General features: G+C 44.2%; 62 protein-coding genes and 1 pseudogene. 27 read left to right on the forward strand and 36 right to left on the reverse strand.

The genetic code is table 11. The features are described 5' to 3' along the window. Nucleotides 1-478: ATP-binding protein (locus AAFP11_RS02465; RefSeq protein WP_341735593.1), on the forward strand; the 478-nt coding region annotated here is incomplete at its 5' end. A 4-nt stretch (nt 479-482) separates the two neighbouring features. On the opposite strand, the gene AAFP11_RS02470 is transcribed toward AAFP11_RS02465, so the two are convergent. Continuing rightward, nucleotides 483-1,049 carry a hypothetical protein gene (locus AAFP11_RS02470; protein WP_341735594.1) on the reverse strand — a complete coding sequence of 189 codons (567 nt, stop codon included), beginning with the start codon at nt 1,047-1,049 and terminating at the stop codon, nt 483-485. A 122-nt stretch (nt 1,050-1,171) separates the two neighbouring features. On the opposite strand from AAFP11_RS02470, the gene AAFP11_RS02475 reads away from it, so the two are divergent. From AAFP11_RS02475 to AAFP11_RS02490, 4 genes are all read left to right on the forward strand, one after another. After that, nucleotides 1,172-2,185, forward strand: coding sequence for a hypothetical protein (locus tag AAFP11_RS02475; protein ID WP_341735595.1), 1,014 nt, complete (start codon nt 1,172-1,174; stop codon nt 2,183-2,185). Between the two features lie 21 nt (nt 2,186-2,206). Further along, nucleotides 2,207-2,545: a CheB methylesterase domain-containing protein gene (locus AAFP11_RS02480; protein WP_341735596.1), complete on the forward strand. Its 339-nt coding sequence runs from the start codon at nt 2,207-2,209 to the stop codon at nt 2,543-2,545. An 86-nt stretch (nt 2,546-2,631) separates the two neighbouring features. Further along, nucleotides 2,632-3,732, forward strand: coding sequence for a glycosyl transferase (locus AAFP11_RS02485; protein ID WP_341735597.1), 1,101 nt, complete (start codon nt 2,632-2,634; stop codon nt 3,730-3,732). 110 nt (nt 3,733-3,842) lie between these two features. Next, nucleotides 3,843-4,259 (forward strand): secondary thiamine-phosphate synthase enzyme YjbQ, encoded by a 417-nt coding sequence (locus AAFP11_RS02490; protein ID WP_341735598.1) that lies wholly within the window; start codon nt 3,843-3,845, stop codon nt 4,257-4,259. A gap of 118 nt (nt 4,260-4,377) precedes the next feature. Here AAFP11_RS02490 and AAFP11_RS02495 read toward each other — a convergent pair whose 3' ends face one another. Beyond that, complete coding sequence (locus AAFP11_RS02495; RefSeq protein ID WP_341735599.1) at nt 4,378-4,902, reverse strand: heme-binding protein; 525 nt, start codon at nt 4,900-4,902, stop codon at nt 4,378-4,380. A 301-nt stretch (nt 4,903-5,203) separates the two neighbouring features. Between AAFP11_RS02495 and AAFP11_RS02500 the strand changes: the two genes are divergently transcribed. Then, nucleotides 5,204-6,415 (forward strand): EAL domain-containing response regulator, encoded by a 1,212-nt coding sequence (locus AAFP11_RS02500; RefSeq protein WP_341735600.1) that lies wholly within the window; start codon nt 5,204-5,206, stop codon nt 6,413-6,415. A gap of 312 nt (nt 6,416-6,727) precedes the next feature. Further along, nucleotides 6,728-8,212 carry a glutamate synthase small subunit gene (gene gltD, locus AAFP11_RS02505; protein ID WP_341735601.1) on the forward strand — a complete coding sequence of 495 codons (1,485 nt, stop codon included), beginning with the start codon at nt 6,728-6,730 and terminating at the stop codon, nt 8,210-8,212. A 148-nt stretch (nt 8,213-8,360) separates the two neighbouring features. Here the strand turns inward: gltD and AAFP11_RS02510 are convergent, their stop codons facing one another. The 4 genes from AAFP11_RS02510 to AAFP11_RS02525 form a co-directional block, all read right to left on the reverse strand. Then, entirely contained in the window at nt 8,361-8,915 is a 555-nt protein-coding gene (locus AAFP11_RS02510; protein ID WP_341735602.1) for a cyclic nucleotide-binding domain-containing protein, read from the reverse strand. A gap of 110 nt (nt 8,916-9,025) precedes the next feature. Continuing rightward, nucleotides 9,026-10,009: a DUF1517 domain-containing protein gene (locus AAFP11_RS02515; RefSeq protein WP_341735603.1), complete on the reverse strand. Its 984-nt coding sequence runs from the start codon at nt 10,007-10,009 to the stop codon at nt 9,026-9,028. Between the two features lie 174 nt (nt 10,010-10,183). Next, a complete protein-coding gene (locus AAFP11_RS02520) occupies nt 10,184-10,786 on the reverse strand; it encodes a DUF3172 domain-containing protein (protein WP_341732035.1) in 603 nt (200 codons plus the stop codon). A gap of 49 nt (nt 10,787-10,835) precedes the next feature. Further along, a complete protein-coding gene (locus tag AAFP11_RS02525) occupies nt 10,836-11,036 on the reverse strand; it encodes a hypothetical protein (RefSeq protein WP_341735604.1) in 201 nt (66 codons plus the stop codon). 48 nt (nt 11,037-11,084) lie between these two features. On the opposite strand from AAFP11_RS02525, the gene clpS reads away from it, so the two are divergent. Next, the gene (clpS, locus tag AAFP11_RS02530) at nt 11,085-11,366 is read left to right on the forward strand and encodes an ATP-dependent Clp protease adapter ClpS (RefSeq protein ID WP_340518689.1); all 282 of its coding nucleotides are present in this window, start codon (nt 11,085-11,087) and stop codon (nt 11,364-11,366) included. Nucleotides 11,367-11,547: 181 nt separating this feature from the next. On the opposite strand, the gene AAFP11_RS02535 is transcribed toward clpS, so the two are convergent. Together AAFP11_RS02535 and AAFP11_RS02540 are read right to left on the reverse strand one after the other, a co-directional pair. Continuing rightward, nucleotides 11,548-11,880, reverse strand: a complete 333-nt coding sequence (locus AAFP11_RS02535) for an RNA-binding protein (protein WP_341732033.1) — start codon at nt 11,878-11,880, stop codon at nt 11,548-11,550. Nucleotides 11,881-12,075: 195 nt separating this feature from the next. Beyond that, nucleotides 12,076-13,371: a hypothetical protein gene (locus tag AAFP11_RS02540; protein WP_341735605.1), complete on the reverse strand. Its 1,296-nt coding sequence runs from the start codon at nt 13,369-13,371 to the stop codon at nt 12,076-12,078. 408 nt (nt 13,372-13,779) lie between these two features. Between AAFP11_RS02540 and murF the strand changes: the two genes are divergently transcribed. The 3 genes from murF (at nt 13,780) to AAFP11_RS02555 (ending at nt 16,953) form a co-directional block, all read left to right on the forward strand. After that, on the forward strand, nt 13,780-15,165 hold the full coding sequence (gene murF / locus AAFP11_RS02545) for a UDP-N-acetylmuramoyl-tripeptide--D-alanyl-D-alanine ligase (RefSeq protein WP_341735722.1): 1,386 nt from the start codon (nt 13,780-13,782) through the stop codon (nt 15,163-15,165). Between the two features lie 75 nt (nt 15,166-15,240). Continuing rightward, nucleotides 15,241-15,831 carry an L-threonylcarbamoyladenylate synthase gene (locus tag AAFP11_RS02550; protein WP_341735606.1) on the forward strand — a complete coding sequence of 197 codons (591 nt, stop codon included), beginning with the start codon at nt 15,241-15,243 and terminating at the stop codon, nt 15,829-15,831. 198 nt (nt 15,832-16,029) lie between these two features. Next, nucleotides 16,030-16,953: a HAMP domain-containing sensor histidine kinase gene (locus AAFP11_RS02555; protein ID WP_341735723.1), complete on the forward strand. Its 924-nt coding sequence runs from the start codon at nt 16,030-16,032 to the stop codon at nt 16,951-16,953. A 509-nt stretch (nt 16,954-17,462) separates the two neighbouring features. Here the strand turns inward: AAFP11_RS02555 and AAFP11_RS02560 are convergent. The 5 genes and pseudogenes from AAFP11_RS02560 to AAFP11_RS02580 form a co-directional block, all read right to left on the reverse strand. Continuing rightward, nucleotides 17,463-18,590: a transposase gene (locus tag AAFP11_RS02560; RefSeq protein WP_341735724.1), complete on the reverse strand. Its 1,128-nt coding sequence runs from the start codon at nt 18,588-18,590 to the stop codon at nt 17,463-17,465. A 1-nt stretch (nt 18,591) separates the two neighbouring features. Beyond that, nucleotides 18,592-19,218, reverse strand: a pseudogene (locus tag AAFP11_RS02565) (IS607 family transposase). A gap of 120 nt (nt 19,219-19,338) precedes the next feature. Then, nucleotides 19,339-19,833, reverse strand: a complete 495-nt coding sequence (locus AAFP11_RS02570) for a GNAT family N-acetyltransferase (protein WP_341735607.1) — start codon at nt 19,831-19,833, stop codon at nt 19,339-19,341. A 253-nt stretch (nt 19,834-20,086) separates the two neighbouring features. Then, on the reverse strand, nt 20,087-21,070 hold the full coding sequence (gene hemB / locus AAFP11_RS02575; RefSeq protein WP_341732028.1) for a porphobilinogen synthase: 984 nt from the start codon (nt 21,068-21,070) through the stop codon (nt 20,087-20,089). 627 nt (nt 21,071-21,697) lie between these two features. Continuing rightward, nucleotides 21,698-22,483 carry an AMIN domain-containing protein gene (locus AAFP11_RS02580; RefSeq protein ID WP_341735608.1) on the reverse strand — a complete coding sequence of 262 codons (786 nt, stop codon included), beginning with the start codon at nt 22,481-22,483 and terminating at the stop codon, nt 21,698-21,700. Nucleotides 22,484-22,739: 256 nt separating this feature from the next. Here AAFP11_RS02580 and AAFP11_RS02585 point away from each other — a divergent pair, with 256 nt between their 5' ends. Further along, nucleotides 22,740-27,461: a hypothetical protein gene (locus tag AAFP11_RS02585; protein ID WP_341735609.1), complete on the forward strand. Its 4,722-nt coding sequence runs from the start codon at nt 22,740-22,742 to the stop codon at nt 27,459-27,461. A 151-nt stretch (nt 27,462-27,612) separates the two neighbouring features. Here AAFP11_RS02585 and AAFP11_RS02590 read toward each other — a convergent pair whose 3' ends face one another. Together AAFP11_RS02590 and ppsA are read right to left on the reverse strand one after the other, a co-directional pair. After that, nucleotides 27,613-34,449, reverse strand: a complete 6,837-nt coding sequence (locus tag AAFP11_RS02590) for a DUF4347 domain-containing protein (RefSeq protein ID WP_341735610.1) — start codon at nt 34,447-34,449, stop codon at nt 27,613-27,615. A gap of 2,008 nt (nt 34,450-36,457) precedes the next feature. Then, complete coding sequence (gene ppsA, locus AAFP11_RS02595) at nt 36,458-38,935, reverse strand: phosphoenolpyruvate synthase (RefSeq protein ID WP_341735611.1); 2,478 nt, start codon at nt 38,933-38,935, stop codon at nt 36,458-36,460. 664 nt (nt 38,936-39,599) lie between these two features. Between ppsA and AAFP11_RS02600 the strand changes: the two genes are divergently transcribed. The 4 genes from AAFP11_RS02600 (at nt 39,600) to AAFP11_RS02615 (ending at nt 50,998) form a co-directional block, all read left to right on the forward strand. Next, nucleotides 39,600-46,070 carry a PAS domain S-box protein gene (locus AAFP11_RS02600; protein ID WP_341735612.1) on the forward strand — a complete coding sequence of 2,157 codons (6,471 nt, stop codon included), beginning with the start codon at nt 39,600-39,602 and terminating at the stop codon, nt 46,068-46,070. A gap of 148 nt (nt 46,071-46,218) precedes the next feature. Beyond that, nucleotides 46,219-47,418, forward strand: a complete 1,200-nt coding sequence (locus tag AAFP11_RS02605; RefSeq protein WP_341735613.1) for a response regulator — start codon at nt 46,219-46,221, stop codon at nt 47,416-47,418. A 134-nt stretch (nt 47,419-47,552) separates the two neighbouring features. Next, a complete protein-coding gene (locus AAFP11_RS02610; protein ID WP_341735614.1) occupies nt 47,553-48,413 on the forward strand; it encodes a PAS domain-containing protein in 861 nt (286 codons plus the stop codon). A gap of 110 nt (nt 48,414-48,523) precedes the next feature. Continuing rightward, nucleotides 48,524-50,998: a PAS domain S-box protein gene (locus tag AAFP11_RS02615; RefSeq protein WP_341735615.1), complete on the forward strand. Its 2,475-nt coding sequence runs from the start codon at nt 48,524-48,526 to the stop codon at nt 50,996-50,998. A gap of 34 nt (nt 50,999-51,032) precedes the next feature. Here AAFP11_RS02615 and AAFP11_RS02620 read toward each other — a convergent pair whose 3' ends face one another. From AAFP11_RS02620 to AAFP11_RS02655, 8 genes are all read right to left on the reverse strand, one after another. After that, entirely contained in the window at nt 51,033-52,727 is a 1,695-nt protein-coding gene (locus AAFP11_RS02620; protein WP_341735616.1) for a diguanylate cyclase, read from the reverse strand. 186 nt (nt 52,728-52,913) lie between these two features. After that, nucleotides 52,914-53,369 (reverse strand): response regulator, encoded by a 456-nt coding sequence (locus AAFP11_RS02625; protein ID WP_341735617.1) that lies wholly within the window; start codon nt 53,367-53,369, stop codon nt 52,914-52,916. A 555-nt stretch (nt 53,370-53,924) separates the two neighbouring features. Beyond that, nucleotides 53,925-55,430, reverse strand: coding sequence for an ATP-binding protein (locus AAFP11_RS02630; RefSeq protein ID WP_341735618.1), 1,506 nt, complete (start codon nt 55,428-55,430; stop codon nt 53,925-53,927). Then, nucleotides 55,431-57,371, reverse strand: a complete 1,941-nt coding sequence (locus tag AAFP11_RS02635; RefSeq protein ID WP_341735619.1) for a response regulator — start codon at nt 57,369-57,371, stop codon at nt 55,431-55,433. A 95-nt stretch (nt 57,372-57,466) separates the two neighbouring features. Further along, nucleotides 57,467-60,652 (reverse strand): PAS domain S-box protein, encoded by a 3,186-nt coding sequence (locus tag AAFP11_RS02640; protein WP_341735620.1) that lies wholly within the window; start codon nt 60,650-60,652, stop codon nt 57,467-57,469. Further along, a complete protein-coding gene (locus tag AAFP11_RS02645; protein WP_341735621.1) occupies nt 60,649-61,050 on the reverse strand; it encodes a response regulator in 402 nt (133 codons plus the stop codon). The genes AAFP11_RS02640 and AAFP11_RS02645 overlap by 4 nt, the downstream gene beginning before the upstream one ends. Nucleotides 61,051-61,109: 59 nt before the next feature. Continuing rightward, nucleotides 61,110-63,134, reverse strand: coding sequence for an ATP-binding protein (locus tag AAFP11_RS02650; protein WP_341735622.1), 2,025 nt, complete (start codon nt 63,132-63,134; stop codon nt 61,110-61,112). 288 nt (nt 63,135-63,422) lie between these two features. Next, nucleotides 63,423-63,581 carry a hypothetical protein gene (locus AAFP11_RS02655; protein ID WP_341732012.1) on the reverse strand — a complete coding sequence of 53 codons (159 nt, stop codon included), beginning with the start codon at nt 63,579-63,581 and terminating at the stop codon, nt 63,423-63,425. A 652-nt stretch (nt 63,582-64,233) separates the two neighbouring features. Between AAFP11_RS02655 and sds the strand changes: the two genes are divergently transcribed. Further along, a complete protein-coding gene (gene sds / locus AAFP11_RS02660) occupies nt 64,234-65,205 on the forward strand; it encodes a solanesyl diphosphate synthase (RefSeq protein ID WP_341735623.1) in 972 nt (323 codons plus the stop codon). Between the two features lie 141 nt (nt 65,206-65,346). Here sds and AAFP11_RS02665 read toward each other — a convergent pair whose 3' ends face one another. Next, nucleotides 65,347-65,832, reverse strand: coding sequence for a hypothetical protein (locus AAFP11_RS02665; RefSeq protein WP_341735624.1), 486 nt, complete (start codon nt 65,830-65,832; stop codon nt 65,347-65,349). 171 nt (nt 65,833-66,003) lie between these two features. Here AAFP11_RS02665 and hetZ point away from each other — a divergent pair, with 171 nt between their 5' ends. From hetZ to AAFP11_RS02680, 3 genes are all read left to right on the forward strand, one after another. After that, nucleotides 66,004-67,185: a heterocyst differentiation protein HetZ gene (gene hetZ, locus AAFP11_RS02670; protein WP_341735625.1), complete on the forward strand. Its 1,182-nt coding sequence runs from the start codon at nt 66,004-66,006 to the stop codon at nt 67,183-67,185. Further along, on the forward strand, nt 67,178-68,239 hold the full coding sequence (locus AAFP11_RS02675; protein WP_341735626.1) for a hypothetical protein: 1,062 nt from the start codon (nt 67,178-67,180) through the stop codon (nt 68,237-68,239). Before hetZ ends, AAFP11_RS02675 begins: the two co-directional genes overlap by 8 nt. 141 nt (nt 68,240-68,380) lie before the next feature. Further along, a complete protein-coding gene (locus AAFP11_RS02680; RefSeq protein ID WP_341735627.1) occupies nt 68,381-70,750 on the forward strand; it encodes a DUF3488 and DUF4129 domain-containing transglutaminase family protein in 2,370 nt (789 codons plus the stop codon). A gap of 315 nt (nt 70,751-71,065) precedes the next feature. Here the strand turns inward: AAFP11_RS02680 and AAFP11_RS02685 are convergent, their stop codons facing one another. From AAFP11_RS02685 to AAFP11_RS02695, 3 genes are all read right to left on the reverse strand, one after another. Continuing rightward, on the reverse strand, nt 71,066-71,419 hold the full coding sequence (locus AAFP11_RS02685) for a DUF1257 domain-containing protein (protein WP_341733643.1): 354 nt from the start codon (nt 71,417-71,419) through the stop codon (nt 71,066-71,068). Between the two features lie 130 nt (nt 71,420-71,549). Beyond that, nucleotides 71,550-73,070: an AAA family ATPase gene (locus AAFP11_RS02690; RefSeq protein ID WP_341735628.1), complete on the reverse strand. Its 1,521-nt coding sequence runs from the start codon at nt 73,068-73,070 to the stop codon at nt 71,550-71,552. Nucleotides 73,071-73,177: 107 nt separating this feature from the next. Then, nucleotides 73,178-73,528: a hypothetical protein gene (locus tag AAFP11_RS02695; RefSeq protein WP_341733642.1), complete on the reverse strand. Its 351-nt coding sequence runs from the start codon at nt 73,526-73,528 to the stop codon at nt 73,178-73,180. Nucleotides 73,529-73,922: 394 nt separating this feature from the next. Here AAFP11_RS02695 and AAFP11_RS02700 point away from each other — a divergent pair, with 394 nt between their 5' ends. After that, nucleotides 73,923-74,462, forward strand: coding sequence for a Dps family protein (locus AAFP11_RS02700; protein ID WP_341735629.1), 540 nt, complete (start codon nt 73,923-73,925; stop codon nt 74,460-74,462). 126 nt (nt 74,463-74,588) lie between these two features. On the opposite strand, the gene AAFP11_RS02705 is transcribed toward AAFP11_RS02700, so the two are convergent. Beyond that, nucleotides 74,589-75,692: a glycosyltransferase family 2 protein gene (locus tag AAFP11_RS02705; RefSeq protein WP_341735630.1), complete on the reverse strand. Its 1,104-nt coding sequence runs from the start codon at nt 75,690-75,692 to the stop codon at nt 74,589-74,591. A 604-nt stretch (nt 75,693-76,296) separates the two neighbouring features. On the opposite strand from AAFP11_RS02705, the gene AAFP11_RS02710 reads away from it, so the two are divergent. The 3 genes from AAFP11_RS02710 to AAFP11_RS02720 all read left to right on the forward strand — a co-directional run bounded on the left by AAFP11_RS02710 (nt 76,297) and on the right by AAFP11_RS02720 (nt 79,757). Continuing rightward, nucleotides 76,297-77,346 carry a glycosyltransferase family 2 protein gene (locus tag AAFP11_RS02710; RefSeq protein WP_341735631.1) on the forward strand — a complete coding sequence of 350 codons (1,050 nt, stop codon included), beginning with the start codon at nt 76,297-76,299 and terminating at the stop codon, nt 77,344-77,346. A 187-nt stretch (nt 77,347-77,533) separates the two neighbouring features. Then, entirely contained in the window at nt 77,534-78,223 is a 690-nt protein-coding gene (locus tag AAFP11_RS02715) for a hypothetical protein (protein ID WP_341735632.1), read from the forward strand. Between the two features lie 82 nt (nt 78,224-78,305). Then, nucleotides 78,306-79,757, forward strand: coding sequence for an NAD(P)/FAD-dependent oxidoreductase (locus tag AAFP11_RS02720; RefSeq protein WP_341735633.1), 1,452 nt, complete (start codon nt 78,306-78,308; stop codon nt 79,755-79,757). On the opposite strand, the gene AAFP11_RS02725 is transcribed toward AAFP11_RS02720, so the two are convergent. Further along, complete coding sequence (locus AAFP11_RS02725) at nt 79,749-79,874, reverse strand: hypothetical protein (protein ID WP_341735634.1); 126 nt, start codon at nt 79,872-79,874, stop codon at nt 79,749-79,751. The two genes, AAFP11_RS02720 and AAFP11_RS02725, sit on opposite strands and share 9 nt — an antisense overlap. 155 nt (nt 79,875-80,029) lie before the next feature. Then, nucleotides 80,030-80,524: a GAF domain-containing protein gene (locus tag AAFP11_RS02730; RefSeq protein ID WP_341735635.1), complete on the reverse strand. Its 495-nt coding sequence runs from the start codon at nt 80,522-80,524 to the stop codon at nt 80,030-80,032. Nucleotides 80,525-81,259: 735 nt separating this feature from the next. On the opposite strand from AAFP11_RS02730, the gene AAFP11_RS02735 reads away from it, so the two are divergent. Then, the gene (locus tag AAFP11_RS02735; RefSeq protein ID WP_341735636.1) at nt 81,260-86,743 is read left to right on the forward strand and encodes a response regulator; all 5,484 of its coding nucleotides are present in this window, start codon (nt 81,260-81,262) and stop codon (nt 86,741-86,743) included. Between the two features lie 344 nt (nt 86,744-87,087). Here the strand turns inward: AAFP11_RS02735 and AAFP11_RS02740 are convergent, their stop codons facing one another. Then, a complete protein-coding gene (locus AAFP11_RS02740; protein ID WP_341735637.1) occupies nt 87,088-87,795 on the reverse strand; it encodes an ABC transporter ATP-binding protein in 708 nt (235 codons plus the stop codon). 313 nt (nt 87,796-88,108) lie between these two features. On the opposite strand from AAFP11_RS02740, the gene AAFP11_RS02745 reads away from it, so the two are divergent. Further along, nucleotides 88,109-88,972, forward strand: coding sequence for a PEP-CTERM sorting domain-containing protein (locus tag AAFP11_RS02745; RefSeq protein ID WP_341735638.1), 864 nt, complete (start codon nt 88,109-88,111; stop codon nt 88,970-88,972). A gap of 124 nt (nt 88,973-89,096) precedes the next feature. Here AAFP11_RS02745 and AAFP11_RS02750 read toward each other — a convergent pair whose 3' ends face one another. The 3 genes from AAFP11_RS02750 to AAFP11_RS02760 all read right to left on the reverse strand — a co-directional run bounded on the left by AAFP11_RS02750 (nt 89,097) and on the right by AAFP11_RS02760 (nt 92,434). Then, the gene (locus AAFP11_RS02750) at nt 89,097-89,876 is read right to left on the reverse strand and encodes an ABC transporter ATP-binding protein (RefSeq protein ID WP_341733629.1); all 780 of its coding nucleotides are present in this window, start codon (nt 89,874-89,876) and stop codon (nt 89,097-89,099) included. Between the two features lie 102 nt (nt 89,877-89,978). Beyond that, nucleotides 89,979-90,800, reverse strand: a complete 822-nt coding sequence (locus AAFP11_RS02755; protein WP_341735639.1) for a class I SAM-dependent methyltransferase — start codon at nt 90,798-90,800, stop codon at nt 89,979-89,981. 68 nt (nt 90,801-90,868) lie between these two features. After that, the gene (locus AAFP11_RS02760; RefSeq protein ID WP_341735640.1) at nt 90,869-92,434 is read right to left on the reverse strand and encodes a branched-chain amino acid ABC transporter permease; all 1,566 of its coding nucleotides are present in this window, start codon (nt 92,432-92,434) and stop codon (nt 90,869-90,871) included. Nucleotides 92,435-92,701: 267 nt separating this feature from the next. On the opposite strand from AAFP11_RS02760, the gene AAFP11_RS02765 reads away from it, so the two are divergent. After that, nucleotides 92,702-93,274 carry a Uma2 family endonuclease gene (locus AAFP11_RS02765; RefSeq protein ID WP_341735725.1) on the forward strand — a complete coding sequence of 191 codons (573 nt, stop codon included), beginning with the start codon at nt 92,702-92,704 and terminating at the stop codon, nt 93,272-93,274. Between the two features lie 19 nt (nt 93,275-93,293). Here the strand turns inward: AAFP11_RS02765 and AAFP11_RS02770 are convergent, their stop codons facing one another. Both AAFP11_RS02770 and AAFP11_RS02775 read right to left on the reverse strand, forming a co-directional pair. Beyond that, on the reverse strand, nt 93,294-93,629 hold the full coding sequence (locus AAFP11_RS02770; RefSeq protein ID WP_341735641.1) for a XisI protein: 336 nt from the start codon (nt 93,627-93,629) through the stop codon (nt 93,294-93,296). 420 nt (nt 93,630-94,049) lie between these two features. Beyond that, complete coding sequence (locus tag AAFP11_RS02775; RefSeq protein ID WP_341735642.1) at nt 94,050-95,126, reverse strand: branched-chain amino acid ABC transporter permease; 1,077 nt, start codon at nt 95,124-95,126, stop codon at nt 94,050-94,052. Between the last annotated feature and the right edge of the window lie 285 nt (nt 95,127-95,411).

Genomic DNA, 95,411 nt, shown 5'->3' on the forward strand with positions numbered 1-95,411 from the left:
ATCAGAAATAAAATGGGTGAATCTCCATGAAGGCATCGACAGTACCTTGATGATTTTGCAGAAAAGATTAAGTGGAATAACAGTGATTAAGCAGTACGCACACTTGCCTTTGGTGAACTGCTATGCGGGAGAAATTAATCAGGTATTTATGAATTTACTGATGAATGCTATTGATGCTTTGTATCGAGGAATTGGGAGCAAAGTTGACCAGACACAGCCTCCGACAATTTGGATTGTTACTGAAGTTTTAGAAAAAAATAAAGTGGCGATTCGGATTACTGATAATGGTATGGGGATGACTTCGGAGGTGAAGGCCAGAATTTTCGATCCATTTTTTACTACAAAACCAGTAGGTAAGGGTACTGGTTTGGGACTGTCAATCAGTTATAAAATTGTGCTAGAGCAGCACGGAGGAAAGTTGATTTGTGACTCTGCACCGGGAGAGGGAGCAGAGTTTAAAATGGTGCTTCCCTATTGATGAATTAGAACCACACTGAAAGCAATTGTTCAATTATTTTCATAAATCCGATCGCAATTTGAATTAAGGGCCAACCCACGAAACAAATTAACACCGCCCAGCGAGTTTGAATATCCAACCCTTGGCGAACTCCCACAATTACCGCTAGCAAACTCCAGACAGCTAATATACGCTCTATTCCTTCTCCCAACAAGGGAATTAGCGTTAAAAAATTCAGCACTTGGGGTGCGTAGGCAAATCCGATGGGAATTAGTAATTCCCCATAATTTACGTGACCTGGTTTTAGCCAATCCCCGATTTTAGAGATAGTAAAAGTCCAAAAATAATAACCTCCCACCACTGCCAAGCCATCTATCAAAAGAGCTAAAAATAGAACCTGGGCTTCGGTTCGATTGATTAACAAAATGATTGCATTGCCCAGCACCTTAGACACGGCTGCTAAAATTACAATTGTTAACGCTATCCGCTTAGTTTTGGGAGTGTATGAAGTGTTTTCGTAAAAATTGCTGTTTAAAGAAAGGGCGTTCCACAGCGTTACCCCTAAACCCGCAATTGAATCTTGTCCCCTCACTTTTGATTACTGCTCCTGAAAATAGTTGACAATTTCTACATAATCGGGTCTAATACAGAAAAATACATCAAGTATTGTTCCCAAATTAGAAAACTTATTGGTATTTTACCAAATTTTATTAAATGTTGAAGTTGATTTTACAGATACTTGTCTGGCTGCGTGGGGGAAGTTTAAATTTGTTGCTCGTCGCAGGTACAATACTCCTAGTCTGGGGTATTGTTTCGCCAGTGGGTACTATTATCTGGTGGCTTGGTCAAAATGCCGAGAGTTTGGGTTTAAAGAAAGCTCCGCCGGAACTATTGCCTTCTAACAATATTAATATCGACCCAAGTAAGTCTTCGCCTCTCAATTGTTATATTGTTTTTTTGCCAGGAGTAGGCGATTTTTCGGGGGACGAATTAACCCGTGGGGAAGCATTTTTTCTCAAGAGTTTAGTGAAAAGTCATCCGCAGTGTGTAGCCGTGGGTGATATTTTTCCTTATTCAGCTTCTAACAAAAGTTTAGGAGGAGAAAGGCTGTTAGCACCTTTTTGGCGGTTTGCAGAACACGCAAAAAGTGGGCCGATTGCGGGGGATATATTCATCAAAATTCGCAATCTTTGGCGGTTTGCAATTTCTTTAGATTATCGCTACGGTCAGGCTTATAATCAGGGAATTGCCAATGTAATTATTGAGCGGATGAATGCTAAATATCCGATTTCACAGGCTCCTGAAAAACCTTTGAAAATTATTTTAATTGGAACTAGCGGTGGGGCACAAGTTGCTCTGGGTGCTACTCACTATCTTAAACAATGGCTGAAGGGAGAAATTACTGTTGTTTCGGTTGGCGGTGTGTTTTCGGGAGAAAATGGTTTTGCAGATGCCGATCGCATTTTTCATTTTCGCGGTTCTCGCGACTCAATTGAGGATATTGGTGGTATAGTTTTTCCCAGTCGCTGGTACTGGTTTGTGGGTTCACCATTCAATCAAGCTCGTTTAGAAAATCGCTATGCAGAAGGTTTGAGTGGTCCTCATAAGCATGATGGTGATGATGGATATTTTGGAGAAAATCGGGTGGCTGGTGAGGAAAAATATGTAGATATAACGCTGGAAAAGATTAATCAGTTGCCTATCTGGCCATCCGATCTTAAATTTTAGATTTTAAATTTAAAAATTAAGATGTTGTTAGAAAGACATGGTTTTGAAGTGCAAATTCGGACTAATCAAGCTCCTGCAGAAAATTCTTGTCGCACTGCGGTGGATGTGTTGTTTCGATCGACTGCTAAAATTTATGGTGCGGGGGTTTTAGCTGTAGTGCTGACGGGGATGGGACAAGATGGACTTCACGGCTGCGAGGGTATTCGGGAGGTTGGGGGTCAAATTTTAGTTCAGGATCGGGCTAGTAGCGTAGTTTGGGGTATGCCGGGAAGTGTGGCTAATTCTGGTTTAGCCGATCGAGTGTTATCCTTGGAAGCAATGGCTTGCGAAATTATCGATCGAGTAAAAAATCACCAATAACCAATAACCAATTACCAATAACCAATCACCAATCACCAATCACCAATAACCAATTACCAATTACCAATTACCAATTACCAATCAGAATGTCTCGACCAACATTATACATCGCCATCACTAATCATGGATTCGGCCATGCCGTCCGAGTCTCATCAGTAGCAGCAAAAATTCAAGAATCATATCCAGAAATTTTATTAATTATCGCCACAACAGCACCCCGTTGGTTGCTAGAATCATACATCACAGGTGATTTCATTCTCCGTCCCCGCGCTTTTGATGTTGGTGTCGTGCAGTCTGACAGTTTGAATATGGATTTAGATGCGACACTGGAAAAGTTGCAGGAAATTCGGAAAAAGCAAAATTCACTAATTGCTAGCGAAGTAAATTTTATTAAACAAAATAGGGTGGGTTTGATTCTGGCAGATATTCCACCTGTGATGACAAAGATTGCTAAGGCTGCTGGTGTTCCTTGCTGGATGATGAGCAATTTTGGTTGGGATTTTATTTATCGTGATTGGGGCGGGGAGTTTGACGACATAGTGGATTGGATTGGTGAGTGCTTCGGAATGTGCGATCGCCTTTTTCGTCTCCCTTTGCACGAAAAAATGTCGTTTTTCCCTCATATAGAAGATGTTGGTTTAACAGGTGGCAATCCTCGGTATAGTAACGATAAAATTCGGGAGTTATTCAGAATCGAAACACCCCTAGAAAATACTGTATTGTTGACTTTTGGTGGACTCGGTTTGGAAGATATCCCTTATCACAATTTACACAAGTTTAGCGATCGCCAATTTATCACTTTTGATGCTGCTGCTCCTGATTTGCCAAATTTGATTAGAGTCAAGAGTCAGGAGTTTGCCAAATCTTTCCCCATTTTACCGCGTCCAGTTGATGTAATGCCTGTCTGCGGACGGCTGATTTCCAAACCGGGGTATAGCACTTTTTCGGAAGCTTTGCGTTTGTCCATACCTGTGGTTTCTATCATGAGAGAAGGTTTTGCCGAAGCGGAGATTTTACTCGAAGGGATGCAAAACTATGGTTCCCATCAAATTATCACTGCTGCGGAGTTTTTTGAGGGTGATTGGGAGTTTTTACGAAAACCGATGCAGCCCCCGCGTTTGTCAGAAAAATTGGCCAAAAATGGTACGGAGGCGATCGCCCACGCTGTTGTAGATTATTTTAAATAGCAAACAAGTCAATCAAATAAAGCCCATAGAATTGGCTGCTTGTCAAACTTTCGTCTGCCTTCGTCCGCTGAAGATTATTGCAAAATCTCAAATTCCAAATCTAAAATCCTATGACTCATTACCAACAGATATTCAAAATTAAAACTATCGGTAAGTCTTTGTGTAAAATTACCGAACAGGTAGAAAATGTGGTAGCGAATTCTGGTATTAACACAGGACTTTGTACCTTGTTTTTGCGCCATACTTCTGCTAGTTTACTGATACAGGAAAATGCAGACCCAGATGTACTCAAGGACTTAGCCAACTTTTTAGCTAAACTGGTACCGGAGGGTGCAACCTATATTCACGATGCAGAAGGCCCCGACGATATGCCGGCTCACATTCGCACTGCATTGACTCATACTTCTGAACAAATCCCGATCGCTCGCGGTAGGCTGCTGTTAGGAACTTGGCAGGGAATTTACCTATGGGAACATCGTCAGCGGGGGCAGACTCGCGAACTCGTGGTTCATATCAGCGGTAACTGAAAGAGAGGGAATTAGGCATGGCGTATCGGGCATTGGTAATTGGTAATTAGTAATTGCTTATAAATAACTACTTATGAGTGACTACTGGCTACTGACTACTGACTACTGGCTACTGAATTCAATTCTTTGAAAGAGCGATCGGAATTTGCACCTCGCTGATTTTCATTGCTTCCGGTGTCATCGGGGAGTTGTAAAAAAAGCGTCGCGGAGGTCCGACTATTGAGTATTCTGGATGTTGTTGAAGCCAATTTTTGAGTTTTTGGAGGTTATTTTCGTAGCTTTCCCAACTGTAAGCCCCGCCGACACCAATGCTAACAACCGTCATCGGTGGCGTATCGGTGACTGTGACAGCCGAGCTAAGGCTGCTGGGAGCGATATTTGGTGATGGGTAGAGGAAAGAAACTTGTACTTCGGGAACATCCATTTGCCCTGCAATTCCTGTGTAGCGGGCTTCTACGGGCGTTGTCATCGCAATTTGGTTATTGCTGATATGTTGGAATAAGGGATTGAAGGCAACCCCAGTAGCTTGTCGCACATCACCAGCGTGGGAGTAGGTGACAGCGCGGTACTGAGGATATTGCTTAACTTCTATAGTGCCAATCTCTGCGGGTTCAGGGAATCCACTGGGTAAATAAGCTGACATTGTTTGCGAGTTTAGCCTTAACAAGTGGGAAAACTATTTTAGCATTTATCCCGCTCGATTTTGAGGATTGCACTTATAATTAATTTAGAGATTTGTTAATCAACCTCATATTAATACGACCGGGGATAAAAACTTAAATAATTATTAATATAATTGTCAGTGAAAATTAACATTTTTCATGGGCTTGTCATTTTTTTCGCTACTATTTGGTTATTCTGTCAGGGGGGTGTAGGTTGTCAATTGTTTAGATTAGATGATGTTGAGGTAAATGATTAATTATACCGCTGTCCTGGAATAGTATATGAAAAAAATTTTAGTGATCGAGGACGATCGTGTGATTCGGGAGAATATTATCAAGATCCTCAAGTTTGAACGTTTTGATGCGATGGGGGCTGAAAATGGAATGCAGGGCTTATCTTTGGCGATGTCCAATCTGCCCGATGTGATTCTTTGCGACGTGATCATGCCGGAACTTAATGGTTATGGGGTGCTGATGGCCTTGCGAGCGAATCCTGCTACTGCCACAGTACCTTTTGTATTTCTGACTGGTAAAACCGATCGCGCTGAAATGCGGCAGGGCATGGAATTGGGAGCCGATGATTACCTGACTAAACCTTTTACTAAAGCTGAACTGGTAGGGGCGATCGCCAGTCGGTTGAAGAAACAAGAAGCTTTTGTCGAGCAATACAATAATTTACAAATACAAACCAACGAGCATATCATAGAACAAGATGCCTCGGAAAAATTAATCATACTGAAAAAAAGCTTATACACTGCTTTAAGACGAGAAGAATTCCAGGTTTACTATCAGCCCCAGGTTAGTCTAACTACCGGTAAGATTGTGGGTGCAGAAGCTTTGGTGCGCTGGAAACACCCGGAAAAAGGATTGATTCCACCTACAGAATTTATTCCGGTTGCTGAAGAAACTGGCTTTATTATACCCTTGGGCGAGTGGATATTGCAGACAGCTTGCCAGCATTTAAAATCTTGGCAAAATGATGGTTTTTCTGGGTTGCGGGTGGCGGTTAATTTATCACCTCGTCAATTTCACCAACCGGAACTCAGCACTAGAGTGGCAGAAATTTTAGAAAAAATTGGTTTGGAACCAAACAGTTTAGAATTAGAGTTAACGGAAAGTTTGATGATAGAGGATACCGAAAGCGCGATCGCTACTTTGACACAATTAAAAAAATTGGGAGTTTCTATTTCTATTGACGATTTCGGAACAGGTTATTCTTCCTTAAGCTATCTGACACAATACCCCTTCGATACTTTAAAAATAGACCGCTCATTTATTCGTAATATCACAGATGGTTCTCGAAATGCAGCGATTGTAAAAGCTATTATTGAAATGGCTCACAGTCTCTGTCTGGAAGTAATTGCCGAAGGTGTTGAAACGGAATCAGAACAAGATTTTATCAGGCGCTATAAATGCGATTATATGCAAGGATATTTGTTCAGTCGTCCTTTGCCGGCAACGGATTTTGAGCAGTTGCTGAAGCAAGGTCAGTAAAGGAAGAAGGAAGATAGTCCTGGAGGCAAAAAACCCGGTTTATTCCCAAAATTGTCGTTTTTTTCGACAAATATTCACGCAGAAACCGGGTTTTTGACTCAGAGTGCGCCCAGGACTGTCAAAAATACCCAGTTTCTCGCGATCGTCCTCAACCTAAAATGAAGCAATTACTTTCAGAAACCTAGTTTGGGCGTCCACGACTGGTAATCAGAGTCGCGATCGCCCATAATTTAGATCTAAATAGTAAATTCAGAAGCCCCCCAGCTTCAGCATTGACAACTACCACAAATAACTTCTAACCAAGACACCACTATGGGAAAACCAACAGGCTTTATCGAATTTTTGCGCGAACTACCCTCCGAACTCTCACCAGTCGAGAGAGTCCACAACTGGGATGAATTTCACCTACCCATGGACGACGACAAACTCCGCACCCAAGGAGCCCGCTGCATGGATTGCGGCATCCCATTTTGCCACACCGGAAACCTGATTAGTGGCATGGCCAGCGGCTGCCCCATCAACAACCTGATCCCCGAATGGAACGACCTAGTATATCGCGGACTGTGGAAAGAAGCCCTAGACAGACTCCACAAAACTAACAACTTCCCCGAATTCACCGGCAGAGTTTGTCCCGCACCCTGCGAAGGCGCTTGCGTACTCGGCATCAACAACCCGCCAGTCACAATCAAAAACATCGAAGCCTCAATCATCGACAAAGGCTGGGATGAAGGCTGGATCACCGCCGAACCACCGGCCAAACGCACCGGCCGCGTCATCGCCATCATCGGTTCCGGGCCCGCCGGTTTGTCCGCCGCCGCCCAACTCAACAAAGCCGGTCATTGGGTAACAGTATACGAAAGAGCCGATCGACCCGGTGGCCTGCTAATGTATGGCATCCCCAACATGAAGCTAGACAAAGAACAAGTTGTGATGCGCCGCCTCAAAGTTCTCGAAGACGAAGGAGTAAAATTCGTCTGCAACACCGAAGTCGGCAAAGACTTACCAGTAGAACAATTACTCAAAGAATTCGACTCCGTTGTCCTCTGTACCGGTGCCACCAAACCCCGCGACTTAGGCATCGAAGGACGCGAATTAAAAGGCATCCACTTCGCCATGGACTTCCTCACCGCCAATACCAAAGCAGTTCTCGACAAGAGCACCAACGATAACTTCATCTCCGCCGCCGGCAAAGATGTCGTCATCATCGGCGGTGGCGACACAGGCACCGACTGCGTGGGCACCTCCATCCGCCACGGCTGCAACAGCCTCGTACAGCTAGAAATCCTCCCCAAACCGCCCTCGGAACGCGCCGCCAACAATCCCTGGCCCGAATGGCCAAAAGTCTACCGTCTCGACTACGGCCAAGAAGAAGCCGCGGCCAAATTCGGCGACGATCCCCGCGGCTATCTCACCACCGCCACCAAGTTCGAGGGCGACGAAAACGGCAACGTCAAAGCCGTGCACACCGTTGAAGTCGAGTGGACAAAAAATGAAAAAGGACAGTTCATTCCCAAACACATCCCCGGCACCGAAAAAGTCCTACCAGCTCAGCTTGTCTTGCTAGCGATGGGCTTCCTAGGTCCCGAACAGCCCTTGCTGGATGCGATGGGATTGGAACGCGACGCCCGCAGCAATATCAAAGCCGAACACGAAAAATATACAACCAGTATTCCGGGAGTATTCGCCGCTGGTGACTGTCGCCGGGGTCAAAGTTTGGTAGTTTGGGCAATTAACGAGGGGCGGGGTGTCGCCCGCGAGTGCGACCTTTATTTAATGGGGAGCACGGATTTGCCTTAATTGGTAGGTTCAAAACTTTAAGTTAATTTAAAAACAAAGCTACCCATATTTTACAGTTTGGGTAGCCTTGTCCCTAAATTAATTCAATCACATGAATTTCTCAAAGGGGGACAAATTTTACCAAAAAAATGGGTCTTTTTTAAGCCCCTCAACCCCTCACATTTTCCATCAACCAATTAAACTTAGCCTGGGCTAGACCCAAATTCTCCATCACACTCGGATTAATGTCCTCACCTTCTAATTCAGAGTTTTCTAATTCAAGATTACGACCATACTCTATATGTCTAATCGTACCGCGCATTCTGTCAGCCAGACACAGAGAAATTCCACAATAAAATCGGGAAGCAAAGCCCATATCCTGTTGCAGTTTGATAATTAATTGTCGCCGTGGAATTGCTAACAACTCTGTTTTTTCGATCGCCTTCACCGTTGCCAAAGGAGGTCTAGCATCAATAAAAGAAACTTCTCCCACCAGTTCTCCGCTACCTATTTTTGCCAGTTCTTTAGTAGACTTCGCCTCTAGCAAAACACTCAAAGTTCCCTTCAATACAATGTAGAGGGCATCGATTTGTCTCCCTTCGTGGATCAGTATCCTGTCGGGGTCAAGAATTTCCTTCTTAGCTTTTTGGACTATCCAGTTGATGTCATCGTTATTTAACTGGCTCAAAATGAAAAGTGCTTTTTTTCTACTGCTGTCGGTCATGAATTTAGCTCCCGATCGCTTTTTTTATAATAGCATTGGTTAAACAATTTTTTTAAATAGATCCCCTGTCATGGGCGCGGGGTACAATTCACCGTGCCCATAGTCTCTGACTAAATCGATCGCAAATCGGGATAACCAGCCAACATATCATCAGCAGTCAAAGTATCGCCATTAGCTTGAGGAGTCCACAGCACCTCAATCGCCAACAACTGCTCGCTAGACACTCCCCCAATTTGACGCAAAGCCATGCGCAAATCTTCAGTATTTTTGACTACTGGTAATTGCAGTTTGCCTAGGGTACCGACAATCAACGTCACCACAATATATTCACCGGGAGCTTGACTCAAATCCCCAGCCACCAGTACGCCATTTTCCTTCACACTTGGCAGTACATTGTTGCTTCCAGATTCCCGAAGCTGGTTGTTAAAATTTGAGAGAGTTTCTTCTGTAAATTTACTGCGTTCTGCCAGAGAAAATTGATTAAATTTAGCTTCTGCTGCTTCCAAGCGAGTTTGCTGAGATTCAGCACCGGCATAAACCCAGTATTCTGGATGGCGCAGCAACGCCAAAGTAGATTCTTGTAGCACCTGAGCGCGACCCGTTGCTGTATCGGTATCCGCTGTTTTTGCTAAGGAGTCTAGTTCCGATTGCAAACCGCGAGCATCTGCTAGCAAACCAACTTGCAAACGAGCCACAGAGACGTTTGTCGGTGTGCTGTAGCCTAGTTCTTCCTCCCCTGTGCCCCCGGCGCGGCGGAAGCTTTGGACGAGGAAATTCGCGATCGAAATAAAAATCAAAATCGAGAACAAACCACCAAAACCGCCCCCAAACCCAAAAAATGGCAGCAAGAACGGGAAACCAAAGCCACCACCAAAGCCACCACCAGGGTAGTACCCCCCTCCAGACGGTGCGTAGGTGCGGCTAGGAGACGAATAACTGCGCGCAGGAGCCCGAAAAGAGCCACCACCGATGCGTCCTCCGCTGCGGGCCGCCTGGGCTCCATCAGCGTTACCCAGGGCTAGTGTCAGTACCAGCCCGATCGCAAATAGTGATTTCAAAAGCGGTTTGATTCTTGAAATTAGTTGCTTGTACATAAGACCATTACTATGCGATACATATATAATTTACAGTCTATTCTCGCCTGTGGGCAGCCCGGTTGCAGGCGTGAAATCGGTGAGATATCCGTACTCAAGGACTCAAGTCCTGACGAAAAACTATAGAGGTCGCTCTCCCGCTAACCCTTGGGGATAACGGGAGATAACCTCACCTTAGAAATTCTGATTATCTGTGGTTGGAGCCACGGAACCGGGCTGGTTGATAAACAGGTTTTTGGCACTATCGTTTTGATAGATACAATTGATATCCGGTTGACTTTCCAAAGTACCGGTGAAGCCAAATGTATTCATCCGATTTTTGCACTCGCGTACTTGGTCTTGGCTGACGAGCTTTCTTTGTTCTAGAATTGCCCAGTTATTGGTCCTGAGCACGCAGCCAGGGCGCATAGTCGGCTGTGAAATGTAGACGTTGAAAGGGTTGAGGGTGACATAGGCGCGCATATCTGTCACCATCGCGCTGGCTCCAAACTGTACGCAAAGTTCGGGATTGGGGGCACTGCGATCGATAAATTCGCGGGATGCTACGTTTTCTGGGCTAATGGTAGCGGTAGAGCTAAAGGCAATACCAATCCCAATGCCGAGAATGAACACCGCTGCTAAAATCCCCAAGGATGTGTAATTGACAAAGGAAGGTTTCCCAGAGGGAGACTGGCGTCGGGATTGTCCGCCAAAGGGACTGGAATAGTCGGAGTCTTCATCTCCTCGCGGTGCGTCGGCTGTGAATCTGTCGTTGTAGGGTTTAGGTTTGCGTTTCATATAAGCTTCAGTGGGTTTTGGAGAGTTACCAGGGAGTAGTTTTTTATTTTTATCTTTTGTGTTCTAATTGTACGGCGATCGCCCGCTCACGGTAACAGGCTTGGGAGACAGGAGTTTTTCCACACTGCATCTGCGTCTGGCGATCGACTTTTTTGCTGCTTTGTCGGAATTTGATGACCTCACAGGATGTCAATTCAATTAAAATAACTAAAAGTCGGATACCATTGCACAGCGGAAGAATCCGGCTCAAGATTATTCACAAATTTTAACATTTTACCCACCAGGAGGATACAAAGTAGTGTCTGTCGAAATTATTGTCAAGCCTTCAACAGTCCGTAAGCTTGCACCCCGCTACCGCGTTCTGCTGCACAATGATGATTTCAACCCCATGGAGTACGTGGTACAGACTCTGATGCAGACGGTTCCGAGTCTAACTCAGCCACAGGCTGTGAATATTATGATGGAAGCTCACACCAACGGGCTGGGACTGGTGATTGTGTGTGCCCTAGAACACGCTGAGTTTTACAGCGAAACGCTCAACAATCACGGATTGAGTAGTACGATCGAACCTGACGAATAGAGTTTGAGTGTACAGCAAGACTCTGCCATCTCAACAAAAAAAACAGATAGCTAAAAGCCAAGGGCTTGACCCTTGGCTTTAGCGTTTATTTAGCGTAAAGCAGGAGATTTGAACAGAAGGCGGTTCGGAGCTAGGTGCCCTTCATCGGAAATCTCCAATATCAAATCTGCCTCCGAGGAAATTAATAACGTCCTCCCCCTCCTCCTCCACCGCGAGCAAATTTTCCTGGACCACCCCCGCCCCGGTTGCCGCCGGAGCGATTACCTTCATCTTCGCGGGGTTTGGCTTTATTAACTTTCAGGTCGCGACCCATCCACTCTGCTCCATCGAGAGCAGCAATGGCTGCATCTTCTTCTGCATCGTTTGACATTTCTACAAAACCGAAGCCGCGAGGGCGACCTGTTTCTCTGTCGGTAGGTAGATGTACTCGCTTAACGGTTCCGTATTCGGCGAAGACGGAGGTGATGTCTTCTGAGGTAACTTGGTAGGATAAGTTACCGACGTATATCGACATGGGAAATAACTCCAAAATTTAGACAGTGCAAAGATTTCAGTTTCGGAGAGTTCCCTGCCGATACAGAAGGGCAAGTTTTTAGACAATTCTGTAGCAATGAACAAAGCCTACAACCGAATCTAATTCACACTTGGTATTTTAACACAGAATAGTCTCTGATGAGTAGGTTTCAAGAGTTAGTGGCGCCGAGCCTATTTACGGCAGGAAAGATAGGTCTACCTTGCCAAAGTTGGTACTCAAAGCTAAATTCAGGTTTTCTAGGGCTTTCACTAACCACATCACACCTGTTCTGGCAGAAAACTCGTAGTGACCGAACAAAATTGCCAAACGCTTTTCTAGGTAGGGTTTGACTTTGCCGCAAATTAGTACAATTTTCAGCAGCAAACCTGTAGTCTCCGTGGGGCCGAGATTGGAGATGAGGTCAATGAAGACAAAGTGGTTGGGTCGTTTCTGACTCTCTACTACTAAAAAATTCAATAACTGGCTGCAAGTTCTCATCATTAAACATTCGTTTAACTTCTGAGAGTCGCTGTGGGTAAAGGTACTTTGTAATTGCTTATACAATTTTTCCTTAAATTGACCTTGACCGTAGCGGTGGTTGGTGACACCAGAAATCAAGTATTCGTATAAATCATCTTTAAAAGAACCGTAGGACTGACTTTGGCTAGTGTGGGCAAGAAAACTGTTCGCTAGGTGTCTGTAAGTATTGCCTCCTTCTACTTTGCCGACAAATTGCTTGACAGCGAACAACAGTTCAGTGTCGCTCAAAAGCGTGGGGTTGTTTATATTTTGTATAAGCCTGCCAAAGGAAACCGAGGTTCCCCGGCGAGCTATTTGCATTTTTCTCACTTGGTGAGCGACGTATTGGGAGAGGTTGATTTCAAATTGCTGCTGCTTTCGGGCTTGGATTTTTTTAATGATTCTTTGTTGTTCGTAGTTGCTGTCGTCGCTGAGGAGGCAGTGGGTGTAAAGGTATGGGTAGCGAGGAATTAAGCTTCCCAGGGCTAGGTTAGTGGGGGTTTTGCTGTTGTTACCCTCTTCTGAGCCGTGAAGGATGACTTTGGATAAGCGTTTGAGGGCGAGGTACTGTTCGCTGGTGGTAAATTGATTGACTAATTTGGCGATTTGACCGATCGCCCGCGATCGATTGTATCCAAATATGACCTTGGGAACCCCTTCAAATACAGCGATCAATTCCGGGATGGCCACTTGCTTGTTGGGGTAGGTTTGCCAGCGGTTGATGGCGATGTGACAGCAGCGGTTGAGGATGTACTTGAATTCTGGTTCTGCATCTTTTGAGGTGGCGATTTTTTCCAAAGCCTCGACGATCGCCCGATCGGGATATTTCTCACAATTGATAAATAAAGTGCGAAAACGATGGATAATTTCCGCTGGTTGTTCTACTTGTACCAGATTCAGCCAGTGCTGATAAAGTAGCTGTTCAGCTTCGTAGCTAGATCGGCTGTAACTGTCTTTCCAGGTATTATTCACTCTTTTTACCCTCCGAAATTGGGCAAGATGTTGCAGCGCCATTGGCTCGATAAATTAGCTGAAGAAGCACCTGAATTGAATTAATGGATTTGCTCGATTCCCAAAGCTTTGGGGCAGCAGCGGTCAGCATCGTGGGCCGATCGCTCTTTTTTGTCTAATTAAACTATTTACTAACAATAGCATGACACAAATTCTTAGCGCCTCGCAAGGCCTCAATCACCATTATTTTAGGTAAAAAATTACTCGCAAATGTAAACCCCCAGTTAGAGATTTGTGAGTCTGAGGGCGATTTAGTATTACGATTGTTAAAGCAAATCCCGATCGACAGCCCCCAAATAGTTAATTTTGAGGTCTGGCGATCGGCGGCGAGTGCTGAAATTGAGTATTTAAAGTGTGAGTGCTAGTAATATGGTTTGTCGCGTCACTATTTCCCAACTTGCTGAAATTTTAACCGTAGCTTTGCCTGTTGCCTCTGAGGCGGTGTTGACAACATTAGGCACTGGTATTACCACAGACACGCGGACTATTCAGGGGGGAGAGGTATTTTTGGCACTGCGGGGAGAAAATTTTGACGGGCATCAATTTGTGGAAAAAGCCAGGGATTTGGGGGCAATCGTGGCGGTTGTCGATCGCGATTGGCAAGGAAAAGTTCCTAACTTTCCCCTATTGCGAGTTGACAATACTTTAACAGCTTATCAGGCGATCGCCCGTTGGTGGCGCGACCAATTCAGTATACCGGTAATTGCGGTAACTGGTTCCGTAGGTAAAACCACTACTAAAGAATTGATTGCAGCAGTTTTGTCAACCCAAGGGAATGTACTCAAAACTCAATTGAACTATAACAATGAAATTGGAGTACCAAAGACCCTGTTAGAGCTGTCGCCCGAACACAATTATGCCGTCATTGAGATGGGAATGCGGGGACTGGGTGAAATTGCGCTGTTAGCGCAAATTGCCCGCCCCACGATAGCAGTAATTACGAATGTGGGAACGGCGCATATTGGGCGATTGGGGTCATCGGAGGCGATCGCGACCGCTAAGTGCGAATTATTAGCAGAAATGCCAGCCGCCAGTATTGCTATTCTCAATCATGATAGTGAGAAATTAATCACAGCAGCAGCCAAAATTTGGTCAGGAAAAACTTTAAATTACGGCTTAGAAGGTGGAGATTTACATGGCACATTCATCGACAATAATTCAATGCGGATTGAAGATATAGAATTGCCACTACCTCTACCAGGAAGACACAATGCTGTGAATTATCTAGCAGCTTTGGCAGTAGCCAAGGTGTTAGATATTGATTGGCAAGTTTTCCAGCAAGGTTTGTCTGTACAATTACCCGATGGGAGAGCGCGTAAGTACGAATTACCAAAGGATATTGTGATTTTGGATGAGACTTATAATGCTGGTTTGGAGTCAATGTTGGCGGCCTTGAGACTGTTGGCGGATACTCCAGGAAAACGGCGGATTGCCGTGTTGGGAACGATGAAAGAATTGGGCGATAAATCCCTGGAATTTCACAGACAAGTGGGAACAGCAGCCCGAAATTTAAATGTCGATGCTTTGTTTGTGTTTGCTGATTTTGAAGAAGCTGCGGCGATGGCGAGTGGTGCTGCTGGTTTGCCTTTGGTGGAAATAGAAGATATTTCGGCGGAAAATGCTCACGATGTGCTAGCAAGGCATTTAATGGAGTTTGTAGAAACAGGCGATCGCCTTTTATTTAAGGCCTCTCACGCGATGGAGTTAAATAGAGTAGTCGATCGGCTGAGGACTGATATGATTGTTGACAACTGACAACTGACAACTGACAACTGACAACTGACAACTGACAACTGACAACTGACAACTGACTAAAAAATCTCAAATCCGATGACTCAAGTTTCGATGAATACCCTCGTTGAAAGAGCAATTTCTGGCACTGCTATAGTCAGTTTTCCCACTGATACTGTACCCGCTTTGGCCACCTTGCCCGATCGCTCCGAGTTGATTTTTGCCGCTAAACGGCGCAGCCAAGACAAACCGCTGATTTTGATGGCAGCCTCAGCAGAAGATTTGTGGGGCTACGTGGACGGAAGTCCAGCAGATTTCCAAGTGTGGGAACAAGTGGCGCAATCTGTTTGGCCGGGGGCCTTAACTTTGGTGCTCCCAGCTTCAGCAAAAGTACCCGTGGCTATGAATCCGATCGACCCGACTACGATTGGATTGCGAGTCCCTAATTGTACCCTGGCACGCAAAATTCTACAGCAGACAGGCCCTTTGGCTACCACCAGTGCCAATTTGTCCGGCCAACCCCCTCTGGAGTCCATGGCAGAAATTGAAGCCCAGTTTCCCGAAGTCCTGACTTTACAGCCTTTGGAATTACCAACCATAGCCACAGCTTCGAGTCTTCCTTCCACGGTTGCTAAATGGACTGGCAGTGGTTGGAAAATCTTGCGACAGGGCGCGGTACAGTTAGAATAGTGACCGAAAAACAGGCACTTAAATTAAATCTTGGTAAAAAATCAAATACCCTCCTACCTGTTCCTGCTATGCAGAAAGACGCTAGGATCGTGTGAAAGTTTTTACCAGCCTTTATCCCACCGGCAAATCCTCGATCGGATTTCGCGCGAGGGCGAGGCGCGAAATAGCTAAACTCGAAGGCAAAGTGATATGGCGCTGATGGGCTGGAGCGAATTGATATATATAGGAATGGGGCTGGGACTTGGTTTGGGAAGCAATTTGATCTGGCGTCCGAGGCCCAAGAGCTCGGAACCGCTAGAACCTGCACCCCACCAGCAGTCAAATCCTCAAGAGATTTATTTAGAGAAGTTTGATGCCATGTCTGAGCAACTGAAGCAAACTCAATTGGCTTATCAGATGGCATCGGAAATGAGTCAATTTAAGGCTGGTTTTTTGGCTAGGACTTCTCACGAATTGCGATCGCCACTGAGTAGTATGATTGGCACACTGCAATTAATTATGTCGGATTTGTGCGACGATCCTGCTGAAGAACGGGAGTTTGTCGAACAAGCTCACATAGCGGCACTCAAGTTAGTGAAATTGATCGATCAAATTATCTTTGTTGCTAAAACTGAACATGGCACTGAGACGATGGATATTGAGTCGATTCAGTTAGCGAAAATATTTGATGAAGTGGATGATTTAACTTACTTACAAGCAGCTAACCGTAGCATTCGCCTCGAAATATCCCCGCCCGATCCGGAAATTTATGTATTGGTTGATTTTCCCAGATTTAGGCAAGTGTTAGTCAATTTGATAGATACTGCTATTGCGGAAATGGAAGAGGGGAGTATTTTTGTTTCGGCACACCCTTCACCGGAATCTGGCTACGTTAACATTTGGGTAGACGATCAGCGTTCAATCAGTGCTTGGAGTGAATCTTGGGATTTATTAAAGCACGATTTGGAGACAGATAATAAGAGTACCGATCCAGTTAAAGTGTCTTCGGGAATGAGGTTATTGATGGATCAGACGCTGCTAAGTTTAATGAACGGGCGTTTAGAGGTTCTGGCAGTTCCTTCGGAGACTGAAGAGTCCAATTTCACTCGGACTCAATGTTCTATTCCTTTGGCTCAGCAGTGATTATTCAGTATTATAGCCTTTATCAAAAAGGTGAGGTACGATTTTTGACCTATAAAGCTTGATAATACAGGGTTTCAGCGTACCTCATTTATCTGAGAACCGCTATATAAAACTTTATTAAGTTTGTAGGATAGGTCGTGGGCGTAGTTCAGCCCGTGGTCAATCCGCTCGAAGTAAAAGCGAAGGGGGAGGCACTCAACGCCTCCCATGTCATGTCATAAATGCCTATACTTTTACCAGCTATTATACGATCGCTCTCAGCAATATGAGAGGCAATGATATCGTTTCCGGCTGCATCGGAATGATTTAACCGCAGAGAACACAGAGGACACAGAGTCCGAGAATAGAGATCTGAATCATTCAGATGCTACCGGATTTGATATGACTAGAAGTTAGTGGAGCCGCTCGCGGTCAAACAAAATATGTGTTTTGCCATGCGCAAAGGCGATCGTACAGTCGCTGCCGGTGTCGTCTCCCGAATTTTAAAGTAGGAGAGGGGGCTGACGGTGTTACGCTGTACAACCCTGGACAAACAGGGCATACGCGATAGCAATACTCTCACTATTGATAGAGAGAGCAAAGGAGCCGTCCCTCAAAGCTCGAATCATAATGTTTCGAGCGCCGCCCCAATCTCGGTCGTGTTCGTGACCGCAGTTAGGGCATTTAAATGTTTTTGAACCACCAAGCTTTGAATGTTTGTGTCCGCATTTGGTGCAAGTTTTGCTAGTGTAGGATTCGTTAACGTCAATAACAACAACACCCCGTTTTTTAGCTGATTGCTTGAGGTGGCATTCAAAACGATAATGCCCCCAAGTGAGCATCTGCCTAGCAGTCTTGGTGCGTAACTTGCGCTTTGATTTAACAACCATTTGTGATGTTTCAAATGTAGGCAGCAATATGACTTTGTATTGACTTGTCAGGTAATTAACTACCTGCTTGTGGCACTCGTCAACCAAGTCGCGAATCCTGATTCTCAGCTTGCTTGCCGCTTCTAACATCCGGCGTTTCTGCCTTCTACCAGCTTTTGACGCACGCCCCATTAGTTTGTCAAGGTGAGAACACAATCTTTGAATGCGTCCAATGTCTGCCTTACCAAATTCTTGAAATGAGTCACCGTCGTAGCCAGTTAAAAAAGTTCTAACGCCAGGGTCAAGTGCAATTACCTTATCCAGTTCCTTCGTCCTTGCCTCTTCTGTTACTGGGATACAAGCGAACCATCGCTTTTTGTCTCTAATAAGTTGGGTCGCAAACTCAGTCTTTTGAATTGGCTCTGTACTTCTAAAGCTAAGCCCTTTAACTAAGGATGGGAACCAAGTCTCGCCGTTGAAATTAACCTTGTGGAATTTGATTGACTGTGATGGTTGACGACAGCTTCTAAAACTTGCCTCTCCTTTGACAGACTTGGCTTGTTTCCAAGCATCGATCGCGTCAAAAATAGCATTTTCTTTTGGGTGAGACGGTGCTGACTTAACCCAATCAGGTAAGTCCAGTCCTAACACGTAGTCCCTCAAAGAATAAGCACTGGTTATTTTTTCGCCTGCTTTCAAGGCTGCAATAGCCTTGTTGTAGCAGTAACGCGATGCTGATAGCCAAGACTTCCATTTTTGGTGCAGTCCCAGCTCAGGATAAACCCGAATCTTAAGTGTTTTGTTGGGCGACTTCTTCTCCTTCTTGTGCCTCGGATTCGACTTGTAACTCCTGCTTGATTTGGTTTTCCAGCCTTCTGATGGAGTAAAGTCTGCTTGAAAAACTGTGGAGGATTGCGACGATATCTTGAACGAGTTCGGCGTGTGGAGAGAGACTGATTTGGTTGAGAACCACGATTTGGCAGTCAAATTGCTCACAGAGCCACTCGATAATATCAAATCCGAACCTTGCAAGTCGGTCTTTGTGGGCAACCACAATAACTGCGATATCGCGGAGCAAAACTCGTCCCAAAAGGGTGATGAGTCCTTTCCTCCTAAAATTGAGTCCTCCTCCCACTTCCTTAACGACTTCAGCGCCCCTTTAGAGCGTTGATAGTCGTTCAACTTGTCGATCGAGGTCTGCCTTTTGAGGTCGGGTAGAGACGCGAGCATAGATAACAGTGGCGCGTCCTCCCTCTGGTTCTGATTCTTTTTTGATGAACTTTTCGATGTCGTACCGTCTTTGACCTGACGGTGTTTTGATTGTGTTGATTTTACCTTCTGCTTCCCATCGTCTGAGGGTTCGGAGGCAAACTCCCAAAGTGTTAGCTGCTTCATTTGGTTTCACATATTTAGCCATATTAGTATTATGGCTCACCATGTACGCATTGTTCAGTCTTGTCCAATAAATTAATGATTAGAGGCATACCGATCGGCTAAAATCAGTAGGGTGGGCTTTTGCCCGCCTTACAAGCTCCCGTCATACCCGGAACGGGTTGACGGTGAGTTCTTGATTGATAATTTCTAATTCGACATTCTCTTCTAAGGGCAGATTTTCGAGTACCATTGTCGTGCTGGCGTTATGCTGAAAACCGATGCGCTCGTAGAAGCTTTGTTTGTAAGTTGTCATCAGGTAAACTCGCTCTACTCGGCTCATTATAGGATGACTTAAAACTGTTTGGACTAATTTGCGTCCCAGTCCTGCACCTTGGTAATCTGGGTGAATGGCAACATCCCAAATGGTAGCTCGATAGATGCCGTCTGATGTGGCTCTGGCAAAACCGATCGCCCTTTCGCCATCCCAGACGGTGACAACTGGTTCGCTATTGGCGATCGCAATTTTCCAATCTTCCATCTTGCGTTCCCTAGCCCAAAATGCAGCTACTTTAAATAGATGTTGAAGTTGTTCGAGGTCTACTCGATCGTGACCTATGCAAAATTGAATGTGACTGGAATCTCTAGTCGTTGATTTCATTCTAAATCTGCCCGTAAATTGTATTTAATTCTAAACATACAAACATAAATTAATTCACCCATATTATCTGACTAATTTCCGTAATCATTAATACTTTTTACTAACAAAATGCGATCGCTATCAGAGCGGTAACTTTTTGTGTAAAGTCGCCGCTCTGGATGTATAGAAGTCGCCTAAATAGCCACCGCCAAGGCTATTTAGGCGATTTTCAAGCGTTGTGAGTGAGGGGGGTTGGCAAAGAGCGGAGATTTCCTCAGCCTTTTAACCAGCGGGCGGCATCTTTGGCGTGATAAGTTAAAATCAAATCAGTACCAGCACGTTTGAATCCTGTCAAAGTTTCCATCACTACTCTTTCTTCATCTATCCAACCATTGAGAGCAGCGGCTTTAACCATCGCATATTCTCCCGAAACGTTGTAAGCTGCAACTGGCAGATTAGTTGCTTCCTTAACGCGCCAGATGATATCCATATAGGCTAAAGCAGGTTTAACCATGAGCATATCGGCACCTTCGGCAATATCGAGAGCAATTTCTTTGAGAGCTTCACGACCATTTCCGGGGTCCATTTGATAGGTACGTCGATCGCCAAATTGGGGTGCAGAATCCGCCGCATCTCGGAACGGGCCATAATAAGCTGAAGCATATTTTGCCGCGTAGGACATGATAGGAATATCTTCAAATCCAGCATCGTCCAATCCTTCCCGAATTGCTCCGACAAAACCGTCCATCATCCCAGAAGGGGCGATAATATCTGCACCGGCTTTAGCTTGAGAAACCGCAGTTTTCTTAAGCAATTCAAGGGTTGGGTCATTCAAAACACGACCGGTTAAATCGCCGACTTGCAAATAGCCACAGTGACCGTGACTGGTATATTCGCACAGACAAGTATCGACCATGACGATTAAATCTGGTACTGCTTCTTTGACTGCTGTTGTCGCTTTTTGGACGATACCGCAATCGTGCCAAGCACCGGTGGCGTCTGTGTCTTTATCCGCGGGAATTCCGAATAAAATAATTGCCGGAATGCCGAGGTCGTAAACTTCTTTTGCTTCTTCGACAATTTTGTCGATCGAGAGCTGGTAAACTCCTGGCATTGATGTGACTTCTTTAGCAAAACCTTCCCCCGGTACGGCAAATAGGGGGTAAATTAAATCATTGGTTGTCAAGATGTTTTCGCGCACCATCCGGCGGAGTTGGGGATGGTTGCGGAGGCGGCGGGGACGGTGTGTGGGAAACATGATGTTTTTTAATGTTAGGTCAAGTCCGGTTATGGAGACTTGTGGATGGTTGTGAACGAACCTGACGGTCAACTGAGTACAGTTAGACCGCAGGCTTCTTTTTCCTTTTTTTCAAAGGCTTTTTTGAGTGACGGAGTTCCCCCGCCACTTTTGTAACTCAGACCAATTTTTCTTATGAGTTTGGCTGATTTAGCTTCTTTTTTCGACCTACCTTAACATACCATTTCTTTTGCTTTAATATCTAGGAAGTACATCAAAGTTAAAGGTCTTTGCAATGTCTAATTGTCGGTTTCCGTACCTACACCCGACGAGCCTTTCATCCCAAGGAGTAATTTATTTGGGGTACTTAGCGCAGCGCTCTGATTAATCCCCTCTAAATATACCCTTAGACTTCCCGGCTGGTAGTTAAAAGTCTAGAGCTTATTGTTGGGCAGGCTAGGACGCATCCTATCGTTTCCGGTGGCATCGGAATGATAAAACAGTCAACAGTCAACAATCACCTGAGAGTGCAGGAATTGATATCATATCAAATCCCGTGGCACTGTCAGATGATTTAACTGGGAACAGGGTAATAGCGCGAAGCAAGAACAGCATCTTTTTGTTTCTATTCCTTAGCGCCTTCCCGGTTCAATTAATCCGATCGATATTGGGTAGCGGTTCGCCAAAGTTGATTATCCCCTGGTTGGGTGCAGCAGGACGTGGTATGGGAGCTAAACGTATCCCCCGCCGTTCCTCCACTGCCACCCTTACTAAAGGCACTGTTATGGGTCGGATTTGGTCGTTTTGGGTTGTTTGTTGGGCAGGAGGGCGATCGTAAGTTTGAGTGGCGATCGCACTTGGTGAAACAGGTTCTGGAGTGGGCTCCGAGTTGGGAGTTTTTGTGGGCTGGGGCTGTGCTATGGCTGTGGCTGAGGGGGTTGTGGTTTCCCTGGTGTTGGCGATCGCACTTGGGGCGATGGCGGGAACTAACACCCAGCGATTGGCGGCACCGATTTTTTGGAATTGAGTGCGATCGGGCCTGACAGCAAATCCTGGTGCTAACTCCATCACAATTCTCACCTTTCCCGGTTGAATTTGACTCATTCCCACAGAACTTATTAATCCTTTTGGATATAACTGAGTTGCATCTACTGAAATTTCAGTATTAGGCAAATCCACAGCAATTTGATTTGGGTTTAATACAGAATATTTGGGAGTTATGCCTTCTGGGAGGCTAATGATTAACTCATTGGTGGCTGGATCGAATTGCCAAAGGGGAACAGTGGAAGCGGTGGCTTGTTGTTGTCCGATTGGCATCAAAACTGCGGTGGCGACGGCTAGATTCAGACTCAGTGACAAGCTGGCTAACAATCTGGGTGCTAGAGAATTAAGAGTCAATCTTTGTAATTCTTGCCAATTTTTTTTGTATTGCATGGCTGCTGGGTGAAAGTTTTGATGTAAACTAGATTTGAGAATAATTGGGTATCGGCCAAAGAGGGCATCGGGCATCGAAAAAAGCGTGTTGTTGACTTGATGGTCGAATCAAGGTATTATAGCTATTTAATACCAATTTTTTATGAGGCTGCATAGAATCTGATCCCCCCTAACCCCCCTTAATAAGGGGGGGACAAGATTCTGATCAAAGTCAACCCCTACTCCCTTCTTAAGGGGGATTTAGGGGGAACGAGATATGTGCCACGACGGATTAAATTGGTATAATCGGAATCGCGATCGCCTAAAAAATCCTGCCGTCAGAACACCTATGGCTTACAGTAACAGCAAACTTGAGGGAAAATCTTTCTATCAATCGGAACCTTTAATCGCCAGATTGAGGGGAATTATTCGCGATTATCCCGAAGGTGTGGGGATTCTCAAGGAATTAATTCAAAATGCTGACGATGCGAAAGCCACGCGAGTAGAAATAACCCTCGATTGGCGAAACCATGAAGTCAAAGAATTGCCTGACGATCGCATGGTACGGTTAATGGGGCCGGCGATGTTAGTCTACAACGATCGCGTATTTACAGACAAAGATTTTGACAGCATTCGCAGTTTGGGACAAAGCGAAAAAGCAGGAGACTTGCAGAAAACGGGTAGGTTTGGTGTCGGTTTTAATGCAATTTATCACGTTACAGATTTTCCCAGTTTTGTGTCGCGCGATCGCCTGATTTTTTTTGACCCTCACGGGGCGGCGATTCCCGGTACTTCTAGGCAAGAACCTGGGCGTGAGTGGAATTTGGCAGAGGCGAAATGGTACGAAAAATATCCCGATTTTATGCAAGTCTACGCAGCGGGAGGATTGCCCTTTGGAGATCGAAACTTTCAAGGTACTCTATTTCGCCTACCGTTAAGAACAACAGAAAGCGCTAAAAATAGCGAGATTCGTAAACAAGCTTTTACCGAATCCAACGTCAAGGAATTACTTGATGAATTGAGACAGTCTGGTGAAGAACTTTTGCTATTCTTGAAATCAGTTCAGGAAATTCGAGTTTATGAAATTCCGGCAAACAGTCAAGAAACCAGACAAGAAATTCTGGCGATTGTGACCAAAAATCCGCTAGAAGTCCGAGAAGCGCGACAAAAACTCCTGGATGCAATTCCCGATACTCCCGACAAGTTACTGGAATTGTGCAGCAGCAATCCTGATGGTTTAGTCTCAGTTTCTTACCGCCATGAGATAGAAACGATTAGTTGCGATCGCACTATCAAGTCTACTTGGAGAATAGTCAGTTTAATTCGCACAGACGAAGGCGGCGATTTGGCAAAAGTGATAGCAGCAATGCACCAAAGTCAAGAGAAAGTCGTGCCTTGGGCCGGTGCTGCTGCTAGAATTAGTGCTGCTAGTACCGAGGGAAATCTGCCGCCTGTTTCTGGCAAAGTTTACTGTTTTTTGCCGCTTCCCCTCGAAACTGGTTTGCCGGTTCACATCAACGGTTTTTTCAACTTAAATAGTTCGCGGGATAACCTCAGTAGCGACAGCGGACAAACGGGAAAAGATCGGCCGAGAGCTATTTGGAATGGGCTACTGGCGCGCCATGTTTTGTCTCACGCTTATGCTAACTTAATTGTCGATTTAGTGCAAGATGTCGGACGGTTTCAAGCAGAGGAATTTTACAAATTTTGGCCGATTAGCAAAATCACTACTAGCAAAGCTCTGGAAGAGTTGGACAATTCTGTGATGCAGCTATTGTACCACAAACCAGTTGTGCGATCGGCTGTAAAACATATTGTAACTGAGGGTGAAATTAACGGGACAAGATGGGTGACTCCTCCGACAGTCAAAAATCTACCCTCGAAAAAGTGGTGGGATGAGTTATTAGCACCGCTGTGTGCCGATAATATCGATATTCCCAATCCAACCTTACCAGATTCGATTTTAGCTGCGTTTAAAGATGCTGGTTTACCATTGGCAACTTTCACTGCGGCCAACTTGCGAAAGCATTTAATCGAAAATCAATCCCTAGGGGTTTCGCTGTCGGATGCACCGAAACCAAGCCTCCGAAATCGGCAGTGGATTGGGAATATGTTGCGCTATTGTCTCAGCGACAATTGCCAAGATTTACGCGGTTTGCCGTTAGCTATTCTGGCTGACAATACTTTGCAGGTATTTGGGTATAATGCGATCGGTACTATCTACATTGCAGACGACGCGCAGAGGGAAATTTTTGCCCATTATCCAAAATGGTTTCTCCATCAAGATTTAACTAAATTATTGCCGGGATACAATCTAAATGGCATCTCAAGTATGAGTGCTGCGGAAGTAGCGAAGAAGTTGGTTAATGTCATTGGTTCAACTCAGTCAGAAATTGATTGGAATCCCGATGCAGCGCATCCTCCTAATGCAGAATGGTTGACTTTAGTTTATCAATATTTTTACAATATCGGCCCCAGATATCTATCGCAAGAAACCGTCGAAAACTTGAAAAAAGTAGCGCTGGTTCCGGGAAATCATGCTAAGCTTTATAAAGGAGGATTTTGTGATACTCCTTTGTTGCGCGACGATAAAATTGAGGCGGAAACAATTGCAGCGGTGCAGTATTTTGGGGCGACTATCGTCAAAGCACCTGCAAAACTTGAGGGCGCGATCGCACTATTTGCCGATCGCCACAAAAATCAGTTAGTCTATGCTATCACAGGCCCAGATATTCTAGACATAGTATATTGGCGGCGCGATCGAGGTTTGCCACCTTATGACGAAAAACATTATACAAATCTGCTCAATTTTCTGGCAAGTCGAGAGCAAAGAAATTATGATGAAACTAGGCTAAATAAGCTGCGCCAACTGCCAATTTACCCCACAGCTTCCGGGGAAATAGTTTCTCTGAATAGTGAAAATGTCTACCTTCCGGGTGACGGATATGAACCACCAGACATTGCAGGTAGTTTGCGACTTTTACGCATCGGAAAATCTAGGGAATGGATGTCGCTATTCCAACTTTTGCAAGTACCAATACTCAACCGCGCGAGACTGATTCGCGACTGTTTGTTGCCAGAATATGCGTCGTTTTCTTCGGAAGAACAGTTAATTGCACTAACTTGGATTCGGGATAACTTGACTAAAGCCAGTCAAGAATTAGAACAGGGAGGAGAAAATGCTTTTGGATTCCAGGAAGAGTTGAAAAAGGCTCGTTTGGTACGTTGTAGTGACAGGAGATTGCGATCGGTCCAATTGATTTACAATCCTTTAAGTGAGGTAGTTAGAAACATTCTCGGCAATGTAGCAGCGATTCCAGACATGGAATTTTACTCCCAAGATTCTGAAAGTTGGCTGAATTTTTTCTCGGATTTGGGAATGAGGCAAAATCCCAATCCTGACGACATTTTAGCCTGCATTGACAATCTAATTCAAACCGCCAATCGAACGGGTGCAGATGCTGTTAGTAATACCTGCATTGCTGTTTTTAACTACATTGTTGACAACTGGGAGGTGCTAAAAAATACCAGAATTGCCAACAGCAACAAGACGCTACCAGAAGCACTTGCAGATAAACCTTGGCTTCCTGTCGAGGGAAATCCTGAGAAGTTAAGCCAATATTTCGGTGCTGCAAAACCTGAAGCGAGACTTTACCGTGCTAAAGATTTATGTTTCATTCAAGATGCTTATTTAGTAGCCAGCCAAAAACTCATATTTGCGCGTCCTCAGCGGGATTTGGTGAAGGTAGAAATCAGGAATGCCCTGGGTTTTGATCCTGTCGAACCAAATACAGTCATCGAACATTTTGATGTTATCATAAAACTTTGGGAAAATGACAAAATTCAATTATCCAACACTCAAAACGCACTATTAGAATCAGTAAAGACAATTTACAAGTATTTTTATGATACTTTGGTAAAAGGCGGTATTTCAGGCGATCGCCAGAGACAAATTCAACAGCGTTTTGCTCACCGCCAATGTCTGTGGGATGAGTCTACAGGCAAGTTTTGGCAACCAAAACACGCATTTTTAGAAGATGTGCCGTTTTTCGGAAATCGCCGCACAACCATAGCTAGTTCTCATGCTCATTGCGAAGTGTATCAGTTGTTAGGACAAAGGCGATCGCCCGTAGTACAAGACTACTTAGACTTCATCACAGAACTAGCAGAAGAGTACCACAACAACTCCTTAAATGAAGCCGATAAAAACTGTGCGATTCAGGTAATTAGCCGCCTGGAATCTCAACAGTTTTTAGAAGGAGTCACCCTTAAAAATATACCCATGCTTACTGCTAACAATACGCTGGGTGTGGCTGACCAAGTTTTCATAGCAGACGCACCTTGGCGCAAGGATTATATTGACTCTAACCGGATACTGCACGAGCTAGTTTCTACTAAATTTGCTAAATCCGTTGGCTGTCTTTCTTTGCTCAACGATGCAGTAGAAAGCCCAAAAACAGTAAAATTAGCCCGGAACATCAAAAGCTGCGATTGGTGTCTAGAATGGCAACATACCCTAAATTCGGCAGAATTTATATCGGGTTTGAAGCGGTTGATTTTTCACGATCGCGAATCCGAACCAATTTTAGATTTAATCTGGCTGGCTAAAGCTAAAGTTTCGGCGGCTAGTCAAATTAATGTAGATTTATTTTTGAGCGATGAAACCCTCATTGCCACAGACATACCGGGTACTCAACACTTTGACGAATTCAATAAAACTTTTCAGATTATCAGCAGCGCTAACAGATATATTATGCTCTGCTTTTTAGCAGAAAGCGTCAATTTTAGACTGGGAGAATATGCGGTTAAAAATTTGCTGCCACTAGCCACCATAATTGATGCTAAACCGAGTATGATTAATAGTTTACTAGACGAGTTGCGAATTAGGTCTTTACCATCGCTTGTTACTGCTACTGAATCGGAAAATCCAGAAGATAATATTAGTAAATTGGCGAAAAATTCTAGGGGTGAATCTTCAATTTACTGGGGGGCATTTTGAGGGAGTAAGATTAAATGAACCGCGAGGCACGCGAACGCAAAGGAAGAACCCCCCCCTGCCCCCCCCAAGGGGGGAAAGAGGAAGATGCAATTCTGACTTCGTGTTCTTTGCGTCTTCGCGGTTTAATCATTCCGATGCAACCAGATACTACTTAAACCGCCAAGAAATCCGCAGCAGTAATCAAACTATTAGCCCCAATTACCTTAGCCAAAACTTGATTAGTTCCAGCTAATTGTAGTAAAAATTCATTGCCAGTTTGAGCAACTTGCAATTGTGAAAAACTCAACCCCCCAGTCAGAGCAAACTTGTCCACTCCTACTTCAAAATTGAGCACAGTATCGATACCGCTGTTAGCACTTAACATAAAGCGATCGCCCCCAACACCGCCAATCAAAGTATCATCTCCCCCATCACCACGCAACCAGTCATCTCCTGCACCTCCGTTGAGAATATCGTTATCTTTCCCTCCGTAAAGAGTATCGTTGCCGCCATCGCCGTTGAGAGTATCTTGCCCTTCGTTGCCATAAAGCAAGTCATCGCCACTGCCGCCATTGATACAATCTTGTTGCCCGATCGCACCTACAGATTTTCCGTTGTCGCCCCCATCCCCAAAAATGGTATCATTACCATCATCGCCACATAAAATATCGCTCCCATTATCACCGTAAATTAGATCATCTCCAGCATTTCCATCGACCAAATCATCATCGTTTCCACCACGAACAAAATCGTTACCAAAACCACCATCCAAAGAATCAGAACTATCTCCACCATCGAGAAAATCATTCCCATCTCCGCCAAACAACAAATCGCGGCCATCAACATCACTAACTAACGGGTTTTGTAAACCACCATAAAGGGAATCATCTCCGTCATCGCCGACTAGAGTGTCAGCCCCCAGTTCGCCCCAAATAATGTCAGCATCTTTGCCACCATAAACTAAGTCATTACCCTTACCAGCCAACAGGGTATCGTTGCCACTGCCACCGCCGATGATATCGTCATTGTCATTACCGAAAATTAAGTCACCTTCGGAAGTAGTGATCGTGCTATCAACAGCTTTACCATAGTCGCCTAGTATGGTGTCAGAACCGAGGCCACCGTAGAGAGTGTCGGAATCAGCTTCGCCGAAAATGCGATCGCCTCCCTTTCCGCCAAACACCAAATCGCGACCATTACCACCAACTAAAGTATCATCATTATCTTGACCGTTGAGTAAGTCGTTACCGTCCCCTCCAAATAGCCAATCGCGTCCTTCAGAGTCCTTGGCTAGGGCATTGAGGACACCACCGAACAGGGAATCGTCTCCGTTGTCACCCAACAAAGTATCGGCACCCCGATCGCCCCAAATCACATCATTTTCCATGCCACCATAGGCGATATCTGCACCTTTACCCCCGTACACAGTGTCCTTGCCTTGGTTGCCAGCGATCGCATCAGCACCTTCTCCACCAAAAATTAAGTCGCCGTCATTCCCAGTCAAATCAACACTATTACCATTGTCACCGACGATCGTATCGGGACCGCGATCGCCATAAAGGGTGTCGGAACTGCGATCGCCAAAAATGCGATCGGCATTCTTACCTCCGAAGACAATATCGCTTTCCTTGCCAGCATAAACAATGTCATTACCCCAGCCCGCAGCAATGAAATCCTGTTCTCGATCGCCAAAAACAATATCAGAACCACCTTCACCCAAAACCGTATCATCTCCCAGGGCAGCAACAAACATTTCATTGGCATCGGAACCAGTTAAATAATCATTTCCAGCAGTGCCGAAGACGGTGTTGTTAATATCGATCGACTCTGCTGCATTGGAGTCGAAGTTGAGAATTGGGGCCGGCTGCGCTTGCCTAAAAGTTATCCCAGGCAAGACAGGCAGAGGCTGACAGCCACAACCTGTATCCGGTTCCGATACCGGCGCAACCATTATGGTTGATGTTGATGTAGGTGTTGGTGCCGGTGTGGGCGTAGGTACTGGTGCAGGTGTGGGCGTGGTGATTGGTGCCGGTGTGGGCGTGGTGATTGGTGCAGGTGTGGGCGTGGTGATTGGTACAGATTCCGGTACCGGTGTGGGCGTGGTGATTGGTACAGGTTCCGGTACCGGTGTGGGCGTGGTGATTGGTACAGGTTCCGGTACCGGTGCCGGTGCTGGTGTGGGTGTGGGTGTAGGTGCTGGTACAGGTGCTGGTGTTGGGGTAATTTGTGGCAGAGTAGTAGAAACTATGCCCACCGTAGGACTGATATCCCCCGTGTTGTCCTTAGCGGTATAGGTGACAACTGCTCCTGTAAAACCACTACTAGACTGAACAAACACCTCCGTAATTTGACTCGGAGTCAAGACTTGATTAGAGGCGATCGCGACTCCCCCCTGAGTCGGGTCTCCCAAGAACAATGTACCTTCCTTGGGTGGTAAAACAGTATTGACTGTATAGGAAACAATTTCACCGTCGGGGTCTTTCCCCCCCAATCCGGGGACTTTGACAGTGGTTTCTGGCAACAGACTCACACTAGAATTGTTGGTGACTGGCGGTTGGTTAACCACAGGCAAGAACAGACTAGCCGTGGCAGGGGTGAGATTGAGCGCACCGCGACTATCTTTGGCACTGTAAGTCAAGCTAGCCCCCGCAAAAGTACCAGTTGCTTGAAAAAATAACTGGTTGATTTGGTCGGGGTTCAGAACTTGACCGGCAGTAATTGCGACTCCGCCCTGGGCTGGATCGCCTAAGAACAAGATGCCTTGGCTATTGAGAGGCAGAGTATCGATTGTATAAGAGGCGATCGCATCATCTACATCCTTCGCCCCCAGTCCTGCCAGCTTCACCACAGCATTCGGTGTCACCGCAGTATTTGTGTTCGCAGCCACAGGCGGTTCATTGAACTGTGGCAAAGCCAGAGAAACTACCGCTGCTTGACTGCTGCTTCCCCGATCGTCCTGACTGCTGTAACTAAAAGTTGCCCCTGTGAAGGTTCCCGCCGATTGGAAAAACAACTGGCTAATTTGATCCGGTGTCAGGACTTGACCGGCACTCACCGGCACCCCACCTCGATCGGGATTTCCCAGGAAGAGAACACCTTGATTGGTTGGCGGCAAAGTGTTCACCGTAAAAGAAACCACAGTGCCATCTGGATCTGTCCCTCCGAGTCCACCGATGGCGATCGTGTTTTTCGGCAAAATTATAGTGGTGTTTTTGTCGGCTATGGGAGATTGGTTGGTCGGCGCAGTCGGGGTGAGAGTAGTGATGACAGTCGCATTTGGTTCGGAACCATTGTTATTATTCAGATTGGGGTCTGTCGTAGTCGATCGACTCGAAGCAGTATTTTTGATGCCAGTCCCTGGAACCACCAACGTCACAAAACGATTGACATTCTCACCGCTGGGCAAACTGGAAATAGCCGGGAAAGTGACAATCCCAGACACCGGATCGTAAGTACCCTCATCAGATACCTTGACTCCGGTTAAACCAGGAACAATGCTGTCAGCGATCGCCACCCCCACCGCAGCATCAGGCCCCTTGTTCAAGGTATTTATAGTATAGGTAACAGAACTACCAACAGTCGCAGATGTGAGACCGGTTTTGGTAGTTACTAAATCCGCAGTAGGAATAGTAGGACCCGCAACCACACTGGTAGTGACTTTAGCAGTGGCAGAGGAACCGTCGTTGTTGCTGAGGTTAAGGTCTGCCGTAGTTGATTTACTGCTGGCAACATTGCTGATGCTGCCACTGTCGGGAACTACTAAGCTAACGGTACGAGTGATGGTTTCACCCCTGGACACCTTGGCGATCGCCGGAAAATTCACCAGCCCAGAAACCGGATCGTAGGTTCCCTCGTTAGAAACCACAACTCCCCTTAACCCTGGAACTATACTGTCGCTGATGACAACATTAGACGCATCGCTTGGCCCGATATTGCCCGTAGTAATTGTATAAGTGACCGATTGTCCAGGCGATGCCGATGTCACTCCACTTTTAGTAGTTACCAGGTCTGCCACAGCCCCAATCGTCGTAGACACCTTAGCCTTGGGGTCCGTACCGTTGTTATTGCTCAGGTCTGGGTCCGTGGTCACAGCACTGCTTCTAGCCGTGTTGCTGATGGCACTCAGGGTCGCTGGAAGCACTACCCCAACCGTCCGAGTGATGGTAGCACCATTGTCGATCGCCACGGGTTTCCAAGTCACTATCCCCGTCACTGCGTCGTAGGTGCCACCATCCGATGCCGTGACTCCGGTTAATCCCGGAATGATACTATCTGTAATCGTCACTCCTGCTGCCGGACTTGGCCCTTTGTTCGCAGTGGCGATCGTATAAGTCACCGTCTCGCCCGCCCGACTCGAAGTAGACCCACTTTTAGTAGTTACCAGGTCTGCTACAGCCCCAATCGTCGTAGACACCTTAGCCTTGGAGTCAGTACCGTTGTTATTGCTCAGGTCTGGGTCCATGGTAACAGCACTGCTTCTAGCTGTGTTGCTGATGGCACTCAGGGTCCCTGGAAGCACTATCCCAACCGTCCGAGTGACTGTAGCACCATTGTCGATCGCCACGGGTTTCCAAGTCACAATCCCAGTAACTGCGTCGTAGGTGCCACCATCCGATGCCGTGACTCCCGTTAATCCCGGAATGATACTATCTGTAATCGTCACTCCTGCTGCCGGACTTGGCCCTTTGTTGACAGTGGCGATCGTATAAGTCACCGTCTCGCCCGCCCGACTCGAAGTAGACCCACTTTTAGTAGTTACCAGGTCTGCTACAGCCCCAATCGTCGTAGACACCTTAGCCTTGGAGTCAGTACCGTTGTTATTGCTCAGGTCTGGGTCCATGGTAACAGCACTGCTTCTAGCTGTGTTGCTGATGGCACTCAGGGTCCCTGGAAGCACTATCCCAACCGTCCGAGTGACTGTAGCACCATTGTCGATCGCCACGGGTTTCCAAGTCACAATCCCAGTAACTGCGTCGTAGGTGCCACCATCCGATGCCGTGACTCCCGTTAATCCCGGAATGATACTATCTGTAATCGTCACTCCTGCTGCCGGACTTGGCCCTTTGTTGACAGTGGCGATCGTATAAGTCACCGTCTCGCCCGCCCGACTCGAAGTAGACCCACTTTTAGTAGTTACCAGGTCTGCTACAGCCCCAATCGTCGTAGACACCTTAGCCTTGGAGTCAGTACCGTTGTTATTGCTCAGGTCTGGGTCCGTGGTAACAGCACTGCTTCTAGCGGTGTTGCTGATGGCACTGAGGGTCGCTGGAAGCACTACCCCAACCGTCCGAGTGATGGTAGCGCCATTGTCGATCGCCACGGGTTTCCAAGTCACAATCCCAGTAACTGCGTCGTAGGTGCCACCATCCGATGCCGTGACTCCCGTTAATCCCGGAATGATACTATCTGTAATCGTCACTCCTTCTGCGGCATATGGCCCTTTGTTCGCAGTGGCGATCGTATAAGTCACCGTCTCACCAGCTTTCGCTGATACTGGCCCTGTTTTGACCACAGAAAGATCGGCGGTCAAAGTTAACTCATTAATACTTTCTACAATTACATTGTTGAGTTCATGGATATTAGTATTACCTCCTGTAGCCGCCGCAAATCCAAACTTCAGCGTAGATGGTACTTCTCCATTTACGGCCTTTAAATCTGGTATATCAATAACCGTCTCCCCCGGCTCAAATACTCCATTACCATTGAGATCGAAGGCAACGCTAAGACGGTTGGGTGTTGCAGAACGCACCGGAAACAGAGTGATTTGAACGCTTCTTTTTGCCGCACTCCGAATCGTTGTATCTTTATTGTCTATACCAATAGCAATAGAAGCATTGGTTAAAAACTGGTAAGAATTTTTTTCGCTACCCCTAATACCTACAGAATCCGGGGAAAATCCAGTGCCACCAACTCGCCCGGCCGTAGGATTTGAGAAATTACCAAACTCATCTAACCCAACCCCTAAATAACCTCCAGAAATGCCGGCGGAAACAGGGGTACTACTGGTGTTTTGGGCATAGCCAAGGGACCCTCCAAAGCCTCCTGCTTTTGTTGGTGTAGCTGTTCCATCCACCAGGAAAAAGCTAATACCATCAGCACCAAAAAGAGTACCATCCTCTGCGGCGACGGTGTTATAAGCAAAAAAATCAAAAGTAACTTTTAGACCTTCAGTAGCTGGGATAGCCTTGTCATAGAGTACAAAAGCTTCCTGTCTTCTAACTGATGGAGTCAGCCGCAGGACTCCGTTACCTGGTGTGTCTCCACCCAAAGCAGGAATTACGCCGGATATGGTTCCTCCGGTAATACCAGGAACCATTTGCCTGGTGATGGGGATTGTGGGATCGTAAAGTGCTCCGTTAGTGCCTCGATAAATCCAGGGGCCTATGACTGTATCGTTTTTGAATGTTTCGCTGACTAATGTCCCCAGGATACCGCTATATTCTTGCTGTACTTGGCGATCGATCGCGATGCTAGCTTCTATGTTGCCGATCGCAAATTCTAATTCCCAGTCACCACCAAGGGCCGCACTCCCCGTCAAATCATCGGAAGCTGCAATATCTGCACCAGTAATTTCACTCAGTCTCCCCAGGAAAGCTTGGCCGCTTTTCCCTGCTGCAATGCTGCATCCCAACAACAAAATATCCCCTCTCTCGCTGAGAGATTTTCCCCACTGTTGCAACAAATCGCTGTAGCTTTCTATGTTGTTGCTATTGAGTTCTATCGACCCTACTTGTAGTCGCCCTTCTTGGCCGTGAGAAACTATCTGAAGGCTTTCTAAATCTCTCCAATTAGCCAAAATTCTAGTAATTTGCTTGACTCCATCCAGGGTAGGGTCAAGCATGAATACCTCTGTACCCTCCGTTGCTCCTTTTGCCAAGCTGTCACTATTTTCTACTTTTGTATCGACTATCAGTAGATTTTTAACAGGATGGGAACGCTTGTTCCCTACAAGGTTGGTGTTTTTACCAAGGTTTTGGGTTGTGGAAAGGGTGCGGCAGATGCTTTTCATGATTAAAAAAACTCACAAATTATCTAAAATAAACTATTTGTTGGACAACAGATTTAGTCGGAATTGAAAGTAATATATTCAGCTCTTTTGAGTTGTGGGTGACTAATCGAAACATGAATTCAAAGATTCAAATCAACAGTCTATTAATTGGGATTTGATAGCTTTGCAAGTATTGCCAAACGAGGGAGAATATTTTAGAAGCCGAAGCCCCAAGTTGGATTTATTGCTATCAATTTATTAGTGCTGTTTACATTTTGTTTGGAAGTGGAGTTGGGTTGAACATAGATCTATTACGTCCAACAGTGGGCAAAAACAGGAATTATCAAAAACTTTTTGATGATATTCTTCCTCGTTAGGCTCTACCATAGACTGTCAGATTTAGGTCTGGTGTTCTAGGTAACAATTCATACCAAATCCGGGTTAAAAACCCCCTTTATTTCTTAGTCCGCGTCGGCGGACTTTGTTAGTGTAGTAGCGGTTTCAACCGCCGAATCATAGAGGGGGTAACAAGGCAGGATTTGGTATCATCGGTGATTGGCGAGCGATCGACTCCTACTTCCATGTCTTGAAAATAGCTATCCACCTGATGTCCACAAACAGGTAGCAATAATTACCACAAATTTACGAACAGGAGCTCAAAAACCCGGTTTGTGCATCCATATCTCTCGGACATATCCACGATATTTCGGATAAAACGGCTTTTTTTGCCTTAGTGCTACACGGAAAATTAAATGGTTACGATTGCTACCTTGCAGAATCCGTTGACCTAATTTCACCCTTGGCTGTTGATAATTCATCCTCTGGAAATAGACATACCCTGTATCGATGAGGATGCTCAAAAGTTGGCTGCTGATAATTCATCCTCTGGAAATAGACATACCCTGTATCGATGAGGATGATCGAAAGTAGGCGGTTGATAATTCATCCTCTGGAAGTAGATGTACCCTGTATCGATGAGGATGCTCAAAACTTGGTCGATTGTAGCCTGGAAAAGCAAAATCTATGGTTTAAATTGGGACACGACGCCGGCGAGTACACAACAGTTTCGCTAACAGGCAATTGTTCCAAATATAAAGGTAGAGTATTCCATCATTTTTTTCGGTAAAGTAGATGTTCGGTAATTTTTGGGGCTGATTCAGTCCTGGAGGCAACGGTCATCGGTAATCTTGAATATTCTGGTGGATCAGATCAGTTTTTTGAACAATTTTTAGAGGTTCTAAAACTGTAGAACACCTTATTCATAAAAATTTGAAACAAAACTCTTCACACGTAAGTACATAGTAACTGATAATTAGCCTATCCGCAAATACTCGTAGATGCAATCCCTTATATAAGTTAGACCTTTTAAAGGGGGACGTCAATAGTTTCGGAAGTAATATCTGCGATCGCCTAACCGATGCCTTCTATATAAATTAGAACGCCCGTTTATAGTTGAGTTTATAGGAGTATAAAACCTAATTAAAATCCGGGTTGATTCCCCCTCAATCTCTTGGCAGTTGAAAGCCTTTAAAGTTATACTATACAAGCTTTTTACTCACCTAATTAGAACAATAAATTATGGGATTTGTAACCGGATTTATTGAAAAAAAAAAGATGCGATAGTCATTAGTCATCAGTCATTAGTTATAAGTCATCAGTCATTAGTTATAAGTCATACAGCATATTGCAGGTTCATCAAGTAGAGTCTTAATCGTCCGCGTGCGTGGCTGCGAGTTGAGCTCCCACAAGAGAATTTGCAGATAGCAGTCAACAGTCAACAATCACCTCATATCAATTCCTCTCTTCATCGGAATTATTCATTTCTCTCCGATCTCTCTGTGTTCTCTGTGGTTAAATCATTCCGATGCAACCGAAAACGATATGACAGTAAAACCCCGACTTCTGAGGGTGAAGTCGGGGTTCCAAGGCCAGTTATCCAAAATCATGCAACAGTAGCTTGAGGGTGCATCGCCCTCTACAATCCTCCCTAGGGATGATGGGAGATGTCTCACAGAGATCGCATTTTCTGTTAAACAGGCGCTACATCCATCACCAAGTCCATCATCGAAGCCGTACTCTCAACCTTAGCAACATCCAACAAAGTCTTCAAAACAGAATCAGGATTCAAACTAATCGAATCAATTCCCAACTCAACCAAGAACCGAGCAAATTCAGGATAATCACTAGGGGCTTGACCGCAAATTCCAATCTTGCGGCCGTATTTTTTCGCCGCTTTAATTGCAATTTCCACCATCCGCTTCACAGCTTCATTCCGTTCGTCAAAAATGTGCGCGACTAAAGCAGAATCCCGGTCTAATCCCAATGTTAGCTGAGTTAGATCGTTAGAGCCGATCGAGAATCCATCAAATACCTGGGCGAATTCATCAGCAAATATGACATTGCTAGGTAATTCGCACATCACATACACCTGTAAGCCATTTTCGCCCTTGACTAAACCGTGTTTCGCCATCTCCGCTAACACCTTTCGCCCCTCCTCCGGGGTGCGGCAAAATGGAATCATCGGAATCACATTTGTCAAGCCCATTTCATTGCGAACTCGCTTCAGAGCCTTGCATTCCAAAGCATAAGCTTCGCGATAATTCGGGTCGTAATAGCGAGACGCACCACGCCACCCAATCATCGGGTTTTCTTCCTTGGGTTCAAACTGTCGCCCTCCTAACAGATTAGCGTATTCATTGCTCTTGAAATCGCTCATCCGCACGATGACAGGATTGGGATAGAATGCAGCGGCAATGGTGCCAATTCCGTGGGCTAATTTGTCGGTAAAGAAATCGGGCTTGTGTTCGTAAAGCGCTGTGAGTTTGGCAATTTCGCGTTTGACGGATTTATCTACTAATTTGTTAAAGTGAATCAGTGCTAACGGGTGTGCTTTAATGTGATTGGCAATGATGAATTCCAGTCGCGCCAATCCCACACCGTCGCAAGGAATTGCTGATAAACCAAAGGCTTCTTCGGGGTTGCCGACATTCATTAAGATTTGAGTGCGAGTGCGGGGTAAATTGTCGATCGCACTTTCTTGTACTACAAACGGCACCAAACCAGAATAAACTTTACCTTCCTCTCCTTCGGCACAAGAAATAGTGATTTCTTGACCATTCTTTAAGAGTTTTGTCCCATCGCCAGTGCCGACAATTGCCGGAATTCCCATTTCTCGCGCAATGATTGCTGCATGACAAGTGCGGCCGCCAGAGTTGGTGACAATCGCACTGGCTTTTTTCATAATGGGTTCCCAATCCGGGTCTGTTTTGTTGGTAACTAAAACTTCCCCTGCTTCAAATTCCGCGATTTCGCTAACTTCTAAAATTACGCGGGCTTTCCCTTGTCCAATGGCCTCGCCCACAGCCCGTCCCTTCGCCAAAATAGCGCTAGAACCTTGCAGTTTGTAACTCCGCAAAACCGTAACTGATTTTTGAGATTGTACTGTTTCCGGTCGCGCTTGGACGATGAATAATTCGCCGGTATTGCCGTCTTTTGCCCACTCGATGTCCATGGGCGTGGGAGTTCCGCGCACTTGGGAGTAGTGTTCTTCTATTAATACTGCCCACTGTGCTAATTGCAGAATTTCGTCATCGTTAATGGCAAATTTTTCCCGTTCTGTGGTTGCTACTGAGACGTTTTTGGTGTATTTGGAACCGCCAATATCGTACACCATTTTAATTTTTTTGGTGCCGAGGCGTTTGTCGAGAATTGGGCGGAAACCTTGTTTCAATGTTGGTTTGAAGACTAGGTATTCGTCGGGGTTGACGGCCCCTTGAACGATGTTTTCCCCCAATCCATAGGCTGCGGTGATGAGGGCGGCGTTTTTGAAACCGGTTTCGGTGTCGATGCTGAACATGACACCGGAGGATGCTAAGTCCGATCGCACCATTTTTTGCACACCTACTGATAAGGCCACATCAAAATGGTCGAAGCCTCGGAGTTGACGGTAGGAAATCGCTCTGTCGGTGAATATGGAAGCGAAGCATTTGTGGCTGCATTCGAGCACGCTGGTGCAGCCATGTACGTTGAGGTAGGTTTCTTGTTGTCCGGCGAAGCTGGCGTCTGGTAAGTCTTCGGCGGTGGCGGAGGAACGGACTGCTACATCTGTACTCTCGCCATAGCGATCGCACAATTTATCGTAAGCGCTGGCGATCGCCGCTTGCAAGTCTCGCGGAAACGGCGTTTCCAGAATCAGCGATCGCGCTTGCTTGCCTTTTTGGCGCAGGTTGTTGACATTTTCGACTTCCAAGTCAGCAAAAAGTTCGCGCAGTTTACTATCTAAACCCGCCGACTCGATGAAGTAGCGGTAAGCGTATGCTGTAGTTGCAAACCCGTTGGGAACATTCACTCCTTTGGGAGTTAGCTGTTGAATCATTTCCCCCAAGGAAGCATTTTTGCCACCGACTAAGGGGATGTCAGCGATGCCGACTTCATCGAACCATAATATTAAGGCTTTGTCTTTGGGAATTTGAAGCTGCTTTTCTGGAATTGCTAATTTGTGGGTCATTGCTTTTTCCTCTACTTTTTAGCTCATTTCGGTCAAAGGACAGCAAAAAGTTTGAACTTAGTTTTCTTACGAAGTCAATCTCTAAATATCCCGACTTCTTGATTTTTCCGTCACTATTTATTAGCTGTATCCTGCCTGCTAATCATTCACTCCCATGAATTACTCACCTTAACAGCTAATATTTTCTCCAAGTAAAACTATTTTAATTATCACTAAAACCTTGATCCCCGGCTCCTCAAAGTGAATTTAAGTGTATTTATGCACAGATCGTGCCAGAGGCTTTCTAGCTCAATATCGTTTATGGCCTCTATTTATAGATTATCACTTTTTTGGGAAAACACAATAGACCAGAGAAAATTTTCCTGGGTTGCCACAAGTAAAAAGATGGCAGCGACTAGGAAATATCAGCTATCATCAAGCAAAGACAAAAGAACTAGGTCACAACCCCCGTATTCATCCCTCCTGTGGATTTTCATGGGACGATCGCTTTTAAAGGTGTGTCAACGATTTTCTTACTTAGGAGAGAGAGTCGCCAATTTCTGCTGAGTCAGAGAGAATTCAGTCAAGCAGTTTTAAACTATTCCTAGTTGTATATTTCAGCATTGAATTGCTTATATGCTATAATGGTTACTACGACTGCTTTACGATAAAAATCTGGGTATTTATGATATCAGTTTTGAACCCAACCGCAGAGCGCCATGGCTTTAAGGTTCTCCTCGTCGAAGACAATCGGGCCGAAGCTGAGCTGATCGAAGAATTATTATTAGAAACCAATGTTTCCCGATCGTTGCCCCAAAGGCTATTGATAAGTCGCGCCGATCGTCTCAGTAAAGCACAGGAGCTTTTACTAAAGGAAAAATTTGATGTCATATTACTAGATCTGTCACTGCCGGACACCCAAGACTTAAGTACAATTGTTAAAATTCAAGAATACAGCGTCAATACTCCGATCGTGGTGCTCACGGCCAGCAACGATGAAGAACTAGCCGTGCAGTCGATCCAAACAGGAGCTCAAGATTATCTAGTCAAAAGAAAAATAGACAGCGAAGTGTTAATGCGATCGCTGCGTTACGCAGTGGAAAGACAACACAACCAAGAAGCTTTGCGAAAAAGTGAAGCAAAATATCGATCGGTAGTGGAGAATTGCCTAGTCGGAATCGCCATTCTGGCAGCGCCAGTTTCTCCCTCACAACCAGAAAAATGTGAGTGGTTGGAAGTCAACGATGCTTTGTGCAATTTGCTGGGATACGAGCGCGAAGAACTGTTGCAGTGTAATTGGGAGAAATTGACTTTTCCTGAAGATTGGCAAGCTAGTTCCGAGCAGCTCAAGAAAATTTTAACAGGTAAGAGTCAAGGTTACGTTTTAGACAAAAGATGGCGCAAAAAAAACGGTGGAATAGTTTATACTAGAGTGTCGCTGCGCTGCATCCGCAGCCTAGACGGGTCGATCGATCGGATGATTAAAGTGGTCTTGGATGTGAGCGATCGCCACCGCTATGAAGTTCAACTCAAAGCATCTCGACAATTTTTAAAGCACACGATTAATGCGACACCAGACCCAATTTTTGTCAAAGACGAACAACACCGTTGGGTAGTATTAAACGATGCTTTTTGCGAATTAATGGGAAAACCGCGAACAGAACTTATAGGTAAATGTGGATATGACTTTTTACCGGAAGAAACAGCTAGCTTGTTTTTACAAAAAGACGCAGCGGTATTGAAAACAGGAATCCCTGATGAAACCGAAGAAAAATTTATAGATAGCAGCGGTAAAAAAAGAATTATATCTACCAAAAAGATAATTTTTAAAACAGCCGAAGGCAGTAAAATGTTAGTAGGTACTATCCGAGATGTCACCGAGTACAAGCGGCAGCAAATAGCATTGAGGCAAACCCGCTCTCGGCTGGAAAAAATGACAGCTAACGTACCGGGAATGATTTATCAATTCCGCATTAATAAGGATGGAGAAAAAAAATTTTGCTACGTTTCTTCCGGTTGTAATGAAATTTACGAATTAGCACCTAAACAGCTAGAACAAAATGCAGAATTGGGTTTTGAAAATATTCATCCAGATGACCTAGAAGAGTTCCACAAATCAATAATAAAATCGGCGAATACGCTGCTGCCATGGCATCAGCAGTGGCGGCAAATTATGCCGGACAAAGTGAAGTGGCTGCAAGGCGCTGCCAAACCGGAAAAGCAAGCCAATGGCGATTTAGTTTGGGATGGCTTGGTGATGGATATCACCGAATTAAAACAAACTCAAAAAGAGCGCGATCGCTTCTTTAATATTTCCCTCGATTTACTTTGCATTGCGGGTTTAGACGGCTATTTCAGACGCTTAAATCCTGCTTGGTCAAATGCTTTAGGTTACAGCGAAGGGGAACTTATAGCCAAACCTTTTATAGAATTTGTGCATCCCGAAGACCGAGCAATAACCAGAGCTAAATTGGAAACACTCAAAAGTGGCAACCCAGTTATTAACTTAGAAAACCGCTACCTTTGCCAAGATGGTACTTATAAATGGCTGTCCTGGACGGCATCGCCCTTTGGTGAAGAAGGTTTAATTTATGCAGTGGCCCGCGATGTTACATTAAACAAGCAAGCCGAAGCAGAATTACGCAAAAGTGAAGCCACCAATCGAGCCCTTTTAAACGCCATACCCGACATGATGTTTCGCTGTCGCGCCGATGGCACTTTTGTAGACTTCAAACCTGCAAAAGAACCGAATATTATACTTAAAGAAAGTATTTTTATCGGCAAAAAAGTCCAAGACATTTTACCGTCGGTTTTTGCTGACAAGATCGTATCTGGTAACAAACAAGCGATCGACAATGGTGAAATTCAAATCGTAGAATATCCCATGTCAGTTAATGGTGAACTGTACGATTTTGAAGCCAGAATTGTATTTTGTAGCGATGACGACATTATCGCGATCGTCCGTAATATCACCGATCGCAAACGTTCTGAGTCCGCCATCCAGCGACAAGCCGCCGCCATGTCCGCCGCTTCCGAGGGCATCGCCATCATCGGCGCCGGCGGAGAGTTCATTTATTGCAACGCAGCTCAACTCAAAATGTATGGTTGCGAATCTCCCGAAGCCATGTTCGCTCAAAGCTGGAAAATATGCTATGAAAGTGCAGAACTACAAAGGTTGGAGCAAGAAATCCTCCCCGCTTTAACCACAAAAGGATATTGCAACACCGAAGCCATCGGATGTCGCAGCGACGGCTCCAACTTTCCTCAAGAACTGTCCCTGACTATGCTGGCCGGGGGCGAAATTATTTCCATTGTACGAGATCTTTCTGCTAAAAAACAAGCCGAACTAAAACTACAAGATAGTCAGCGGTTCGCTGAAAAAATTGCTGAAGCTAGTCCTAATATTTTGTATGTTTACGATTTGATTGAACATAAAATTATTTATACTAATGCTTCCATTTCTCACGTTTTAGGCTATACAGTAGAAGAACTTCAGGCTATGGGTGTGGAGATGATTTCTCAATTGATGCACCCGGAAGATTTGAGCAAAATTCCTGATTATTTACAGCAAGTAGAAACAGGTGGCCAAGGCGATATCTTTGAAGTTGAATACAGAATGCAGCATAAGGATGGTTCTTGGCGCTGGATTGTCAGCCGAGATACTGTATTTATGAAAACCCCAGCCGGTCAATTAAAACAAATTTTGGGCGCGGGAACTGATATTACTGAAAGTAAGCAAACAGAAGATGAAATCAAGTTATTGTTAGCAGCAACTCAAGCAATTAGTCAGTCCCCAGACTTCGAGAGCGCGATCGCCAATGTTTTGCGCTTTTTGTGCAACGCCATAGGCTGGAATTTTGCCGAAGCTTGGATACCTGCTGCTGATGGCACTGTTTTAGAACACAGCCAAAGTTGGTATGCTAGCGACCCGACTTTGCAGGCCTTTGGACGTGAAAGCCATCAGTTTGTATTTGGACTGGGCGTCGGACTACCGGGGCGCATTTGGCTGACTAAACAAATGGAGTGGAGAGAAGATATATCTGATGGTGTAAATCCCGTTTTCTCGCGATGGGAACTGGCAAAAGAAAGTGGATTAAAAGCTTGTTTCGGCATCCCAATTCGCGCTGAGGGAGAAGTGCTGGCAGTTTTAGTATTTTACCAGCGGAACCGCTCGCCTCTAGAGGGCCGTATAGTAGATTTAGTAAAAGCAGTAGCCACTCAATTGGGTTCTCATATTCAGCGCAAACAAGCCGAAGAAGAATTAAGGAAAAGCGAAGAACGCTGGCAGTTAGTTCTGAAGGGAAATCAAGACGGAATTTGGGATTTCAACCTCCAAACTAATGAAGTTTTTCGCTCGGCTCGCTGGAAGGAAATTATCGGTTACTCAGAAACGGAAATTGACACTAACAACCACGAATGGACTGAGCGAATTCACCCGGAAGATGCTTGGCGCGTGCAAACTGCTATCCAAGATTACCTCGATCGCAAAACCCCGAATTATGCCTCTGAATACCGTCTGCTATGCAAAGACGGCAGCTACAAGTGGGTACTAGCCAGGGCCCAAGCAGTGTGGGACCAAGCCGGAAATCCCCTGCGGATGGTGGGTTCCATGACTGATATCAGCGATCGCAAACAAGCAGAACTAGAGCTGTTGAAAGTTACTCAAGCCGTTGAAAGTACCAGCGACGCGATCGCGATTACCGACTTGAAAGGACGCTCTATTTACCACAACCAAGCATTCATTCAACGGTACGGCTACACAGTCGAAGAACTCAACACGCTTAATGCAGCCGAGGCGATGTACGTCCAACCTAAAATTTATAAACAAATCTATAAAACCCTTCGCACAGGCCTGTCATGGAGCGATGAAATTGAACTAAAAACTAAGAATGGTGAAGCAGTAACTACTCTGGTGAGAGCAGATAACATCAAAGATGACAATGGGAATTTTATAGGTTCTGTGGGAGTAATTACTGATATTAGCCAGCGCAAAAAAGTCGAAAAAACTTTGCGCCAGCAATTAAATCGAGAGCAACTGGCAGTCGCCATGCTCGAACGCATTCGGGGTTCTTTAAACTTAGAAGAAATTTTAACCACAACTGTGGAAGAAGTCCGGCTATTTTTGCAAGTAGACCGCACAGTGATTTACCAGTTTACTCCTAGTTGGAGTGGGTTTATCGCTGTGGAGTCGGTAAAGGAAGATTGCATGGCAATTGCGGGAAGGGAAATTTACGACCCCTGTTTTGGCAAAGCCTACGTTGACCTTTACAAAGATGGCAGAATTAGAGCTACAGATGATGTTTACAACGCTGGTATCGCTGAATGCTACTTGAATCTGTTAACTGAGCTACAGGTCAGAGCTAATCTGGTAGTACCGATTTTGCAAGGCGAAAATTTGTGGGGGCTGTTAATTGCCCACCACTGCACAGACTCCCGTCCTTGGCAAAAATTTGAGGCAGATTGTCTGCAACAATTGGCCGTGCAATTGGCGATCGCCATCCAACAATCTACTTTGTTTCAAAAGGCGCAAACTGAAATTGCCGATCGCAAACAAGCAGAAGCCGCCCTGCAATTAGCTAAAGAAGCCGCTGAAGCTGCTAACCGCGCTAAAAGCGACTTTCTCGCCAATATGAGCCACGAATTGCGGACACCTTTGAACGGCATTTTAGGATACATTCAACTCCTCAAAAACGATCGGAATTTAACAACGGAACAACTGGATATCCTGACTAACGCTCTACAGTGTGGCAATCACTTACTGACGCTGATTAATGACATTTTAGATCTGGCAAAAATAGAAGCTAATAAAATGGAACTGTCTGTGAGCGAGGTAGATTTTAGAAATTTAATCAAAAACATTGTTGACTTGTTTAAGATGCGTTCCGATCAAAAAGGAATTGCATTTAATTACGAGGAGCTATCTGTTCTGCCTAACTACGTTTTAGCTGATGAAAAAAGAGTCCGACAAGTTTTGATTAATTTGCTCAGCAATGCTGTTAAGTTCACCGATCGTGGTGGAGTGACATTGAAAGTCGGTTACGTGGATAATGTCGCTGAATATGCCAGTCCCATCAACTCCATAAATTCCAGTTTAACGGCGGCAAATCGTGATGGAATGGCAACTTTGACCCCTAATCTAGAACCACAGAAGCAGTCCATCGCCCCTGGTGACGCCACAGAAGCACCAAACTTAGCAAAATTACCACCAACTAAAATCCGCTTCCAAGTCGAAGATAGCGGCATTGGTATCAGAGAGAACAAATTAGCAGAAATATTTTTGCCCTTTCATCAAGTGGGCGATCGTAGCAACGTGGTGGAAGGTACCGGATTGGGCCTTTCCATCAGTCAAAAAATAGTAAACATGATGGGCAGCCAAATTCACGTCGAAAGTACCTCCGACATAGGCAGCATTTTTTGGTTAGATATAGATTTGCCCGCCGTCGCCCAGTGTTCAGAAATCCCCTCTCCACCCGAAAAACATCGGATTGTTGGTTTCGTAGGCCTCAAGCGCAAAGTGTTGGTAGTAGACGACAACGAAGCAAATCGGGCAATGCTGCATAAAATGCTCTCTCGTTTGGGCTTGGAAATTGTAGAAGCCACAGACGGCGAAGACTGTTTGCACAAAGCACTGGAATTTCAACCGGATCTAATTTTAATGGACTTGCTGATGCCAGTAATGGACGGCTGGGAAGCTACCAGGCGGCTGCGACACTTGCCGGAATTAAAAGATGCGGTTATCCTTGCTTTGTCTGCTAGTGTTTATGAGACTACCAGGCAAGAGAGCATACTTGCAGGCTGCAATGGTTTTCTCAGTAAGCCTCTTCAAAACAACGAGCTTTTAGAATCGTTGCGAGTTAATTTGGGACTAGAATGGGTTTACGAAGACGGAGCATCGGCTAACAAACGCAAAGCTCCAACCCCAAAAACAGCATCAGACTTGGCTGCTGCGGACAAGATCCCATCTCCCGCCTGTGAGTCAGTCTTGGCTTTGTTAAGACTGTGTGCAATGGGCGATATAGAAGCTATTCTGGAGGAAATTGCTAAACTTGAAAATTCTGACCCGAAATTAGTGCCTTTCGCTCACCACGTCCGCCAACTAGCTAAGGGATTTCAAATCAAGCAAATTCGATCTTTTTTGAAGGAACATTTGTCTTAGGATTAAAGTTATGTAAAACTTTGTAAGTTGACAGTCAAGATTGTGACCAACAAATCAAAATCATTCGACGGGGATTTTAATTCACAAGTCACACTTCACAAGTCAAAATTCACAACTATACTATTCAACTTGATTTTTTTCCTTGAATATGAACGATAAAAATTCCGAAAGAAGCATTATACTAATTGTCGATGACAACCAGACCAATCTGGATGTACTTTTCGAGTTGTTGAGAAATTATGGGTTTAAGGTATTAGTAGCCCAGGACGGCGAAAGTGCGATCGAGCAAATTGAATATATCCATCCAGACCTGATCCTTTTAGATATCATGATGCCGGGAATTGACGGGTTTGAAACTTGCCGTCGCTTGAAAGCAGACCCGCCGACGCAAGACATTCCCATCATATTTATGAGCGCCCTTTCCGATACCCTTGACAAAGTAAAAGGCTTTCAAACAGGAGCAGTTGATTACATCACTAAGCCGTTCCAGCACGAAGAAGTATTGAGCCGAATTGAAACTCACTTGACTATTCGTAGTTTACAAAAAAAACTCGAAGAAAAAAACGAAGAGCTTGCTCACCTCAACCAAAATCTCGAAAGACTTGTCGAACAAAAAAGTAAGCAACTCATCGACCAAGAAAAAACTGCCATCATCGGTCGCTTGACTCAGGGCATGGTACACAACTTGAAAAGTCCGCTGCAAGTTATGCAGACTAGCGTCGATCTCATTGAAACAAAAGCCACAAAAATTAACGACTACTCGTTTTTTAGTTACACTAAGTATATTTTACAAGCCATCACAAAAGTCAATCAGATTATGGACACTCTGATGGTGAAAAGCAGAAAGGAGCAAGAGCAAGATTTGCAGCCTGTGAATATAAACGAATTAGTGCAGCGAGAGATTCAGCTATTGGAAGGAAATCTGTATTTTAAAAATAAAATCAAGAAAAAATATTTTTATGACGATAAAATGCAAAATATTCCCTTAATTTATTCCTATATTTCTCAAGTATTTTACAACTTAATAAATAATGCAATGGATGCTATGTGGGATAAAAAAAGCCGAGAACTAACTATTGTGACTCGACAAGATGAATCGAAAATTTATCTGGAGATTGCGGATACTGGATGCGGGATAGCACCAGAAGATTTGTCAAAAATATTCGATCCTTTTTACACATCAAAACCCGCTAAAGGCGAGGAACAAAAAGAGGGTGAACCCACAGGAACTGGTCTGGGACTTTATACTTGTATTGAACTGCTAAAACCTTTTAAGGGCGAGATTGCTATTAGCAGTAATCTCGGCAAGGGTAGCATATTTACAGTTGTGTTGCCAAAACGGCAGTAAGATTGAAGACAGAAGGAGGCAGAAGCAAGAAGGAAGAAGGAAGAAGAACCCCCCCTACCCCCCCAAGGGGGGAACCAAGAAGGAAGAAGTCATCCCCCCCAAGGGGGGAAGGAAGCAGTAATCAACCCATAGGAATGATGGCAATTATTGCCGATCTCACAGAACTAAAACGTACAGAATCCGCCTTGAAACTTAGTCAAGAAAGATTGCAATTAGCAGTGTTTGGCAGCTCCCTGGGGCTGTGGGATTGGAATATTGCTACAGGCGCTACTTATTTTGACTCGCAGTGGAAAGCAATGATATCAAATCCGGTAACATCGGAATTATTCATCTCTCTTATCTCCCTCTGTGTTCTCTGCGTTCTAGTAAGGTTAAATCATTCCGATGCAGCCGGAAACGATATGATTGGTTATGAAGAAAATGAAATTGAAAATAATGTTAAATATTGGGAAGATTTGCTACATCCCGAAGATAAAGTCAAGGTGATGGCAGCTTTAAATTCATATTTTGAAGGGGAAAATGATATTTATAAAATTGAATTTAGGATGCTAAATAAATCGGGAAATTGGCAATGGATTATGGCTTTGGGTAAGGTAGTAGAATACGACGAATGGGGCGCACCACTGCGGATGAACGGCACTCATCAAGATATTAGCGATCGCAAACAAGCAGAGTTTGCTTTGCAGGAATCGGAAGCGCGAGAACGTTCCAAAGCCCTAGAATTAGAAACAGCAATTAAGCAGCTCAAAACAACTCAATCTCAGCTTGTGCAAAATGAAAAAATGGTAAGTTTGGGGCAGTTAGTTGCTGGTGTAGCTCATGAAATAAATAATCCTATCAGCTTTATTCACTGCAATTTAGGACCAGCTCGTAGGTATACTTTTTCTCATTCAATTATAGTCGATCGACATGGTGGCAAATTGAGCTGTAGTTCCACGGTGGGAGAGGGTTCGGAGTTTTTGGTTGAGATTCCAGTCCAGCAAAATTTAACCTAGAGGAATTTGGATTGATATATTGGTTATGAAAAGCCGATAATTTTTTACATGAAATTGCATCTCAGTGTCACAATAAAAACAGCAAATGTCAACTTACCCCTTGTCAAGTTATGACTGGTTCTCCCAGGGAAGCTAAATTACCCAAACAAGCCCCGATCGCCAATTTTTCAGATGTCGGCGAAAATTCTTGGCGCGAGTGGGCAGATCTAGTACCAACCATGCTGTGGATAGCAGATGCAGATAGCAATTGTCATTACTTTAATTCTCAGTGGACAGAATTTACAGGGCTTAGTCAGGAACAAATTTCAGCCCGCGGATGGACGCAAAACATCCACCCCGAAGATTTAGATAGCTGGGAACAAATATATGCAACTGCTGGGAATTCCCCTAGCAAATTCCAGAGAGAATACCGCCTAAAAAGAGCCGACGGCGAATATCGGTGGATTGAAGAAACAGTAGTTCCTAAATTGACACCAGCAGGTAAATTTCAAGGATTTATAGGTACGGCGACGGATATTAGCGGACGTAAAAAAGCCACTAACGAACTCTTAGAATACCAGCAAAAATTAGAAGAAACTCAAAAAGTTGCCCATATCGGCAACTGGGAATTCGACCTCACTACTGGCGAAGTTACTTGGTCTGATGAATTAAAAAGAATTTACGATCTAGAAATAAACGCACCAACACCAAGTTATCCAGAACTGGTGCAACAAATTCATCCTAACGATAGAGAACGCTTTCAACAAACTATAAACGACGCCATCGCCCACCGCCAACCCTACGAAATTGACCACCGCATTTACCGTTTAAACGGAGAAATGAGATATCTAATCGGTTGGGGACAAATTGTCCAAAACCATCAAGGGGAAGTCATCAAATTATTCGGAGCAGCCCTCGATATTACCGATCGCAAACAAGCAGAATTAGCCCTGCAAATGAGTCAAAAACGCCTCCGTGCCGTTGTCAACAATGCACCCATAATTTTGTCTTGCATTGACCGCCGAGGCATCTTTACACTTTCGGAAGGAAAAGGGTTAGAACCTTTAGGATTAGTTCCAGCACAAGTAGTTGGCTTATCGGTTTACGGACTGTACGAAAAGTACCCCCAAATTATCGAAAATATTAATTTGGTTTTGGCTGGCGAAGAAAAAATTTGGTCTGCCGAATTCTCTGGTCACATTTACGAAACTCGTGGCACCCCAATCTTCGATGAAAAAGGAGAAATTCCAGGATTAATTGCTGTTTCTGTGGACATCACGGAGAGGGCGCGAGTTGAAGAAGCTCTCAGGGAAAGTGAAGCAAGGCTACGCTTAATTCTCGAAAATATGCCAGTCATGCTCAGCGCTGTTGATGCCGAACGCAATATCATAGTCTGGAACCGAGAATGCGAACAAGTTTTGGGTTACAGTACATCAGAAATGGTCGCCAATCAGCAAGCGATACAACTACTAATACCTGATTTTCAATACCGTCAAAAAGTGTTTAAAGAAATTGTCAAACTAGAACATAATTTTCGAGATTTAGAACTAGAAATACAGGCTGCTGACGGGAATGTAAAAACAATTGCTTGGTCTAATATTTCCGCTGAATTTTCGGTTCCAGGCTGGGATTTTTGGGGAATTGGTGTCGATGTTACCGAGCGCACAGCAGCAGAAATGGCACTGCGAGAATCCGAAGCTAGACTCAGAGAACAAGCAGTGGAATTAGAATTAGCTTTTAACACTCTCGGTAATACCCAAGCACAGCTCGTCCAAAGTGAAAAAATGTCTTCCTTGGGTCAATTGGTTGCTGGAGTCGCCCACGAAATCAATAATCCTGTCAGTTTTATTTTTGGTAATATTACCTATGCCAAAGATTATACCAAGGATTTGCTAAAAATTCTGGAACTTTACCGTGTAGCTTACCCTAAACCTACGGCAGAAATTGAGGCAGAACTTGAAGAATGCGAATTAGATTTTATCCGTGAAGATTTGCCGAAGCTGTTGGATTCCATGGAAGTTGGAGCCGAGAGAATTCAGGAAATTGTTAAATCTTTACGGACTTTTTCTCGCCTTGACGAAGCAGAATTTAAGGCGGTTAATATTCATGCAGGCATTGACAGCACTTTGATGATTTTGGCTCACCGTTTGAAGCAAAAACGGGAACAAGCTACTATTTCGCTAATTAAAGAGTACGGCAATTTACCCTTGGTTGAATGTTACTCTGGTCAATTAAATCAGGTGTTTATGAACTTGTTGAGCAATGCGATCGATGCTTTGGAAGAAAAGGCTAAAGAACTGGAATCGGCTGATGCTCAATCCTCTGTTTATACAATTAAGATTCACACAGAAGTTGTGGAGGAGGAGCGGGTGAGAATTACGTTTACAGATAGCGGTACTGGCATTCCCGAATCAGTAAAGCAACGGTTGTTCGATCCTTTTTTTACTACGAAACCTGTGGGAAAAGGTACGGGATTGGGATTGGCTATTAGTTATGAAATCGTAGTTGAAAAACATCACGGAACTTTGGAGTGTAATTCTCAGTTAGGGGTGGGGACAGAATTTGCGATCGAAATACCGATTCGTCAAGGGATTTTAGATTTGTGATTTCAGATTTTAGACAGTCAAGGGATTTGAGATTTCAGATTGAAGAAACGGACTCTAGGGATAAATCTGGGGGTTTGTTAGCCGAGGAGTGAGGGTTGCTGCTGGCGTGACAAATGCGGTTTTTGCCTTCAGTTTTAGCTTGATAGAGAGCACTGTCAGCACTGTGAATTAGGCTGTCGGGAGAGCGATCGGGAGCAGGAATCGTGGTAGCAATCCCACAACTGAGGGTAACGTAGGGATCGATTTCCGATCGCGCGTGGGGGAGTTTTAGCGCATCGAGGCAATCGCAAATTGTCCGGGCGACAACGTGGGCTCCTTCGGCTCCAGTGTTGGGTAGTAGTACGGCAAATTCTTCGCCACCATAACGGGCTGGCAAATCTCCAGCCCGCTTGACAGCAGAGGCGATCGCCCCAGCCACTTGATACAAGCAGTCGTCGCCGGCAAGATGCCCGTAAAAGTCGTTGTAAGATTTAAAAAAGTCGATGTCAAGCAGGATTAAAGACAGTGGCAATTCCTCTCTTGCTAGCCTACGCCACTCCAACATCAAAATGCGATCGAACTGGCGGCGGTTAGCAATCCGTGTCAGTGCGTCTGTAGTTGCTAGTTGCTGCAATTTTTGGTTGGCAATTGCTAACTTGCAGTAAAGTTCAGATTGTTCGATCGCGATCGCCACTTGATTTGCCAAATGTGTTAAAAATTCTATTTCCCATGCCTGCCACTGCCTAGCTCCAGTACAATTATATGCTGTCAGGATTCCCCACAAATAATTTTTATTTTCTGTACCCGACTCAGATTCATTTTTGAGCATTCTCTGCGGTGTCCCACCACACAGCAGCGTCATTAAATCTTCGGGATAATCCTCCTCTTGTTCTTCTTCCCCCCTAGAGCCTGAAGATATTTTCTTTGTCGCTTCCTTGTCTTCAAATTGCCAAATTGGAACGCTTAAAACTGCTGCAATTTCACAATCAGTCAGCAATTTTTTACAACTACCCGTCAATTCCGTCCCACTCACATCAGATATTGCTTGTACCGACTGAGACTCCGCCAAAAAAAGACAGGATACCGCCAAAGCAGAACAAATATTTTGGTTTTCAATATAACCTTGTGGCAATCCGTCACCTGCGACAATCTCACATTTTTGCTCTTCGCTGTCGAGTTGTGTCCCAGAATTGTGACAGCGATAAATTAAAACCCGGTCTGTTTTCAGAAATTGACGTACTTCTGCCACGGTACTGTGGAGAATACTTGTAACGTCGATGGACGATCGAATATTTTCGATCATTTTAGCCAAAAGTCGCTCTCTTTGGGCTTGTTGTCGCAATTGTTCCTCTATGCGTTGCCGTTCGATCGCATAGTGGATTGCCCGCACCAGAAGAGTTCTATGAAATCTGCCCTTCACCAAACAATCTTGAGCGCCCGATCGCAATACTGACAGTGCCGTATGTTCATCATTCATATCTGTTAGTACCACAATTGGCACTGTGGGCGATCGGGCTTTCAGCATCGCGATCGGATCGCTTCCCTCCAAACAATCTTCCACGGACAAATCTAATAGTATGGCATCAAACTCTGCTGTTTGCAGACATTGTATTCCCTGCTCCATAGACTTAACAATTTCAAGAAGAAATGTAGCGTCACTGAATGACCCTAAAAGGTCTTCAATCAGAGTCGCATCTGCGAGGTTATCCTCCACCAACAAAACTTTTATCGAGTGGTTAGACGTTAACACAACTATAGCAATTCGAGCGGGTTGACAACAACTATTTAGAAATTCTAACTAATAACCGACATAGCCACTAGCAATAGAAACCATCTCATTTTTGGAAACCTCCCCTAGGGAAAATTGGATGGGGGCAGAAAACTTTGGGCTTTACTCAGAGATTAATTCCCCGAATCCTTACCCCTACAACTTAGCTTATAGAGCCTCCGACGGGAGCGAAACGATTTCAAACCAATACTGACACAAAGTCTTCATTACTTCAACCAATCCTTCAAAAGTCACTGGTTTGGATATGAAAGAATTCGCACCCAAGCGGTAACAAAGCAAAATATCTCCGCTGCTTTGCGATGTAGTCAGTATCACGACCGGGAGATGTTGCAAGTCGGGGTCCGATCTAATCAAAGTTAGTGCTTCTGGCCCGTCAAGCCTCGGCATATTCAGATCTAAAAGTATCAGGTCGGGGAAGCGCCAATTGCTAGCCTCGGCATAGGAGTCGCGACAGTACAAATAGTCTAGCACTTGTTCCCCATTTTCCACAAATTCGATTCTAATTGCTATGGGAATCTCTCGGAGTGATTCCTGCACGAAAAAGCGGGTATCTTCGTCATCATTAGCCATTAAAATAGTGAATGTTTTGTTTTGATTATTCACTGCTTTGACTCACTACCAACGAATGCTGTGACCTGGTATAAATTGCACAAATATCCGAGGATATGCCAATATCTGTTGTCCTAATTTTGCTGGTTTGACCAACCAGGCTGAGTGTGTGTAGCAAAAATTCTTTTGTTTGCCTTGCAGGCAAACCTTTGTCATTAATGCTTGTTTCACTTAGCATTTCTTTAAAAAATGCACAACCCACACAACTAGAACTATCGCCAAGGCTTGCCTCCGAAATATACTCTAAATTACTGTAGGGGAAAGTCAGATACTCTCGATACAGTTGAAATAAATTGAAAATTATGCCGTGCACCGCTGATGTTTAACTTTTACAAGATTTGAGTTAATAAATTGATTATGAACTCTTTATTTGTTTTTTGTCATCAGTAAATATGCTACATTTTGATCGCAATTCTGTAAAGTAAATATAAATAATCCCCCAAAATCACTAAATAAATTACTATTTCCTTTCTGTTGCTTCCTCCATCCGGATTTTTAAGGGGAGCCAAACCGCAGCAGCTTATAGCTTATAGCTTATAACTTCTACCTTCACTCCCCTACAGGAAGACAAAAATAAAAAATCGCTCCTCGATTGGGTACTGATTGCACCCAAATGCGACCGCCGTGGCGATCGACAATTTTTTTACAAATCGCCAAACCAATACCCGTTCCCGAATAGTTTTTTTGAGTATGCAAGCGCTGAAAAATCTGAAAAATACTCTCCTGATACTGTTCTGCAATACCAATACCGTTGTCCTCTACAGAAAACAGCCAGTTATCCCCCTGTCGGGAAACACTTACGTGAACCATCGGTCGATCGCCCCCCCGGTACTTAATAGCATTGCCAATTAAATTCTGAAATAGTTGCACTAATTGACAACTATCAGCCACAACCATCGGCAAATCCGCCCTACTAACAATAGCTTGATTCTTACGAATAGCCCACTGTAAATTAGCACAAGCATCCTCAAAAACTAAATTGCAATCAGTCAACCCAAAAGGTTTCTGGCTTCTGCCAATTCGTGAATATTCCAGTAAATCATCAATCAAGTTTTGCATCCTTGTACAAGAACTAATTATATTACTAATAAATTTATAAGTTTGAGAATCAAATTGGTCTTGACAGCGCCTTTCTAATAATTTAGCGTAACCCGAAATCGTTCCCAAAGGTGCTTGCAAATCATGGGAAGCAATATAAGCAAACTGTTGTAATTCTGCATTAGATCGACTTAATTCTTGAGCATAGCGAGTGAGAGAAATTTCTGCTTGTTTGCGTTCGCTAATATCCCGAAATGTGACAGCCAAACCGTCATTTAATTTGACAGCGACAATGTGCAGCCAAGCACTGAATTTGCGATTGTGTTCGTAATAAAATTCTCGCTCTAAAGTTTCTCCTGTTTCTACCACAGAAACGTAGACATCAAATAGACCATTTTTGCAGACTTGAGGAATTTCTTCTAACAAATACTTTCCTATTAAATCCTGAGACACCATACTCAGCATTTTTTCCGCAGCCCGGTTCAGCAAAATCCATTTGAAATCAACAATATTTCCCTGACTGTTGCGAACAGCAGAAAAAGCTACCACACCGTCTAGGGAACTATTCAAGACGCTTGCTAGCAATAATTGCGACTGTTGCAGTTGAACATTTTGCTTTTTTAATTGCTGTTGCAGTTTTTGTAAATCAATTTGCTTTTCGATTCTTGCTAAAATTTCTTCCACTTGAAAAGGTTTAGTAATGTAGTCTAATCCGCCCACTCGAAAAGCTTCTATTTTATCGTTAATATCATCTAACACGCTTAAAAAAATCACCGGAATCTGCGCTGTTTCTGGTATTTTTTTTAGCCTCTCACAGACTTCATATCCGTCCATTTCTGGCATTCGGATATCCAACAAAATCAAATCAGGAGCATAGGCGATGGCAGCATTCAAAGCTAGTTGTCCAGAAATAGCTCTGTAAACTTGATAGCCATGAGAGCTTAGTAAATTAGATAAAAAACGCAGATTAATCGGTTGATCGTCAACCATCAATATTTTAATTCCGCTATTATCCATTTATTCTAAAATTGATTGAGTTAAATTCACTATTCTGTCAAGTCGGTAATCCTCAAGTAAATCTTTTAAAGCATTAGCTAAAGTTGGATGACTTTCGGAAATGCGATCGACAACTTGAATCACCAACTCTTCATTAACATCATTAGCAGCTTCGTCCAGTTCCTCTAACCAACTTTTAGGCATCTCTGCCAACAGTGGTAAAAAAAATGAATCGGGTTTTTCGCCGTTCAAATAACGCCTCCCTCCCACCCCAAAAGGTACAGACAACTCTTGATAAATATAGCGCACTCCCAAATAGTGAGCAATCTTGTCAAAAATGATTTGTTCTTGAAAAGGTTTACGCACAAAATCGTCGCAGCCTGCTGCGATAATTTCGCCTCTTCTTTCCTCAAAAATGCTAGCAGTCAGAGCAATAACTACAGTATGCGATCGAGTATTTGTCTCCCTAGCTCTAATTTCTGCCACAGTTTCAAAACCATTCATTACTGGCATTCGCGTATCCAGCCAGATTAAATCCGGCTGCCAATTTTCCCAGATTTCAATTGCTTGTCTACCATTTTCAGCTTCTCTGACTTCAAAGCCAATGGGTGCGAGCATTTTAATTAGCAGCAGTCGATTTTCAGTATTATCATCCACTGCTAAAATTCGATAAATTCGCTGCTCTGGTTCTAGCCCCAGCACCCGTTGCAATCTCGTGATATTTACTTCCGAGGGAGCCACCGCACAGAGTTTAATATTAAATTTAAAAGTAGTTCCCTCACCTAAAATACTACTTACTTCAATATTACCTCCCATAATTTCCACGTATTTTTTGGTAATATTTAACCCCAAACCCGTGCCGTCAGCAGCTTTTTTGCCAGCTTCTGTTTGCACAAAAGCATTAAATAAAGTATCCATTTCTTCGGCTGCTATGCCAACTCCAGTGTCTTGAACCTCAAAAAATATTACACATCGTTCGTTGGAAATCGAGTTAGAATCAATTTCTGTTTCTTCTGACTGGAATGGAACTGTTTCCAGACCCACTCTTAGCAAAATTTCACCACCGTTTTCAGTAAATTTTATGGAATTTCCCAGCAGATTAATTAAGCAGACGCGCAGTTTTTTTTCATCGGTTTTAATATATTGGGGAACCTGGGATTGCACGGAAAATTTGAGGTGCAAATTTTTAGTTTCCGCTTTGATTTGAAACATCTCTTCCAAAGTGTCTAAGAGTTGATACAAATCAAAACTACTTTCATCTAAGGCAACTATCCCAGCTTCAATTTTTGACAAGTCTAAAACATCATTAATTAATTCCAGCAAATGTTGACCGCTACGGTTAATGATTCTGAGATTTTCGATATTTTCATTACTCAGTAAAGAATCACGACTCATTACTTGACTAAAACCCAGAATCGCATTCAGGGGAGTCCTTAATTCGTGGCTCATATTGGCAACAAATTGACTTTTTGCTTGAGAAGCTGCGGCTGCTTGTTCTTCGGCTTTTTTGCGTTCAACTATTTCTTTTTGCAGTTGATTATTGCGAGCGATTAGTTCTTTTTGTAATCTTTTTATAGTCAGTTGGTGTTCAACTCTTGCTAAAACTTCTTCTACCTGAAATGGTTTGGTGATGTAATCCACCCCACCAATTTGAAAGGCTTTTACTTTATCTAAAACTTCATCTAAAGCGCTAATAAAAATCACAGGAATTTCTGCTGTTTCCCCATCGGCTTTGAGTTTGGCACAGACTTCGTAGCCGTTCATCTCCGGCATTTTGATATCGAGTAAAATTAGATCGGGAGAACCAGATTTGGCAGCTCTAATTGCCATTTTACCATTGATTACGCCCCGAACTTTATATCCGCGATCTAACAGTGTGGCTGATAAAACGTGCAAATTTTCTGGAGTGTCGTCAACAATTAATATGTTGCCTCTATTCTCTTTGGTAATATTTTGAGTCATCGATTGTTGATTTTTGTTATGTAATTGCCAGTATAAAAAAGTTATCAATTGGATATCATAGCACAAGCTGTAATTATTCTGGCATATTTCTAATTTTAATAATTTCTCAATTCTTCAATTAAATCAATAATCCGATCGCACCGGAAGTTATTAGCCAGTTCTGCGATCGCGCTGCCGAAATTAGCATGAATAGGAGGAATCGCCAAAATTAACCGGAAAATCCAATCATTGTCCACTTCTTCCGCCGCCTCATACAATTTATCAATCCATTCACCAGGCATCACTTCAAAGGACGAAGCACTCAGCGTAAAAGGTAAATCCGCTGTTCCCATATTTTCATTTTCACCCATTTCGCCACTAAACAAACCCCCAGCAAAGTGACTACCGTCAGAATTACCCGCAAGTTCGCGATCGTAAACATAGCGGACTCCCAGATATTTTGCCATCTTTTCCAGAATCACCTGCTCTCGAAAAGGCTTCGCGACAAAATCATCGCAACCCACAGACAAAATCACCGATCGCTCCTCATCAAAAGCACTAGCCGTCAAAGCAATAATTACGGTGGCTTGACCTTTCAAATGCGCTTTGATCCGTTTCGTAGCTTCATAACCATCCATCACGGGCATCCGCATATCCATCCAAATCAGATGAGGTTCCCAACTCGACCAAACCTCGATCGCCTGAACGCCATTTTCCGCTTCACGAACCACAAAACCCAAGGATGAGAGCATTCTCACTAGCAACAAGCGACTTTCCAGGCGATCGTCAACAGCCAAAATTCGGTATTCCGGCTGTCCCGGCTCAATACCGACGACACGACGAGCTGTTTGGGTTATCTGAATTTCCACTGTATCAGGGAGAGAAACTTTAATATCAAACTTAAAAATGCTGCCCTCACCCACAGTGCTCACCACACTCATTTCCCCTCCCATTAAATTCACAAACTGTTTGCTGATTGGCAAGCCCAAACCAGTTCCTTCTTGAGCTTTTCTCCCGCTTTCAGTTTGTGCAAAAGGTTTAAATAAACTATCCATTTCTTCAGGAGAAATTCCCGGTCCCGTGTCCTCTACTTCAAATAGCAAACAGCAATCATTAATCTGTGGTGAATTAGTAAGTGTATACTCGCTGTTTAATATTTCATGTTTAATCCTTAAATTCACCCCACCCTCCGAGGTAAACTTGAGGGCATTACCAATAATATTAATCAAAACTTGGCGCAATTTACTTTCGTCTGTTTCTATATACTTAGGCAAAGTTGGCGCACCATCAAAAATCAACTGCAATCCTTTTTTTTGTGCTTGAATTTTCAGCATTTCTTCTGTATTAGTTAGCATTTTTTGCAGATCGAAAGTGCTGTTGTTAAGTGTCACCAGCCCCACTTCAATTTTTGACATTTGCAAAATATTATTAATTAAAATCAGCAAATGTTCCGCACTGCGGATGATAATACCTAAGTATTGCTTTTGCTCTTCACCCAAGCCTGTGTCGCGAGATAGCAGTTGACTGAAACCCAGAATCGCGTTGAGAGGAGTACGCAATTCATGACTCATATTCGAGAGAAACTCACTTTTGGCTTTGTTGGCTCTGTCCGCTTCTTCTTTTGCTTGTCGCAAAGTGATTTCTGCTTGTTTTCTTTCCGTAATATCACTGGCAGTACCTGTCGCACCCATGACATTTCCTTCGGAGTTTAAATGGGCGATCGCCTTGGTATTTATATCAATTATTCTGCCATCTTTACCTAATACAATACTTTCATACTGAAATACTGAATTACCAGTCAATAAATACTGCTGAAGTTCCAAATCGGGAGCTGTTGATTCCGGTGCAAAAAAATCGCTAAAAGAACAACCAATCATTTCTTCAGGTTCATAACCATAAATCTGTTTTACTGCTTGGTTGACAAAAGTAAGGTGTCCTGTCGCATCGCAAGACCAAATGATATCTTGCGAAGTTTCGACTAAGTGCCGATATTTTTCTTCACTTTCAACCAGGGCAATTTCTGCCAACTTGCGCAGAGTAATATCCATCAATGTTGTGAAGATATTTGTCACTTCTCCTTGCGGGTTTACCACTGGTTCTCCTCTGGCTTCGATGTAGCGAATAAAGCTTCCTTGATTGGTTTGGGAAGGTAAATTACCATCGGTAATTATTGATTCCGGCTGCAAAATTCGATATTCCAACGTGTATGGTTCCCCAGTAGTCATCGCAGCATTGATGCTGCTTTGCCACTTTTCTAGATCGTCTGGATGAACGTATTGAGCAAACTCAGCTACTGTGGGTGCTGGCTGGCTTGAATCCAGACCAAAAATGCGGGATAATTCTTCGGACCAAATAGTTGTGTTTGTGGACAAATCCCATTCCCAATTGCCGACGTGGGCCAGTCTTTGGGCTGCGGCGAGAGAAGTAGCTAAAGCTCGGAGTTTTTCTTCTGCTAATTTGCGATCGCTAATATCCTGACTGACAGAAATTACGCAGGTTTCATTATTAATTTCAATGATTTCTGCTGACAATAAAGCCGTCCTTATTTCGCCGTTTTTAGTTCTAAAATTCAACTCATAATTACGTACTATTTCTTTTTCTTTTAAGATTAAAAATAAGTTGTTTCTAGCTTCTTGGCTGACCCAAATATTCAAGTCAAGAGCAGTTCTACCAATTATTTCGGCTGGCGAATAACCTATGGTTTGGCAAAAAGCATCATTGATTTCCAGGTGGCTGCCATCTTTAAGTCTGGTAATCGTAATTGGATTAGGAGAAGAACGAAAAGCTTTAGCAAACTTTTCTTCCGAAAAACGCAATTGTGCAGTCCGTTCTTCTACTAAACTTTCTAATTCTTGATTTAATTTTTGTAGTTTAGTGTTTTGTTCCGCTAATTGTTTTTCCATAAAATAGCTATTAATCGCTTCTTTTACGGTCAACTTCAAGTCTTCTGACTGCCAAGGTTTCGCTATGTAGCGGTACAATTTGGCGTGTTTAATAGTATTCGCTACTGCTTCCAGGTCTGCTTGTCCTGTCAGCATAATTTTGATAGTTTTTGGTGAAATGCGGTGAATCTGTTTTAGTAACTCGTCCCCTTTGATATTAGGCATCAAATAGTCGGAAATCACCGCCACAATTTCACTTCCCTCTGCAAGCAGTTCCTCGGCCAATTCCAAAGCGTCTTCGCCACCTTCAGCAGTTTCTAATAAATGTTCTTCTCCGAGGGCTTTTTTTAACTCAATCTTTAAACTTTCAAGGATTATAGGTTCGTCATCGACACAAATAATCACAGGTTTGTTGTTCATGCTTTTGCTAAACCAGATTTTATTGTTTCTACTAATTCTTTGCCATCCCAGGGTTTATATAAACATCGGTGCAAATTTGCTTGTTTTTTTACCCGTTCTATGGCTAAGGCATCGGCTTGACCCGTCAAGATGACTTTCACAATGTTCGGATATTTTTTGTGGACATCTATCAAAAATTCATCTCCTTTAATACCGGGCATTAACCAGTCAGATACGATTACCAAAATATGACTGGCTTCGGCTTCTTCTTCAATTTCCTGAATAATTTCCATAGCTTCATCGGCATTTTCTGCTATTTCATAAAGGTAAGTATCCCCAAATTCTTTTTTTAATTGGATTTTTAAACTGTTTAAAACAACTGTTTCATCGTCAACACACAAAATTACTGGTTTTCTCATAAACTTTTATCCCTGTGATTTTATGAAAATTGTGGATTTGCCCATAAAATTTTTTCTCCTTAATTACCGTCGGTGGTTGGCACTGGTAAGGATACACTAAATGTCGTTTTACCAGGTACACTTTCTACTTGCAGTTTACCTTCATGTTTGTCAATAATTTTCAGAACTATATCCAATCCCAAGCCACTACCTTCTCCAGGTGGTTTAGTGGTGAAGAAAGGCTCGAAAATTCGGGGCATGATTTCTGGGGGAATGCCTTTACCACTGTCGGTAATGCTAACTGAGACTGCATTTTTTCGGTACTTGACATCAATTTTTAACACTCCTTTATTATCCATCGCTTGTAAAGCATTGTGAACTAAATTTGTCCAGACTTGATTTAGTTCATCAGGATAGCATAACACAGAAGGTAAATTAGTATCATAGTTTCTAATTACTTCTACTCCGTGTTTGATTTGATAATGGTAAAGGGTCAATACAGTTTCTATACCGTCGGTGATCTTAGCGATGACCTTGGTCCCCGATTGGTCATAGCGAGCGTAGCTTTTTAAAGCAAAGACTATTTTCGCCGCCCTATCTATCGCTGTCGCGATATTTTTAGTGCTTTTTTGTACTGTAGCAAATTGATAAGCTGTTTGTAAAATTTGGTGGTTATCAGGAGCTTTAAATAAATCTAAAAAAGGTGCTATGTCACTGCCAATGCCGATATCCAATAAAGTACAGGCAAGGCTGTCAGCGCTTTCAATTCCTTCGGTTTCTAACTGGCGTTGTACTGCTTTTTTTAATTGACGTTTTTCTTTGCTAGATAATGTATCTTGTTCTTGACTGGATCTGTTTAGGAGAGCAAAGAAATCCTCCAGGCGTTCTAGGGACAGTTGCTGGAAAAATTTTGGTAACTGAGCCAGATTTTCTGCCCAGAATTCGCCGATATTCTGCACAGATGATCGAATTGCACCCAGAGGAGAATTGATTTCGTGAGCAACTCCGGCTATTAGCTGTCCCAAAGCAGCCATTTTTTCGGATTGAACCAGTTCTTTTTGGGTGCGCTTGAGTTCTTGAAGAGTGTTAGCGAGTTCTTCATTTCTTTTTGATAAAACAGACTCCGCTAGTTTGCGATCGCTAATATTGCGGGCTACCCAAATCACCGCATCTTTGGAAAACATAGAAATACAGGCTGTAAACCACAGTTCGCGATCGCCCACTGTGAAGCTGTAGTCGAAATTAAGTGTTTGCTCCGTCTCTAAAACTTGTTGAATTAACATCCACCAATCATCGGGGTTTTCGTCATCAAAAAAATGTTCTATGGTGAGGCTGACAATATCGCTATCTGCTTCGGCAAACCCCGCCGTATTTGTCGGCAAAACTTCTATATTCCCTTGGCTATCGAGGACGAGTACGATGTCTGTCATCGCTTCAAACACGGCGCGGACTTTATTTTCAGAAAAGTGCAATTTTGCTTCGAGCAATTGGCGATCGTTAATTTCTTGCTGCAATTTTTCGTTGCTCAATGCTAGCTCAGCGGTGCGTTCCAGGACTCGTTGTTCGAGTTCGGCATTGAGACGTCGCACTTCGGCTTCTGCGGCGGCACGCTCTTGTATTTCGGATTTCAATTGATTGTTGGCACTGATTAATTCTAAAGTTCGCTGCTTAATTTGTGCTTCTAAATTTTCATTTAAAAGCCGTAAATCTTCTGCTATTTCTAGGCTTGGGCTCGTTTCTTTTTGCAATTGTTCGTTCACTGCGATCGACTCCTGGTTTTTTTCGGCAACTATGGGCTGCAAAACCTTGACTTTCCCTTGCATTTTTGGTGGATCTAAGGTTGGCTGCAAGGTACTTTGCATCACAAGCCTGGTTAAATATATAGCCACATCTAAAAGAGGTATTTTGCTAGCAATTGTTTTTACAATATCGTTTTTTCTAAACATAGCCAGCAATTGTGGCTGTTGAGCGATTAAAATACAACTGTCTGGGGTCTGAATCATCCTGACCGCCCTATTCAAGAGTGTGTCACGACCCTGCGCTTGCTGTGGGGGGTCGATCGCCTCTTTTGGCAAGTTATGGGTATCAAAAACTAAGGTTGACATGGGCAAACCTGGGTAGAGATGCAGGCGGAAGCGAAAATTAATACAAACTTATTAGTAGATGTTAGCTTTATAATCTGCTGCATAGCGCTCTTGGTAAGACCAAAACAGTATGGGCTCCCGTGTCTACTAATGTGGTGGCTGTTGTCCTTGAATTGGGAAGCCCACACTAACAGCCCTACGCGATGAGTGTTGGGTAGTTCACGAGTCTATCTAATGTTAACCCTGCCTCTGTATGTCAGTACAGAGGCAGGGTTATCAATTGACTATTGAGAATTATTTAGTTGTAGCTTAGCGCACGGTGCTTCGGGATTCCGCTTCAGGTAAGCGCCACCCACCCAGTCGAGTTATTTTAGCGCTGCGTTCGGCCAAGATTAGCAGCAAATAAATAGTCATTACATAGCCCGTGGCCAGAATGGGAATAATTAGAGGAATATCACGGTAAATCATAATTAGAGCCACCAGTCGAGGAGGAGAAGGTCAAACAGGGGGAGGACGGGTTCAACACCTACTACATTAAGTCAGCACACAAAACAACGCCTTGACTCTAAAGGCTGCTTTTTGATATAAAGCGATCGGGAAAAATAAACTTTTCCCTGTCCACTATCATTTACTGCTTTATTTATGCTTTAACAGCCTAAAGTGTTGCACTCTAGCTGCCTTGAGCTACCGCACACATACAATCCACTACCATTAACTCGTGTTTTTTTTGCTCCCATGAGCATAAAATACTTACCAGAGTTTTTGGTCGGGATCGGGTTAACAAGGCTGGCTCTAACAACCTCTTGCAGATACTCTAAAGCTGCCTGCTGATTTAGCTGGGCTTAATGTATGGAATTGTTTAAATCCTTAATATCTAGTATAGCACAGGTTTTATAGCATTTAAAGATTTTTTCCCAAAGTCCTTAACAATTCGATACAATAGGGTCACGTCTCTGGTAGCCTGCTGCTGCTCACCCTCAAGCCCATAACTTCTGGCTGATGACAGAGGATCGATCGCTATCGATCGCAGAGATTTTTGTTCCCGATCGCAGAGAATTACCTTAAAATAAAGATATGATATGTAAAATTTTGTTACTTTACGGCTTGAGTCGGCGTATCCATGATCTCTAGCACTCTCCTATTTTCCTCGGTTGAAGAAGACCTGCGACTGTTGACAGAAAACTTGAAACAGTTAGTGGGTGCCCGTCATCCCATTTTGTACGCGGCTGCGGAATACTTATTCGGCACAAAGGGAAAACGGGTGAGACCCGCAATAGTCTTGTTGGTCGCCAAGGCGACGATGCCCGATCAGGAAATCACGGAAAAACACCGTCGCCTCGCCGAAATCACGGAAATGATCCACACGGCAAGTCTAGTCCACGACGACGTGGTGGACGAGTCGGATCTGAGGCGGGGAGTGCCGACGGTTCACAGTCGGTTTAACAATCGAGTGGCAGTATTGGCGGGAGATTTTCTGTTTGCTCAATCCTCCTGGCATTTGGCAAATCTCGACAACCTGACAGTAGTCAAACTGCTTTCAGAAGTGATTATGGATTTAGCAGAGGGAGAAATTCAACAGGGACTAAATGGGTTTGATACCAGTTTGTCGATCGAAGCGTACCTAGAAAAAAGTTATTACAAAACAGCCTCTTTAATTGCCAACAGCTCCAAAGCAGCGGGCTGTTTGAGCGAGGTTTCAGCGGAAGTAGCAGACGATTTGTACAACTACGGTCGCAACATTGGTTTGGCATTCCAAATAGTAGATGATATATTAGATTTCACCGCTTCAACAGAAACTTTGGGGAAACCCGCCGGTTCCGATTTGATCAGCGGTAATCTGACAGCACCAGCACTATTTGCCCTGGAAGAAAAGCCTTACTTGGAAGTTCTCATAGAACGAGAGTTTGCCCAAGAAGGAGATTTAGAGCAGGCCCTAGCACTGGTGGCAGATTCTCAAGGTATAGCAAGATCGCGAGAATTAGCCACAAATCACGCACAGAAAGCGGTCGAATACTTGGCATCAATGCCCCATTCAGAGTCTCGCCAAGCTTTGATTGATTTGGCGGAATACGTTTTGAGCCGACTTTATTAGAAGGAAGAAGTCACCCCCCACCCCCCCCTGCCCCTCCCAAGGGGGGATGGGGGAGGGGGGATGGGGGAAATTCACCAAGAAGGAAGAGGGGAGAGTGGGGGAGCAATGCCCAATGCCCAATGCCCAATTCCCGATGCCCAACTAAGCGATATCCGGGGGGAGATTGCTAGAATTTGACAGTAAAGTCGATCGATACTGTTGCAAGTAAACATTAATTAAGTTCTGCACTTGGTCGCGACTGACTTCCGTGCCGACTTCCAGATTGCCCGGAGTTTCAAAAAAAACAATACTGTCAAGACCTTCGAGAGCTAGCATCTGAAATAAAATGTGAGTAACAGGTATGGACACAGGCAAGATACGATCGCCCGCAGCAGCCGGAGCCTGGGAAGCATCTTTCAAATTACTCCAAGCATAAATCACCCGCTTCTCTTGCCCAGGTTGCTTGAGATTGCTCAAAACCGCGATCGCCCAACTTTGATCGAAGTTTTGCAAAATAAAGTATTCCAGATGCTCAAGCTGTTGGGCAAGTAATCGCAGCGCCGGGGAGATCGCCTCTAGAATTTGTGGTGTCGAACCGTCAGGGGGAGCTTTATCGATGAGTGCTCGAATCTGTAGATCTAAATCCATCGGTCGCTATAATTTGAGATTGGATATTCAGAATTTCAGGTTAGCAGGTGCGCGTCCAAGTATTGTAAAACTATGGGATAGCTGGAACCACCTGCAAGCATCTCGCAAATCTAAAGTGTTCTATCTAAAGTCACATGAGTGTGCTAATTTCAAGGTTAGTTGTAAACAATCATGCGGGAAATCTGCCAGAGCGTGGAAACCATCTTTCAACTGCTGTTAGACGAACTTACAAAGTCCACTCGCGCGTCTGAGCAGAATTGCCGGGATGTAGCAGGACGACTCGCAGCAGAAGTCAACAGGATATGCACAGAAAGCCAGCGGATTCAAGCCTCTGGAGACATAGAAGGTTCTGCCCTAGGTCTCGCCCAGCACCGCTTGCAACAATGCCTCCATTATTACAATTTAGGCTCCGGGCCAGGACGAGTAGAATTACACAGTACCCTCAGCGCGATCGTCTATCGCTACATCACTCCACCCCAGGTGCAATCTAGCTACCAGGCGCGGATTGAGCTGATCAAAGATTTCTTGCAAGGATTTTATCTCGAAGCTTTAAAAGCATTCCGGCGCGAAACGCAACTGCCACCCACCTACAGCCCCCGCACTCGCTTAGAATTAGCAGAGTACATGGCATTTGTAGAGCGCTTTGGTAAACGGCGTATTCCTTTGCCTCGGAACCGCAGCCAGCAACTAATTATTTTGCGGGCCCAAACCTTTTCCCAGCAGCAGCCCAAAGAAACCTCCGTAGATATGGAACAAGCCGCAGACGGAGGGGCTACAGATTCTGACCAAACCTGGAACGACTCTTCAGTACACTCAGTACGAGAGGCGATGGCCGGACAAGGTGCTAGTGGAATTCGCCCCAACGGCGAGGAGTCAGAGTCTCTGCGACAAAACGTGATTGACGAATTAGTTGCTTACTTGAAAGAGCGCAACCAACAAGAATGTGCAGATTATTTTGTGCTGAGGTTGCAAGATTTGCCAACCCAGGAAATAGAGGCAATTCTGGGCATCACTCCCCGCCAAAGAGACTATTTGCAGCAGCGCTTCAAATACCATTTGCTTCGGTTTGCGATGTCTCACCGCTGGGAACTGGTTCACCAGTGGCTAGAAGCAGACTTAGATCGAAACTTGGGTTTGCTGCCGGCTGAGTGGCAAGCTTTTTCTGAGCAAATTGGCCCAGAGGGACAGCGTTTGCTAAAGTTGAAGCAACAGGGTCTGTCAGATTCAGCGATCGCACAAACCCTCGGCAGCACGGTAGCCCAGGTACAGAAAAGGTGGTTTAAGTTGCTGGAACTGGCCTGGGAATTGCGTAATCGTTCAGATTCCGGAGAAGGGGCATCTAGTGATGAATAACGAAACGAACAGGGATGCAGAGGCTTTCGAGCGCCATTTTTTAGACTGGATATTGCAAGCGCCTGCGAATGCCTTGAGTGAAGATGAGGAAAAAGTAACTGGGCCGTTTCCCTCTCAAGAGTGGGACGACACAGGAGAGCCTTCCGAAAGGGAATACTGGGAATGGGACGAACCAGACCCACTTGAGTATCAAGTAGGGACCCAAAGCAATGAAACCGCACAACCGCTGACAATGGGAGAAATACCGACCGTGCAAGATCGTTTTCAGACTTTGTTAAAACAGAGGCTAAGAGCCTCGATTGAATCCAACCCGCCGCTGTTTCCTTGGGAAACAGAAATTCAAAGCTACGACCACGACTATCCAGACGATGTAACCCCCCAATGGGTTCCCCCCCTGCACCTCTGGACACCCCAACTCCAAAATATCAGATGGGGACGCCTGCCAATTCCGATCGCCCAAGGGGTATTTGCTCAACTCCTAGAACCCTGTCAGAATCTGGTAATGTCGTCGCTGCGAGAAGGATCGAAATTAGTTCAGGCTGTAGATAGCTTGTTTCCCGACCAATCTCAGGAACTCAACGAATTAGCTGGCTTAGTGCTCAGAGGTGCCGTCCGCGGAGTTGAAGTTTTAGATATAGAGGATTTTCCTAATTACGAAGCCGCAACAGCCGACCAACAAATGCTACTGTCGCTGATGGCCGCGCGGGAAATTCTCGATTCTCTAACTTTGAATTGTCCGGCAAATCAGTCACCAGTGTCACGAGAATGGCTGACTGCATTGGGTTCCCTCACTCTAGAAGCCCAATACCAGTCAAGGATTGACACAGAACATTCGATGACATCTTTGAGAGTTGAGTGTCAATTTCCCGGAGGAGGAAGTTTGGAACTTAAAGGAGAAAATGCACAAGCAAGTGCACAGCGACCAAATTCAGGTAATTTAAGTGTGGAGTTGTTTGACCCGCAACCTGACAAAACCTATGCACTAGAAGTTCGGTTCCAAAACTTCGATGCCAGACCTTTGATGTTTGCGATTCGTCCTACTTTGGCTGTCTAAAATTGCAACTACAAAGGCAAATATTAAATAAATAACTGCGTTTTTGAATAGGATTTTTACCGATCGCAATTTGGTAATCAGCCCCCAAATCAATCGGTATAAACAATCACAAATAAACCAGGGAAAATCGAAGGGGTGCAAATGACAACTGATAACCTGCGAAAGATACCTTTTTTTGGTAAGCTGTGGGAGCAGATTGAGGCAATGCCTCCGCCGGTGACTGAGGATTCTTTACTGCTGCGAATCCTAGTTCAGTTGTTGGTAATAGTGGGAATTGTGGCTACGGATGTTGCTTCGGAAGAGAATCTCAATCTTTGGGCAGTGCCTGTTAGTATTGTGGGGGCAACTTGGAGTTGGTATCGCCGGCGCGATCGCAATGTAGCAGCTAAATTCTGCATCGCCATTGGTATGCTGGTGGCCCTGTTCGCCTTCTTCAGCCGTTTGGTAGGAGAATTGAACGATACAAGGTTAGTTTTGGCCCAACTATTAATTCAAGTTCAAGTGCTGCACAGCTTCGATTTGCCGCGCCGCAAAGATTTAGGCTACTCGATGGTAATCGGGCTGATTTTGTTGGGAGTAGCAGGGACTCTCAGCCAAACCTTGACTTTTGGACCACTGCTGTTACTGTTTTTAGCTTTAGCGCTCCCGACTTTGGTTTTGGATTATCGATCGCGCCTGGGACTCTCCCAGCTAGACAAGACTAAGCAAAATGTAGAAGATCAAGATAAAAAAAACAAAAACTGGTCATTATTTGCAGCCACCTTATCTCCAAAATCTTTTGGTTTATTGTTGCTAATAACTGTGGGATTGGGGCTGACTATATTTGCATTTTTACCACGCCTCCCTGGCTATCAATTACGGACTTTTCCGGTGAGTGCTCCCATTGAATATAAGGGCGAGTTTGACTCCCGCAGTATTCTGAATCCGGGGTATGTCAGAGGGGGAAATCAAAAAGGAAGTGGCACAGGAAGGGGGAGAAACCCAGACAAAGGCCCAGGAGAGGTTGACTCTACTTTTTATTACGGTTTCAATCAGCGCATCAATCAAAATTTGCGGGGGGAAATGACACCTCAAGTGGTGATGCGGGTGCGATCGCAGGCGGCGGGTTTTTGGCGGGTATTAGGCTTTGACAAATACACCGGTCAGGGCTGGGAAATTTCTCGCAACGAAAAAGCTCAAAAGATTAACAGACCAAGGTGGTCCTATCAATTTTATCTGAATCCGTTTCCGAATGCACCCCGGACTCAAGAAGTAATTCAAAGTTATACTATTGTTGCTCAGTTGCCTAATTTGATTCCGGCTTTAAACAAGGCTAAGGAGCTTTATTTTCCGACTACGGATGTGGCGATAGATGCGGAGGGCGGATTGCGATCGCCTGTGGAGTTGGCTGAGGGTTTGACTTATACGGTGATTTCTAATGTGCCTTATCGCGATCGGGATTTGTTGGATAAAACTGGTACTGATTACCCGAAAAATATTCGCAAGTTCTATTTAGATGTGCCTCCGAAAATTGCGGCCAAGGTGCGGGCCAAAACCGAGGAAATATTGCTGGCTAGAACTAGAGTAGCTAAATCAGATAGAGCGATCGACTCTCCCTACGAAAAAGCTTTATATTTAGCTCAATATTTAAAGCAAAATCCGAATTATAAAATTGAAAAAGCCTTGCCTTATTTAGAAGAAAATGAAGATTTAGTCGAGAGTTTTCTGTTTGGTTATCAAAATACCCAGGGCGGCAAAAATATAACAGGTGGATATCCAGACCACTTTTCGACGGTGCTGACAATCATGCTGAGGTCGATCGGAATTCCGGCGCGGATGGTGGGCGGATTTGACACGGGGGAATTCAACCCATTTACGGGTTTATATATTGTCAAAAATACCGATGCTTTCTTGATGACGGAGGTATATTTTCCCAATTACGGCTGGTTTGCTTTTAATCCGATTCCCGGTTATCCTCTGATTCCGGCTTCGGTGGAAGATAACCAGACTTTTAGCGCCCTGGAATCATTTTGGAAGTGGGTAGCGGGTTGGCTACCAACACCTCTGAGAAGTGGGTTAGATTCAGTCATAGGTTTTGTAATTGGCTGGATTAGTTTAATTGTCGGCTGGTTTTTGGCGCAGTTGACGAAGGGCTGGGTGGGGCTGTTTACTGGCTTAATTGCTGCGATCGCCTTTGGCTTCATGGGCTGGTTAATTTGGCAACTGTGGCGTAAGTGGCGTTACCGTCGTTGGCTGGGTAAGTTACCGCCTGTGGAGGGGGTTTATCAGGAAATGTTGAAGGATTTGGCTAGTCGCGGATTTGCCAAAACTCGCGCTCAAACGCCTTTGGAGTATGCTGAGGCGATGCGCCAAAATCAGGGAACTGATGAAGCAGATGTGATTGAGGAGGTTTCTCAGGCTTATGTGCGCTGGAAGTACGGAGGGGAAATGGGTAATTTGAACCAGTTGCGGCAGTTGGTGGAGAATTTGAGGAAATCTCACTTAAAACAACTTAAAAAGCGCTGGTTTTAACTTAAACAGTCCTGGACTCAAAAAACCCGGTTTCTTCCAAAAATCGTCGTTTTTTTCCACAAATATTCACGCAGGGTTTCGAATCCGCGGTTCCTGAGCCACCAGGGGTTTTTGACCCCCAATGCGTCCAGGACTGATATCAAATCCTCTCTTCATTGGAATTATTAAACTCTCTCTTCTCTTCCTTCGCGTCCTTCGCGCCTTCGCGGTTAAATCATTCCGATACAACCGGAATTGATATGATTCAGTTTTTATTACGAAAAAACGGGTTAACCCTATGAGGTTAACCCGCTAGCTTAGAAACGCGCAGATCAATTAGTTTTGAACTACCAGCTTAACGTTGGCGTTTTGCAAACCACGTTGCTTGACTGCTGCCAAGGTTTTGTTCACTGCGTACTTCTGGTTGATCGAGTTGATCAACTCGGTTTGATTGTGCTTTTTGGCAACGCCCCACAAGTCTGCAATCAAGTCGAAAGAACCGTCGCTATTGCGAGACCAACCCAAGTCATATTCGCCTTCGAGAGTTGCTACGATGTCGGAGCGAACACGTTGGCCGTTGTAGCCACGAACATCAGCTTCTGACTTGACTGTGATACCCAAGTCGCGTAGGGAAGCTTTCAGGATTTCGGCATCGGTGATTTTGGTACGCAGAGTGCTAAAGTGAGACATTGGATTTCCTCCTAATAGAACTGAGAGAGAAACAACAACGGTCTGGACTTAACGGTGCCGCTGGGCGGCTCTTGAATCGAACTGCTAGCTGTGGCTAGCCTTTGCTCCTGTTTGGACCAGGAGAAAGCTTTTAGAATTCCATGCGCTGGTATTCAGCGACGGAAGACGCAGCGGGCCGTGCGCGCTGTCTCGCCCAATCTCGGAGGGCGCTGACCTGTTCGGTCATGGTTTTAGACAGTGGCATTGTAGATTTAATGGCCGCGATGATATCTAACTGCGTAAACTCTCTATCTTGAGCGAAGGCTTCGTACATGGCTGCTACTAGCCCTTGCTCAATCTCGGCGCCTGAAAAGCCATCGGAAACGTTGGACAGTTGCTCTAAATCGAAGCGAGAGATGTCCATGCGCCGCTTTGACAGGTGAATTTTGAATATATCTTGGCGTTCTTCTTTCGTTGGCAGGTCAACAAAGAAGAGCTCGTCGAATCGCCCTTTCCTCAAGAATTCCCCCGGTAACCGCTCGATGCGGTTGGCTGTTGCCATGACGAAAACTGGGGAAGTTTTTTCTTGCATCCAAGTGAGGAAGGAACCGAAAATTCGGCTGGATGTGCCTCCGTCTGAGTCTGCCGAACCAGTGCCTCCTGCAAAGGCTTTGTCTAGTTCGTCAATGAAGAGGATGGCTGGAGAGATGGATTCTGCGGTTTTTAGGGCGTTACGGAGGTTAGCTTCCGATCGACCTACCATCGATCCGTCGTAGACTCTACCCATATCGAGACGCAGCAGAGGCAGTCCCCAGAGGCGGGATGTAGTCTTGGCAATCAGCGATTTTCCGCATCCGGGTACACCAAGAATCAGCATTCCTTTGGGTTGGGGCAAACCGTATTCTCTCGCTCTCTCTGTGAAAGCGTTGGAACGCTGCTTGAGCCACCGTTTGAGTTCTTCTAAGCCGCCGATTGCATCCAGGGTTTCGTCTTCTTCGATGAACTCTAGAATGCCGTTGCGCCGAATTAGCTGCTTTTTCTCGGAAAGAACTATGTCTACTTCCTCTTCTGTCAAGCGCCCTTTGCAAACTTGGGCTTTGCGATAAACTTTTTCGGCTTCATCCTTGGTTAACCCCAAGGCTGCTTTCAAGAGTTTTTCTCGCCCTTCTGTGGTAATGCGTCGCGATTTGGTTTGCTCCAACTGGCTAGACAATACTTGGTTTAGTTCCGCCATGTCTGGCAGGGCGAAGTCTAAGACTACCACTTCTTTTTCTAGCTCGATCGGAATTTGCTGCAAAGGAGACATCAGTATAATTGTCTTTTGTGTTCCTTTGAAGTTGGCGATCGCATCACGCAACAACCTAGTTACAGCCGCATCATCTTTAAAAGGATGAAGATCCTTGAAAATATAGATACTGGGGTTGCTGTTAGGTTCTCGCTGCCGGATCACCCATTCCAGAGCTGCCTGTGGCGAGAGCGTGTTTTGCTGGGCGTTTGTCCTAGGTTCACCGTACTTTAGCATACCCTGGGTTACAGTCCAGACAAAGACTTGCCGTTGTGGTTTGCCTTGAGCTATTGTCCAAATTGCTTGCTCACACCGCTCTTCCTCGGATGTCACGAGGTAGATCAGAGGATATTGAGCTTGGATTAGAATACTGATCTCTTCTTGCATATTCCTCGACCCACTAGAGACGGTGCTATCTTGGCTAAATCTCAATGCTGCCATTAGCTGAAAACTGACTATTTCAGTTCTAGCCGCTTGCGGCTAGCAAGGCATTTTTAGCAGGGAACTAATTCTTCCTCTCCCGGTAGGGCTGTGCTGGCGCTGACGCCTGACACCTGCTTGACTGGAAGCTCCTGCTCAGCCAATACGCTTGGCTGACTTGTTAACGATGCCAGTTCTCCATCTCGCATTACTACTGAACCCGTGCATTCTGGACAAGTGTATACCCGATGGGTTTGTCCGTAGGAGGCTTCTACTTCGTCAACCAGTTCGGAGTTTCCTAGGTAAAAGACAATTGCCCTTTCTGCAATTGATGACATCGGTTCAGATTCTACTGCGGCTTTGATTTTGAGCTGGCGATGCAGTTCAGGTGGAAGATACAGTGTAACTTTTTGCTTTTCTTGCATAGGACTGTGAATTGACTTACCCGGGTATGTATATCAGAATAGCCGCTCCTTTCTTGGCTGTCAAGACTCTATACAGTTTTAACGTCATTTTGTAATGTTTCGTTACAATGCTTAGGTTCTCAAACGACAAACTAAGGTGTGTAGCTGATGAGTCTGGGTATCTGGGAGCATCATCAAACCATATATATATATATTGAGTGGGCGATCGCCACAGTGGCACTAACGACTCGGAACCAAAAGTTTCATTGCATCTATCTAAAGGTATCTATATGGCGATTATTGTAACAGAAAACTAGGCTATTTTACTAAACTTCAATCGTCCTTTGGGTTGATGTAATTGACACAGTAAATCGGTTTTAATGAATGGAAACTTAGATTGTAGGAAACAGTTTCAATGCGTAAGTTAAACATAGGTCTATCCGAAGAGCAACGTGCGGGAGTCATCGAACTGTTGAATCACGACCTCTCCGATGCTTATCTGCTGTTAATCAAAACTAAGAAGTACCACTGGGATGTAGTTGGCCCGCAGTTTAGATCGCTCCATCAGTTGTGGGAAGAACACTATCAGGCGTTAACACTCAATATCGATGCTATGGCGGAACGGGTGAGAACTTTAGGTGGCTATCCAATTGGTACTGCTGAGGGTTTTCTGAAGTATGGTTCGATTAAAGAACATATCGGCGATTTGCCTTTAGCTACGGAAATGGTATCGCGTTTAGTTGATGACCACGAGTTGGTAATTCGCAATCTCCGCAAACACATCACACATTGCGCTGAAGAGTTTCATGATGATGGAACTGCCGACTTTTTGACTGGTTTGATGGAACAGCACGAACAAATGGCTTGGATGTTGCGGTCTTTTATTGAAGGGGAATCTATTTCGCCCGATGGTAAGCAGCCAAAAGCTAAAACTCCTACAGCTTCTCACGCTTAATAATTTAGAAGTAGAATCCAGCAGAAATCAGGAATCAGGCAAATATATGTTCCTTTGTTTAAGCTGATTCTATATATGGCATCAAAGACCAGGTTTATTCATAAAATCTGGTTTTTTGATGTGGGTTTATTTGCCTCCTTGATTTACTAAAATATTGAGTCTGATTCTTTCGTATACCTGAGATGGGAGCATTTTATGAATCATGGTTCGGCGGTTGACGGTGGCAATTGTTGTTCCTTCACTGGAGGGCAATTGTTGTTTAAACTCTAACCTAGATTGAGTAAATGGTTTAACTAGAATTTTTCCGATACTTTCCAGAGATAAAATGTAAAAATTGTGACGCAAAAGAGTCATGAATAAATCTTCTTTAAAAGCTCGATATAGCCAAAATAATGTACTCAAATGGTTGCCGTTACGGTTGCTTTTTACTGCTAAATTGTACATATAAAAACTGCTATTTGACCAGCCATAAATCTTGGCAGGAATTTCAGGATGCCGCTTCCGCACATCTGCCATAATTAAAGAGTGAGATTTTGCCATTGCTGCATAGTTACAAGACATACTGCTGGGAATCTGTCGGTAGCCAACTAAAAATTCTGGTACTACTTTAAATTGATAATGTTCGGCGATGCGGAGAAAAAGTTCCAAGTCTTCGCAGCCTTGGGCATTTTCGGCTTTCAATTGGCTATTGTAACCGCCGACTTTCTCGAAACAAATCCGGCGGATCAGACATGAACTCGCATTACCCATAAAATATTTATAAACTAAAGCTGTGTAAACTTCTCCTTCTACGAGAGAGTTGTAAAATCCACCTGTGAGTAAGTCTTGTTCGTTGATATCAAGGGACCACGAATAGACCACTCCTACGGATTGCTCTGATTTCCTTAAGCAGTCTAATTGTTTTTCTAGGTTTTGAGGATACCAAATATCGTCGGCATCGATGGGAGCAATATATTCGCCTCTAGATTTTTCAATGGCGAGGTTGCGCGCGACGGCTACGCCTGCATTTGATTGTTCCAATAGGATAACTCGCTTATCTTTTTTGGCGAAAGATTTGATTATGTCTGCGGTGGTGTCTGTAGACCCATCGTTAACAACTAATATTTCTAGGTTTTGATAAGTTTGAGATGATACAGATAAGAGTGTTTTGGCAATAAAATTTTCAGCGTTGTAAGCAGGTATGATGACTGAAATTAAAGGCAAATCTAAGTCGTTGTGGGAAATGTTCATATATGGTCTAAACTGGTGCTGGTAAAATTGTGGATCGAAAAGGCTGAGCTAATGGTATGTTAAGAAACGACTAATACCAATTTTTTATGAGGCTGCATAGAATCTGATCCCCCCTAACCCCCCTGGTGGGAGGGGGGGACAAGATTCTTCTCAAAGTCCCCCTTCTTAAGGGGGATTTAGGGGGATCGAAATATATTCAACTTCACATTAAATTGGTATAAAGGTCGATCGTACACTGTCAAAAAGCATATCAAGTATATGTGCTTTTTTATACTTGTTGTCGAGTTGGCGATCGCAATTTGGTGTCTGGCAATAAAGTCACACAAGATGAGGGAGCGTGCTTGTTAAGAGCTTTACAGAAATCCTGGTGTTTTTAAAGATTTTGTAAAGCTGTTGCTTTTATACTACCAGTGTGGGCCAGATCCGGCGTAAAATACGGGTATAAATTGGGGAAAAAGCAGCGACAGACCCCAGAAAAAAATGCCGTTGAAGAGAAACAAAGATCGGGTTGTTGAGTAAAAAGTAGAGCTGCCTTTATCCTGTGTAAAGTAGCATCTGTAAAATTAACCGAAGTTTTTGCTAGGAAAATTAAAGAAATTAGGTGATGATTTATACTGCTGAACCAACTGTATCCGTGATTATCCCAGTCCACAACGGGGGTGCTTACTTCCGCACCTGTTTGTCAAAACTGGATCGAGCTGTACCGAGACCGATGGAGATTATTGTAGTAGCAGATGGGGACAGCGATGGTTCCTGGCGTTTGGCAAAGGAATTTGGTGCTAAATTAATCAGAATTCCCGAATCCGGGGGGCCGGCGCGGGCAAGGAATTTGGGAGCTCAGGCTGCGAAGGGAGATATTCTGTTTTTCGTGGATGCTGATGTGGCTGTTTGTCCAGAAGCTATAGGCTACGCGATTTCGGTGTTCAAAAATAACCCTTATTTAGCTGCGGCAATTGGTTCTTACGACGATGCTCCTGGAGATCCAGGTTTTTTGTCGCAGTATAGAAATCTGATGCACCACTACGTCCACCAAACAGGTAATGAAGAAGCTTCGACTTTTTGGGGTGCTTGTGGATTGATCCGCCGGGAAATCTTTTTGCAGATGGGTGGCTTTAATGAAAGTTATCGCCGACCTTCGATCGAAGATATTGAACTAGGCTACCGTTTGAAACAAGCAGGTTACAGAATTAGGTTATGTAAAACATTACAGGTGAAACACTTAAAACGGTGGGAACCTATTTCGTTACTGAGAGCTGATTTTTTCTACCGAGCATTGCCTTGGACTGAGTTGATTTGGCGCGATCGCAAATTGAACAATGACCTCAACTTGCAAGTTTCCAGCCGCGTCAGCATAGTTTTAACTTATGCAATGCTACTGTCATTTTTGGGTACTTGGTGGTCTCTGGGTGCTCTGATATTGGCTAGCTTGCTGGCTGTACCGCTGGTAGTAATTAATGCTCCGCTTTACGCCTTCTTTTGGCGGAAACATGGTATGATATTCGCGATCAAAACAATTCCTTGGCACTGGCTTTACTACTTTTACAGCGGACTAGGCTTTGCGATCGGCACTGCTCGCCATGTGTTGTCCCAAAAAAAGCCCTTGACTGTCAAGGTTAGCTTGCCAGTATCTGCTCAACCGCTCAAGACCAACTGAAGAAGGTAAATGTTTGAATCGAGCGAGAATGTCTCAGGGTATTCACGGGTGCATCTACTAAGTTCACAAGTTATCAAAAAACTGGGTTGAAAACCCCGTACTTTTAGGACGGCTTTAATTGTAAAAATTTGTGGCAATACCAGATATTTTGTGAGTAATAGATTAGTATAAGGGAGGAGGTAAAGCCATGCTAGTTTTTGAGTTTAAAGCCTACGGAAATAAGAGTCAGTTCACAGCAGTAGATGAAGCAATTCGTACAGCTCAATTTGTCCGAAATAGTTGTTTACGCTATTGGACGGAAAACAAAAAAATAGATAAGTACGACTTAAATAAATACTGTGCGGTACTGGCGAGTGAATTTCCGTTTGCTGACGCACTCAATTCTCAAGCAAGACAAGCCAGCGCTGAGAGAGCTTGGTCTGCGATCTCCCGATTCTACGAAAACTGCAAGAAAGGGATTTCTGGTAAAAAAGGGTATCCACAATTCCAGAAAAATTGTCGCTCAGTCGAGTATAAGTCAACTGGATGGAAACTGGCCACCGATCGAAAGTCAATCAAATTTACCGACAAAAAAGGAATTGGAAAACTCAAACTCAAAGGAACACGGGATTTGCATTTTTACTCCTGTAGCCAAATCAAACGAGTAAGATTAGTGAAACGGGCTTCGGGTGTATATGTTCAGTTTTGTATTGATGTTGACCGTTGCAAATGTGGTTGTTTAATGAATAGAGATTTCAATGCAGCTAGAAACATCCTAAGTCGAGGATTAGGTACGGTAGGGCATACCGGAACCTTTGCATTAAATGCAAGTAACGCTTTGGGAGATGAGTCCTCTACTTTTGCTGGAGAAATCCTGCATCAGCAAGTCATGTCATAGATCAAAGAATCCCCGTGCGTTCACGCCGGGGAGTGTCAAAACAGCATTAGATAGTCATATAAAAAACTAGAGGTAGGCAAGTGTGAAACATTATCCTGTTGCGATCGTCGGTGCTGGACCTGCCGGTTTGACTACAGCCTACGAGCTAGTCAAGCAAGGTATCATCCCTGTGGTATTAGAGAAAGATGATAAAGTTGGGGGAATAGCTCGCACTGAAACCTACAAAGGCTATCGTTTCGACATTGGTGGCCACCGCTTTTATACTAAAGTTGCTGCCGTGCAGCAGTTGTGGCAAGAGGTACTGGGAAATGATTTTATTAAAGTGCCTCGATTGTCCAGAATTTATTATAGAGGTCGTTTTTTTGATTATCCGATAAGTGCCTTCAATACTCTATTTAATTTGGGCATATTTGAAAGTATGCTAATTTTGTTGAGCTATCTGAAAGTGAGAATTCAGCCACTTCCTGAAGAAAAAACTTTTGAACAGTGGGTGATCAATCGTTTTGGAGAACGACTATACAAAACATTCTTCAAAACTTACACTGAAAAAGTTTGGGGCATTCCTTGTTCGGAAATTCAAGCTGATTGGGCGGCACAGCGAATTAAAGGATTGTCATTGAAGACAGCAATTGTTAATGCTTTGTTTGGTAGCAATGATACTAAAACATTAATTAAAGAGTTTGATTATCCGGCTTTGGGGCCGGGGATGATGTGGGAAAAGTTCGCGGAAGCTGTGGAAAGTAAAAAGGGCAAAGTTTACCTGGATACTAAAGTCATTAGCTGGCAGCGTGAAGGAAATAAAATTAAAAGTATTACTGCTGAACATAATGGCGAATTAGTGCAATTTTCTGCGGATAATTTTGTGACGAGTATGCCGATATCGGCGCTGGTAGCAAGAATGGAGCCGCCGCCGCCACCGGAGGTTTTGCACGCGGCTCGATCGCTCAAATATCGAGATTTTTTGATTGTATCGCTGATTGTCGATCGCCAGGATTTGTTTCCAGACAACTGGATTTATATTCACTCTCCCGAAGTCAAAGTTGGACGAATTCAAAATTTCAAGAATTGGAGTGCTGCTTTAGTTCCAGACGCTAACAAAAGTTGTTTAGGGATGGAATATTTCTGTAGCGTAGGTGACGAGATTTGGGAAATGTCGGACGCGGAACTTGTGGAATTAGCAAGTCGCGAGTTGGTTGGTTTGGGTTTAGCAAAATCTGCGGATGTTGAGGATGGAGTTGTGATCAGGCAACTCAAAGCTTATCCAGTTTATGATGGCGAATATCGGGGACACTTGCAGGTTCTGGAAGGTTTTTTGAAGGGAATTGAGAATTTGCAGACGATCGGGCGCAATGGTATGCACCGATACAACAATCAAGACCATTCTATGCTAACGGGGATATTGGCGGTGAGAAATATTCTGGGGGAAAAGCACGATTTGTGGGATGTGAATACTGAACGCTCGTACTATGAAGATTTTTCAGTCGATCGATCTAAGGAAAAAAAGGATTCGGATTTGATTTCGCAGTCAAGTTGAGATTTGGCAATGGTGACTGCGGAGGCGATCGCGCATTTTTGGTGTAGGGGCGATCGGCTCAACTATCATTACCCAAACATAATCTAAACTTGTGCTCGCTATCAAACAGCGCATCATATCAATTCCGTTGACATCGGAATTATTATTTCTCTCTTCTCTTTCTCTGTGTCCTCTGTGTTCTCTGTGGTTTAATCATTCCGATACAACCGGAAACGATATCACGATTCAGCAGCCCATGCAGATTGAAGAATTAGGGTTGATTGGTGTGATGTTTAGCTATTTTGAATTGTGGGAGACATGGCTATATTTTGTGCTTGTGTCTGCATGAATTCAATATCCGATCGCGACCAAATGCGTGGCCCGCTGCACTGATGAGCAATTAACAGTCCCCAAAGCCCCTTCGCCGTTAAAATTGGCACTGCTAAATTAGCGCGCACCTTCAGGCTACGCAGAAAATCTCGGTGACATTCGTGAATTGGTTCTAGTTCAATATCTGTAATTGCTCTGACTCTACCCCCTTGGTACAAAGCAGCATATTCGCCGTTAAAACACTCGTCAGGCCCGGTGGAACCTAAAATCGACAGTTCGATCGCACTTAACATCTCGCAGGTAACTTGACCATGCCACTGTCTGTAAAAATAGTAGAGTACGGCGCGATCGCTTTGTAAGACTTCCCGAATTTCGTATAGGGATTTTTCAACTAATACATCGCGCTTGAGACGAACTCTCAAGCTATCAACAATCTTTTGCAGGCGATCGACAGACATGATATCAATGGTTTAGATAGGTACAATTACAGGATAGCGTACCTGAATTTTGCTGCGATCGCGCTCGGCTGTATAGTGATGGGGATTTGGTGATAAATTTTAGTGTAAATTTCGTAAATAACCTTTCCTCAAGCTTGTTTAACTTGAAGAAATACAACTTCTGTAAACTTAATAACTACACCCCTAAGTTAGACTTGGCTATAAATTTTGATGCCATTTTTTATAAAAAAATGATGAAAATTGAGGCGATTTATTGAAAAATTTAAAATAGTGATATTACTTCTGTTATTGCTTTGCTCCAGGTTACTTAGTGATGCTTATTTTACGGTACAAATACTTAAATCCGTCCGGTGGCGATCGCCAGACCATGCCTGGTGAATACCTGGTGTTGAGGTGTCAGACCTCCCACAGAACTCCAGGCAGTTCCCTTCCCTAGGTGAGAGCAATTACGGTATCGTCCAGAAAAAGGTGAGAGAGTTAACCAGTCAAGTACAGTCCTCTAGTATAATCTTTGATAGAGTCAAAAGGAAGATTAAAGTTAAGACAATTGGTAGTGTGGCTTATAATCAAAAAAATCGGAGATTTTGGGTCTAGTGTTACCGCATAAGTTTATGATGCCAAAATCCTGACAATTACCCCGACTACCAGAGCCGTCAGCATCTATTGGCGGCAGCCAAATATCTAAACCTTTACGATGTCGCGGTTTTCTAACCAATATCACTCCTATGCCCCCTGATGTTTATTCCCTCCCTCAATCAGGTAATTAACCGCAATCCCCTCATTGTAACGCCTCAGACACCCATAGAAGAGGCGATCGAACTGATGAGTCGCACAGGGGCTAGTTACGTGCTAGTGCTGGAACAGCACGGGAATTTTCAACGAGAAACTTGGACAGACCCGAAGGCAGCAGCACGGAAAAATTTAGGTTTTTACGATACCGTACCCCGTCCGGTACACTCAGACTTAAATGGGCGGAGTCTCAACAGCTCAAAACCAAGCTATCCGGCTGATGGGCCGGTGCTGGGTATCCTCACAGAACGAGATATTGTACAGCTAAATTCGATCGGGGCTTCTTTAAAAGGATTTGCGATCGAACAAATTATGATCAGAACGGTAACTGTAGCCAGAGAATCGCAAATTACCGACATTTTCGCCTTGGGAAGTCTGCTGGAAAAAAACCAAATAGGCCACTTGCCAATTGTCAACGAAGTTGACGAACTTGTCGGTATCATTAGCACTCAAAGTTTGCTACAAATGTTACAGGATGCTGGGAACTCGAAAAAAAAAGCAGTTAGTAGCGTTTCGTCACCTCAAACGCTATTGACACCCCCTCCGCCAGCGCCAAGTTTGCATCCGAAGTTAGAGTTGCCAGCTAACTCAATTAAACTTTATCAAATCCCTCGCATCGCTGCCTCCCGGATTATTCACGCTCCGGCTAGTGCTTCAGTTCGTTACTTGGCGCAACTGATGTTCAGAAACAATGTTAACTATGTATTGATCACCGAAACCGCTGAACAAAATGCGACGGGGACGACTCAGGATTCAAAATTTACCAACAACAAGCTGATTGGGGTGGTCAGTACCCGCGATATTGTGCTGTTGCAAGCACTGGGAATAGACTCTAACCAAACTAAAGCGGGAACGGTTTGCAGCAGCCCGCCAGCCCTGGTACGGCCTTACCAAACTCTGGAAACAGCCATCGGTCTTTTGCAAAAAACCTACTGCCAACTGCCTTTATTAGTTGTCAACGAAAATAGTCACCCGATCGGTATTGTTAATCCTAAAACCATCCTATTGCAAGCCCTGGATTCAAAATCTCTGCATTCGGGTTTAATCGCTTTGCAGCGCCAGCTAGAATCTACCAGCACCCAATATAAAAAACTATCTGCACAAATAAAAATGGCGGCGGTGCATCGCCAAGAAATTGAACAAATCTCTCAAAAAAGTTCCGACCTAGCAAATCTGGCGCTTCAAATCAACAATCAAGGGATTTGGAATTGGAATATTGAAACTGATGAGTGTTTTTATTCCGATCGCTGGAAAGAAATGCTGGGTTACTCTGAGAGTGAAATCGACCACCGCAGTTCCGAATGGTGGAGCCGAATTCACGCCGAAGATCTGGATTTAGTCAAAGCAGTTGTAGAAGATCACCTAGCAGGAAAAACAGCGGAGTTTGTAACAGAATACCGGATGCAATCCAAAGACGGTAGCATTATTTGGGTGCTCAACCGGGGTCAAGTTTTGCGAAATGCTGAGGGAAAACCACTGCGGATGGTCGGAACTCATACAGATATTACTCAAAAGAAGGAGTTAGAGGTAAAACTCCGCGAAAGCGAGCAGCAGCAATCAGAAATATTTGACTCTCTGAAAGCAACTGTAATTTTTCAGATGGATGTGCGAGGGGTTTGGACATTTCTGAGCCGTGCTTGGACGGACATGACTGGTTATTCAGTGGCCGAAAGTTTACAAACTCATTTTTTAGATTGGATACACATCAATGAGCGACAGCAGTGTGCCAAATTATTCGATTCTTTGGTGGCGCGCAAGTCAGAATTTCATCGGCGCGAAGTGCAATTTTTGAAAAGGTATCCTATCGGTTTTGATGAGTTAGACAATAAAAGTTGTTCCGGCTTTATTTCAGTGGAAATATTTGCCCAGGCGAGACTGAATTCCGAAGGTGAAATTGTTGGAATTTTGGGGACTTTGCATGATGTCAGCCGCCGTGTCGAAGGGGTTGAGGAACTGCGGGAAAGTGAAAGGGCAATTCGAGCGCTCTACGAGGTAATGGTGAGCTCTCAAGGCTCCTTTGATGAGCGCACGGCGAGGCTGCTGGCAATGGGTTGCAGTCAGTTTGGCATGGATATTGGGCTGTTGGGACGGGTTTTGGGCGATCGCTACGAAGTAATGGCGGCTTATTTACCAGAAGATTTTCCCTTCGGATTTGCTAAAGGAGACGGTTTTGCTTTAAGTAGAACTTTTGAACGAGAGGTATTGCGATCGTCAGAACCTATTTCCATCGAATCGGCGGGTACTACTCAGTGGCGACACCACCCGGCTTACACAGTGCGTCGGCTGGAGGCATTTATGGGTACGCGGGTAATGGTAGGCGGCCGAGTTTTTGGCACCTTGAGCTTTACATCCCGCACCCCTAAACCTCCTATAAAACCCCTCAATTTAGAAATCTTAAAGTTGATGGGGAATTACATCGGCTCGGAAATTGCTCGCGAGGAACGAGAGCTAACTTTGCAGCGGCAATACCAGCGGGTTTTGTTGCTCAAACAAATCACTCAAAAAGTGCGATCGACCTTAGATACTCAAGAAATTGTCCAAACAACCGCCACCCAAATCGGTCGCGTATTTGGTGTCAATCGCTGTACAATTCACACCTATCTAGTCGAACCCTATCCCCACCTTCCTTGCGTCGCAGAATACTTAGAACCAGCCTACGAATCAGCTTTAGATTTAGAACTCTCGGTAACTTACAACCCCTATACCGAAAAACTCCTTTCCGAAGATGTAGCCCTAGCATCTCCCGATGTGTTTGCCGATCCTTTGCTCGAATCCTCAGTACCCATGTGTCGCCGCATCGGACTGAAATCTATGTTAGCAGTTCGCACTTCCTATCAAAACAAACCCAACGGAATTATTACTTTGCACCAGTGCGATGCAACTCGTCAATGGAATCCAGACGAAATAGAACTTTTAGAAGATGTTGCCGCTCAAGTCGGCATTACTTTAGCTCAAGCAAAGCTTTTAGAAACAGAAGTTGAGCGACAGCAGCAACTGGCAGAGCAAAATGAAGCTTTAGATCAAGCCCGACAAGCAGCGGAAGTTGCTAACCAAGCCAAGAGCGAATTTTTAGCTACCATGAGTCACGAAATCCGCACTCCCATGAATGCAGTAATTGGCATGACTGGTTTGCTGCTAGATATGGCGCTGACTCCTGAACAGCGGGATTTTGTCGAAACGATTCGCAGTAGTGGCGATGCTTTACTGACTATTATTAACGACATCCTCGATTTTTCCAAAATAGAATCGGGTAAATTAGATTTAGAAAAACATCCTTTTGAATTACAAAACTGTATAGAAGAATCTCTAGAATTGCTAGCACCGAAAGCTTCGGAAAAAGGCTTAGAGTTAGCTTACTTAATTGATTCTTCAGTTCCTAAAAAGATTTTAGGCGATGTCACTAGACTGCGCCAAATATTAGTAAATTTGTTGGGGAATGCCGTTAAATTTACCGAATCAGGAGAAATAGTGGTACGTTGTACCGCTAGAGAAATTCTGCCCAAGGCTGCGGCTACTTCACCGTTAAATGAAAATAATTTAGAACAAGAACAGTTCGTAATTAACCCGGAAGACTTAACAGTTAATAAACAATACGAAATTCAATTTGCTGTGCAAGATACGGGAATAGGCATTCCACCAGACCGGATGGATCGTCTGTTTAAAGCTTTTTCACAAGTCGATGCTTCAACTACTCGACAATACGGGGGTACTGGTTTGGGACTGGCAATCAGTCAGCGCCTTAGCGATATGATGTCTGGTAGAATGTGGGTTTTTAGTCAGGTATCTAGACCAAATAGTCATTTCCAAACATCACTGCCTGAGTTTAGAAAAAGTGTGGTGGGACAAGCGCCTGCGGAATTTGTAGAGCCGTCGATATCGGGAACCGGCTCCATTTTTTATTTTACGCTGATGGCGGAAGCTATCGAAGGTAATTCGGAGGAAAAACAGCCGGATTTTGTCGTAGGAAAGCGTCTGTTAATTGTGGAAAATCATGAAATAAATCGGCAAGTTTTGATTGCCCAGGCTGAGTCTTGGGGCATGATACCCGTGACGGCAACTTCTGCGGCTCAGGCTTTGGAAATAATTAAAGACAATTCCGAGATAGATTTGGCTATTTTGGCAATGAATTTATCAGATATGGATGGTGTTGCCTTGGCTGTGGAAATTCGGAAACTTGAAATGCGCAATTTTTTGGCCGACAGTGAAGGCTTAGATAGGAATGGGATAAATATTCAAAGTAATCAGAAAAATCCACTACCTTTGGTGCTATTTACTTATTTGAGTAAGGCGGAAGTTTGGAAAAAACTTGAAACTACAGAAGTGCATTTTGCTGCTTTTTTAACTAAGCCTCTGAAACAGTCTCAGTTTTATAATGTTTTGGTGCAAGTTTTTGGCTATGTTACTGCCAGAAATAGCCGGGGGGATGTTTCAAGTGTGGCGAGTTTGACTTCAAGATTGCAGTATTTTGAAAATTCCCAGACACAACAGCGCGTGCAGCCAACTCCTTTGGTGTTGAGACAGGGAGCGATTTCCTCCCCGGATGGATCGAAGAGAGATCCGATTCGGATTTTGCTGGCAGAGGACAATGTGGTAAATCAAAAAGTAGCAACACATTTGCTCGATAGGATAGGATATCGGGCTGATATTGCTGGTAATGGGTTGCAGGTTTTGGAGATTCTGAAGCGAAAATCTTACGATGTTGTGCTGATGGATGTGCAGATGCCGGAAATGGATGGATTGGAAGCGACGCGCCATATCTGTCGGGAATTCCCGGCTCACCAAAAGCCGAGAATTATTGCTATGACTGCTAATGCGATGCAGGGCGATCGCGAAAAATGTATGGCAGCGGGTATGGATGATTATATTACTAAACCTGTCCGTCGGGAAGAGTTGGCGATCGCCCTGAGTAAATGTCAACCTCTCAATCGGGATGGATTGACTGCGGTTAATGAGTCCAAAAATGGCAGTGTCCCTCGCAAATTAGAAAGTGGCTATGGGACTGGTTCTCCTATTGTTAAAACCGAAAATGTTTCGCCGATAGATTTTCATATTTTACAAAATCTCAGCGAGCTAGATGATGATGATGACCCCAATTTTTTAGCAGATTTAATTAATATCTATTTAGCAGATGCACCGCGACATTTAGAAGCAATCAAAGAGGCTATTTTTACTGGCGATGCTGACAGTTTGAAGCTGGCTTCTCACACGCTAAAGTCTAGTAGTGCTAATTTGGGGGCGGTGTCTTTTTCGGAAGTTTGCAAGGAGTTGGAGTCGATTAGCCGTGCGGCGGTTGAGTCGGGAGGGAGCCAGACTTTTGATGTTGGAATAGCCCGCGATTGGCTGTTTGAAGCGGAAGTGGAGTGGGAAAAAGTGCGCGTGGCTTTTGAACGGGAGTTGGAGAGGCGGCAATTGCGAGCGCCCCTTGGGTAATTGGTTATTTATTATTGGTTATTGGTTATTTGTTATTTGTTATTTGTTGTGGGTTATTCAGGACTTACACCAAAAATATTCTGTAAGACTATGAGTTGCTCTAAAATCCACATTTTTTACACTACATATAGAGCTTATCCGTAAGTCCTATTATTTGTTGATTATTAGTGTTGTTTTTACCAACAAATAATATCGTTTCCGGCTGCATCGGAATGATTTAACCGCAGAGAACACAGAGGACACAGAGGGAGAGAATAGAGATCTGAATCATTCAGATGCTACCGGATTTGATATAACCAATCACAAATAACAAACAACAAATAACAAATAACAAATATAACTATTTAACTTTCACCTAAATATGCTTTGCGAACAGTTTCATTTGACTGCAAATCACTAGCACTACCGGCGACTACAACTTGACCAGTTTGGATGACATAACCGCGATGAGCTACACTTAAAGCCATGCGGGCGTTTTGTTCTACGAGTAAAATAGTTGTACCTTGAGCATTAATATCGCGGACGATCGCAAAAATTTGACTCACTAACATCGGTGCGAGTCCCATACTCGGCTCATCCAATAATAACAGACGGGGGCGCGACATCAAAGCGCGACCGATCGCCAACATTTGCTGTTCACCACCGCTAAGAGTACCGCCTTTTTGACTAATTCTTTCTCGCAAACGGGGAAATAAATTTAATGCTTTTTCCATGTCTGATTTAATACCGAGAGTATCATTACGGAGATAAGCACCCATTTCTAGGTTTTCTTGTACTGTCATGCGCGGGAAAATTAGCCGCCCTTCGGGACTTTGAGAAATACCCAAACGGACAATCGCCTCTGTAGACAGCGATTCCAAAGGCTTCCCTTCAAATAACACAGTACCTTGGCGTGGGCGCAGCAGCCCTTGAATCGTGCGGAGAGTTGTAGTTTTCCCAGCCCCATTGCTACCGATTAATGTCACAACTTCTCCCTGAGAGACTGTTAGCGATACTCCTTTGAGGGCGTGAATATTTCCGTAGTAGGTGTGAATGTCTTTGATTTCCAACATAATTACTCTTTCTCCTTTGTTATATTATCCAGACTAATTATAAATTTTTATTGCATTAATTTACAATTAACCTTTTTTATAGTAAACAGTATTTTAACTTAAATCAACACCCAGCAATAGCTTTGACTCCAGGTATTTTGATAAGTTAGTGCCACCTGCTTTACAGAACTTTTAATAAAACAAATGATTTCTTGACGGTAGCTTTACAAAAATCTCTCATTCAAGAGATAATATTAATACGTAAGTACAACCAACCAGTACAAAACAAAAGAATCACAGCACTAAAAAAAGTACAAATTTTAGGATATCCGCCATGAAATTAAATCACAGCACTGGAGCGATCGCATTTTTATTAGCAACCCCTTTACTCAGCAGCTTGACTGTAGGTATCGCGCCCAGCAGTGCTGCTACAATAGCAGGTTCTACCGCACAAATAATAATTAAGAACTTCAGTCACAGACCGACAGAGACAGATACATCTACTGACACTAACACTTCGAGGATAGCTAACAACGGTGTTGTGATTAGCCAAGCCAGCGCCGATCCAGCTTTTATATCTAACTGTCAGCAATTGCTGGCTGCAAGCCTCTCCAAGAGTGAAGTCACAGGCAGCGGCAGCAACTATACAGGTTCAGCCAAAAGTCAAGCAACAGTTATCGGCGACTTCTACATTGATGCCAAAGAAACTTTTTCCTTCGGTGCTATGACAGATTTAAATCTTTTTGCATCAGTTGACAACCGCCAATCTGAACGCGCTATTGCCAGGGGAAGTATATTTTTAGGGTTGATTGACACTGTTACCAACATTTTATTAGATTCTTTTCAGATTTCTGGTGATTTAGACTCTTCTCAGGGCTTTACTCGGAACCTGTACAGCAGCAGCGATAACTTCGATTTCGGTGCAATTAAATTAACTTTAAGACCACCTTACGCACCAGGAAACACTATAGAAAGCGTCCTGTTTACTTCTTTGTGGAGGTATTCACGGACCTTCGACAGCGCGACTAGCTTAAGATTAGTAGAAATTCAGAACAATTTTGCAGAAGTACAAGCAGAAGCACCAGCAGAAGCAGTTCCAGAACCCAGTACAATATTAGGTACGGCACTGTTTTTCGGATTGTTGGTCAGGGCGCTAAAACTCAAGAATAAATTCTCTGAAATCCCCTCAAAAGTTTAGTAAAAATCCCACAACATAAATCTGTAAAGTCCCCAGAGAAAATTGCAAAATTTGTGGCAATCAAATTTTAGGATGGACACGCAAATCCGTCCTAATTATTTTGGCAATTCAACTCGTCGAACTATTACCCGTTAGCATCTTCTTCTTTTCCTAAATATGCCTCAATCACGCGAGGATTAGCGCGAACTTCTGCCGGAGTTCCCTCTGCAATTTTAGTGCCATATTCCATAACACTGACGCGATCGCTAATTCCCATCACCACTTTCATATCATGTTCAATTAGCAAAATACTCAAATCCAACTCATCCCGAATCCGGTAAATAAAGCGAGTTAAATCGGCAGTTTCGTTCGGATTCATCCCCGCAGTCGGTTCATCTAAAAGCAAAACTTTCGGGTCCGATGCCAAAGCCCTAGCAATTTCCAATCTACGCTGGTCGCCGTAGGAAAGGTTTTTTGCCAACTCCGGGGCTTTCGCAGCACCTAAACCGACAAATTCTAGCATCGTCAAGGCTTTTTTCTTAGCTTCCCGTTCCTCCAAAGTCACAGTGGGAGGGCGGAGAATTGCACCCAACAAACCTGTTTTTAAGCGACAGTGTCTACCTACTAGCACATTATCCAGCACAGTCATGTTGTTAAACAAACGGATATTTTGAAAGGTTCTAGCAATGCCAAAAGTTGTCAGGCGATCGGGCGGTAAGCCTGTAATATTTTTATTTTCCAGTACCAACTGACCGGCACTCGGTTTGTAGATGCCCGTTAGCATATTAAAAAATGTGGTTTTACCTGCACCGTTGGGGCCGATCAAACTGGCGATCGACCCTTTTTCTAAAGTTAAGCTGACCTGATTGACGGCAGTCAAGCCGCCGAATCGCATGGTAAGTTGTTGTGCTTCTAATAATGACATTTTTGTTCTACTTCCTATTACTTTACTTGTTTTCCAGTGGGCGCAGGCGGACGAAACTTTGTATAGCCCGTATTACATTCTGCGGTTAAATATGGTTTTTTACTACTCAGATATAAGTTCTAACGTACAAACAAAGTAGAATTTTAAAAGATTAGATGCTAACGAACGGTGAGGGCGATATTGTTCGTGCAACTCGGCAGTTGAGAAGTTATCAATAATATTGAGACTTAGTTCGTCAGCCAAAGTCTCAATATTTTCAAACCCAGTAATCCACGGTGTGTACATACTTTCGTATTTATCTATGTAATCATTGATATCTTGGTAGCCCGTGGTTCTCGCAATCACTTTTTCCGACATATAATCAAAGGACAATTTAAAATCCTTAACATTGTCGCGAATTGTTTCTAATACAAAGATGACATTTTTTTTGGCAATTAAGGTAGTGTTACCTTCCCACAAAAAATATGTAGGTTGCTCAAAATCAAAATCGCTCTGTTTCAACAAAGCGATTAAATTATTTTGGACGTAATCGCCGGGAATGTAGCGGACATTTGCCTTGATTTTATGAGCTTTGAGAGTTTCTGCTTTTAGTTCCAGTGTCGCGCGATCGTCTATTTCAAAATAAATCACTCCCGATCCATTTATTCTAGCAGCGCGAGTATCCAAACCAGAGCCTAAAATCACAATTTGCTTGCAGCCTGCTAAAATTTGATTGGACAAAATATCATCAAAATATTTAGTCCGCAATTTAATCATTTCTTTAGCAGCCGGAGAGTTTTGAGCTATTTCGCTGGCAATTTTTCTGGTTTCTTCATTTAGCCATATTTGTACTACATTGTCAGTGTAAAGAGGGGTAGTCTCTGCATTTTCTTCTGCTCTAAATTCTGCCACAATAAAAGCAGTCCCAGTTAAATTATTACTCATCGCTGATGTTTCCCCCTTGTCTGATGTTTTGTTGAATAGCGATCGCCAATTAACCAGAATTGATATTACTATTGACTTCTGGCATCTGCTAAAGACTCATTACTCGCTTCAGCATCATCATGCAATTCAGCTTGATGAATTTTATCGGGAATCAGCCCTTCTGGGCGGACAATCATCATGACAACTAGAGTTAAACCGAACAGAAATAAACGCATTTGAATCGGGTCTAAACTGGTAGCCAGAAAGTCTGCTAACTGCGGGATGGCAATCCTGGGTAGTACAAAAGTATTCAGAAAACCTTTCAGGACTTGGGCTAGTTGGGGTAGATAGAGGCGATCGGCGGACATGATAATGATACCGCCCAAAATCACACCAGTCATGTTGCCCAAGCCTCCTAAAATTACCATGCACAGAATGATTACGGAGACGGAAAAATCAAAGACGCTGGGAAAAATGGCGCTGATATAAGCTGCGTAAAACGCGCCTGCAAACCCCGAAAATGTGGCTCCCATTGCAAAAGCCGAAAGTTTGGTTTTGACGAGGTTAATGCCCATGGCACTAGCCGCTAATTCATCTTCGCGCATGGCATTCCATGCCCTCCCTAGGCGGGAATCTCGGAGTCGGGAAATCATAAAGTATGAGAAGACTACTAATAGTAAAATTAGGTAGTACCAGGGAAAGTAGTTGCCGGTGCTGAAAGTGCCGATGATGGGGAGAGATGGACGCCCGATCGGGTTGATTCCTGCTTCGCCACCGGTGAGGTTGAAAGGCCGATCGCACCCAACGAGACATAACACCAACTCTGGTTTCCCCAACAACGAAGCCACAATCTTCGAGACTGGTTCATCGATCCGAATCGCGGTTAAGTTTCTAAAGACAACCGGGATAATTTCGCCAAAGCCGAGGGTAACAATTGCCAAATAGTCGCCCTTGAGTCGCAGGGTGGGAATACCCAGGATTACCCCCGATATGCCAGCTACACCGGCTGCGATCGGCAAAACTATCCAAAAATTCCAAGCAATATTTACCTGTCCAGAAGATAGCAAAGCCGTGGTGTAAGCGCCGATCGCAAAAAACGCCGCATATCCCAAATCCAACAACCCCGCAAAACCCACAGTAATGTTTAAACCCAGCGCCAACATAATAAAGATTTGAATCTGTACTACAGTCGCAATCCAACCAGTTTTAGCCTGAATATCGATGAACGGAAACAGAATTAGAATAAAAGCTAATGTCACCAAAGTTGCCAATCGCTGGCGTTCGTTTGGTAAACCTTGTAGAGCACCCATTAATGTAGCGGTAAAAATTGCGATCGCCAAACTGCAAATTCCATAGAGCAAAGTAGTCGCTAAATCCACCGCAGATTGACCAGAAAAAGGTCTAACTACCACCCCTTCTACCACGCTAGCAACTAATAGCCAAACTCCCAAGCCCAAGCCCGCTAAACTGCCGATAGTCGCACCCATTTTTGGGTTGTCAGCCTTCTGTTCTTGACCAGCCATAAAGCCCGCTGCCGTGCCCATCAGCCAGCCGATGACTGTTCCACTCCAACCGCCGAATAGGAGTACAGTCAAAGAGGCGATCGCCCCTAAAAGACCACTTGATTTAATTGCTTTGATTATTTTATTAGTCATTAGTCATTAGTTATTAGTCATTAGTTATTAGTCAGTAGTTATTAGTCATGCGCCAAATAGAAAAAGGCTAAGAGTTGCAGTATAGATCCGACTGACGGGGGCTGTGCCAACTTCTGCCTCAACCAATTCCCTAGACTGCTTGGTCTGGAAACTGGGAGACTAGGTACAGTTTAAAGTCTTTTGACTTCGATTGTTGCACCAAAAGCGACGAAAATTGAAATATACTGGGACTGTTACCGCAACACACTTCAAACTGGCGATCGCGATATGGTACAAGCTCCAGAAAAAACTATCACCTTAGACGAGTTTTTGCAACTGCCAGAAACCAAACCCGCTAGCGAGTACGTCAACGGTGCTATTTTAGAAAAACCTATGCCAAAAGGAAAACACAGTACAATTCAGGGAGAACTGATCACGACAGTTAATGCAGTGGGCAAACCTCAGCGGATTGCTTGGGCATTTCCAGAACTTCGTTGCACCTTTGGGGGACGTTCGATTGTTCCCGATGTCGCGATTTTTGTGTGGAATCGCATTCCCCTAGATGCTGACGGCGAAATTGCCAATACATTTAATGCTCACCCAGACTGGACGATCGAAATTTTGTCCCCAGGCCAAAGCCAAACCAAAGTTACCAACAATATTTTGCACTGTTTGAACGCCGGTTGCCAGATGGGTTGGTTACTCGATCCCGATGAGAAAAACATCTTAGCTTATCCAGCAAAGCAGCAGCCGATTTCCTTGCAAGAACCTACAGATATACTTCCGGTTCCCGAATTTATGCCGCCAATGCAGTTGACTTTAGGAGAAGTTTTTGGCTGGCTTAAACCTGGTAATATTTAATGCGATCGCGATCGATTTTTCAGGCGATCGCAAATCCAGTATGTTTGCGTACTTCCGGCGAATGAAAAGCCAAAACAATACAATTTTCCGGAACACCACCCTCAAGTAATTCATCGGTAATTCCGTCTTCAATACCATCATAATGAATCCAGAGTTTCTCGTTGCGAATTTCAACGTGAACTACCGCACCATGAGTGCGTTTGCGCTCTTCCCAACCTTCGTGCATCAACATAAAATGATTGCGGTCTTGGCTGACAATCACATAGCTGCTAATATCGCCATATCTGTATGGCAAATTAGCATAGTAAGACAATATTTTATAGATTAAGTCCCGGTACTCGTCTAGTTTATCCATTTTGTAATAACCTCCTTAACTGGATCTACAACAATGAGCTTTATTCCCCCATCTTCGAGCACAACTTGCACTATTTTCTCCGAAAAAGAAGTAGAATAAACTTCCTCAACAATTGCTAAATATAGCGTGCGCTCTGGGTTTAATCTAGATAAGAGCGTTAAGTACAAACTATATTGCCCGATCGGATTTTCCAAATCTTTTACTGGAGATTTGCCAATAAAACTTTTGATTTCAACTGCAATTATTGTTCCTACTCGTCTACTCGTTCCCAGGCTCTGCCTGGTAACGCAGATCCGGAGGCTCTGCCTCCAATTTTACCAAGCGAGGCAGAGCCTCTGGATATCGGTTCCCAGGCAGAGCCTAGGAACCAGTTATTTGGTAATGATAAATGTCTTTTGCCATTTTTTCAACCCTGCAACTTTAAACCTTCTCCTGAACATTCTCACCCAACAAACCGCCCGGCCGAAAAGCCAAAATCACCACCAAAACCCCAAACACCCAAGCATTAGTCCAGCGACTAGATAAATACTGGTCGCTCAAAGACGACAACACCCCAATCAAAACCCCTCCTAACATCGCCCCCACAATATTACCAATCCCCCCCAAAACCGCCGCCGTAAAAGCCCTCAAACCCGCCGTAAACCCCATCGTAAACACAATAGTATTGTTGTACAAACCAACCAAAATTCCCGCCGAACCAGCCAAAGCCCCACCAATCAAAAAAGTTAGAGCAATAATCTGATCCACATTAATCCCCATAATTTTAGCAGCATCGCGGCTTTGAGCCGTTGCCCGCATCGCCTTTCCCAGACGAGTGTACTGCACGAACACATGAAGCAAAACCATCAATACCACAGCTACTACCAACACAATTAAATCTTTAGTAGTAAATACAATAGTCGTTTCAATTCCCATTGCTTTGAGAATATCAACCCTGGGCAACAAATCGGGGAAGCTTTTCGGAGCAGCCGAATTAGAACCCATCACCGGAATAAAAGCTTTCAATCCTCCCCAAAATAATCCCATATTTTGGAAAATAAACGAAACCCCGATCGCCGAAATTAACGGAGCCAAACGAGGAGCATTTCGCAAAGGTCGATAAGCATACTTTTCCACCACAATATTCAGACCCGCACAAAACACCGAACATACAATTAAAGCGATTAACATCACCGGTATCGCAATACCTAAAGGTGCACCGTCTTGAATGCCAAATGCCCCAAATACAGTCAGCGAAGCAAAAGCGCCCAACATATACAAATCGCCATGAGCAAAATTGATTAACTCAATAATCCCATAAACCATCGTGTAACCCAAAGCAATAATTGCAATCAGCGCCCCGTTGACCAAACCCACTAACAATTGTTGAATCAGAACTTCAGGACTTTTGACTATTTCACCAACAATTTTCGGCAAGTCAAATCCGGCGATCGGACCTAACAGCAAAACTATATACGCTACACCTATATATAAGAGAATACTTTTCCAGTTTTTCATAATTATTGGGAATTGGGAATTGTTCATGGGGAATTCTACTCGTTCCCAGGCTCTGCCTGGGAACGCAGATCCGGAGGCTCTGCCTCCAATTTTCGTACTAGAAAAACGAGGCAGAGCCTCTAGACATCGGTTCCCAGGCAGAGCCGGGGAACCAGTTAACTAGAAAAACGAGGCAGAGCCTCTAGACATCGGTTCCCAGGCAGAGCCGGGGAACCAGTTAACTAGAAAAACGAGGCAGAGCCTCTAGACATCGGTTCCCAGGCAGAGCCGGGGAACCAGTTAACT

It is taken from the genome of Microcoleus sp. CAWBG640 (assembly GCF_020883015.1).
Classification (GTDB): Bacteria; Cyanobacteriota; Cyanobacteriia; order Cyanobacteriales; family Microcoleaceae; genus Microcoleus; species Microcoleus anatoxicus.

Excerpts from the sequence above, each read along its gene's own strand:
- AAFP11_RS02550 (WP_341735606.1), top strand. The coding sequence starts at position 15,241 with ATGACTCAAGTTTCGATGAATACCCTCGTTGAAAGAGCAATTTCTGGC.
- AAFP11_RS02485 (WP_341735597.1), top strand. The coding sequence starts at position 2,632 with ATGTCTCGACCAACATTATACATCGCCATCACTAATCATGGATTCGGC.
- AAFP11_RS02480 (WP_341735596.1), top strand. The coding sequence starts at position 2,207 with ATGTTGTTAGAAAGACATGGTTTTGAAGTGCAAATTCGGACTAATCAA.
- AAFP11_RS02645 (WP_341735621.1), bottom strand. The coding sequence starts at position 61,050 with ATGAGAAAACCAGTAATTTTGTGTGTTGACGATGAAACAGTTGTTTTA.
- hemB (WP_341732028.1), bottom strand. The coding sequence starts at position 21,070 with ATGTTTCCCACACACCGTCCCCGCCGCCTCCGCAACCATCCCCAACTC.
- AAFP11_RS02635 (WP_341735619.1), bottom strand. The coding sequence starts at position 57,371 with ATGACTCAAAATATTACCAAAGAGAATAGAGGCAACATATTAATTGTT.
- AAFP11_RS02500 (WP_341735600.1), top strand. The coding sequence starts at position 5,204 with ATGAAAAAAATTTTAGTGATCGAGGACGATCGTGTGATTCGGGAGAAT.
- sds (WP_341735623.1), top strand. The coding sequence starts at position 64,234 with ATGATCTCTAGCACTCTCCTATTTTCCTCGGTTGAAGAAGACCTGCGA.
- AAFP11_RS02725 (WP_341735634.1), bottom strand. The coding sequence starts at position 79,874 with ATGATGCGCTGTTTGATAGCGAGCACAAGTTTAGATTATGTTTGGGTA.
- AAFP11_RS02730 (WP_341735635.1), bottom strand. The coding sequence starts at position 80,524 with ATGTCTGTCGATCGCCTGCAAAAGATTGTTGATAGCTTGAGAGTTCGT.
- AAFP11_RS02710 (WP_341735631.1), top strand. The coding sequence starts at position 76,297 with ATGATTTATACTGCTGAACCAACTGTATCCGTGATTATCCCAGTCCAC.
- AAFP11_RS02535 (WP_341732033.1), bottom strand. The coding sequence starts at position 11,880 with ATGTCGATATACGTCGGTAACTTATCCTACCAAGTTACCTCAGAAGAC.
- AAFP11_RS02650 (WP_341735622.1), bottom strand. The coding sequence starts at position 63,134 with ATGTCAACCTTAGTTTTTGATACCCATAACTTGCCAAAAGAGGCGATC.
- AAFP11_RS02765 (WP_341735725.1), top strand. The coding sequence starts at position 92,702 with ATGGTACAAGCTCCAGAAAAAACTATCACCTTAGACGAGTTTTTGCAA.
- AAFP11_RS02570 (WP_341735607.1), bottom strand. The coding sequence starts at position 19,833 with ATGAAATCAACGACTAGAGATTCCAGTCACATTCAATTTTGCATAGGT.
- AAFP11_RS02760 (WP_341735640.1), bottom strand. The coding sequence starts at position 92,434 with ATGACTAATAAAATAATCAAAGCAATTAAATCAAGTGGTCTTTTAGGG.
- ppsA (WP_341735611.1), bottom strand. The coding sequence starts at position 38,935 with ATGACCCACAAATTAGCAATTCCAGAAAAGCAGCTTCAAATTCCCAAA.
- AAFP11_RS02555 (WP_341735723.1), top strand. The coding sequence starts at position 16,030 with ATGGGCTGGAGCGAATTGATATATATAGGAATGGGGCTGGGACTTGGT.
- AAFP11_RS02515 (WP_341735603.1), bottom strand. The coding sequence starts at position 10,009 with ATGTACAAGCAACTAATTTCAAGAATCAAACCGCTTTTGAAATCACTA.
- AAFP11_RS02630 (WP_341735618.1), bottom strand. The coding sequence starts at position 55,430 with ATGGATAATAGCGGAATTAAAATATTGATGGTTGACGATCAACCGATT.
- AAFP11_RS02695 (WP_341733642.1), bottom strand. The coding sequence starts at position 73,528 with ATGCAAGAAAAGCAAAAAGTTACACTGTATCTTCCACCTGAACTGCAT.
- AAFP11_RS02690 (WP_341735628.1), bottom strand. The coding sequence starts at position 73,070 with ATGCAAGAAGAGATCAGTATTCTAATCCAAGCTCAATATCCTCTGATC.
- AAFP11_RS02740 (WP_341735637.1), bottom strand. The coding sequence starts at position 87,795 with ATGTTGGAAATCAAAGACATTCACACCTACTACGGAAATATTCACGCC.
- AAFP11_RS02640 (WP_341735620.1), bottom strand. The coding sequence starts at position 60,652 with ATGAACAACAAACCTGTGATTATTTGTGTCGATGACGAACCTATAATC.
- AAFP11_RS02490 (WP_341735598.1), top strand. The coding sequence starts at position 3,843 with ATGACTCATTACCAACAGATATTCAAAATTAAAACTATCGGTAAGTCT.
- AAFP11_RS02685 (WP_341733643.1), bottom strand. The coding sequence starts at position 71,419 with ATGTCTCACTTTAGCACTCTGCGTACCAAAATCACCGATGCCGAAATC.
- AAFP11_RS02585 (WP_341735609.1), top strand. The coding sequence starts at position 22,740 with ATGTGCCACGACGGATTAAATTGGTATAATCGGAATCGCGATCGCCTA.
- AAFP11_RS02680 (WP_341735627.1), top strand. The coding sequence starts at position 68,381 with ATGACAACTGATAACCTGCGAAAGATACCTTTTTTTGGTAAGCTGTGG.
- AAFP11_RS02665 (WP_341735624.1), bottom strand. The coding sequence starts at position 65,832 with ATGGATTTAGATCTACAGATTCGAGCACTCATCGATAAAGCTCCCCCT.
- AAFP11_RS02610 (WP_341735614.1), top strand. The coding sequence starts at position 47,553 with ATGATGGCAATTATTGCCGATCTCACAGAACTAAAACGTACAGAATCC.
- hetZ (WP_341735625.1), top strand. The coding sequence starts at position 66,004 with ATGCGGGAAATCTGCCAGAGCGTGGAAACCATCTTTCAACTGCTGTTA.
- AAFP11_RS02770 (WP_341735641.1), bottom strand. The coding sequence starts at position 93,629 with ATGGATAAACTAGACGAGTACCGGGACTTAATCTATAAAATATTGTCT.
- AAFP11_RS02715 (WP_341735632.1), top strand. The coding sequence starts at position 77,534 with ATGCTAGTTTTTGAGTTTAAAGCCTACGGAAATAAGAGTCAGTTCACA.
- murF (WP_341735722.1), top strand. The coding sequence starts at position 13,780 with ATGGTTTGTCGCGTCACTATTTCCCAACTTGCTGAAATTTTAACCGTA.
- AAFP11_RS02590 (WP_341735610.1), bottom strand. The coding sequence starts at position 34,449 with ATGAAAAGCATCTGCCGCACCCTTTCCACAACCCAAAACCTTGGTAAA.
- AAFP11_RS02605 (WP_341735613.1), top strand. The coding sequence starts at position 46,219 with ATGAACGATAAAAATTCCGAAAGAAGCATTATACTAATTGTCGATGAC.
- AAFP11_RS02600 (WP_341735612.1), top strand. The coding sequence starts at position 39,600 with ATGATATCAGTTTTGAACCCAACCGCAGAGCGCCATGGCTTTAAGGTT.
- AAFP11_RS02655 (WP_341732012.1), bottom strand. The coding sequence starts at position 63,581 with ATGATTTACCGTGATATTCCTCTAATTATTCCCATTCTGGCCACGGGC.
- AAFP11_RS02755 (WP_341735639.1), bottom strand. The coding sequence starts at position 90,800 with ATGAGTAATAATTTAACTGGGACTGCTTTTATTGTGGCAGAATTTAGA.
- AAFP11_RS02735 (WP_341735636.1), top strand. The coding sequence starts at position 81,260 with ATGTTTATTCCCTCCCTCAATCAGGTAATTAACCGCAATCCCCTCATT.
- AAFP11_RS02745 (WP_341735638.1), top strand. The coding sequence starts at position 88,109 with ATGAAATTAAATCACAGCACTGGAGCGATCGCATTTTTATTAGCAACC.
- AAFP11_RS02675 (WP_341735626.1), top strand. The coding sequence starts at position 67,178 with ATGAATAACGAAACGAACAGGGATGCAGAGGCTTTCGAGCGCCATTTT.
- AAFP11_RS02580 (WP_341735608.1), bottom strand. The coding sequence starts at position 22,483 with ATGCAATACAAAAAAAATTGGCAAGAATTACAAAGATTGACTCTTAAT.
- AAFP11_RS02495 (WP_341735599.1), bottom strand. The coding sequence starts at position 4,902 with ATGTCAGCTTATTTACCCAGTGGATTCCCTGAACCCGCAGAGATTGGC.
- AAFP11_RS02475 (WP_341735595.1), top strand. The coding sequence starts at position 1,172 with ATGTTGAAGTTGATTTTACAGATACTTGTCTGGCTGCGTGGGGGAAGT.
- AAFP11_RS02615 (WP_341735615.1), top strand. The coding sequence starts at position 48,524 with ATGACTGGTTCTCCCAGGGAAGCTAAATTACCCAAACAAGCCCCGATC.
- AAFP11_RS02775 (WP_341735642.1), bottom strand. The coding sequence starts at position 95,126 with ATGAAAAACTGGAAAAGTATTCTCTTATATATAGGTGTAGCGTATATA.
- AAFP11_RS02700 (WP_341735629.1), top strand. The coding sequence starts at position 73,923 with ATGCGTAAGTTAAACATAGGTCTATCCGAAGAGCAACGTGCGGGAGTC.
- AAFP11_RS02705 (WP_341735630.1), bottom strand. The coding sequence starts at position 75,692 with ATGAACATTTCCCACAACGACTTAGATTTGCCTTTAATTTCAGTCATC.
- gltD (WP_341735601.1), top strand. The coding sequence starts at position 6,728 with ATGGGAAAACCAACAGGCTTTATCGAATTTTTGCGCGAACTACCCTCC.
- AAFP11_RS02520 (WP_341732035.1), bottom strand. The coding sequence starts at position 10,786 with ATGAAACGCAAACCTAAACCCTACAACGACAGATTCACAGCCGACGCA.
- AAFP11_RS02750 (WP_341733629.1), bottom strand. The coding sequence starts at position 89,876 with ATGTCATTATTAGAAGCACAACAACTTACCATGCGATTCGGCGGCTTG.
- AAFP11_RS02510 (WP_341735602.1), bottom strand. The coding sequence starts at position 8,915 with ATGACCGACAGCAGTAGAAAAAAAGCACTTTTCATTTTGAGCCAGTTA.